Source organism: Dietzia aurantiaca (assembly GCF_021033825.1).
Taxonomy (GTDB): Bacteria; Actinomycetota; Actinomycetes; order Mycobacteriales; family Mycobacteriaceae; genus Dietzia; species Dietzia aurantiaca.
Genome location: NZ_JAIFXZ010000008.1, coordinates 1 through 115343, shown reverse-complemented (window position 1 = coordinate 115343; position 115343 = coordinate 1). Strand labels below are relative to the sequence as shown.

The following is a 115343-nucleotide window of genomic DNA, read 5'->3' as shown; positions in this document are numbered from 1 at the left end:
CGCCCCACCCATCGTCGAACTCTCGCGGCCCTCCTGTCGCTGCCGTTGTTCCTGTCCGCGTGCGCCAACTCTGGTTCCGAGCCTTCCGAGGACGACCGTCCTCTCGTGGCGACCACGTTCACGATCCTCGCCGACATGACCGAACGCATCGGGGGCGACAGGGTGCGGGTCGCGTCGATCACTCAGGTGGGCGCAGATATCCATCAATACGAGCCCACGACCGGTGACCTCAAGCGGGTGGCGGGCGCCGACCTATTGATCTCCAACGGCCTGGGCGTTGACGACTGGCTCACGCGGTTTCTCCAGTCCGGCGCCGAGCACGCGGTAGCCGCCGAAGGTGTGGCGCCGATCCCGATCGTCTCCGGCGAGTACGAGGGCAGGCCCAACCCTCACGCCTGGATATCTCCCAGGGAGGGCAAGACCTACGTCCGGAACATCACCGCTGCACTGAGCGAGCTCGATCCCGACGGTGCGGCAGAATTCCGGCACCGTGCGGCCGAGTACGAAGCAGAGCTCGATGCAGTACAAGAGCGAGCCGCACGATCGGTGGAGTCACTGCCGCCGGACCACCGTGCTCTCGTGACCTGTGAGGGCGCATTCTCATACCTCGCGCGGGATGTCGGGCTCGACGAGCACTACTTGTGGGCGGTGAACACCGAAGGACAGGGCACGCCACAGCAGGTCACCAGCTTGATCGACGCTGTTCGTGATCAGCAGATCCCGGCGGTCTTCTGCGAATCGACCGTCTCCGACACCGCGATGCGTCAGGTCGCGCGTGCCACCGGCGCGGAGATGGGGGGAACGCTCTACGTCGACTCACTCTCCGAACCCGACGGAGAGGTCCCCAGCTACATCGCCCTGATCGAGCACGACATCGACCTCATCACGAAGGGACTGACCGGCTCATGAGTACCACGACCGAACTCGCCGTCGACGTCTCTGATCTCACAGTCGACCGGGGACAGGTCCGCGCACTATCGGACGTGTCGATCCGGGTGCCCCGTGGATCGGTGACCGTCTTGCTGGGGCCCAACGGGTCGGGCAAGTCGACCTTACTACTGGCACTGCTGGGACTGGTCCGACCTACACGCGGACAAGTCCGGCTACTGGGTGGATCGGTCAAGGCCGCGCTGAGTTCTGGGAAGGTCGCGACGGTCGGACAGGCCGACGGTATCGACGAGGGTTTCCCGGTCACCGCCCGCGACGTGGTCATGCAGGGGCGCCGGCCCTTCACAGGCGCCTGGCGGAGAGCCTCCCGATCCGATCGCGACGCGGTCGAGTCGGCGCTCGACCGCGTCGACCTCTCGGACCTCTCGGGACGTCGGATCAATGCTCTGTCCGGTGGGCAACGTCGCCGAATCCTGCTCGCTCGCTGCCTCGCCCAGGAGGCAGACCTGCTCTTACTCGACGAGCCGTTTAACGGCATGGACGCCGGCAGCGAAGACGTGTACGTAGACGTTCTGCGCGAGCTGGCGGCGCAGGGCCGGACCACGCTGGTGTCCACCCACCACCTCGACACTGTCGACAGGTTGGCGGACTCGGTCGCCCTACTGGACGGGCGCCTAGTCGCGCACGGCTCCGTCGCCGAGACGACCACACCCGAGATGCTCGCCACACTGCTGGGTGCCCGGCATCCGCACGCACCTGCCCCCGAACCCACTTCGACGAGCCACCGCGATCTGACGCACGAGGTGTCCACATGATCGATTTCCTGCTCGAGCCGATGGCGTACGACTTCATGTGGCGCGCTCTGGTGGTTGTGGTCGCCGCCAGCCTCGCCGGGGCCCTGCTGAGTTGTTGGCTCGTCCATATGGGTTGGGCGCTCATGGGTGACGCCGTTTCGCACGCTGTTCTTCCGGGCGTGGCCGTGGCATCCATGATCGGCATGCCGTTCGCCATCGGCGCGTTTCTCGCAGCCCTGATCGCCGTCGCCCTCATCGGCGCGGTCCGCGAAAGCGGGACCGTCCGCGAGGACGCCGCGATGGGCATCGTGTTCACCGCGCTCTTCTCTGTGGGCCTCGTTCTCATCGCCCGTTTCCCCAGCCAGCAGGACCTGCACACCATCTTGTTCGGCAGCCTTCTCGGAGTCGGCGACCAGCAGCTCGTACAGGTCGTCATCGTCGCGGCATTCACCGTCGTGGTGTTGCTGGCGTTCCGTCGCGACCTCGTGTTGCTCGCGTTCGACAAACTGCACGCGCACACGCTCGGGCTCCGCACCAAGATGCTCACCGGAATCCTGCTGGTCACCCTGGCGACCGCGACCGTCGCCGGCGTCCAGTCCGTCGGGGTGATCCTCGTAGTTGCGACTCTGATCATCCCGGGTGCGACCGCGCAGCTGCTCACCAACACGATGCGTAGCCTCATGATGGTCTCCGTGATCGTGGCGCTCGTCGGCGGCGTGGCGGGCGTGTACATCGGCTATTACGCCGACCTCCCCCCGGGCCCGGTTGTGGTCATCGCCCAGGCCACACTGTTCACCGCAGCGCAGTTGTTCGCACCGCACCGCGGAATCGTGACTCGCGCTGTCTCGAATCTGGTCTCCCGGCGATCTGAGACACTGGCGGCATGACCGACGTGCCCCCCGTCCGACTCACCGACCTCACTCCGACGATGCAGGCCTACCTCATGGCGGTGCACGCGATCGGGGCGGGCGGGGGCACTGTCACCTCGGGGGCTCTCGCGGATCGTCTGGGAGCATCTCCGTCCACGGTCACCGAAGGAGTGCGCAAATTGGTCGCCCTCGGGCTGGCGGATCACCGGCCGTACGCCCCGGTCGAGCTCACAGAGACCGGACGCGCCCTGGCTGTAGCCATGGTCCGGCGTCATCGCATTCTCGAGACATTTCTCGCGCAATGTCTTGACTACTCGTGGGACGAGGTACACGCCGAGGCCGACGCACTCGAGCACGTCGTGTCGGACCGGTTCGTCGACGCGCTCGACGCCTTTCTCGACCACCCACAACGCGACCCACACGGTGATCCGATCCCCACTCGGGACGGCCGTCTGGACTCGCTCGGCGACGTGCCGTTGGACGAAGCACCCGAGGGCTCGACGGCTGTCGTGACAAGGGTCTCGGATCGAGACAATACTGTTCTGCGCTATGTCGGGGAGCTCGGACTGCGTCCCGACAGTCCCGTAGAGGTGCGGTCAAGACAGATCGAGTTGGGCATCATCACCATCGTCCTCGACGGGCAGCCGGTGGCGCTGGGAACGCCGGTGGCCGCCGCAGTGCGGGTCCGACTGACCCGAGGAAGCGACCGCGTAGACGGTGGGGTCGACACAGAAGACGGCACGGGTTTCGAGACCTGAGTGGCAGTGACCTCCCGTGACAAGCGGCCCGGGGCGATCGCCCCGGGCCGCTTGTCACCTTCAGCTCCGATGGAGAGCGTCAGGTGCTCCAGTCCTCGTCAGTGGTCGGCTCGGTGCGACCGATGACGTAGGAGCTGCCGGCGCCGGAGAAGAAGTCGTGGGTCTCACCGGCACCCGGATCCATCGCGGCCAGAACCGCCGGGTCGGGGCGGCAGTCGTCTGCGGAGAACATCGGGGCGAATCCGAGGTTCGCCAACGCCTTGTTGGCGTTGAACCGCAGGAAGGGCACGACGTCGGGTGTCCACCCCACCGCGTCGTACAGCGAGGCGGTGTACTCCAGTTCATTGCGGAAGAGTTCGTCGAGAAGGCTACGCGCGAAGTCTTCGTATGCCCGCCGCTCCCCAGTCGACGCGTCCGCCATCATCCGCTGGAACTTGTATCCGATGAAGTAACCGTGCACCGCCTCGTCTCTGATGATGAGACGGATGATATCGGCGGTGTTCGTGAGAATCCCCCGCGAGGCGAACCGCAGCGGTAGGAAGAAGCCGGAATAGAACAGGAAAGATTCCAGAAGCACCGACGCGATCTTCTTGTGAAACGGATTGTCCTCGCGATAGTGCGACGTGATGATCCGCGCCTTATTCTGCAGCAGCTCGTTCTCCACCGACCAGGCGAACGCCTCTTCGATCTCCGGTGTGGAGCACAGGGTTGAGAAGATCGTGGAATAGCTCTTGGCATGAACCGACTCCATGAATGCCAGATTGGTGAAGACGGCCTCCTCGTGAGGGGTGGCCGCGTCCGCCATCATGCTGACCGCGCCCACCGTCGCCTGGACGGTGTCCAGGAGGGTCAACCCGGTGAATACCCGGACCGTGAGGTTCCGGTGCGACTGATCGAGTTGCCGCCAGGTCGGTAGGTCATTGGCGACCGGGATCTTCTCGGGCAGCCAGAAGTTGGTCGTCAGACGATCCCATACGTCCTTGTCGACGGGATCGGGGATCTCATTCCAGTTGATCGCGTGTTCCCGTTTCACGGGCCGACCGCCGGTCATGACGCCTCCTGGCCCGGGTGGGACGGCAGCGCTCGGAACGTCGGTAGCGGCCGGGACCCGTACTGCGGTGGCGGGCCGGTGGATTCGGCGATCGAGAGGAACCGCGTCATCGACCTCTCATCGACATCAATGAGGTGCACTTGGAGAAGCTGCAATAGTCCCTCAGTCAGACGACGTGTGTCAGACACGGTATCGAGAACGACTCGTCCGGCGAGGTGGTCTCCGCGATACGCCGATCGGAATAATTCAATCGATTCACGCCAGAGGCTCTCCCGTGAGTTATTGGAGACACCCACTATCGTGAACCCTCGGACGGCAGGTTCAACGAGACCGTCGTTGTTCTCGCCACGTCGAACCGCTTCGCAACGTCCGACCAGTCGACCAGATCCCACAGCCTGTCCACGTAATCCGCCTTGACATTGCGGTACTGCAGGTAGAAAGCGTGCTCCCAGGCATCGAAGACCAGAATTGGGCTACTCAACAGCGCGGCATTGGCATGATGGTCATGCACTTGGTGGACCACCAGACGGGATCCGACCGGATCCCAGGACAGCGCGCCCCACCCTGAGCCCTGAATGGTGCTGGTGGCACCACTGAGTTCACTCTGAAGGCCATCGAAATCTCCGAAGAACTCGTCGATGGCGGCGGCCAGCTCGCCTTCCGGCCGGCCACCCCCCTCGGGCGAGAGGTTCTGCCAGAACAGCGAGTGGAGTCCGTGTCCGGACAGGTGGAAAGCCAGCGCCCGCTCGAGCCCCGGCAATGACGCGGTGTCGCGGCGGTCGCGCGCCTCGGCCAACGCGTCGATGGCGTTGTTCGCGCCCGTCACGTACGCGGCGTGATGCTTGCTGTGGTGGAGCTCCATGATCTCGCCCGTGATGGCGGGGGCAAGCGCTCCATAGTCGTACGTCAAATCGGGAAGGAGATAGGACACTGCGGAACCTTTCACAGAGAGACAGGGGCGCAAACGGACTACCCCAGCCGGATTTCGGCCACCCGAACTTTATCATTTGTCTACCCGTATCATTGACCGTGCAGGGAGACGAAGTCGCGCGGAAATAACCGTCAAAGACCACGACACGAAAGGCGGTGTCTCACACCGCCCGGTCCACCACTTCGGCAGAGCGAGCGAGAGAGTCCGGGCAGGCCTCGTCGGACACCATCGCCGTGGCTCTCGGGGGTGAGGCGAGTCAGGTGGGCACGCCGGTGGTCAGCGCGGTGCGCGCACCGGCCGACGGCGGCAACCCCGCGGGCGTCGACGTCGCTGCTGTCGACGGCGAGACCACCTGCTAGTCGGTGGCCCCGCGGCCACTCGTGAGGAGTGGCCGGCCATGGTAAGGACGCGGGGGGCCAGGCGTCGTGACCGACGCCGGACGGTCAGTTCGGGCCGCCCGCGCGGCCGGCCGTCGCAAAACGAGCGCCACCAGCGTGGCGAGCACCATCACCCCGTCGATCAGAGCAGCCGCGGGCGCGCCCGTGACGTCGTGGCGCAGCAGGAGCACGGCGGTCATCGTCATGGATGCCTTGTGGAAGATCACCACGAGCCACAGCACGGCGGCGCCGGGCGGGGTGGTACCGAGATATGCGGACAGGGCGGCGAAGACGAGCAGGCCGTACGCTCGCCAGTAGCCGGTGAGCTGGAACTCGGGCGTGATGGTGGACGCCTCGAGTCCGGCGGTGACGCCCAGGATCGCCGCGACGACAGCGGTCGTCAGCAACAGCGCCCGGTACAGCAGCAGGTGGAGTCGATCGATGGCCATGGTCGGTATCGTCGCCCGGCGGGGTCATCGGGCACATCGGGGAGATCCCCCGGTTCGCACCTGAGATCCGGGCCCGGCGGTGCGAGGGCCGCTCGTGTCAGTGTGGCCTTTGCGTCTTAGGGCCTCTGCTGCGGTCGGCGGTTCTCCCGCCATTCGCACGACACCGCCCGGCCTGGCCCAGCATTGCCCGGCCCTGCAGCCTGGCCCGGCCCTGCAGCCCGGCCCCGCGCCACCCGGTTGCAAGACGTCCCATCCCGGTCGCAAGACTTCTGGCGCGTTCTCAGCTCCTCTAATCGCACCTGCGGTCTTGCAGCTCCGTGTGCATGTCTTGCAACTCGGCTTTCGGCCCCGTCCGTCGGCCAGTCGGCCCTGCGGCACTGCGGCTCGGGGGCGGTTTCGGTTAGAACATCACGCCCGGGTTGAGGATGCCATGCGGATCGAGTGCGGTCTTGATGCGCCGACTCAGGTCCATGACGTCCTCGCCGAGCTGGGCGGGCAGCCACGGGGCCTTGAGCCGGCCGACGCCGTGCTCCCCGGTGATGGTTCCGCCCATGCCGATCGCCAGGTCCATGACCTCGCCGAACGCCAGCTGGGCGCGGGCGGCCCGGTCAGGGTCGTCGTCCTCCAAAACGATGATCGGGTGGGTGTTGCCGTCACCGGCGTGGGCGACCAGCGCGATCGGGATGTCGCGGCGGGCGGAGATCTCCTCGATGCCGGCGACGAGCTGCGGAAGCGCGGGCAGCGGCACGCCGACGTCCTCGAGCAGCAGCGAGCCGACCTTGCCCAGGCTGGTGAACGCAGCACGGCGGGCGACGGTGAACTGTTCGCCCTCGTCCGAGTCGTCGGTGGCGAACACCTCGGTGGCGCCGTTCGCGCGGAACGCCTCAGAGATGAGCTCGGTCTCGGCCGCACGATCGGCGCCGGTGAGATCGGACTGGGCGAGCAGCATCGCCCCGGCCGAGGTGTCGAGCCCCATCCGCAGGTCGGCCTCGACGGCGCGGATCGAGACGTTGTCCATGAACTCGAGCATCGCCGGCCGGATGCGGCTGGTGATCGCCAGCACCGCCTCACTGCACGCCACCACGTCGGGGAAGATCCCCACGACGGTGGAGCGCGGCGGCTGCTCCGGGAGCAGTCGCACGATGATCTCGGTGACGATCCCGAGCGTGCCCTCGCTGCCGACGAACAGCTTGGTCAGGCTGAGGCCGGCGGTGTCCTTGAGGCGCGCGCCGCCGAGGCGGACCACGGTGCCGTCGGCCAGGACGACGGTCATGCCCAGCACATAGTCGGTGGTCACGCCGTACTTCACGCAGCACAGGCCGCCGGCGTTGGTGGCGATGTTGCCGCCGATCGAGCAGATCTCGTACGACGACGGGTCCGGCGGGTACCACAGACCGTGTTCGGCGACGGCCGCCTTGACCTCGGCGTTGTACAGGCCCGGCTGCACGGTGGCGGTACGGGTGACGGGATCCACCTCGATGGCCCGCATCAACTCCGTCGACAACACGATCCCGCCCTCTACAGCCGTCGCGCCGCCGGACAGGCCCGAGCCGGCACCCCGGGGGACGACGGGCACGCCGTGGGTGCTGGCCCAGCGCATGACCTCCCGGACGTCCTCGGTGGCGCGGGCGCGGACGACTGCCAGCGGCATGCCCGGGTCGGGCGCCTTGGCCCAGTCCTGGCGGTAGCCCTCGAGCACGTCGGGGTCGGTGAGTAGCTGGGTATCGCCCAGTCGGGCACGCAACTCGTGGAGTTCGGTGGCGGTCACACCGTGACTCGCGGCGTCATGGTCGGCGGCACTGTCAGCGGTGGAGGCGCTCATGTCGTGTGAACCTACGCCGGCGCGCCGGCGTCGACTGTCTCATCGACGAGTTTCTCCCCCGCCGAGGCGTCCTCACGCGTGGATCCCGCCGGCCGCCCCCAGTGTCCCGACGACGACGCGGTGCGGGCATAGTGTCCTGGTGCCATCGACCCCCGGAGCAGGACAGTCAGTCCCGGGGACCGCTGTACCTGGTCCCGGCCCCGCGTGGTTCGGGGCCGTCATGGGCACCGGTGGACTGTCGACTCTGCTGCAGCTGCACGCGGACGCCGTGCCGGGGTTCGCGATGGGTGCCGTCGTGATGCTCGTCCTCGGCTGGGTGATGCTCATCGGCCTGGGCTCGGGGTTCGCCCGCTCGATCGCCCGCGATCCGCAAGAGTGGTCTCGGTCGGTTCGTGACGCCACGATGGTGCCGCTGTGGGGCATGGTCTCGATGGGACTGTTGGCGGTGGGGTCGGCGACGTTCGTCGTGATCGAGGCCCGGGCTCCGTCTCTGGCGTCCGTCGCGTTCGGGGTGGATGCCGCGCTCTGGGGCGCCGGCACGGTGCTCGGTCTGGCCACGGCGTTGGGTTTCGCGGTGTGGCTGATCTCGAGACGCCCTGCCCATCCGCTCCCCACCTGGGCGTTGCCGATGGTGCCGCCGATGGTCTCGGCGACCGCCGGCGGGGTGATCGCAAGACAGGACGAGTCCGAGGCGATCCGGTCGATCCTGGTCGGCGCCTGTGTGGTCTGCTTCGTGGTGGCACTGGTTCTGGGCGTCGCGGTGATCGTGTTGGCCTACCACCACGCCTGGTTCCGCACTCCCGTGCCGGTGGCACTGTCGACCACCACGTGGATTCCGCTGGGGATCATCGGCCAATCGGCGGCCGCGGCGCAGGTGTTGTCGGGCCCGTCACTGGCCGGCCTCGCCCGTGTGTACAGCGCGGTGGTGCTGGTCGCGGGCGCGGGCCTGGGCGCGTATGCGGTGTTCGTGACGGTCCGCGGGTTCGTGGCGCGGATGCCGTTCAACACCGGCTGGTGGGCGATGGCCTATCCGTTGTCGACGTGCGGGCTGGGCTCGTACTTCCTGGGCTGGCAGTGGGCGAGCCTGCTGACTGTGGCGGTACTGATCGCCATCTGGCTGCTGTGCGCGGTCGCCAGCGTGCGCGCCATCGCGGCGCCCCACCACGCCTGATCCCGCTCCGCGCTTTCCCCGTCACCGGAAGTCACGGCTGCGCCCGATCGCCAGCCCGAGATGGAGCCGTTCGACCTTGTCGGCCACGACGCTGACCGCTCCGGAGCGGTTCTCGACGGTGCCGCGGATGATGAGCGCCGGGGCCGAGGAGACGACGGGCCGGTAGCGCGCCCAGAGCCCGACCGAGCACACGATGTTGGTCATGCCGGTCTCGTCCTCGAGGCTGAGGAAGGTCACCCCTTCTGCGGTGGCGGGCCGCTGCCGGTGGGTGACGGCCCCGGCCACATGGACACGACTGCCGTCGGGGACGTGCGCGAGGCCGGCGGTGGTGCACACGCCGCGGGAGTCGAGCCAGGGGCGGGCGTGGATGGTCGGGTACTCCTCGGGACTGATGCCGGTGGCGGTGAGGTCGGCGGAGGTGAGTTCGAGGACGCTCATCCCGGGTAGTGCAGGGGCGTCGACCTGACTGAGACCGGGCAGCATGCCGGGCTTCTCACGGGCCGCGGTGGCCGCCGACCACAGTGCCGCCCGCCGCCCACCGGTGCCGAGACAGTCGAGTGCGCCGGCGGTGGCCAGGGCCTCCATCTGCCGGACGCTCAGACCGGTGCGTCCGGCGAGGTCGCCGGCGGAGGTGTACGGACCGTGACTGTCGCGTTGGTCGGCGATGGTGGCGGCCAGGTCGGAGCCGATGGCCCGTACCGATTCCAGTCCGAGCCGCACCTCGGTTCCCTGGTTCTCGCAGGTGGCACCGCCGAGGGAGCGGTTGACGCACGGCCTGTGCACGGTGACTCCGTGCCGCCGGGCATCGGCGACCAGGGACTGGGGCGAGTAGAACCCCATGGGCTGGCTGCGCAGCAGGGCGGCGCAGAAGATTGCCGGGTGATGGCATTTGAACCACGCGGAGTAATAGACGATCGCGGCGAAGGACTGCGAGTGGCTCTCGGGGAAGCCGTAGTTGGCGAACGCGCACATCTTCTCCCAGATCCGCTCCCCCACCTCGGGCCCGGTGTCGGGGGTTCCGGGCGGGCTGGCGCCGATGCCGTGCAGGTCGCGCATGCCGGCGAAGAACCTCTCGCGCAGCCGGGCCATCTTCTCGGGTGAGCGTTTAGCGCCCATCGCGCGGCGCAGTTGGTCGGCTTCGGCTCCGGTGAAGCCGGCGATCTCGGTGGCGATCTGCATGAGTTGTTCCTGGAACAGCGGGATGCCCAGGGTCCGGCCGAGGACGGGTTTGAGCGCGGGGTGGTCGAAGACCGGTTCCTCGAGACCGTTGCGCCGTCGGATGTAGGGATGGACGGAGCCGCCCTGGATGGGGCCCGGCCGGATGAGCGCGACCTCAACCACGAGGTCGTAGAAGTTGCGCGGTTTGAGTCGGGGCAGGGTGGCCATCTGGGCCCGGGACTCCACCTGGAACACGCCCACCGAGTCGCCGCGGCACAGCATCTCGTAGACCTCCGGGTCGGCCAGGTCGAGTTGGGCGAGATCCACGTCGAGGTCTTTGTGTTCGGCCGCGAGGTCGATGGCGTGGCGTAGGGCCGTGAGCATCCCGAGCCCGAGCAGATCGAACTTGACCAGCCCGACGGCAGCGCAGTCGTCCTTGTCCCATTGCAGGACGGTCCGCCCGGGCATGCGCGCCCATTCGACGGGCACCACATCGGCCACGGGCCGGTCGCAGATGACCATGCCGCCGGAGTGGATGCCCAGGTGCCGCGGCAGGCCGACGAGTCTGCGGGCCAGCGCGAGCACATCCTCGGGGATGGTGCGTTCGGCCGTCTCCCGGTCATGGTTCCTCAGCCCTGACCAGCGGTCGACGCTCTTGGACCAGGCGTCCTGCTGCCCGGTCGAGTAGCCGAGCGCGCGGGCGACGTCGCGTACGGCCGACCGGCCGCGGTAGGTGATGACGTTGGCGACCTGCGCGGCGTGCTCGCGCCCGTAGCGGGCGTAGACGTATTGGATGGCTTCTTCCCGCCGGCCGGATTCGATGTCCACGTCGATGTCTGGTGGACCGTCGCGTTCCGGGGACAGGAACCGCTCGAACAGCAGGTGGGCGCCCACGGGGTCGACGTTGGTGATGCCCAGGGAGTAGCAGACGGCGGAGTTGGCGGCCGAGCCCCGCCCCTGACAGAGGATGCCCTCTCGTCGGCAGAACTCGACGATGTCGTGGACCACGAGGAAGTACCCGGGGAAGCCGAGATCGGCGATCACTTCCAGTTCGCGATCGATCTGCGCGTACGCCTGTGGGGCCTGTTCCCGGGTGCCGTAGCGGCGGGCGGCACCGGCGTAGGCGTGGTGGGCGAGCATGCTGTCCTCGGTGTGGCCTGCGGGGACGTCGAAGGGCGGCAGTTCGGGTGCGATGAGGGCGAGGTCGAAGGCGCACTCCCGGCCCAGCCGGTCAGCGGCGGACACGGCGTGGGGCCAGCGTTCGAACAGGTCGGCCATCTCCTCTCCCGAACGCAGATAGGCACCCCCGGCGGCGGGCAGGTGGGCGGCGTGGCTCTCCAGCGCGTCGCGGGCGCCGAGAGCGGCCATGACCGAGGCCAGACGCGCGTCACGGGGGCCGGCGCAGTGTGCGGCGGTGGTGGCGACGACGACAAGACCCGACTCCTCGGCGAGCCCGACCAACGCGTCGCATCGTTCGGTGTCTTCTGGAACGCCGTGGCAGGTCAGCTCGACGATCACCCGGTCCCGTCCGAACAGGTCGACGAGCTGGCCCAGCGCCGTGCGGGCCGCCGCGACGTCGTGGTGGCCGGCTGCGGCCCCGTTTCTCTCGAGGGCACGTCGCACCCGGCCGCGTCGGCAGCCGGTGAGGATGTACCAGTGCCCGCCGGCGGCCTCGGCGAGTTCGGTGATCTCGTAGCGTGGTTCGCTCTTGGCCCCGCCGCGCAGGTGGGCGTGGGCGATGGCACGCGAGAGCCGTCGGTAGCCCTCCTGCCCTCGGGCCAGGACGAGTAGGTGTTCGTCTCCGGGCAGGGACAGTTCCGCCCCGAACACGGTGGGCAGCCCGAGCTCCGCGGCTGCCTCGGCGAAGCGCACGACCCCGTACATCCCGTCGTGGTCGGTGATCGCGAGCGCGGTGAGCCCCTGCTCGACGGCGGCTTCGACCATGGCCTCGGGAGAGGAGGCCCCGTCGAGGAAGCTGAACGCGGTGTGCGCATGCAGTTCCGCGTACGGCACACGGCCCTGCCCGTTCGACTCCACCGGGTCCGGGGCCCTGTACGCGCCCCGCTTACGCGACCAGGCCGGGGTGTCGCCGCCGTCACCCGGATGTGGATTCTCGGGCCCGCGCGGGTTGGGCCGGCCGGACAGCACCCGTTCGAGTTCCGACCAGCTCTTGGGTCCGTGGTACCAGTTCACCGTGCACCACCTGCCCGCTGCGGGTGCAGCCCGCGGCGGGAAGAGTGTCCGTGGTCAGAGCGCGGTGAGGGACTCCACGACCCATGCCTTGGCATCGGTGGGCGGCTTGCGGCAACTCTGCGAGCGGGCCGGGAGGGGCCGGGTGCCGGTCTCGACGCGCCACGCACGCCCGTCGGTGTGCCGGACAACCGCGATGTGGGGGCTATCGGGGTCGATGTCGACGACGAGGTCGTCGATCCCCGCATCCACATCGGCGTCCCGGACCGCCACTTCCGCGACCTGTCCGGCCGGCGGCCACGTGCTGCGACCACGCAGATGCTCGGTGACGACCCTGCCGTCCAACTCCGCCTCGACGATCCGGACCGCGAGGTCGGTCTCTGCGGGGCCGTACGTGTAACCGGTACCGGGCAGCAGCAGGACCGGGGCGAAGCGGTGCCCTCCGGTATGCGAGCACTCCCACACCGCGGCCTCGGGATCGAGATCGCGCAGGCGCTCCCCCACCTGTTCGTCGAGTACGGCCGCGACGGGTCGACCGCGAACGGCACAGCACTGATCGCGCTTGGCATGGGTGCACACCAGCGGGACCGGCGCCATGACCTCGCGGGTGCCCGGCACGTCTCCGCCGGCCGAGAGATCCAGATCGAGCATGTCCTCAGGCCCCTCGACCCTGCCCACGCGGATGCTGCGGCTACCCGGCCGGGTGTCGCAGAGATAGAAGCGGTGGCGGTCGATGCGTTGGCCCTCGCGCCCGGGGCGCCGGATGAACAGCATGCGGGATCCGCAGTCCGCGACGTGCTTCTTGAGCCGCTCGGACAGCTCCTCGCCCAATGCCTCACCGTCGAAGATGTCGCGTCCCCAGCGTCCGGGAACCTCCAGGAGGATCCACGAGGTCTCGTGGGCGGCGGTCCCTGCCGGTGGTTCGTCGTCGGACTGGAAGGAGCACCAGCTCGGCTGTGCGGCGGAATCGATGATTGACACGCCCCCATGGTGCCCCACGGAACAAGGATGTGTAACTGTAGCCACCTTGTGGGGCAAAAGTGACTGGAGGGATCTAGCCTGGGAGTATGCGTATTCGACATCGCCGCCTTGCCGCGGCCGCCGCTCTCACCGCCGCCGCGTCGCTGGGGCTGGCGGGGTGCGGGGCCGACTCCTCGACCGACGCCCCAGTCTCCGGTCAGACCACCACCGCGGGTTCGTCTCCCGCCGCCCTGGCCGACATCCTGTCGCCGGACGAGACCGAGGCCGCCGACCCGTCGAACGGCCCGTCCGATTCCTCGCCCAAGAGCGCGGAGGCGGACGAATCCTCCCCCGATCGCACGCAGCTGGTCGTCTCCGAGATCCGCATGGGCGACTTCCAGGGCAACGACCGCGTGGTCTTCGAGCTCGACGGCAGCGGCGCCCCCAGCTACACGGTGGACTACGTGGACGCACCTGCCCAGCAGGGCAGCGGCTTCCCCGTAGAGGTCTCCGGCGACTCGTTCCTCCAGGTGATGATCCACGGTCAGGTCCTGCCCACCGAGACCGACATGGAAGAGGTCCCTGTGGGTGTGATGACCGGCGATGCCGCGGCCGGGGTCACCGGCGTGGCCTTTGCCGGGCAGTTCGAGGGGCAGGCCCAGGCCGTGATCGGACTGGAGGGCACGGACCGCGGATTCTCCGCGTTCCTGCTGCAGAACCCGACCCGCCTGGTGGTCGACATCGAGCGCTGAGTCCCCGGACGCCTCGGGGACACCTGACTGACTGTTCATTCGTAGACCCCCTCGACAGCCCATCCCCCCGGCTCGTCCCCGAGCGGGCGGCACAGCAGCAATGCCGCCGCCCTCTCGGGGACGACCTGTATCCGGGCCCGGGGCCGACGCGACCTGCCCTCGGGCACGGGCTCCCACCAGGCCTCGTCGACGGTCCACGGGCGCGACCAGCCCAGAAGCGGGCAGCGCCGCCCGCCCACCTCGACGACGGCGGGCCGACCACTGAGCAGGCCCCGCAGGGTCACCCCCACGGCGGCCCCGATCTCGGTGCGCAGCAGGACTCCCCCGGACAGCGGAACCCGCGCAGCGACGGCGGCTCCCGGGTCACCGTTCTCGCGGATCTCCAGCAGATAACCCGGCCCCGGCCACACCACCGACGGTGACGGCGCCGGTAGCGCACCCGGCCACGGGCCCCGGGCGACGGGCTCCGCGGGAGCGTCCCCGTACGGCATCGACTGCACGCGCTCGGCCGGCCCACGCCCGCCCGCGTCCACGGGGATGCGTACCGCCTCCGGCCCGAGCAGGCCCTGCACCCGCACCAGCGCGCGGTGGACCCGGGCCTCAGCCAGGCCCGCCTCACCCCACAGCCCTTCCTGCACGTGACCGGCGGGGACGACCTCCACCGGCTCGAGGGCCAGCGCGGTGACCGCTCCCCCGACCCCGCCGGAGATCGCGGTACCGGTGAGCCAGCCCTCCAACTGCCAGCGCAGTCGGTCGGCAGTGCCCTCCGGGGTCAGCGGCGCCGAGCATCGCCACACGCGGTTGACCTCCCGCCCGTCCTCCACGTGTGCAGTGATGGACAGCCTCAGACAGGACACCCCCGCCGCCGCGAGCGTCTCGTGCAATTCGCCCGCCAACCGCCGTCCGAGGAATGCCGCCTCGTCGACGCGTTCCAGAGGCGGGTCGCAGCGGTGCTCGACCGCGGACCCGGCCGGCACCGGGGTCACCGACGGCGGGCGCCACGGCACAGCCCGAGCGATTCGGTGCGCGACGGTGCCCGCCTCTCCGAACCGGGTGGCCACGTCCCGGGGCGCGATCACGGCGAAGTCACCGATCGTGCGCACGCCGAGCCGGTGCAGGAGCCCGACCAGTTCGGACAGCACCTCGAGATCCCCCAGCGCGGACTCCACCACGAGAGCCCCCACGGGCAGGTCCGCCAGGTACTCGGCATCCGCGCCCGGCTCGAGCAACGCCGATCCACGGGCTCCGAGCACCGCCGTGGGCAACTCGTCCGCGAGCCCGACCTGGCACTCCACCCCGGCCGCCGCAACCGCGTCCATGACCCGGGTGACAACCTCCTCCACCCCGCCGTGGAACCGCAGTGCGCCGGCGGCGGAGAACACGAACAACCCGGGCCGCAATACCTCGATGCCCGGGACCACCGCGTCCAACGCCTGCACGACGGGCTCGAACCAGGCGGCATCGCGGGCCTCATCCGCCGCGACCACCACGAGCTCGGGGCACCGGAACTGCGCCTCACGTCGACGTAGGCCGCGACGCACCCCGACCGCCCGCGCGACGGCGTTACACGCGAGCACGCCACGGGGCCCGACGACCGCCAGCGGCAGATGCAGGCCGTGCCCCTCGGCCCGGGCCGCCGCGACCGCCGGCCAGTCCGGGCACCACACCGCCATGACCCGGGCGCTCATCCCGCCGCCACCCATTCCGCGGTCCGGGCGGGGGCCGCGCGGCCGGAGCAGCGCACCACGGTGGAGACCGAGGCCAGCCGGCCCGCACCCGCGCCCAGCCCTCCGTAGCGGCAGTGCCGGCCCGCCAGCGTGAGCTCCGCCCCGGGCCAGCCGGGGCCCACGAGCAGCACCGCGCCCGCGGCCCGCACCCGGCCGGCGATCACCCGCGCGCGTGAGGGGGCCACAGCCGCGACATCGGGCCCGAGCAGGACCAGATCCAGTCCGTCGATCAGTACGGACACGACCGCCGCGGCGTCAGGCCCGGGGTCGGGGACCAGCGCCAGGCAGTCCAGCCGGCCGCCCTGCTCCGCCACCGCCGCCACCCCGAGCTCCGGCCACCCCACGACCGCACACCGGACCCCGGCGGCCGTGGCCGCGGCCAACAGCCCGATCCGCAGCGTGGCGCTACCGCCGACCGCCGTGACCCGCCCCGCGGGCAGCACACCGCCTGGCAGGAGCCCGGCCACGGACCCCGGCACGGGCACCCCGGGCACTGCGGGCACTGTGGGAACCACCGGCGGCGCCGATGCCACCGACACCGCGAGCGGCGGGGAAGCCGGCAGATCCCCGGGAGCAGCAGACCGCCCTGCCGAGATCACCGCCGCCGCCGCCGAATCCGACGGGGCCCCCGAAGCCTCGGGAAAGGCCCCAGTACCTTCAGATGTCTCCGCACCCCCGGGCGACGGGAAGGCCGCGGCACCCGGGACCGACCGAGCTGCGGCCGGAAGTCCGCCACCGGGCATGGATGCCAGGCGACGCCGCAGCTCAGCCACCCGATCAGCAGTACCGAGCTCCGACAGGTCCGCACCCGAACGGTCGACAGCAGAACCGCGCACTACCATCATCAGAACCTTCCGCCACGAGCGACACGCCGCCAACGCCTAAATCGAACTATTTTTCGACTGTGACGAACAGTGAACACTACGGGTACGACACTGCGCAAGAACGCCTGTTCGATAACGGTTCCTGTCGCGGTCGCCCCCGGGATGGCCGTTTCCGGTGAGGCGGAAGGGCCCGGTGTGGGCGTTGTCGTCGTCGTTGTCGTCGTCGATCCTGCTGTTCATCCGGACTCCACCCACGATGTCGTACCGGGGGCCTACCCTCGGTGACCATGAAGGCCTCCATCGGGAATCGCATCGTGCTCATCGGCGCCGGGGACGTGGGCATCGCGTACGCGTACGCCCTGGTCAACCAGGGTCTTGCGGACCACCTGGCGATCATCGACATCGACCACGACAAGCTCGTCGGCGAGGTCATGGACCTCAACCACGGCGTCGTCTGGGCGCCCTCCCCCACCCTCGTCACCGAGGGCACCTACTCCGACTGCACCGACGCCACCATGGTCGTGATCTGCGCCGGTGCCGCCCAGAAGCCCGGCGAGACCCGAATCGACCTCGTCGGCAAGAACATGACACTGTTCGAAAAGATCGTCGGTGACGTGATAGCGACCGGCTTCGACGGCATCCTGTTGGTCGCCACCAACCCCGTCGACATCCTCACCCAGGCCGCCTGGCGGTACTCCGGGCTGCCCGCGAGCCAGGTGATCGGCTCCGGCACCGTTCTCGACTCCGCACGGTTCCGGTTCATGCTCGGCGAGCACTACGGCGTCGCCCCCATGAGCGTGCACGCCTCGATCATCGGCGAGCACGGTGACACCGAGTTGCCCGTCTTCTCCTCCGCCAACGTCTCCGGGGTGCCCCTGCGGCGCGATCTCGACGGAGACCCGGCCAAGCGGAAACGGCTCACCCAGATCTTCACCGAGACCAGGGACGCCGCCTATCGGATCATCGACTCCAAGGGCTCGACCAGCTACGGCATCGGTATGGGGCTGGCCCGCATCACGCGCGCGATTCTGCGCAACGAGCAGGTGTCACTGCCCGTCTCGACCCTGCTGCGGGGCGAGTACGGGCAGGAAGGCATCTACATCGGCGTGCCCGCCGTGATCGGGCGGACCGGCGTGCAGAGGGTGGTGGAACTGGAACTCGACGAGACCGAACGGCAACAGTTCGCCCGCAGCGCGAGTGCGCTGCGGGCGGTGTCGGAGCAGTTCGAGGTCCTGCGCTGAGTCAGGGAGCTCCGGGCGGATCGCTGGCCGGGAACGACTCCTCGCCCCACTCGTCGGCCAACTCGTCCTTCGAGTTCGGGCGGTTGTCCCGCTCGTCCTTCTCTTCGGACTTGTTCTCGGCGTGGTCAGAGTTCTGCGGATTCGACATGCACCACTTTCTTCCCGCCGCACCGGGGCGTGCGACGTGGTCCACGTTACCGATCAGCGCGGTGGCTTCAACCGAATGGACGCGGGTGGGATTCAGGAGGCATTCAGCGGGTGGAAGAAGCTGGTCGGACGTTCGGCGGCCCGGCTCGATCCGGGGATTCGGGGGCAGTCCGACGCGATCAGGTGAACGATGGGACCGAGAGAGGGAGACGACCGTGCACACCACCGATTACACCGACACCCTGATCCTTCCCGCGCCAGACACCAAGGCACAGGCGGCGACGGCCCCGCCGGCCGGTAAGGGATCGATCGGCGAGCTGCAGTACGAGCGGCTCTCGGCCGGCGACTACGTCTGGACCAGCGACGACCTGATCTTCGACGTGCACTGCCAGCGCAAGGGGATCGCCGAAGCCGACCGGCCCGCTGTACGCGCGCAGTTCTTCTCCACAGGGCAGCCATGCCTGCGCACCTCGCCGCTGGCCAAAACCTACGGGTGGGCGTTGCACTTCGATTCCGCCGGGCGGATCGCGCTGTTGCCCATGGGTTCCGAGCGCGTGGCCGACCTGGAAGCCGATCCAGCGGTGACCGTCAAAGCCGCGATGAGGAGCTCGCGCTGACCCGATGCGGATCGGGACGGGTTCGGTTCTGGCGGGCGGTTCCGGGTTGCCGGACTCTGCTTCTAGCCGGGCTCGGCGTCCGGGAGAGCGCGCAGCCAGTCCAGGACCGGGCGGGTAATCGCCTCCGCGAACTGCGCGTATCCGCCTGGGCCGGGGTGCGCGCCGTCCCCCGCGGCCACCTCGCGCATCCACGCCCCACCGGGCCGCAGCGCATCGAAGGTCGGCACGAACGGCACACCCGCCTCGGCGCACACGGACGCGATCGCCTCCGCGCGGGCCGCGGTGCGCGCATTGACCTCGTCCCACAGGACCGGCGGCGGGCCGACCACCAGGAACCGCCCCCGCGGGGCCCGGTCGATCATGCCGCGCAGCGCCGCGACCGTTCCCTGCTCATCCACCCGTTCGACCTCGACACCGGGCTCGGCCCCCGCGACATGCATGACGTCGTTGACCCCGAACTCGGCGATCACGGCGGTGGTCGGGAACGCGGCCCGACGCCGGTCGACCTCATCCCAGCGGGCCAGCATCATCTCGGAGGTGTCCCCGCCGATCCCCGCGACCGCGGCATGTAGGTGCAGATCCTCGTCGGCGGCTGCCTCCACCAGGAGCGCGGTCCAGCCGCGGCCGGTCTCGTCGCCATAACCGGCCACGAACGAGTCGCCGATGATGCACACGGGCAGGTCGCGGGGTTCGCTCACGACGTCACAGTAGCGTCGTCGACAGGAATTCGTGCACGGCCACTCGGCCGATGAGTCATATTGCGCTCTGCGGCGGCGAGCGGTCACAAATGCGACGAAACCCATGCCGCGACCTGGGAGAACGTGAGCGGGTGGGACCACTCGCCGGGGACTCGACGGAGGCTGCGGGTACGTGCGCAGCGGGCCGGGCGGGCCGGGCGGCGGACCGAGCGAAATCGAGCAGGCCGGGCGAAGCCGGGAGCGCCGGGCGATCGGGCGGCTGGCCCGCGATCAGTCGAGGTGCCGGGACTGCGCCCAGCGGGTCAGCGCGTGCCGGTTCGACTGCTGGGTCTTGCGCAGCACGTTCGAGGCGTGCGTCTCCACGGTCTTGACCGAGATGAACAGCTCCTCCGCGATCTCCTTGTACGTGTAGCCGCGGGCGAGCAGCCGCAACACCTCTTTCTCGCGCGGGGTGAGGGAGTCGACCTCGGGGTCGTGCACGGGTTCGCCGCGGTCCTCGGGCCCGGGGGCGGCGCGGGCGAAGGCATCCAGCACGAAGCCGGCCAGTCGCGGGGAGAACACGGCGTCGCCGTCGGCCACCCGGCGCACAGCATCGGCCAGCTCGTCGCCGGAGATGGTCTTGGTGACGTAGCCGCGGGCGCCGGAGCGGATTACGGCGATCACGTCCTCGGCTGCATCCGAGACGCTCAGCGCGAGGAATGTCGGCACATGCGCGGCCTCCGCCTGCGCACTGCCGGACGTCGCGCCGGGGCCAACAGCGCTCGGGCCAGCAGCACCGGACGCCAGCACCGAGCGCAGCACGGCCACGCCGCCGCCGTCGGGCATGTGGACGTCCAGCAGCACCACATCGGGTTGCACGCGCCCGATCCCGGCTACCGCCTCGGCCACGGAGCCGGCCTCGCCGACCACCTCGATCGCGGCCTGGCCACCCAGTTCAGCGCGCACGCCGCTGCGGAACACCGCATGATCGTCGACGAGAAAGACGCGGCACGCCCTACCACCGGCCGCGCCGGCCCCACCAGCCGCAGTCGCACCAGCCGCGCCGCCCACCACCGGCTCACCCGTCACCTGCGCACCTGCATCATTCGCCCTCCAGCGGCATCTCGATCCCGATCTCGGTCCCCCGCCCGAGCGTACTGCGCACGGTGACGGTGCCCCCGCGACTCTCCACGCGGTGCCGGATCGACTGCGCGAGTCCGTGCCTGTCGTCAGAGACCGCGTCGGGGTCGAAGCCGGCGCCGCGGTCTCGGACGAACGCACTCAGCACCCGCCCGTCGTTCTCCACGAAGACGTCCGCGGTGTCGACGCCGGCGTGCTTGGCGACGTTGACCAGCGCCTCGCGGACCGCGCCGAGGACGGCCTCCTCCGTGTCGCCGACCGCGCCGTCGCCGCCCACCACCACCTGGTCGATGCGCAGTCCGTACGCGTCCTCGAGGTCGCCGACCATCACCTCGACCGCCCCGGCCACGGTGGTCGCCCCGGACGACATGCGCGAGCCGGCGCCGAACAGCCACTGCCGCAGTTCGCGTTCCTGACGTCGGGCCAGACGGGCGACCTGCGCGGGGTCGTCGGAGCGCTTCTGGATCAGGGCGAGGGTCTGGAGGACGGAATCGTGCAGGTGGGAGGCGATGTCGCTGCGCTCGGCCTCCCGGATCCGTGCGGCACGTTCCTCCTCGAGCGAGTGCCACAGCCGCAGGCCGACCGGGACCGAGAGCAGTCCGACGCCGACCAGGGTCGCGACCACCGCGAGGAGAGATGACCGGAGCGCGGCGAACTCGACCTGTCCCAGGACGACGACCGCGAGTCCGACGACGACGAGAGTCGCCCCTGCCGTGACGCGGGCCCAGTCGAAGGCGGACCGTGGTGAGACCTTTCCCCCGCGGTCGTACTGCTGCCAGACGAGCCCGGCGCCCAGGGCCACCACGAGGACGGGGACGATGACGTTCAGTCCCGTGGCGGTGGTCAGCATGAACGACAGCACCGCTCCCACCATCGCGACCGCGACCAGCGCCTTGCCGTGTCGGCGTTCGCGCGGATCGACGGGGGGTGCATCCGCGCGGGCGGGGGCGGACGGCAGGAGCACCCACAGCGCCGAGTACAGGGCCACGCCGGCACCGGAGAGGGTGGCGAACAGCACCATGGCCAGCCGCACGTGGGTGACCTTGACGCCGAGGTGCTCGGACAGGCCCGCGCACACGCCGCCCACGACGGAGGCGTCGGTGACCCGGGACAGCCGCGGGTACCACCGGAAGCCGACCGGGACGGCGCCGGGCGGACGCAGCGCCGGGGCACCCGACGGCACCGGCCCGCGCGGCCCCGGGCGCGTCACCGGCCCGTCTGCCGGAGCGGGCGGACCCGCGGATTCGGCGTCCGACGCACGCACGGGCTCGACCGGCGCGGGGTCGGTCGCGTTCTCACTCATGAAACCAATGGTCACAGATCGTCCCGGGGTCCGCATCGGGGGCCGACCCTGAGATTCCCGGGGTCCGGATATCAGGGTCGGTCCCCGATGTGCCCGGGCCCCCGGCCGAGCACGATGTGAGTCATGTCCAGCACGAGTACCCACGACCTGTCAGCAGAACTCCGCTCCCTGTGGCGGACCCGTCCCGTCCGGACCCCGGATGATTCCAAGATCGCCGGCGTCTGTGGCGGATTCGGTCGGCGCTACGGCATCGACCCGGTGCTCATCCGCGTCGCGTTCGTCATCGCCGCCCTCTGGGGTGGCGCGGGCGTGTTCCTCTACGCGCTGATGTGGCTGCTGCTCCGTGCCGCCGGAGACGAGGCGTCCAAGGGCGAGGCGCTCATCGGCCGGGGCCGGGCGTCCGGGTCCAAGCTGACGGCGGTGGCGCTCGTCGTCGTCGTCCTCATCTCGGCTCCGACCTTCGGCGGCTCCGGGCAGACCTTCCTGCTCGGCGCCGGGTTCCTCATGACCGCGGCGATGCTGGCCGGCTGGTACGGGCTGTTCCGACGCTCCCCCGAGCCGCCGGTCGGCTGGGCCGACGTGTCCGCGCCGCGTGCCCCGGGCGCAGGGTACGGCGCCGGCGGTCCGGCCGGCGCGACCCACCCGGGCGCCGCCCCCGGCCCGTGGCAGGAGCCCGGCTCCGGCCCGGACGCCCCGCACGGCCCGCCGGTACCGCCGTCGTGGGATCCGCTCGGCGCCGCCCCCTTCGCGTGGGACCTGCCCGAGCCCGGCATCCACGTCGCCGACAAGGAACAGCCCGCCCGCAGGTCGCGACTGACCAAGATCACGCTCGGTCTGGCGCTCATCGCCGCGGCAGTCGCCGCCGGCCTGTCCACGATCGGCGGTCTGGCCTGGCTCGACGCGACGCGCATCGCCGCGGTCGCCCTGGCCGTGGTGGCCGGTGGACTGCTCATCGGCGCGTTCACCCGCCGCGGTCACGGGCTGCTGGTGGTGGCCGGCCCGCTCGCCGGGTTCGTGCTGCTGGCCTCGCTCGTCCAGGTGCCCGAGGGCGGCTGGGAGACGATCGGCGAGAAGCGGGTGGAGATCACCTCCCCCGAGCAGCTGAACGTCCCGGTCGCCCATGAGCTCGGCTCGGTCCGCGTCGATCTGCGTGAACTCGAACTCGACCGCGACCGCACCTACAGCATCTCCAACGAGGTCGGCGAGGTGCGCGTGCAACTGCCCGAGGGCCTCGCGGTGAACACGAACTGCCGCGTCGAGGTGGGCAGCATCGACTGCCCCGCCCCGTCCGAGAACCCGGACGGCCCCGTACTGACCCTGGATGTCTCCACCGAGATGGGAAGCGTGAAGGTGACCCGATGAACACCATGAACCCGCAAAACGAGTTCCCCGAGCAACCATTCCGCGAACAACCGTTCCCCGAGCAACCGCTGTACGAGCCGCTGCCGTACGGGACCGGTTTCTCGAACCCGCAGCCGTTGGGCTTCGGTGTCGGGCCGGTGGAGCTCGGGGTGGCGGCGGCGGGCACGACCGGGAGAGCCGCGGAGGTGACCGACCGCAAGCGGGCCGGGTCCCCGATCCTGGCCGCGGCGGGTCTCCTCTCGATGGCGGTGGCCGTGTGGGCGATCCTCGGCGGGCCGGTTATCACCCCCACCGTCCTGCTGGCCGGCGGGCTCGTGCTCACCGTGCTCGTGGGGCTCATCATGGTTGTCCGGCGCTGAGCTACAGCCCCGCTCGCGGCAATCGCGCCGGCCCGGCGCCCCGATACCGACCGCCCGTCGCTCAGCCGCCGCCTGACGCAACGCCGCCTATCGGAAAGCGCGCCACCTGTCAGATTGCGCAGGTGGCGCGCTTTCCAATAGGCGGCGATAGCTTCGGCGGGTGCCTGGGCCCGTCTCTCCACCGAGGGGCGCGGGGCGCTGGGATACGTCTAGCGTCTGCCGCTCGAGATCTCCCATCGCAGGCGCCGGGGGCGATTGAGGGCCGGGCTCCCCATGCGATGCCATCCGCCCCACAGCCGCACGCCAATATGGCGTCTCGCGTGAGCCTGTGCGCACGCGAGATGCCATGTTCAGGAGCGGCTGCGGTGTGAACGGGCAAGCGCGCGAGCGCGAGTTCATCCGCAGGAGCGGATGCCCGTCGCGGGGTGGGTGCCGGGGGTCAGGCCGGAGCCGTCACTCCCACTCGATGGTCCCCGGCGGCTTGCTCGTGATGTCCAGCACGACGCGGTTGACGTCCGGGACCTCGTTGGTGATGCGGTTCGAGATCAGGGCCAGCGTCTCGTACGGGACCCGGGTCCAGTCGGCGGTCATCGCGTCCTCGGAGCTCACCGGCCGCAGCACGATCGGGTGTCCGTAGGTGCGGCCGTCGCCCTGCACGCCCACCGAGCGCACGTCTGCCAGGAGCACGACCGGGCACTGCCACACGGTGGAGTCCAGGCCGGCGGCGGTCATCTCCTCGCGCGCGATCGCGTCGGCAGCGCGCAGCGTGTCGAGCCGCTGTTTGTCCACCGCGCCGACGATGCGGATCCCCAGCCCCGGGCCGGGGAACGGGTGGCGGCCGACGATCGCCTCGGGCAGGCCGAGCTCCCGGCCCACGGCCCGGACCTCGTCCTTGAACAGCAGTCGCAACGGCTCGACGAGGGTGAACTCCACGTCGTCGGGCAGGCCGCCCACGTTGTGGTGGCTCTTGATGGTGGCCGTTCCGGTGCCGCCGCCGGACTCCACGACGTCCGGGTAGAGGGTGCCCTGGACAAGAAAGTCGACGGACTCGGCGTCGTCACCCTGGAGCTCCAGTGCCCGGGCGACGGCGCGCTCGAAGGACCGGATGAACTCGCGGCCGATGATCTTGCGCTTGGTCTCGGGATCGGTGACCCCGGCCAGGTGGCCGAGGAACACGTCCGCATCGTCCAGCGTGATGAGCGGGGCGCCGATGGCTGCGGCGAAGTCGGTCTCGACCTGCTCCCGCTCCCCCGCACGCAGCAGTCCGTGGTCGACGAACACACAGGTGAGGCGATCGCCGATCGCGCGCTGCACGAGCGCGGCCGCGACGGCGGAGTCCACGCCGCCGGACAGACCGCAGATCGCGCGGCCGTCGCCGACCTGCTCGCGCACGGCCTCGATGAGCTGCTCGGCGATGTTGGCCGCGGTCCACGAGGGCTCGAGTCCGGCGACCTCGGTGAGGAAGCGGCTCAGCACCTGCTGGCCGTGCGGCGAGTGCAGCACCTCGGGGTGGTACTGCACCCCGGCCATCCGGCGCTCAGGGCACTCGAAGGCGGCCACAGGCGCACCGGCGGAGCTGGCGGTCACCTCGAACCCGGCGGGCGCGGCGGTCACGGCGTCACCGTGGCTCATCCACACCGGGTGGTGCCCGGGCATCCCCGCGTGCAGCACGCCCCCGTCCACCGTCATGTCGGTACGGCCGTACTCGCGGTTCCCGGTCTGCGCCACCTCGCCGCCGAGCGCCCGGGCCATCGCCTGGAAGCCGTAGCAGATGCCGAACACCGGCAGGCCCAGCTCGAACACGGCCGGGTCGAGCGACGGCGCGTCCTCGGCGTACACGCTGGACGGCCCACCGGACAGGATCAGGGCGACCGGGTTCTTGGCCCGGATCTCCTCCACCGTCGCGGTGTGCGGGATCACCTCGGAGTAGACGCGGGCCTCACGCACGCGCCGCGCGATGAGCTGCGCGTACTGGGCGCCGAAGTCGACGACGAGCACCGGTCGCGGTGCCGCCGCCTCTGCGGTGAGCTGGGAATCGGTCGTTGCGTTCTCGGCCACGCGCCCGAGTCTATGCGCCACGTCGTCGTCGTCGTACTCAGGCCGTCCCCGCCCGCCCCCACGCCCCCACGTCACGCTCGGAGCTCAGCTCACCCCGACGATCGGCAGGCGCAGCGCGCCCGGCGCCGCCTCGGGCACGACCGGCGACCTCGGCGCCACCGGCGCGATCCGCTGGTAGGCCTCGCCCTGCACCGGCCGCGAGTCGGCCTCGCCCTTGTTGGGCCACAGCGACATGGCGCGCTCGGCCTGCGCGGTGATGCTCAGCGCCGGGTTGACGCCGAGGTTCGCCGAGATCGCGGAACCGTCGACGATGTGCATGGTCGGGTAGTTCCACACACGGTGGTACGGGTCCACCACGCCGCTCTCGGGCGAGTCCGAAATGGCGCAGCCGCCGAGGAAGTGCGCAGTCATCGGCATGTTGAAGATGTCGCCGACAGTGCCGCCCGGCGTGCCGTCGATCTTGTCCGCTATCCGCCGGGTGGCTTCGTTGCCCTGGGGGATCCAGGTCGGGTTGGGCTCGCCGTGCCCCTGCCTACTGGAGACGTACCGGAACGGCCCGAAGCGCTTGACGAAGGTCTGCAGCGAATTGTCCAGGTTCTGCATGACCAGCACGATCACCGTGCGCTGGCTCCACCGGCGGTAGTTGAACATCTTGGCGGCCCGCAGGGGGTTGCGCACGATCTCGAGCAGGAGCGACAGCCAGCGCGGGACGCCGTCCTTGCCGTCGGTGAGCAGGGTCTGCAGCATCGCGATGGCGTTGGAGCCCTTGCCGTAGCGGACGGGCTCGATGTGGGTGTCGGGGCGGGGATGGAACGAGGAGGTGATGGCCACGCCCTCGGAGAAGTCCCGCTCCGGGATGTACTCGTCACCCATCGCCCCGAGGATCGACTCGGAGTTGGTGCGGGTGAGCCCGCCGAGCGCGCCCGACAACCGCGGCAGCGAGCCGTCGTCCTTGGCGTAGTGCAACAGGTGCTGGGTGCCCCAGGTGCCCGCGGCGACCACCACGTGGGCCGCGGTCATGGTGCCGGCTCGCTTGCCTCGCCTGGTCCAGGCGCCCGTGCGCTCGACGGTCACCTCCCACGTGCCGTCGCCGCGCTCGCGCAGCCCGCTGACCGTGGTGCGGTCCAGGATGCGGGCGCCGGCGCGCTCTGCCAGGCCGAGGTAGTTCTTGACGAGCGTGTTCTTGGCGCCGTGACGGCAGCCGGTCATGCACTCGCCGCACTCGATGCAGGCCGTGCGGTCCGGGCCCACGCCGCCGAAGAACGGGTCCGGAACGGTCTCGCCCGGCTTGCCCTGGCCGCCGGTCTTCTCGCCGAAGAAGACTCCGACCGGGGTGTAGACGAACGTGTCCTCGGCCCCCATGTCGCGCGCGACCTCCTTGACGACCGTGTCGGAGTGCGTGTGGCTGGGGTTGGTGACGACGCCGAGCATGCGGCGGCCCTGGTCGTAGAACGGGGACAGTTCCTCGTCCCAGTCGGTGATGTGTGCCCACTGGGGATCAGTGAAGAACGGCTCCGACGGTTTGTACAGGGTGTTGGCGTAGTTGAGCGAGCCGCCACCCACGCCGGCCCCGGCCATGACCAGCACGTCGCGCAGCATATGTAGGCGCTGCACCCCGAACAGGCCGAGCTTGGGGGCCCACACGAACTTGTTGAGCCGCCAGGAGGTCTTGGCGAAGTCGGCGTCGGCGAACCTCCGGCCTGCCTCCACGACCGTGACCCGGTAGCCCTTCTCCGTCAGCCGCAGCGCGGTGACGCTGCCACCGAAGCCGGAGCCGACGACGATCACGTCCGTGTCGGTGGACGAGGTGGCCGCGGGATCGGTTGGCTGCTGTGGGGACGACGTCATGGCGAAACTCTCCGGATCGAGATCAATGGTGTGGGTCACATTACTACCCGGTCACCTGAACCTACCCGACAGTAGGTCGTGTTTTGTCAGGCACCCCGCGATCAACTGGACACACGACCATTTTCGGCTCGCCCCTCCTCTGCGTCGCCCGAACGGCCGCACCCCGCAGCCGTGGCGGCTGCGGGGTGCGCGAAGTCGACCGGGGTGTCAGGTGCGGACCGACAGGTCCGCCTTCTGGAAGCCCTTGACGTCGGTGTAGCCGCACTTGGCCATGGCGCGGCGCAGACCGCCCATGAGGTTGCGGGTGCCGTCGGGCACGTTCGTGGGCCCCTCCAGCACCTCGGTGAGCGGCGCGAGGTGGTTCTCGTCATCCGTCTCGGCCACGTGGCCGCGGGGCACGTTGGGGTGCGCGGAGACGGCGTCCCAGTACACGCCCCGGCCCGGGGACTCCAGGGCGCCGGCGAGCAGCGGACCCAGCGCCACGGCGTCGGCGCCGCACGCGACGGCGCGGGCGATGTCACCGGAGGTGTAGATGTCGCCGTCGGCGATCACGTGGACGTAGCGCCCGCCGGTCTCGTCGAGGTAGTCGCGGCGGGCGGCGGCGGCGTCGGCGATCGCAGAGGCCATGTGGACCTCCATGCCGAGCACGGGTCCGGTGGTGGTGACGCCCTCGACACCGCCGTAGCCCACGATCACCCCGGCCGCACCGGTGCGCATGAGGTGCAGCGCGGTCTTGTAATCCACCACGCCACCGGCGATCACCGGCACGTCCAGCCCGCCGATGAAATCCTTGAGGTTGAGCGGCTCGTCCTCGCCGCTGACGTGCTCGGCGGAGATGATCGTGCCCTGCACGACCAGCATGTCGATACCGGCCGCGATGAGGCCGGGCGTGAGCTCACGCGCGTGCTGCGGCGAGACGCGCACGGCGACCGTCGCCCCCTCGTCGCGGATCTTCTGGACGGCGCCGGCGAGCAGCTCCCGGTCGATGGGCGCCCGGTGCAGCTCCTGCAGCCGCGCGACGGCGCGGTGGCCGGTCATGTCCTCCAGCGCGATGTCGCGCAGCTCGGCGATGGCCGCCTCGGGGTCGGCGTGGCGGCCCCACAGGCCCTCGCCGTTGAGCACGGCCAGTCCACCCAGGTTGGAGAAGGCCACCGCCGACGACGGCGAGACGACCGCGTCCGTCGGGTGGGTCATCACGGGGATGTCCATCTGATAGGCGTCGATCTGCCAGGAGGTCGACACCTCCTTGGAGCTGCGGGTGCGTCGCGACGGGACGAGGTCGACCTCGCCCAGCCCATACATGCGGCGGGCCTCGCGACCCAGGCCGATCTCAACGACATCTCGCACGGTGGTCTCAGTCCTTGACGTTGTAGTTGGGTGCCTCGACGGTCATCTGGATCGCGTGCGGATGGCTCTCCCTGAGCCCCGCGGCCGTGATCTGGACGAACTGTGCACGGTTCATCTCGGGGATCGTGGCGGAGCCGGTGTAGCCCATCCCCGCGCGCAGTCCGCCGCCCAGCTGGTGGAGGACCTGCCCCACATCGCCGCGGAACGGCACACGTCCCTCGATACCCTCCGGCACCAGCTTCTCCTCGGACAGCACGTCGTCCTGGAAGTAGCGGTCCTTGGAGAAGGACTGCTCGGCGCCCGGCTTCCCACGTCCGCGCATCGCGCCGAGCGAGCCCATGCCGCGGTAGACCTTGAACTGCTTGCCGTCGACGAAGATCAGTTCGCCGGGCGACTCCGTACAGCCGGCCAGGAGCGAGCCGAACATGCAGGCCGACGCCCCGGCGGCGATCGCCTTGGCCACGTCGCCCGAGTACTGCATACCGCCGTCGGCGATCACGGGGATGCCCGCCGCCTTGGCCGCCACCGACGCCTCGAGCAGGGCGGTGATCTGCGGTGCTCCCACGCCGGCCACGACGCGGGTGGTGCAGATCGAGCCGGGGCCGATGCCCACCTTGATGGCGTCCGCGCCGGCGTCGATCATGGCCTGCGCGGCGCCGCGGGTGGCGAGGTTGCCGCCGATGACCTGGACACGGTCGCCGAACTCACGCTTGACGCGGGCGACCATGTCGAGCGCGTTGCGGTTGTGGGCGTGCGCGGTGTCCACGACGAGGGCGTCGACGCCGGCCTCCGCGAGGGCGCCGGCGCGCTGCCAGGCGTCCTCACCGGTGCCGATCGCGGCGGCCACACGCAGGCGGCCGTCGGCGTCCTTGGTGGCATCGGGGTGCTTCTCGGTCTTGACGAAGTCCTTGACGGTGATCAGGCCGGTGAGTCGACCGCCGCCGTCCACGATCGGGAGCTTCTCGATCTTGTGGCGGCGCAGCAGGCCCAGTGCCGCCTCAGCGGTGACCCCCTCGCGGGCGACGACGAGAGGCGCTCGCGTCATGACCTCGTCCACCCGGCGCGACTTGTCCACCTCGAACCGCATGTCGCGGTTGGTGATGATGCCCACCAGCTCCCCGCGCTCATCGGTCACCGGCAGGCCGGAGATGCGGTAGCGGGCACACAGCTGGTCGACCTCGGCCAACGTGTTGGAGGGCTTGCAGGTGACCGGGTCGGTGACCATGCCCGCCTCGGACCTCTTGACGGTGTCGACCTGGGCTGCCTGGTCCGCGACCGAGAGGTTGCGGTGCAGCACGCCGATGCCGCCCTGTCGGGCCATCGCGATGGCCATCCGCGCCTCGGTGACCGTGTCCATGGCAGACGAGACGAGCGGCACCCGCAGAGTGATCTCGCGCGTCAACTGGGTGCTCGTGTCGACCTCGCTCGGGACCACCTCGGAAGCGGCCGGGAGCAGCAGCACATCGTCGAAGGTCAGGCCGACCATCGCGACCTTGGTCGGGTCGTCGCCGCCGGTGCGCACGGGGCCATGCGACTCGCTCATCTGCCGTCCTCCTGGGGGTCGTCTCGGTAGTCGTTCCGAGGATAGTGGCTTCCGGGCTCCAGGCTCGAACCGTCGACCCCGTATGCGCGTGGTCCGTGGTCCCCACAGGCAGGTGCGCACGGGTACGGTGGAGTCGTGGACGATCCCCTTCGGCATGGCATGCCGCCCGACCCGTTCGCCGGCGACCCGGATGATCCGGCCGCGGAGCTGGCCGAGTTCGACCCGGTTGACGACGAGATCCCGGCCGGCCCTCTCGATCCGGATGAGCGACTGGCCATCGAGGAGGACCTGGCGGATCTCGCGGAGTTCCGCCGCCTGCTCGCCCCGATCGGGGTCAAGGGCGTGGCCGTGCAGTGCGAGGACTGCGCCGAGGAGCACTACCACGAGTGGGACATGCTGCGTGCGAACCTCATGCAGCTCCTCCAGGACGGTTCTCTCCTGCCGCACGAACCGGCCTTCGATCCCGTCCCGGACGATTATGTGACGTGGGAGTACTGCCGCGGCTACGCGGATGCGGCCCGCGCGCTGCGGCCCCCGCGCAAGTTGAACTGGCGCCGCTGATCCGCCCGGGCCGGCGCCCGATACGCCGAACCGGCCCCAGCCCTCATGAGGAGGAGCTGGGGCCGGTTCGTTTCTCTGTGCCCGTCTGCGCCCGGTCAGCATGACCGGAGGGGGCCGACGTTCAGGGCGTCGGCACCCCGGGGGTCGCTCAGTTGCCGCCCGAGGTGGGCGGGCTCGTGGGCGCCGGCTGCTGATTGTTGGTCGACTTCGGCTGCTGCTGCGTCGTCGTGGGCACCTGGGTGATGGTGGTGCGCGACTGCGACGGCTGCTGGTGCATCATCGTCCGCTCATCCAACTGGTCCTGCTGGCCTGTGGTGGGTGCCAGGAAGTCCTGCAGCCGCTGGGTGTCGATCGGGATCTGCAGCGTCGTGGAGATCCGCAGACCGTCGAGCGGGAGCGGGATCACCGGAGCACCCGGGGGCGCCGTGGGGATCAGGTGCGTCGGCAGCGGCACCGGCGCACCGGGCACCAGCGTGGCCGGACCCGCCGGTGGCGCGGACTCGGGGGCCGGCGCGGGCGACGGCACGGCGCTCGGGGTGACCCTGCTCAGGTCACGCCGGATCGCGTCCCGGCGCTTCATCAACTCGACACGCTCCGACGCATCCGAGACCTCGTCGAGCCGCTGGCTCACCTCGTCGAGGAGACGCTCGGCCTCCCCGTGGTCGCCGCCACGGGCGGCGTCGTCCGCCTTGGCCAGGAACTCGCTCAGGTCGTTGACCAGCTCCACCTCGCCGGCGCGGTCCGAGAATATCGTCTTGGACACGCCCCACAGCGGGTCACCGGGCATCGCGCTGTGCGCGGCCACGGACAGTCCGCCGACGATCAGTGCGGCGACAGCGGCCGCGCCGGTCGCCGCCTGCCAGAGTGCGGGACGCTTGCCGTGGTGGTGATCACCGTTGCGCGTCCATCCCCGACGCGGCCGCAACTGCGTCACGTTCGGGGCCAGTGCCACCTCGATCTCTTCGGCGCTCGGGAGCGCGGGCAGTTCCGCTGCCCCGGTCTCGGCGCGCCAGTCCGCGAGCAGCGCGAGAAGGGGGTCATCACCGCCGGGTCGTTCGCCACTGCCGAGAAGATCGAGGAGCTCGTCGTCATGGTCGACCCGGGCGGGGTCGACGTCATGCGCGTCGAGCGAGGCGGCATCGTCACGGGTGCCCCGGACGACATCGTCGTCGTTCATCGCCATCGCTCCTCTCCATCCTTCTCGATCGTTGCGCGAAGCTGCTTCATCGCCCGGTGCTGGGCGACGCGCACGGCTCCGGCCGTACTGTCGACGATCTCCGCGGTCTCTTCCGCAGACAGTCCCACTACGACACGTAGCCGGACGATCTCCCGCTGCTTCTCCGGCAGGGTTTCCAGAAGCGACTTGACCGCCTTGGAGACCTCGCCGTCGAGGAGGTACTCCTCCGGCCCCGTGTCATCGGAGAGCACCTCGGGGAGGTACTCCACGGGATCGGACTTGTTCCGTGCGTTGCCCCTGTGGGCGTCCGCGACCTTGTGGGACGCGATCCCGTACACGAAGGCCATGAAGGGGCGTCCCTGGTCCCGGTATCCCGGCAGAGCCGAGAGGACCGCGATCAGCACCTCCTGGGCGACATCGTCAGCAGACAGGTTGGCTCTTTCCGAGCCGCCGACGCGGGAACGGCAGTACCGCACCACACCGGGCTGAACGAGTTCAAGGACCCGTGCAGCCGCGGTTCGGTCTCCCTTGACCGCTGCGGCGACGGAGAGTTCCAACTCGTCTGCTGTACCTGTCATCGAATTCGGGGGGCCTCGCGTTACACGGGTGTGTTGCGGGGCACGGCCTTTCTCTCGTAGACGCGACGCAGGTCGCGGCGGGGACTCGTCGAACGCTGGAGCGATCGACGTGGTGGGTGCCTGGCGTGAGGCACGTGACCCCTGTGTCGTAGGAGTACTGCTGAGCGCCAAGCGTAACTGCTGGGGGTGTCAGACGACCACACAACAGCCCCGGAACGGCACCGGGCCCCACTCCCCGACACACGGGGGGCGGGGCCCGGGATCCTCACTAGGCCATGTCGGGTGAGCCGACTGACGCGAGCGTCTGGCTCAGTGCGCGTGACCGTGGTGGCCGTGCGCGTCGGCGGCCGGCTCGGCCGGCTTCTCGACGATCGCGGTCTCGGTCGTCAGCACCATGCGCGCCACGGAGCAGGCGTTGACGACGGCCGAGGAGGTGACCTTGACCGGATCGATGACGCCCTGGTCGATCAGGTCGCCGTACTCGCCGGTCGCGGCGTTGTACCCGTCGCGGGCACCGAGCTCGGTGACCTTGCTCACCACCACGGCGCCGTCCTCGCCGGCGTTGGCGGCGATCCAGAACAGCGGCGCCACCAGCGCCTTGCGCACGACGTTCACGCCGACGGCCTCATCGGAGTCGGTGGTGTCGGCGGCGAGCCGCTCGAGGGCCGCTGCGGCCTGCACGAGCACCGATCCGCCACCGGCGATGACGCCCTCCTCAACGGCCGCCTTGGCGGAGTTGACGGCGTCTTCGACGCGGAGCTTGCGCTCGGTCAGCTCGGTCTCGGTGGCGGCACCGACGCGGAGAACCGCGACGCCTCCGGCGAGCTTGGCGATCCGCTCCTCGAGCTTCTCGCGATCCCAGTCCGAGTCGGTGGCCTCGGCCTCGCGGCGGAGCTGGGCGACGCGGGCGTCGACGTCGGCCCGCTCGCCGGCGCCGTCGACGATGATCGTCTCGTCCTTGGAGACGGTCACGCGGCGGGCGCCGCCGAGCACCTCGAGGCCGCTCTCCGCGAGCTTCATGCCCAGGTCGGGGCTGATGACCTGGCCGCCCGTGACGATCGCCAGGTCCTCCTGGAACGCCTTGCGGCGGTCACCGAAGTACGGCGCCTTGATCGCGACGACCTTGATGGTCTTACGGATCGAGTTGACCACCAGGGTCGACAGCGCCTCGCCGTCGACGTCCTCGGCGACGATGAGCAGCGGCTTGCCGGTCTCGGCGACCTTCTCCAGCAGCGGCAGCAGGTCCGGCAGCGAGCTGATCTTCTCGCGGTGCAGCAGGATCAGCACATCCTCGTAGATGGCCTTCTGCTCGTCCGGGTCGGTGACGAAGTACGGCGACAGGTAGCCCTTGTCGAAGGCGATGCCCTCGGTCACGGAGACCTCGGTGTGCAGGCCCTGCGACTCCTCCACGGAGACGACGCCGTTGACGCCGACGGCGTCCATGGCCTCGGCGACCATGCGGCCGATCTCGGGGTCACGCGAGGACACGGTGGCGACCTGCGCGACGGCCTCTGAACCGGAGACGGGGGTCGCGGCCGAGCGCAGGTACTCCACGGCGGCGGCAGCGGCCTTCTCGATGCCCTTGCCCATGGCCATGGGGTTGGAGCCGGCCACCACGTTGCGCAGCCCCTCACGGATGAGGGCCTGTGCCAGGACGGTGGCGGTGGTCGTGCCGTCGCCGGCGACGTCGTTGGTCTTGGTGGCGACGCTCTTGACCAGCTGGGCGCCGAGGTTCGCGAACGGATCGGAGAGCTCGATCTCGCGGGCGATGGAGACGCCGTCGTTGGTGACGGTCGGGCCGCCGAAGGCCTTGGACAGGACGACATGCCGGCCCTTGGGGCCGAGCGTGACCTTGACGGTGTCGGCGAGCTCGTCGACACCGGCGAGCATGCCCTTGCGGGCCTCCTCGTCGAATGCGATCAACTTGGACATGGATGGAACTCCTGGGAGGAAGAAGGGGTCTGATCAGACGGTTCGGCAGGCGTGAGACACCACCGCCCCGGCGGGACCGGCGTTCTGGCCGGCGCCGTCGGGGCGGGGTTCAGCAGCTCACGTCAGTCGATGACAGCGAGCACGTCACGCGAGGAGAGGATCAGGTACTCCTTGCCCTCGTACTTGATCTCGGTGCCGCCGTACTTCGAGTAGATGACCTTGTCCCCCTCCTTGATGTCCATGGGGATGCGGTCGCCGTCCTCGTCGAAGCGGCCCTTGCCGACCGCGACGACGGTGCCCTCCTGGGGCTTCTCCTTGGCGGTGTCCGGAATGACGAGGCCGGACGCCGTGGTGGTCTCGGCAGCGGTGGCCTCGACGAGAATCTTGTCCTCAAGCGGCTTGATCGCCACGATGGATCCTCCGTGTGTAGATGGCTGATGAATGTGCGGCGGGGTCCGGAGAAGCGTCGTCGCGGGTGACGCCGCCGGTTCCATGCCTATTGGCACTCTATATGCGCGAGTGCCAGCACTCAAGTGTCCCGTGTGCCCGATCGGGACGCGTTCGCGATCGGCGAACACGCGCCCACGTCCCCGGACGACGTCGTCGTCAGACCACCTGCGTCGTCTCGACCGGCAGCCCCGGGTCGGCGGCCACGGTCAACGGGCTGGGCGCCACTCCGTCGGCTAGCAACGCGGACGCCACGCCCACGACCATCGCGCCGTTGTCGGTGCACAGCCGGGGCCGCGGCACGCGCAGGGTGATCCCTGCCGCCGCACACCTCTGTCCAGCCAGTTCCCGCAGTCTCGAGTTGGCCGCCACACCGCCGCCGATGAGCAGCGTGTCGACCCCGAGGTCGGTGCAGGCGCGCACGGCCTTCATCGTCAGCACGTCGGCCAGGGCCTCCTGGAACGACGCCGCCACATCCGCCACCTCGAGTTGGACACCGTCTCGTTCGGCCGCCTCGATCCGCCGGGCCACGGAGGTCTTGAGGCCGGAGAAGGAGAAGTCGTGCCGGGCGTCACGCGGCCCGGTCATCCCGCGTGGGAACGCGATCGCGGCCGGATCGCCGGTGGCCGCGAGCCGGTCGATGACCGGCCCACCCGGATACCCGAGCCCGAGCAGTCTGGCGACCTTGTCGTAGGCCTCGCCCGCCGCGTCGTCGACGGTCGAGCCCAGTTCCACCACCGGCTCGGTCAGGGATCGCACGTGCAGCAGCTGCGTGTGGCCGCCGGAGACGAGCAGCGCCACGCACTCGGGCAGCGGGTCGCCGTCGAAACCGGCCACGGCCACGTGTCCGACCAGGTGGTTGACGGCGTAGAACGGCACCCCCCACGCTGCGGCGTAGGCCTTGGCCCCGGACGAGCCGACGAGCAGTGCGCCCGACAGCCCCGGCCCGATCGTCGTGGCCACGGCGTCGGGCCGGGATATCCCGGCCTCGGCCAGCGCCGCGCGCACGGTCGGCACGAGCGACTCCAGGTGCGCACGTGAGGCGATCTCGGGCACCACCCCGCCGAACCGCGCGTGCTCGGACATCGACGACGCGACCACGTCCGACAGCAGCTCGGCCCGCCCGTCGTCGTGGATCCGCGCCACGGCCACGCCGGTCTCGTCGCAGGAGCTCTCGATCCCCATGACGGTCTTCACGAGCCGCCCACCTCTCCCCTGTTCTCGCGCGCACCCGGAGCCGGCCCCGCACCCGGGCTCGTCCCGGCACCTGCGCCCGGGCCCGCGGAGGCAGCGGGCCGGGCCGGCCGCGTCATCAGATATGCATCGGCCATGCTCGGCCGGTAGTACCGCGGCCGGACACCGACGATCTCGAATCCGTGCGCCTCGTACAGCGTCCGCGCGGGCACGTTGTCGGTGCGCACGTCCAGTACAACGGGCGCGCCCTCGCGGTCGGCCACGTCCAGCATCTGGCGCAGCAGCGTCCGTCCGATGCCGAGCCCCTGCCGCTGCGGGTCCACGCCGATGGTGTGCACCTCGAAGTCGCGGTCGCCGACCGGCCCGAGTCCCGCGAGCACCGAGTAGCCCACCAATTCGCCGTTCAGCCTCGCCGCGAAGCACGTGTTGTGCCGCGAGGAGATCTCGGACACGAACGCGACCGCCGACCAGGGTCCGTCCCCGGCGAACAGGATCGTCTCGAGCTCGGCGCAGCGCATCGCGTCGTCCGCGACAAGCGGCCCGTACTGCACGCCGGTCGGGGTGGAGCCGTATCGCGGCCCACCGGCGCCGGCGTCCGCCGCGCTCATCGCTGCACCCCGCGTAGTGCGGACGACGGCTCGACGCGCTTGGGCGGAACGGCGTCGGGTCGCCGCAGGTAGAGCGGCTCGAGCGGGTCGGGCGTGTCGCCGGCGAGCAGACCCGCGGCCGCCACCGAGACGAGCCCGGCCGGGTCCGGGTAGGTCGGCACGGCCACCGCGGCCTCGACGTCCGTCAAGGATCCGACGTCCGGGATCTCGGCCAATCTCGCGGGGTCCCCGACCGCACGCGCGCCGTCCAGCACGATCTCGGCTGCGGGCCCCACGATCGGCCCCGAGGTCCGCACGCCTTCACCGTCGTAGCGGGCGTGGTACGCCTCGCGGCGCCGGGCATCGGTGACGACGACGAGGTCCCCCTCCACCCCGGCGGCGCGCGCCCGAGCCGCGAGCCCGTCGAGCGAACAGGCCCCGTGAACGGGCTTTCCGATCGCATCGGCGAACGCCGCCGCGGTGGCCATCCCCACGCGCAGTCCGGTGAACGGGCCGGGCCCGACCCCCACCACCACGGCGTCCAGCTCGGCGGCCGTCAGCCCAGCGGTGTCCAGGCACTCGAGGATGTGTGGGGTGAGCAGCTCGGCGTGGGCCCGGGCGTCCGCCGTGACCCGCGTGGCCAGGGTCGTGACCTGTGGGCCGGCCCCAGTTGCGCGTTCGGCCCCGCCTACGAGTCCGGTCTCGCCTGCGGTGTGACCCAAACCAGCGGGTTCGAGGCGGCACACCCCCGCGGTGACGGCGGGGGTGGAGGTGTCGAGGGCGAGGACCAGCACGAGGTCAGGGTACCGCCGGTGCCGCGGGTCCACCGGCGCGGTGCCAGGCGGCGGAGCGGACGTCGCCCTCGTCTCCGCGGTGCAGGGTGACGATCAGCGGGGCCTCGACGAGCGACTCGACGAACCCGGCGCCCCACTCGACCACAACCACGTCGCGCTCGAGCGCGGAGTCCAGGTCGAGGGACTCGAGTTCGTCGGCGAGGTCGCGGCGGGTGGGCTGCTCGCCGTCGGGGTCCTGGCCGAGCAGTCGGTAGGCGTCGACGTGCACGAGGCCGGGGCCGCCGGGGGTGGCCGGGGCGTGCCGACGGGCGATCACGAAGGTCGGCGAGGTGACCCGCCCGCGCACCCCGAGTCCGGCGGCGATGCCGGTGGTCAGCGCGGTCTTGCCGGCGCCGAGCGGTCCGTCGAGGATCACCACGTCACCGGCCGAGAGCAGGCCGGCGATCTCCTCGCCCAGCGCGCGGGTGTCGTCGACGGTGGCCAGCTCGCGTCGGCCCGGCACCTGGAGTGTCACGAGGCCTTCGCGCTCCGGCCGGAGTCGCGGCTGCGTCCGCCCGCTTCCGCGAGTCGCTCACGCTCGCGCCACTCGACGATCGCGTCGGCCACGAGATCGCCCAGCACCTCGGACACGTGCGCGGGCTCCTCGAGCATCACCATGTGGCCGGACCCCGGGACCACCACGAACTCGGCGTCGGGCAGCTCCTCGACGATGTCGACGGATCGGTCGAGCGGGGTGAGCAGGTCACGGTCACCGCAGAGCACGGTGGTGCGTACGTTCCGCAGGATGGGCATCGCCTCGGACTCGTCGTGCTGCGTGAGCGTCTCGAAGAAGTTCGCGATGGTCAGTACATCGGTGGAGTTGATGGTCTTGTCGACGAACCGTGCCACCGTGGGGCTCATCGAGGCGGGATCGCCGAACGAGCCGCCGTAGATGAACGGCGAGATGATCGCGCCGAGCGCCTTGCGGCCACTGGTGAACACGCCCGGCGAGCGATTGATCAGCGCGGCTACCCGGGCCATGGCCTTGCTGTCCAGTACGGAGCCCAGCCCCGACTCCGAAAGCTCCGCCATGGCGGTGGCCACCAGCCCCACACCCATCACGCGGTCGCGCACGGCCTCGGGGTGCCGCACCGCGTAGCCCATGACGGTCATGCCGCCCATCGAGTGCCCGATCACCACGACCGGCCCGGTCGGCGCGGTCGCCGAGATGACGGTGCTCAGGTCGCGGGCCAGCTGGTCGATGGTCGAGTTCTCGATCGAGCTCTTCCCGCTGAGTCCATGGCCACGCTGGTCGTAGAACACCATGCGGATCTCGGAGCCGAACCGGTCCGCCAGGTGCCGGCGCTGGAAATGCCAGGTGTCCATGGTGAGCGTGTAGCCGTGCACGAACACGACGGTCATGGGCGCGTCGGTGGGCCCGGCCTCACGCACCGCCAACGGAACGCCGTCGGTGGCGGCGACCATCGAACCGCGGTCGACGCCGAGCTCGTCCATGTCCTCACCGGCCCACGGGTCGCTCGCCCTCCGGCCCGGCATGAGCGTGCCGACCGAGCCGAGGGTCGCGGCGCCGAGCGCGCTCATCCCCGCCGCGAATCCGCCGGGAGTGCGGATCTTCTCCGCGACCGCCTCGACCTCGTCCGGGTCGCCGCCGAGAACCTCCGGTGGCCGGACCTCGACCGGGGTCCGCGTCGACGACCGCGACGGGCGCCGCGGGAACCTCAGCCGCGGCCGACCGCGCTTGGGAGCGCCCTCGGTGTAGGCGTTGTCGTCGTCGTTCTCTATCCCACCCTGGCGGGCGGTCTCGTCAGCAGTTTTTCCGGCGGCCTCGCCGTCGGCCCCCTCGAACCCCGTCATCGTGCATCCCCCTGTCGGTACCCGGTGGCGTGGCGCCCCCGGAGCACGTGGTCCCTGCTCGCGCGCCCCCGCACGGCGGTGACGACCTCGTAGTGGATGGTGCCCAACTCGTCGGCCCACTCGGCGGCCGTGGGCCCCCCGCCCGCGCCGGTACCGAACAGGACGGCGGTGTCGCCCGCGCGGATGGTGCGGTCGGGGTCGGGTCCGAGGTCGACGACGAACTGGTCCATACAGACCCGCCCCACGTTCGGGTAGCGGCGGCCGGCGATGCCCACGTCCAGGCGGCCCGACAGCATCCGCCAGACACCGTCCGCGTACCCGGCCGCGATGAGCGCCACCGTCGTGTCGTGCGGCGCGTACCAGGTGTGGCCGTAACTCACGCCCTGCCCCTTCGCCAGCCGCTTGACCATGAGGATGTCGGCCGAGAAGGTCATGGCCGGGATCAGATCCGCACCCAGGTCGCCGACCGGGTCGAGCCCGTACAGGGCGATCCCGGGGCGGACCATCTCGAAGCCGTCCTCGGGCCGGGTCAACGTGGCCGCTGAGTTGGCGTGGTGGTTGACCGGGCACTCGAGGCCGCGGGCGCGGGCCTGAGCCACGCACTCGTGCAGGCGCGCGACCTGTAGGTCGATGACCGGGTTGCCGGGGTCGTCGGCGTGCGCGAAGTGCGCCATCAGGCCCGTGACCTCCACCAGACCGCCGGCGGTGGCAGCGACCAGCCGCTCGAGAACCGCCGGCCACTCCTCCAGAGAGATGCCGGAGCGGGCCAGGCCGGTGTCGATCTTGGGGGTCACGCGCGCCCTGCGGCCCGAGCGGCGCGCCGCCTCCAGCACAGTGTCCAGGTGCGCGGGACTGGGGATCGCCAGGTCGACGTCGGCCTCGACGGCCGCCCGTGCGTCGTCGGACGGCAGGTACAGCCAGGCCAGGATCTCGGCGTCGATGCCGGCCGAGCGGAGTTCCAGCGCCTCGCCGATCGTGGTGACGCCCAGCGCGGTCGCGCCGCCGCGCAGGGCGGCGAGGGAGACGGGGACGACGCCGTGGCCATAGGCGTCAGCCTTGACCACGGCCATGACCCGGGCGCCGCCTGCATGCCGGACCAGGACGCGGGCGTTGTGCTCGACCGCGTCCAGATCGATCTCGACACGGCACGGAGCCGGGGGGACAATCGGAGCCATTTCGTCAATTCTGCCAAACGGGCCGACGGGGGGCGATTTCCGCGCCCCGCGACGTCGGCAACGCTGGCCGTGGTGCCGCGTCGGGGGTGCCGTGCAGAGCGGGGCCGCCACGCGGAGCCGCCCCCGTGTCGACCGAGCCCGATGGACCGGTCGGCCGCCCCCGATTCACCTATCGGATGTCGCGCCGCCTACGTGATCCGGTAGGTGGCGCGACATCGGATAGGCGAGCGTGGCCCTGACCGCGCAGACGACCTCGGGGCTACCGCGAAGAGCGCAGGGCGGCAACCGCTGCGGGCACGGCGGCCAGCAGATCCGAGGCGCCGATCGGTGCGCCGGGCCCCTCGGCACGCGGCCGCCCACCGCCACCGCGGGGTGCATCGACGTCCACACCGGGCCTCTCGCCGGTGTGGTTTGCGACCCGCCCTCCGCCGGGGCCGGCGTGGCTTCCGCTGGGCCTCGGATCACGCCGGTGCGCGGCCAGGCCGGCGGCTTCGCCGTGCAGCGTCGCCGCGTCGGCAGCGGCGCGGGCGAGGTCCAGCTTCGTGTCCGGGGCCGCCGAATCCCGCGCGGCCGCAACGTGGGCCATGAGTGCCCCCGTGATTCCGGACAGAACATCCCCGGAACCCGCGGTGGCGGCCCACGACGAGCCGGCGTCGACGGAGTAGGTGGTCTCGCCGTCGTCGATCAGTGTGACGCGACCCTTGAGCAGCACCGTGGCCTCGATCCCGCGCTCGCGTAGTCCGGCGACGTACCGGCGCAGCGCGCCGGGGCGATCGGCGCGGTCCCAACCACCGGTGAGACGGTCGAACTCGCCGCCGTGCGGGGTGAGCAGCACGGGCGCGGTGGCGCTGCGAAGGAGCACCGGATGGGAGGCGACGCAGGTCAGGGCATCGGCGTCCAACAGGGTGGGGCGGCCGCGGGTCAGGACGGCGTCGATGTCGGCGATCGACTCCGCACCGGTGCCGGCGCCCGGGCCCACCACCCAGGCCTGCGCCTTTCCGGCCTCCGCTACCGACGGGTGACACACGACCTCGGGCCGCGCGGCGAGCACCGGATCGGCGCCGGAGCCGACGTAGCGGACCATGCCGGAGGTCGCGGCCACGGCGGCGCTCGTGCAGAGGACCGCCGCGCCCGGGAAGCGCTCCGAGCCGGCGCGGATGGCCACCACGCCCTGGGTGTACTTGTCGTCGGCGGGTCCGGGCACCGGCCACCTGCGGCCCACGTCCGCGGTGTCCGGGGCGTAGACGGTCTCCGGGCCGATCGGCGGGTCGGACAGTCCGATGTCCACCACCTCGACTCGGCCGCACACCGGCGAGGCCAATAGATGCGCGCGCCGCAGCAGACCGAAGGTGACGGTGAGGGTGGCGGGTACGTGGGCGTCGTAGGCGGTGCCGGTGTCGGCATCCACGCCGCTGGGCAGATCGACGGCCACCCACGGGACGCCGGCCTCGGCCAGGCCGGTCACGATCCGATCGGCAGGCGCACGCAACGGGCCGCGCCCACCCAGTCCGACCACGCCGTCGACAGCCACGTCCGGGACCGGAACGCGTGAACCCAGGTCCTCCGCGCGGTGGATCCGCCCGCCCGCACGGCGTAGCGCGGCCAATCCCCGGGGGTGGGCGCGGTCGAAGTCGAGCAGAACCGCGTCGACGCGGCAGCCGCGGGCCCGCAACATGGCGCCGGCGTAGAGGGCGTCACCCCCGTTGTCACCGGCGCCCACGAGCAGCTCCACCGCGCGGCCATAGACACCGCCCGTGCGCTCGCGCAGCAGGGCCGCGGTGTGGTGGGCGACGCCGGCGGCGGCCCGGCGCATGACGACGTCGGGGTCCCCTGAGGCACCGGCGGCCGCGAGGAGAGGTGCTTCCGCGGCCCGAATGACCTCGACCGGGTGCGCACGTCGCATCGTCGTCGTCCCTCCCGTCAGCCCACCGTGACCGTCACGCCCACGGTTCCTACTCCACCGTGACGGACTTGGCCAGGTTGCGCGGCTTGTCCACGTCGTAGCCCCGCGCGGCCGCGACCTCGGCGGCGAACGCCTGGTACGGGATGGTGGCGAGCAACGGCTGCAGCAGCGTGGTCGACGGCGGAATGGGGATGAAGTAGTCCGACAGCGGCTTGACCACCTCGTCGCTCTCCTCGGCGATCACGATGGTGCGCGCGCCGCGGGCCTTGATCTCCTGGATGTTGCTGACGAGCTTGGAGTGCAGCACCCCGCGGCCCTCGACCGGCGGCATCACCACGAAGACCGGCAGGTCGTCCTCGATCAGGGCGATCGGGCCGTGCTTGAGCTCGCCGGCCGGGAAGCCCTCGGCGTGCATGTAGGCGAGCTCCTTGAGCTTGAGCGCGCCCTCCAGTGCCGTCGGGTAGCCGACGTGGCGGCCCAGGAACAGCACCGACTTGGAGTCGGCGAGCTCACGGGCGATCTCACGCACCGGCTCGAGGGAGTCCACGACCTGCTGGATGGACTCGGGCATGCGCTCGAGCTGGCGGAACTCGGCGGCCACTTCGTCGGGGAACTTGGTGCCGCGCGCCTGCGCCAACGCCAGGCCGACCAGGTAGTTGGCCGTGATCTGGGCGAGGTAGGCCTTGGTGGAGGCCACACCGATCTCCGGGCCCGCATGGGTGTACAGCACGGCGTCGGCCTCGCGCGGGATCTGCGAACCGTTGGTGTTGCACACCGCCAGCACGCGCGCCTTCTGCGACTTGGCGTGCCGCACGGCCTCCAGGGTGTCGGCCGTCTCGCCGGACTGCGAGATCGCCACGACGAGCGTGGAGCGGTCCAGAACCGGGTCGCGGTAGCGGAACTCCGAGGCGATCTCGACCTCGCATGGCAGCCGGGTCCAGTGCTCGATCGCGTACTTGGCGACCAGCCCCGAGTGGTACGCGCTGCCGCAGGCGATGATGAACACCTTGTCGATGTCGCGCAGCTCCTGGTCGGAGATGCGCTGCTCGTCCAGCACGATCCGGCCGTCCTGGAACTTACCCAGGAGAGTGTCGGCGACGGCCTGGGGCTGCTCGGCGATCTCCTTGAGCATGAAGTAGTCGTATCCGCCCTTCTCGGCGGCCTCGAGGTCCCAGTCGATGCGGAACGGGCGCCCCTCGGTGGGCTCGCCGTCGAAGTCGGTGACCTCGTACCCGTCGGCGCGCATCACCACCACGTTGTCCTGGCCCAGCTCGACCGCGTCGCGGGTGTGCTCGATGAACGCGGCCACGTCCGAGCCGAGGAACATCTCTCCCTGGCCGACGCCCAGCACGAGCGGGGTGGAGCGGCGGGCGGCCACCAGCACGTCGGGGTGCTTCGCGTGGCTGAAAACGAGGGTGAACGCGCCCTCCAGGCGGGCCAGCACCGCGCGGCACGAGGCCACGAAGTCGCCGGCGGTCCCGCCCGACTCGATCGCGCGTGTCAGCAGGTGCGCGGCCACCTCGGAGTCGGTGTCCGAGACCAGCTCGACGCCGGCGGACTCGAGCTCGGCACGCAGCGGCGCGAAGTTCTCGATGATCCCGTTGTGGACGATCGCCACGTCGCCGGACACGTGCGGGTGCGCGTTCCGGTCGTTGGGGCGGCCGTGGGTCGCCCAGCGCGTGTGCCCGATGCCGGTCGTGCCGACGAATCCGGCCTCGCCGCCGTCCGCGACGAGCGCCTCCTCGAGGTTGGCGAGCTTGCCCGCCCTCTTCTCGACCCGCACCTCGCCGGCGCCGTCGAGGATGGCGACTCCCGCCGAGTCATAGCCGCGGTATTCCATCCTCCGCAGGGCCTCGACGACGACAGGAAGAGCAGCCTGCTGGCCCACATAACCGACGATTCCGCACATGGTCGCCAAGTGTAGCCAGCCCTGTCGCCCGCCCTGACACCCTCAACCCTGCGAGAGGGGATACTGTTACTTCCGTGGCCATCAAGACCAAGGAACTGCACGCAAAGGTGGGTCGGCGCGGCCCCTACGGGGTGGATATCGGCGATCTCGGCTTCACCGGCACCCCGGGCGCGGTCTTCGTGCCGCGAGGCGCCCCGTCGCCCGCCCCGGTGGTGGGCTGGGCCCACGACTGGACCAAGGGGCCGCGGTACTACACCGACACCCTCAAGCACCTCGCGTCCTGGGGTTTCGTGGTGGTGGCGCCGGCCACCGATCACGGCGGCCGGCCGAACCACCAGCACTTCGCCGATCACCTGTCGAACGCGATCGAGGACGTCCTCCAGGCCCGGCTCGGGCGCGGGAAGGTCCGCGCCGATCCGCGTCGCATCGCGGTGGCCGGGCACGGCCTCGGTGGTGGAGTGGCCGCACTGCTCGCTTCCCAACGCACGGACATCGATGCGGTGGCCATGGTCTTCCCCACCGAGACGGTGCCCTCCGCCGCCGAGCGCGCGATGTTGATCGACTCCCCCGCGTTGCTGCTGTCCGCAGCGGGTGGGGTGCACGGCGAGGACGCCCGCGCACTGCACGAGGCCTGGCGCGGCGAGCTGGTGCACCGCCGCCTGGAGAAGGCCATCGAGACGGGTCTGGTGGAGCGCAACTCATGGCTCCAGGGCGTCGGCCTCGCCGATCCGGACCGCCGGACGCACCGTACTGTCCGCCCGCTCCTGGCGGGTTACCTGTTGGCCACCCTGGGCGACGACGACGACTACGCGGCGTTCGCCGATCCGGAGGCCAAGTTCAAGGACTCCGTCCTGGTCACCGAGGAGATGCTGGCCGAGGAGGCCGACGATCTGGTCCCGTCGGCTCCCCCGCTGCTCAAGCTGGTCAAGGGGTTCACCGGCGGCTGACCCACGGCGGTTGCAAGACACGCGTCGCCGGTTGCCTGACCTCAGGTGCGATTTCTGGCTAGAACTTCGCACAGATCGTCGTGCAATCGGGATGGGAGGTCTTGCAACCGCCCGGCTCGGGGCCGGCCAGGATCGCCGGGTCGTGTGGAGGCGGTGAGCCGCCCGGGCGGAAGCGGTGAGCAGCCGGGGTGGAGCCCTGGCCCGGTCAGACCGCCGCGACGACCCCGGCGAGCCGCTCGGCCACCTCGCGCGCCAGGTCGGGGTCCTGCGCCTCGACCATCACGCGCACGAGCTGCTCGGTGCCCGAGGGTCGCAGCAGCACGCGCCCCGTCGCGCCGAGCGCACCCTCCTCCTGGGCCACGGCCTCGGCCACCGAGCCCGACGCGGCCACGGCGGCCTTGTCGTCGACCGGGACGTTGACGAGGATCTGCGGCAGCACGGTCATCACGCCCGCCAGTTCGGCGAGTGACCTGCCGGTCTCGGCCATCCGCGCCATGATCCGCAGCCCGGTGAGCAGTCCGTCGCCCGTGGTGGCGTGCCCCGGGAGCACGAGGTGTCCGGACTGTTCGCCGCCGAGACTGTAGTTGCCGTCGCGCAGCCGCTCGAGCACGTACCGGTCGCCGACCTTGGTCTCGGCGATCTCGATCCCGGCCGCGCGCATGGCCACCTTGAGGCCCAGGTTGCTCATCACGGTCGCGACGAGCGTGTCCTCGGCGAGTTCACCGGCGTCGCGCATGGCGAGGGCGAGGATGGCCATGATCTGATCACCGTCCACGACGTTCCCGTCGGCGTCGACGGCCAGGCAGCGGTCGGCGTCGCCGTCGTGCGCCAGACCCAGGTCGGCGTCGTGCTCGCGCACGGCGGCCTGCACGGCGCCGAGGTGGGTGGAGCCGCACTCGTGGTTGATGTTGTAGCCGTCGGGCGCGGCGTGGATCTCGATGACCCTGGCACCGGCCTCGCGGTAGGCGCGGGGCGCGGCCTCGCTGGCGGCGCCGTTGGCGCAGTCCACGACGACGACGAGACCGTCCAACCGGCCCGGCGTCGACGTCAGGAGGTGCCGCACGTAGCCGTCCAGGGCGTCTGCGGACGGGGCACGACGTATCCGGCCGATCGCGTCCCCGGTGGGTCCGGTGATGGGCTCGTCGGTGAGCGCGGACTCGATGGCGTCCTCGATGTGGTCGCCGAGCTTGTGGCCGCCGGCGGCGAAGAACTTGATGCCGTTGTCCGGCATGGCGTTGTGCGAGGCGGAGATCATCGCGCCGAGGGCCGCGCCGTGCTGGGCGGTCAGGTGGGCGACGGCCGGGGTGGGCAGCTCGCCCACGAGCAGGACGTCGACTCCCTGACTGGCCAGCCCGGCGGAGAGGGCGGCTTCGAGCATCTCGCCGGAGACCCGCGGGTCGCGGCCGACCACCGCGAGGGGGCGGGAGGACCCGGTGGCGGCGCCACCCGCGCGGGCGGGGTCGGCTTCGGCCGCCAGGACCGCTGCGGCCGCGGCGCCGAGACGCAGGGCCAGGTCGGCGGTGAGCGTCCTGTTGGCGAGTCCGCGGACGCCGTCGGTGCCGAACAGTCGGGTCATGTGGTGGATTCCTCCGGGGTCGTGGGTGCCCTACCGCTGAGCGGCCACTGGTGTGCGACCGCAGAGGCGCGGCCGCCGGCTTTCGACCGGGCTGGTCGAGACGTCCAGACAGGATAACCACTGCGCGGTGAGCGCTCGGCTCCCCTCCCTGAAACGCCCCAGAGCAGGCCCCCGCGAAGCTGCGGAAACCTGCTCTGGAGTGTGCGATCTCGGGGAGATCAGCGCTTCGAGTACTGCGGGGCCTTACGGGCCTTCTTGAGGCCGGCCTTCTTGCGCTCGACGGCGCGGGCGTCACGGGTGAGGAAGCCGGCCTTCTTCAGGGCCGGACGGTCCTCGCCCGAGTACTCGGTGAGGGCGCGGGCGATGGCCAGGCGCATCGCGCCGGCCTGGCCCGACGGGCCGCCACCGTGGAGCAGGCCCACGATGTCGAACTGCTCCTCGCGCTCGACGAGAACCAGCGGCGACTTGACGAGCTGCTGATGCACCTTGTTCGGGAAGTACTCCTCGAGGGTGCGGCCGTTGAGCGTGAACTGACCGGAGCCGGGAACCAGGCGCACGCGGGCGACGGCTTCCTTGCGGCGGCCGACGGCCTGGGCCGGCCCGCTCGAGACGAGCTGGGTCTCGACGTCGGCGACGAACTCGGAGCCACCGGCGTAGTCGGCCTCGGAGTAGTCCTCGGCGACCTCGGCGGCGAGGTCGGCCACCAGGTCATCGGCCACGTCGGCCTCGGGGGTGATGTTCTCGTCGGTCACTGGGCCACCTGCTTGATCTCGTAGGGCACGGGCTGCTGGGCGGCGTGCGGGTGCTCGGCACCGGCGTACACCTTCAGCTTGGAGGCGACGGAGCGGCCGAGCTTGTTGCTCGGCAGCATGCCCTTGATGGCCTTCTCGACGACGCGGTCCGGACGCGAGTCCATGGCCTCACCGAGGGTGCGCGACTTCAGGCCACCGGGGAAGCCCGAGTGGCGGTACTGGTTCACGCGCTCGCGCTTGTTCGACGAGATCGCGACCTTGTCGGCGTTGATGATGATGACGAAGTCGCCGGTGTCGGCGTTCGGGGCGAACTGCGGCTTGTGCTTGCCACGGAGGATGTTCGCGGCCTGGACGGCGAGTCGACCGAGCACCACATCAGTGGCGTCGATGACGTACCAGGCGCGCGTCACGTCCCCGGGCTTGGGGGTGTACGTGGACACAGGCGATACCTCTGTCTGTCTAGTGGGCTGCCGGCCGGTCGGGCGCTCTCCCCCTCGCGCGGCGGCCGGTGGTGACCCGCGCGAGGCGATCGACCGGTCCCGACAAGCGGGGCCGACACGAACGCCGAGGGTCTACATTACCGACCGAAGGCCTCCACCTCCAAGTCGTCACGGGGATCCGCTAGACTCTCCCCGGTTCCCGCCCTCGTAGCTCAGTGGATAGAGCACGGCTCTCCTAAAGCCGGTGTCGGAGGTTCGATTCCTCTCGAGGGCACCACGTCCGGCCGCACGAGAACTCCCCAGCCGGTCACCCCCTCAGCCGCGTCCCCGTCTTGGTGTAGATGCGGTTGAGGTGCCCTTCGACCGTGCGCTTGGACAGATGCAGCTCCGCTGCGATCTCGGCGTTGGTCAGGCCCCCGCCCGCAAGGTCGGCGATCTCGGACTCGCGGCGCGTCAGCGAGACCCCTGCGGGAATCGTCGCGGCCGGCCCGCCCAGCCCGACGAGGCCGGCGTGGGGACCGCGGATCTCGGTGGTCGCCAACATCCGCTCGGCCAGAGTGCACGTCTGCGATCCCGGCGTCGCCAGCGTGCGGGCACGTTCGGCAGCCGCCGCGGCCACCATGAGCAGCCCGAATCCGCGGGCCCGCCGGGCCACGTCGAGGAGTCGTCGGGGGTTCGCGAGCGCCATCGCCGCCAGGTCCTGCATCAGCGGCGCCACATCACCGCCGACGCCCACCTCCCCCACCATCCGGCACGTCTCGGGATCGCCCATCAGGACGCCGATCCACGCCGCGCGCACCGCTGCGCCGTGGACCCCGTCGGCGATGAGCTCGCGGACGATCCCGCGCGCGTCGTCCGCCCGCCCCTCGCAGTAGAGCACCCCCGCCTCGGCCGCTCGGATCTCGGGCCCGACGGGTGAGTTGGTGTACGAGGGCACGGCGTGCACCCGGCGCAGCGCCTCCCGGGCGTCGGCGCGCCGGCCGGATTGGGCGCAGGCCAGCGCGTACAGGGAGACGGCGCGGGGCAGGAAGTCCTCGGGGCCGTCGACCTCCATGGTGTCCACGGCGTCGGCGGCGGCGGCCACGGCGCCGGTCAGGTCCCCGGCACTGAGCGCGATCTCGGCCTCGGCCACGCGGCGCATGCCGTGGTCGATGCGCACGGAAGCGTCCTGCTCCACCTCGTAGAACGGCGCGAACTCGGCCAGCAGCGCGGTGACCCCGTAGCCGTGCAATACCACGGACAACAGCGCCGACAGGTACTCCTCCGACGCCCACGCATGATGGTCCATCGTGCGGGCCCGGCGGGCGAGCCGACGCAGGACGGCCAGCGCCTCGTCGGGCCTGCCGAGCGCGTCGAGCGCCAGCGCGTGGACCGCCTCGAGACGCCGCTCCCAGTCGGCCGGCGGCGGGGAGGTCAACTCGGCGTAGGCGCGGGCCGCCTCGCGGTGCCGCCCCGAGTAGGTCAGGTGCACCACGGTGAGGGTGTCGAGCACGGCATGGGCCTCATGTCCGGGCGGGAGGAGACGGTGGGCATCCCGGATCATGGGCAGGGCGGTGTCGGGGTGGCGGTCGCGGTAGTGGGCCAGGTCGGCACGCGCGGTGACCGTGCCGATCAGCACGCGGACGTATTCACTGCCGTCGACGTCGGCGCCGCGGATCCCTTCCAGTAACGCCTGCGCCTCGTCGAGCGCGGCAGCGGTCTCCTGCAGCCGGTCGAGCAGTCGCAGGCACGAGGCGCCGACCAGCGCGAGCTCGGCCTCCTGCAGCGCGGTCATGTCGAGCTCCGCGCGCCGGGCGGCGTGGCGGAGGTCGACGCCGGTGCGATAGTCGTGCGCGTCGAGCGCAGCGCGGGCGGCGGCGAGGGTGGTCGCGGCGTCGACGTCGCGCCCCTGCGCGAGCGCCCACAGGATGATCCGCGGGTCCGGCAGCGCACGACCCGGCCGCAGGTGCACGCCAAGGAGGCCGCCGTGGTCGCCGCGGGCGCCGCCGTGTTCGCCGCGGGTGTCATCCGTGCCGCCGATCGCCGCGCCGCGGAGAACTGCGTCGTAGACCTGACGACGACGAAGACCATCGGCCCCGTCCCGCAGCGCACCGGCCAGGACCGGCGGCTGCACGGTGAGCATCTCCACTCCGTCATCGGTGCGGGTGACGAGCAGAGAGCGGGCCACCGCGTCGCTGACCGCGCTCTCGCCGTGAATCGCCTCGAGCTCGGCGAGAGTGATCCGCCGGGCGAGTGCAGCGGTGGTCGTGGTGGTGAGGTTGTCGTCGTCGTCGTCGACCCACCGGCGTGGATCCGCGGCGACGCCGGCGACGGCCGCGGTGGGGTCCACCGTCAGGTCCAGGCGATCACCCGCGCGGCGGACGAGGCCGCGGGCGGCGAGGTCGTCGAACGTCACGCGGAGCGCGGTGAGGTTGCCGTGCGATCCCGCCCAGAGTGCCTCGACCAGGCGCGTCGAGAGGGATCGTCCCACGGCCGCGGAGACCGCGGCTTCGGATTCTCCGCGCGTGAGGGCGCGCAGGGGCAGGCGCGTGGTGCGGGCGGACACCTGATCGGCCAGGCCCGGCGGGAGCGCGGCGCCCAGCCGCGCGGACCCCACGACCACGGCGCGGTCGGGTAGCTCGGGCGAAGCCGGGGCGCGGCGGTCGAGGTCGTCCCACAACACCACGGGGACGCCGGCGGTGCGCAGGCCGTCCGCGATATCGGCCGCGCATCCACTGGCGCCGGTGCCCGGCGGGCCCACCACCAGCACGCCACGGCGTGTTTCGACGGCCAGGGCGACCGCCCGCGACACGGTGTCCGGCCGCAGTACCGCACGGGTTCTCTTCCACGCGGTCACAGTCGGCTCTCCCGTCCGGCGAGGAAAAACAGGTGTGTCGCACTCTATACCCGCGCCTGTCCCCCCACGCAGGATGAGTTCACTCTTACCGCGCCAGGTCCGGCGATCGAGACGATCGACCCGGGCCCGGCGCGACCCCTTCCCCTCTCGAGGAGTTCTCATGGCACGCCCCACTTCCGTCTCCGCAGCGTCCTGGATCTGGATGTTCACCGCCTTGTTCACCACATTCACCGTCGCCAACATCCTCACCGCCACCGAGATCCTGGTGGTCTTCGCCGACCTCAACGCCGGCATGGACGACCTCCCGCCCGGCGAGGCGTTCAGTTGGTTCGGCTGGATGCTGGCGATCGCCGCGATGGTCGCGATGGCCGTCCAGGTGGTAGCCGCGGTCAAGCTCCGTGACGGCGCTGTCTGGGCCCGGCTGGTCCTGTCGGTGTTCGCGTTCTTCTCGCTGCTGGGCGTGCTCGCGGACTTCACGATGGTCTCGGCGTGGCTGCTCCTGGCCGCCAACGTGGTGGCGCTGGTGCTGGCGTACGGACAGTCGGCGTCGGAGTTCCTGGAGCAGCGCCACAACACCCTCGTGTCGGCATGAGTGACGCCGCCGGTTGGGAGCGGCTCGAGGGCCGCGGACTCCCTGCCTGGTACGACGACGTCAAGCTCGGCGTGTTCATCCACTGGGGCCCGTATTCGGTGCCCCGGTGGGCGCCGCGGGTGCCGGACATCCAGGAACTGCTGCGCGACGGCGGGCCGAGCCAGATGCTCAAGGAGAACCCGTACGCCGAGTGGTACCTCAACACGATGCAGATCCCCGGCAGTCCTACCCAGGAGCATCACGAGGCCACGTACGGCGCCGACTACAGCTACCGCCGCTTCTCGGAGGAGTTCTCGCGTCAGGCCCAGACGGCGGATGTGGACCAGATCGCCGAGCTGGCCCAAGCTGCGGGCGCCGGCTATGTGGTGCTCACCACCAAGCACCACGACGGCTACACGCTGTGGCCGTCGGACCATCCGCACCCGAAGCTCGGTACGTACGGTTCGCCGCGCGACCTGGTGGGCGACGTCGACCGGGCCGTCCGGGCCCGCGGCATGCGCACGGGGCTGTACTACTCGGGCGGTTACGACTGGCCGTTCAACGATGCGGTCCTGACAGGCCCGGCCGACTCGGTGCTCGCGGTGCCGGCCGATCCGGCCTACGCCCGCTACGCCGAGGACCACATCCGCGAGCTGATCGAGCGCTACTCCCCCGCCATCCTGTGGAACGACATCGGCTGGCCGGCCACAACCGACCTGCCGGGCCTGTTCTCCGACTTCTACGACGCGGTACCCGACGGGGTGGTGAACGACCGCTGGGCGCAGACGGATCTCAAGCGCGGCGGCGGAACCGAGGCGGTGGTCCGCGGGGTGGCCGGCCTGGTGCAATTGGTGTGGAAGCTGATCCCGGCAGAGCACCGCGAGCTGACCTTCCCCGCGACCCCGCACCACGACTTCACGACTCCCGAGTACGCCCGCTACGAGGAGATCGTGACCAAGAAGTGGGAGACCACGCGCGGGATCGGCAACTCCTTCGCCGCGAACCGTAACGAGGATCCGGCGGACATCGTGCCGGCGCATGAGTTGATCCACATGCTCGTGGACGTGGTGAGCAAGAACGGCAACCTGCTGATCGGGGTGGGCCCCTTGCCGGACGGGTCGGTTCCGACCGAGCAGCAGGCCCCTCTACGGGCGTTGGGGCGGTGGTTGCACGAGAACGGCAGCGCGATTCGCGGCAGCCGCCCGTGGGTCCGTCCCGCCGCCACCGCGAGCGAGGGCACCCAGCTGCGGTTCACCCTCACCGGCACGGACGTCAACGTGATCACCCTGGGAACCCCCGCCTCTCGTGAGCTGGTGGTGCCGGGGGTGTCTGCCGGGCCGGATGCCTCGGCGTTGCTGGTGTCGACGGGGCAGCCGCTGGAGATCACCGCCAACGACGACGGTGTCCGCGTGCGGTTGCCGGAGCGTCTGCCGGTGTCGCCGGCGCACGTGATCCGGCTGTCGGGGCAGGTGAACGCAATCGGTCTGGCTTGATTGAAGTCAGTCCTCGGCGACGCTCACGGAGACCTCGATGTTGCCGGCGGTGGCCCGGGAGTAGGGGCATATTTCGTGGGCGAGCTTGGCCAGCTCGTTCGCCTGCTCGGTCTCGACGCCGGGCAGGATCACCTCGAGGTCCACAGCCAGGTCGATGCTGGCTTCACCGGAGCGAAGGAGCGAGACCCGCGCGCCCACGGACGAGCCGTCGATAGCGACCTTCCTGGTCCTCGCGGCGCTCTGCAGGGCCGAGTGGAAGCAGGCGGCGAAGCCTGCGGCGAACAATTGCTCGGGGTTGTTGCCCTTGCCTGACCCGCCGAGTTCTGTGGGCGGGGCCATCTCCAGGTCCACGGCGTTGTCGGCGGTCGCCACGTGCCCGTCCCGGCCTCCGCCGGTGGACAGTGCCTCGACGGAGTACAACGCGTCTGCCATGACAGTCTCCTTCGTGATGGGTGTGCTGCCGCCAAACGTACGCCGCGGTGGCAGGTGGGGTCGCCGACCGGAATAGGACGGAACCCGCGACCACCGGCGAGCAACCGCCGGGCTCAGCTCAATTCCTCGCGCACCCATGCGTGGATCTCGAGAGCCAGTTCCTCCGGTGCCTCCACCGGCAGCATGTGCCCGGTCTCGCGGATCTCCACGTACGAGACCGTGCCGCCCCCTCCACAAGCTTCATTAGCCACTGCCCACGCCCGCTGCGCGGCGGTCGGCACCACCTGGTCGTCGGACGCACCCACAATCAGCACGGGACACCGAGCCTGCGCGGGGAACGAGCTGCGATCCGCCCGCGCCCCCAGCGCCACTGAATGGGCCGCAAATCGCGCCGGGCCGTACCCGCGTGCTGCGCGCAGCCGCTCGGCCCGCACCTGCGGGTCCAGGCCACGGTCGTCGAAGTACACAAGTTTCATGCCGTCGAGGGCGATCTCCTCATACGCGTCCGAGCTCAGCCCCGCCGCCCGAGCCGCCCGGGCGGCAGCCGCGTCCGGGTCCTCCGCCCCCACGGGCGCGGTCACCAGCACGAGCCCGGCCACCAGAGTCGGGTGCCGTTCGACGAGGTGCATGGCCGCCACCGCGCCGAGCGAATGTCCCACCACCACACTGCCCGGAGCGATCTGTCCCGCCACCTCGTCCACGAGTACGTCGAGGTCTGGCACCGCCGGCAGGTCCAGAGCCCTCGCCGTGAGGTCCTCCGGCAGGGCATGGATCACGGGAGACCACGATTGCGCATCGCCGTGCAGGCCAGGGAGAAGGACGAGCTCGGTCATGTCCGGGACCCTACGCGCGAGCTCCGAAGGCGCCACTGGTCGACGAATTGGACGTCCGCGGTGATCGCGATGACCGGCCCCACCTCACGACGGGGCCCGCAGCGAAAGACGAGACGGTGAGATTGACGACGACAACGCCTCCCGACCAGCAGTCCGCGTCTAGGTAGGTTCTCGCTGGAGGTTTGTTCCCCTGCACGTCGACGAGCGCAGGCCCCTCAACGCAGGGCTACTTAGCCCCGCAGTCACCAGCTGACAATGCGCCTGCGCACGAGGTGGACGGGGCGAAACCCTGACGAGAAGATCGGCTGCCACCATCGAGCAGCGGCCGACCTTCGTCGTCTTAACCCAGTTGCCAGCTGATTGTCCGTAGCCAGCTACTGTTCCGCTGGACCGGACGGATCCCGATCCGGACCCGGTCGAACCGGCGCCACCGAGCAACCCCAGGCTCAGCGCCGCTCCATCCACAAGCCGATGATCCGCTCGTTTACCGCCGCCGTGGAGCCGTCTCCCCAGCGGGGGTAGTCGAACCAGATGCGCAGTGGCTCGCCGAGGGTGGGCACGTCGATGAATTGCAGCGTCCGCTGCGGGGAACCCAGCTCGCGCATGTCGAGGGTGCTGCAGGAGAGGACAGGCTCGAACCCGGTCGCGCACGCCACCTTGACGCCGGGCTCGACCGGGGTGAGCACGCGTGTGCCGACAACGGCCGGATCCCAGAACCCGGGATCGCCGGGCCCCATGACGTCGCTGACCACCATGGGTATCCCACGCGGGATCGGCGGGGCGGCGGGCTGGGCGCCGACCGGCGCGGCCCCGAGAACTCCCAGTGCACCAACCGACGCTGCAACAGCACCGGCGGCGGCGACGAACTGGAGACGGTGTCTCATCGATCTCCCAAACTCTGCGGGCGTGATGCCTACAAGCGTAGGCATAGCGTTGTGCGGCCGCGCCGGTTTCGCCTGGGATGACGACGATGACAACCCCGACCATCGGCGATACCGGCCAGTACGCGAACCCTCTCGACCGGATGCTCACCGGCCCGCTCACCCGCACACTGAAACCACGCGCAGCAGCGAACAGCCAACTTTGTGAGGGGTGGCGGTCATGAAGGTCGCGGTCATCGGGGCGACGGGCAATGTCGGGACGGCCCTCGTACGGGCGTTGGGCGAGGAGCCAGAGGTCACGGAGGTGCTGGGCGTGGCCCGCCGTCTCCCGGACGCGGCCAGTGCGCCGTACGACCAGGCGCGGTGGGAGGCGGTGGATTTGGCCGTCCCCACGCGCGATGACCGGGACGAGGACCGGGTGGTCGACCACCTGGCCGAGGTGCTGCGGGGCTGCGACGCGGCGGTGCATCTGGCGTGGCTGATCCAGCCGAATCACCAGCGCGAGCTGCTGCGCCGGGTGAATGTGGAGGGCACGCGCCGCGTGGCCGATGCCTGCGTGCGAGCGGGTGTCGGGCATCTGGTGGTGTCGTCGTCGGTGGGAGCGTACTCGGGTGTCGACGACGACGACCCACGCCCCGAGTCGTGGCCAGTGGGCGGCGCCGCGGAGTCGTCGCATTACGCAGTGGACAAAGCGGCGCAGGAGCAGGTCCTGGACGAGATGCAGGCCGAGCATCCTGACCTGCTTATCAGTCGGGTCCGCCCGGCGCTGGTGTTCGATGCCGACGCCGGCGCGGAGATCACCCGCTACTTCTTGGGCGCGTTGGCACCGGCGGCTGCGCTGCGGCCGGGCACTCTCCCACTGTTGCCGGTGCCAGCGGGGATCCGGGTGCAGGTGGTACACGCGGACGATCTGGCCGACGCGTTCTGTCGGGTATTGGTGCAGCGGGCCGCGGGGGCGTTCAACGTCGCGACGGAGCCGGTACTCCGGGCGCAGGAACTGGCCGACGTCGTAGACAGCGGCCGGTTCCTCGAGGTGCCTGCCGCGCTCATCCGCCCTGCAGTGGCGGTCGCGTGGAAGGCCCGGGCGGTGGCCGCGGATCCGGGCTGGCTGGACATGGGGATGCGGGTTCCCTTGATGGATTGTTCGCGGGCCCGCGACGAGTTGGGCTGGCGGCCGCGGAATGAGGCGGCGGAGACGCTGCGTGAGTTGTTGACCGGGATTGCTGACGGACAGGGCACCGCGAGCCCGCCGATGCGGCCACGTGAGCAGTGGCCGGTGGATCAGTCCCCTCCCGGCGGGGCGGATCCGTCTGGGGTCACGGGCCCTCGCGAGGAGTCCTCGGCCCATCGCCTGCCGGCGCATCTGGAGCGGGACGTGCTGGCTTTGTACCTGTCGGACCACCTCACGGGCGCGACGGCCGGACTGGGCCGGGCCCGCCGGATGGCGCGGGACTTCGCGGACACCGATCTGGGCCCTGACCTGGCCACGGTCGCCGACGACATCGCCAGCGAGCGCCAGTTCCTCGCCGAGCTGATCGAATCCCTACACCTGCAGCGGCGTCCCCACCGGCAGGCCGCGGCCGCGGTCGCAGAGAAAGGGGGACGGCTCAAGCTCAACGAACGCCTGACCAGTTCCCCCATGACCCCGGTGCTGGAGGTGGAGCTCATGCGTAGCGCCGTGGTGGGCAAACTCGGCGGCTGGGAGACCCTCGCCGCGCTAGCGCCGGACCTGGGCCTGCCGGTGGAACTGTTCACCTCTCTCGCCGACCGTGCACGTGAGCACGCCGACCTCTTCGGGCGACTCCACCAGCACATCGTCGGCGACGCCTTCCGCATCTCCGCGGAGTAATGATCGCTGGTCAAGGAATCAGCCCCACTGCCTGATCAGCTCCATACCAGGGTGAATGAAGACCCTTCCCCGTCCGAGGGCTCGCACCATCTACCGCTCGCGACGCCCGCGCTCTGCCCTAGGCCGTGAACGTTGTGCTGGGGCCAGCAGCCCCGGCATTCTTGAATCCGGCCGTCCCCTGCACCCGTATCCTGACCCCGGTGGATCCCTACGATGAGGTGGGGCGACTGCTGGACGGGCAAAGACCCATCCGGACACTGGCCAACGACGACGTGTCGACCTAGTGACTCTCCAATCCCACCTGGCGTAGTTCTCACCCCGGGCTCGGCCGCTGGCGGTGACTATCGCCTGATCGTCGACGAGAACGCGCTCGTCAGCGCCAGGATCGGCAGGCCGATGCACAGGTTGACGATCGCCGCCGCCACACCGTCGAGGAACGGGACCGTCAGTAGCAGCGGCAGCGCCACCGCTGCCACGGTCAGCAGTCCCACGGTCCAGGAGAAGAACTGCTGCGGGTTGGCTGTGCCCACCAACAGGAGGTACCAGAGCAGACCGGCCAGGATCGCCGCCACCGCACCGTAGATCGCGTACATGGTGGGTGTATTACCGCCATTGGCCCACGGTTGGCCGAAACGGTTGAACACCGCCTCCACCACCCAGGCGATCAGCCAGCCGGCGATTGCCGCGACCAGCGCGGTGGCCACCACGCTGCCGATGAACTTGCCCACGTCCACCGGCGGGCCACGCCTGGGCTCGGGGGCCGGCTCGTAGCCATCATCGGCCGGGTAGCTACCTGTCGCGTAGCCGTCGTCGTAACCCTGGCCGCCGCCCATCTGCGAATAGGCGCGCGAATCAGGCTGGTGCCCCATGCGTCGGGTCTGGTCGTCCTGTCCGGGATACATCGTCTTACCGCCTCCGATTCTCCTGTGGTGCTCACCGAGGGTAGTCGCTCACACCCACCTCGCGACATGACGCGGCCCGCCCGGCCGTCTCGTGACGACCGGGCGGGCCGGTGGGGAATCTCCGTGTGGAGTGGGCGATCAGTGAGAGATCGTCTTCTCCACGCCCACGCCCGTGAGGGACCGGACCTCCATCTCGACCCGCTTCTCGGGGAACTCGTCCTTCTTCCCGAGGAACGTGCCGATGATGCCCAGCAGGAACGCCAGCGGGATCGAGATGATGCCCGGGTTCGAGAGCGGGAAGATCGAGAAGTCCACGCTCGAGATCATCGACTTCTCGCTGCCGGACACGGCCGGCGAGAGCGCGATCAGCACCAGCGTGCTGATCAGGCCGCCGTACATGGAGAACAGCGCGCCGGTCGTGTTGAACCGCTTCCAGAACAGCGAGTACAGGATCGTCGGCAGGTTGGCCGAGGCCGCCACGGCGAAGGCCAGGGCGACGAGGAACGCGATGTTCTGACCCATGGCGCCGATGCCCATGACGATCGACAGGATGCCGATCACCACCACGGTGATCCGCGAGACCCGCAGCTGCGACTGCTCCGATGCCTGACCGTGCTTGATCACGCCGTTGTAGATATCGTGAGCGAACGAGGCCGAGGCGGTGATCGCCAGGCCCGCCACCACGGCGAGGATCGTCGCGAACGCCACCGCGGAGATGATGCCCAGGAAGATCTCGCCGCCCAGGGCGAAGGCCAGCAGCGGGGCCGCCGAGTTCACGCCGCCGGGCGCGGAGCTGATGACCTCCGGCCCCACCATGGCGGCGGCGCCGAAGCCCAGGACGAGGGTGAAGAGGTAGAAGGCGCCGATGAGCGCGATCGCCCAGGTCACCGAACGACGGGCTTCCTTGGCCGTGGGCACGGTGTAGAAGCGCATCAGCACGTGCGGAAGGCCGGCGGTGCCGAAGACCAGCGCGATGGACAGCGAGATGAAGTCCAGCTTGGACGTCTCGGTGGCGCCGTACTGCTGGCCCGGCTGGAGAAGGTCCTTACCGGAGTTGGCCACGGCCTCACCCAGCAGCGCCGAGAAGTTGCCGCGAACCGCGACCAGCACGAGCAGGCACATGATCAGCACGCCGCCGACGAGCAGGACCGCCTTGACCATCTGCACATAGGTGGTGCCCTTCATGCCGCCCACCAGGACGTAGACGATCATCAGGACGCCGACCGCGGCCACGACGAGAGCCTGGCCGGTGGAGTCGTTGATGTTGAGCAGCAGCGCCACCAGGCCGCCGGCGCCCGCCATCTGCGCGATCAGGTAGAACAGGCACACCGCGAGAGTGGCCAGGGCGGCCGCCATGCGGACGGGCCGCTGCTGGAGACGAAAGCTCAGCACGTCGGCCATGGTGAAGCGGCCGGTATTGCGCATGAGCTCGGCCACCAGCATGAGGGCGACGAGCCAGGCCACGAGGAAGCCGATCGAGTACAGGAACCCGTCGTAGCCGTTGATGGCGATGGCGCCGGCGATGCCGAGGAACGAGGCGGCCGACAGGTAGTCGCCGGCGATGGCGAAGCCGTTCTGGGGCCCGGTGAAGCTCGAGCCACCGGTGTAGAAGTCCTTGGCGGACTTGGTGGACTTGGAGGCCCGCAGTACCAGGGCCATGGTCACCACGATGAAGATGCCGAAGACGACCATGTTGAGCAGCGTGCTGCCCACCTCTTCGCCGGGCGCCAGTTCACGAATGTTGATCAGCCAGTCCATCAGGCAGCCTCACCTTCCAGCTCGAGGCGGATGGCTTCCGCGCGGGGGTCGATCTGCCGGTTGGCGAACCGGATGTACAGGAAGGTGATGAGGAAGGTGGTGACGAACTGCCCGAGGCCGATGATCAGGCCCCAGGTGATGTTGCCGAACACCTTGGTGCCCATGAAGCCCGTCGCGTAGATCGACAGGAGCACGTAGAGGAAGTACCAGACGAGGAACGCGATCGTCATCGGGAACACGAACGACCGGAATCTGCTGCGCAGTTCCTGGAACTCTGGGCTGGCCTGCATGGCCGCGAACTCCGCCGCATCCGGTGTGCGCCGTGACGCGCCCCCGGCCGACGGGTCTTGTGGTTGGGACACGGAGATCCTCCGTTTCGGGTTCTCAAGCCACACCGCGGTAGTGATGCGACTCACAGACATTGACCCGGGAAGTGTGACACGCAGCACATGATGACGCCCACACAAAACGCACAGTTTCCGCCGACCGCCGCGAAATGCCCGGTGGCCGCACCCCCATCGTGGGGATGCGGCCACCTCACATGGGGGCGGGCTCGCCCTGAGGGCTACCTGAGGATGCCTCAGGCACCGCCCCTCTGGCCGATCGCCTGGGCGAACACCCTGACGATCTCCTCCGGAGTCCTGGCGATGTGGCTGCTGCCGCCGGTGGCCTGACCGATCTCGGCCAGGGTCGCGGGGTCGGCGTCCTCGAGCAGGCCGATCGTCACCACCACGACCGGGCGGGAGGGGTCCACGCGCTCGCGCAGCTGCGCCAGGAAGTCCTCCCGGCCGAGCGAGGACGTGGCGTCGTTGGCGCCGTCGGAGATCACGATGATCGAGTTGATCATGTTGGGGTCGTAGGAGTCCCGGACCATGTCGTAGGCATCGAGCACGGTGCGGTAGAGGTCGGTCTCCCCGCCCACCAGGCCCGGCAGCGTGCCGAGTGAGCCGGCGAGCGTGTCGCGGTACGTGCCACCGCCGTCGACGGGGAGGTCCAGTCGTTGGAGCGGCGCCACCTCGGAATACGGCAGCCCGTTCCGGCCGGCGGCCCCGCCGAAGGCCCACAGACCCAGCGCGGCGTCGTCGGGGAATTGCCCCAGCCCGGCAGTGGCGGTGCCCACCAGCGCCTGGATGCGGGTCTGGTCGGTGCCGGGCATCACGAAGTCCATGGAGCCGGAGGTGTCCACCAACACCAACGAGCGGCCCGGCATGGACAGCAGCCGCCATCGCTGCAACGTGGTGTGCACCCTGTTGGGGTCGCGGACCACGAGCGCCTCGACCTCGCCCACCCCGGCACCGTCGGGGAGCGGAGCGCGGTCGGCGGTGCGGAACCCGTCCGCGGACAGGGCCTCGAGGTGCTCCTCGGAGGTGGTGGCCGCACGCAGTGCCTCGGCCGCGCCGGTCACCTCGTCCCGACGGGTGGGGTCCTGGACCGTCACGGCCATCGGGTAGGTGAGGAACACCGCGCCGGTCCTGGGCAGCACCAACTCGAGCCCGGCGTCGGGGGCGTCCTTCTGCACCAGCACCGCCTGCTGCTCGCTCACCACCGCGGCCCCGCCGTCGACCACCACGGCGTCGAGCATCTCACGCTGGGACGGCGGCACCTCCCTACGGCCGGCCTGTCCCTGGGCGAGCGCCGCCATGGACGCCCCCAGGGCGTCGTCGGTCGAGCGCATCGCCTCGACCTCGGAGGTGGCGGCGAGGATCGGGGCGTCGGCGATGCCGGAGCGTACCGGGTCGCCCATCGTCAGGCCGGGGGTGGCCAGTGCGGCGGCCCATGTGGAGGAGTCGAGCGGGGTGTCGCGGGCGGCGATCACCACGGGCGTGGCGGCCACGGAGTTGAGGACGGTGACAAACGGCACCTGCACCTCGTGCGAGACCTGGGACAGCCGCACCGCCGAATCGGGCACCCACAGGTCGGGGAGCTCCCCGCGGTCAGCGACGCGGGCGGAGATATCGGCCGAACTCAGGGCCTCCACCCGGAAGTCGTGGCAGCTGTCGGCCTGCTCGGCCAGTGTGCGTACATGCTCGGCGATGTCCGGCTCCGCGGCCACACTGATCGTGGCGGAATCGCCACAGAAGCCGCCGATCCCCGCCTTGGCCAAACCGGAGACCACCAGCCCTGCGACCAGTGCGACGGCGAGGATCACCGCCCCCACGATCACGACCCGCCGGGCGGTCGGGTTGGAGCTCTGCGGCGACGAGGAGTGCCTGGCCATCAGGTGGCGGCCTTTCTGATCACGCGGTACCCGGGGCCGTGCCACTCGCCCACGTCAGGGGGATCCGGGTCGGGCGCTGGAATAGTACCCAGCGTGTCGCGCCACCGGAGGCACCACCTCTTTCTACGCGCGCGGAGGAGACGAGCGCGGCACCTACCGCGGGGAGCGGTTCCGCGCCGGTCAGCGTCCCCGGAAGACCGGCGGCCGCTTCTCCTGCCGCGCCGCCCGGGCCTCGGCCATGTCCTCGCTGTACCACGCCCTCTGCTGCAGCTCCGTGTGTTCGTCCCGCGGGAGGAGGCGGGCGTCGTCGTCGTTGATCACGGTCTTGATGTGCCGGAGGCTCAGCGGCGCGGAGCGCGCGAGCTCCGCGGCGAGCTCCATCGCGGTGTCCAGGTCGCCGATCTCGTTGGCGAGCCCGATCCGGGCCGCCTCCTCCGCCCCCACCGGACGCGCGGTCATGAGCACCGAGCGGGCGTGCCCGCCACCCACGACGTTGGCCAGGCGCTTGATGGTCCAGTTGTCCAGCGCGAGCCCCACCTTGACCACCGGCACCGCGAAGACCGCACCGGGCACCACAACGCGCAGGTCCGCGGCCAGGGCCAGCTGGACGCCCGCGCCGATCGCCGGCCCGTTGACCGCCGCGATCACCGGCACCGGCACCGCCTCGACGGCCCGCAGCATGGCGGCGTGGGCGTCGACGAAGTCCGAGTTGTAGACGCCGCCGGACAGGTCCGCGCCTGCGCAGAACGCGGTCCCGGCGCCGGTGATGACGATCGCCCGCACGGGATCCTCGGCGTCGGCCTCGGTGGCCGCCGCCTCGACGGCCTCACGTAGGGCGGTACAGACCCGGGCGTCGAGGGAGTTGCGGGACTCGTGACGGTCGATGGTGACGACGACGACGGCGCCATCTCGGCGGGAGACGATCATGACCGAAACGATACTTCGGTGGAGCGGCGCCGCGGGACAGGCCGCGAATCGGATTCCGTGGCACGAGCGGCGGATCGACCGTCCGCGCTGGTGACGGGGCGCCGCCGTACGATTGTGGACATGGCTCGTATCGGTGCGCGGCAGATCCTCGACCTGGTCCTCGACGACGGCTCGTTCCACTCCTGGGACGGCCCGCCGCTGCGCTCCGCGCAGGTCGATTCGGTCCCCGGCTATTCCGAGTCGCTCGATCGCGCGGCGGAGAAGTCGGGGGTCGACGAGTCCGTGATCACCGGCGAGGGCACGCTCGAGGGTCGGCGCGTGGTGATCATCGCGTGCGAGTTCGACTTCCTCGCCGGCTCGATCGGCATCGCCGCCGCGGAGCGGATCGTGGCCGCGATCGAGCGCGCCACGGCCGAGGGACTGCCGATCCTGGCCTCCCCCACCTCCGGCGGCACGCGCATGCAGGAGGGCACCGTGGCCTTCCTGCAGATGGTCAAGATCTCCGCCGCTGTGGCCGGCCACAAATCCGCCGGCCTGCCGTACCTCGTCTACCTGCGCCACCCCACGACCGGCGGCGTGTTCGCCTCCTGGGGCTCGCTCGGGCACGTGTCGGTGGCCGAGCCCGGCGCGCTCATCGGCTTCCTCGGCCCCCGCGTCTACGAGGCCCTGTACGACGCGCCGTTCCCCGAGGGCGTGCAGGTCTCGGAGAACCTCGCCGAGCGCGGGATGATCGACGGCGTCCTGCCGCCCGAGGGGGTCCGCGATCTCACCGCCCGCGCGCTGCGCGTGCTGTGCCAGGACCCGCCGAGCGACGACGAGCCCGCCCCTCCCCGCGGCCCGCTCACCGGCCCGACCGCCGATGCCGTGCCTGCCGGGGCCGCTGCGGCAGACGAACCCGCCCGGCCCGACGCCTGGGACGCCATCACCCGCTCCCGCCGGCCTGACCGCCCCGGCGCCCGTGACTTCCTGGCCCGCGTCGCCCCCGACCGCGTCCCGCTCTCGGGCACCGGCCAGGGCGAGGACAGCGGCGCACTCCTGCTCTCGCTGGCCCGGTTCCGGGGCCAGTCCGCCGTGGTGCTCGCCCAGGACCGCGACGCCGAGAGCGAGACGAACCCGCTCGGCCCCTCCGCACTGCGTTCAGCTCGCCGCGGGATGCGGATCGCCGCGGAGATGGGCGTCCCTCTGGTCCTGCTCATCGACACCCGCGGCGCCGCGCTGTCCCGCGAGGCCGAGGAGGGTGGCCTGGCCGGGGAGATCGCCCGTAGTCTCGCCGACCTCGTCACGCTGCCCACCCCCACCGTCTCGGTGATCATGGGCCAGGGCACCGGCGGCGGGGCTCTCGCGCTCCTGCCGGCCGACCGGGTCCTCTGCGCGCGCCACGGCTGGCTCGCCCCGCTCCCGCCCGAGGGCGCCAGCGCGATCCTGTACCACGAGACCGACCGCGCCCCCGAGGTCGCGCGCTCGCAGGGCATCACCTCCGCCGACCTGCAGGAGGCCGGGATCGTGGACGTCGTGGTGCCCGAGCGCCCCGACGCCGCCGACGAGCCCGACGCCTTCTGCGACCGCCTGGCCGACGCCGTGGCGAACGCCGTCGTGGAGGTGCGCCGGCGTCCCCCTGAGCGGAGGTATGCGGAACGGATCTCCCGCTATCGCGGCCTCGGACTGCCACTAGAGTGAAGCCCGTCACAAGACCGTCGGCGTAGTCGGCGGCCGCACCCGCGCATGTGAGGGGAACACGCGATGTCGGACACCACCGCCTCGTCGGCCTACGCCACCGCCTACCGGCAGTCGATCACGGATCCGGACTCGTTCTGGCTCGGGGTCGCCCACGAGGAGATCCAGTGGGACACCCCGCCCACGCGGGCCGTCGACGGTAGCGAGGCACCCTTCTACCACTGGTTCCCCGACGGCAAACTCAACACCTGCTACAACGCCGTCGACCGGCACGTGGCCGCCGGCCGCGGCGACCAGGCCGCTTACATCTGGGACTCCGCGGTGACCGGCGTCAAGGAGACCATCACCTACGCCCAGCTGCAGGAGCAGGTCGCCGCGTTCGCCGGCGCTCTGGCCGCCGAGGGCGTGGGCAAGGGCGACCGTGTGGTGATCTACATGCCGATGGTGCCCCGCGCCGCCATCGCGATGCTCGCCTGCGCCCGCCTCGGCGCCGTCCACTCGGTCGTCTTCGGCGGATTCGCCGCCCCCGAGCTGGCGATCCGCATCGACGACGCCCGGCCCAAGGTCATCGTCACCTCCCACGGCGGGATCGAGCCCACCCGCAAGGTGCCCTACTTCCCGATGGTGACCAAGGCGCTCGAGCTGACCAGCCACACGCCGGGCGCGGTCATCGTGGCGCCACGGCACGAGCAGTTCCCGGACGAGACGCTGCCTGAGACCCCGGGAACCACGTGGAGCTACTGGGACGACGTCGTCGTCGACTCCACTCCTGCCGACCCCGTGCCGGTCGCCGCCACCGACCCGCTCTACATCCTCTACACCTCCGGCACGACCGGCCTGCCCAAGGGCGTCGTCCGCGACAACGGCGGCCACGCGGTGGCCCTCGCGTGGTCCATGGGCAACGTCTACGGCGTCCGGCCCGGTGACGTGTGGTGGACCGCCTCCGACGTCGGCTGGGTGGTGGGCCACTCCTACATCGTCTACGCCCCGCTCCTCGTCGGCGCCACGTCGATCATCTACGAGGGCAAGCCCGTCGGCACGCCCGACGCCGGCGCGTTCTGGCGGGTCGCCGCCGAGCACGAGGCCACCGCGCTGTTCACCGCCCCCACCGCCGTACGGGCCATCCGCAAGGAGGACCCCGAGGGCGTCGAGGTGGGCAAGTACGACCTGTCCGCGCTGCGCACCCTGTTCTGCGCCGGCGAGCGGCTCGACCCCGACACCTACCAGTGGGCCACCGACAAGCTGGGCGTGCCCGTCGTGGACAACTGGTGGCAGACCGAGACCGGCTGGCCCATCGCCTCCAACCTGCGCGGACTCGAGCCCATGCCCATCAAGCCCGGGTCGCCGACCGTGCCCGTGCCCGGCTACGCGCTGGTCGTGCTCGACGGGGAGGGCATCGAGGTGCCCGCCGGGCAGGAGGGCAACCTGGCCATCCGGCTGCCGATGGCGCCGGGCACGCTCGCCGGACTGTGGAACGACGACGAGCGGTTCATCAGCTCGTACATGTCCACCTTCGAGGGCTACTACGCGACCGGTGACGGCGGGTACATCGATTCCGACGGGTACGTCTTCGTGATGGGGCGGACCGACGACGTGATCAACGTGGCCGGGCACCGGCTGTCGACCGGGTCGATGGAGGCGGTGATCGCCAAGCACCCGGCCGTGGCCGAGGCCGCGGTGATCGGCGTGAAGGATCAGCTCAAGGGGCAGCGGCCGGTCGGCTACGTCGTGCTCAAGTCGGGCGAGGTGCGCGATCCCGAAGAACTCCGTGCGGAGCTGGTCGCCATGGTGCGCGACGAGATCGGCGCCGTGGCCACGTTCCGGGACTGCACGGTGGTGCAGGGGCTGCCCAAGACCCGCTCCGGCAAGATCCTGCGCAAGACGATGCGGCAGATCGCGGACGGCCAGGAGGACGTGGCTGTGCCGTCGACGATCGAAGACCCGGCCGTGCTGGACGCCCTCGCGCCGTTCCTCCGCGGGGAGACGTAGCCGTCCCCACGGGCGCTCCCTCGCCCCGCGGGCGTGCTCGGACCGCGTTCGCCGGACCCCCGTCTGGCTAGCCGCGCCCGCCGCCCCGCCAGCCGAGTCGCCCCTGGGGGGACTTGCGCGTCCTGTTTGCTCGGATCCGCGGCACTTGCGCGCCCTCTTTGCGACATTCTGGGAGCGTAACTCCAGCGTATGCGCGCATTTTCGACGCGCACCTTACGGGACGCACCCAGGCCGGCCCCCGCCCCGCCCTGCCCCGGCACATGCGCGACGCCCCGCCTCCTCGGAAGGAAGCGGGGCGTCGTGTCGTGCGGGGGCTGGGCGAAACCAGCGGTGGCCGGACGAGCCGGTCCTGGCCGCTAACAGCAGCCGGCAGGTCAGGCGTCGAGCAGGTCGATCACGAAGACCAGCGTCTTTCCACCCAGCGGGTGCAGGGCCGCGGAGGTGCCATAGGCCTTGTCCGGCGGGATCACCAGCTTGCGGCGACCGCCGACCTTCATGCCCGGGATGCCCTCCTGCCAGCCCTGGATCAGGCCGTTCAGCGGGAAGGTGATGGATTCACCACGATCCCAGGAGGAGTCGAACTGCTCACCGTTCTCGAAGTCGACACCCACGTAGTGGACGGTGACGTTTCCGCCGGCGACGGCCTCGTTGCCCTCGCCCACCGTGATGTCTTCGGTGACGAGCTCGGTGGGCGCGGGGCCCTCCGGCATGTCGATCTCGGGCTTCTCCATGGTCTCTCCTCCTGGAGTCCGGGGTCCCGAGGTCAGCGTGAACTGCCCGGGATCATGTCCGATCGACGCCAGGCCGACCGGGTCGTGGTCCGCCCGGCTTCTGGCCGACCGGACACAAGTCCGGTCAGCGCTCGCTGATCGGGGTGAAGTTCCGCTCGTCCTGGCCGGTGTAGACTTGGCGCGGGCGGTTGATCTTGGTGGAAGGATCCTCGCGCATCTCGCGCCAGTGCGCAATCCAACCCGGCATGCGACCGAGCGCGAACAGCACGGTGAACATGTCGGTCGGGAAGCCCATCGCGCGGTAGATCAGGCCCGTGTAGAAATCTACGTTCGGGTAGAGCTTGCGCTCGACGAAGTACTCGTCGGCCAGCGCCGTCTCCTCGAGCTTCAGTGCGATCTCGAGCAGCGGATCGTTGCTCTTCGACAGCAGCGCGTGCGCGTGCTTCTTGGCGATCGCAGCACGCGGATCGTAGCTCTTGTAGACGCGGTGGCCGAAGCCCATGAGCTTCACGCCGTCGACCTTGTTCTTGACGCGGTCCATGTAATCGGTGGCGTCGCCACCCTCCGACTGGATGCGCTCGAGCATCTCGAGCACGGCCTGGTTGGCGCCACCGTGCAGCGGGCCGTACAGGGCGTTGACGCCGCCGGTGATGGAGGCGTACAGCGGCGCCTCGGACGAGCCGACCATGCGGACGGTCGAGGTGGAGCAGTTCTGCTCGTGATCGGCGTGCAGCAGCAGGAGCATGTCCAGCGCCTTGACGACCTCGTCCGTGATCTCGTACTCCGGACCGAAGGTCATCCGCAGGAAGTTGCCGACGTAGCCGAGCGAGGGATCCGGATCGATGGCCTCGTTGCCGGTACGGATCCGCTCGGTCGCGGCGGCCAGTGTCGGGCCGCGGCCCAGCAGGCGCGCGGTCGCCAGGTCGACAGCCTTCGGGTCATCGATGTCCAGGTCGTCGCCGTGGGTGCCGAACAGGCTCACGCCGGCCGAAAACACGGGCATGGGGTGGGTGTCCAGCGGGAAGGCCTTGAGCAGCGGCATCATCTGACCGGGCAGGGCCGTCTCGCCCATGATCTTCTCGGTGAACTCGGCGAGCTGCGCCTCGGTGGGGTCCTCGCCGTAGATGAGGAGGTAGGAGACCTCGAGGAACGAGGACTTCTCCGCCAGCTGGTCGATGGGGTAACCGCGGTGGCGCAGGATGCCCTCGCCACCGTCGATGTAGGTGATCGACGACGTGCACGAGGACGTGTTGACGAAACCCACGTCCAGGGTGGTCATCCCCGTCTTGGCCAGCATCGGGCCGAGCTGGACGGCATCGCTCCCGCAGGTGGCGTCGACCACGTCAAGTTCCAGCTCACCGCCGGGGTACGACAGTGTTGCATTGCGGTCCGAACCGTTCGAGCCTGCGGTCACGCGATTACCTCTCCGACGACTGGTCCCGGCGGCCTGTGTCCCGCCACGAATGTGCTGTGCCACACCCTACCGTGACGCCTACCCACCCTTCGAAGAGCGTTGGCACGCATTCCCCCCGATCGCCACAGGCGCCCCACCCGTTACACCCGCGTCTTCACGGCTGCAGCCGCGCGACCACCCACCGTCCGTCGTCGAGCCGGCATTCCACGCGATCATGGAACCTGTCGCGCCCGCCCTGCCAGAACTCCACGCGCTCGGGCTCGAGTCGGTAGCCGCCCCACCTGTCGGGCATCGGGATCTCCTGGTCCCCCGCGAAGCTCCGCTCGGCCTCGGCGAACCGTGCCTCCAACTCCGCCACCGACCCGACCTGCCGCGACTGCTCCGAGGCCCACGCCGCCACCTGCGATCCACGCGGCCTGGTGCGCCAGTACGCGAGCGAGTCCACACGGCTCATCCGATGGCAGGACCCTTCCATGTGGACCTGCCGTTCGGCGACCAGCCACGGAAAGGTCACGGACGCGAACCCCGAGGCGGCCAACTGGGCGCCTTTGCGCGACGTCGTCGTCGTGAAGAAGGTCACCCCTTGCTCGTCGGCACCCTTACACAGGACGGTGCGGGTCGACGGCCGTCCGTCCGCGACGGTGCCCAGCACCATCGCGTTGGGCTCGCGCACGCCGCGGCGCCCGGCCTCGTCGAGCCAGTCGGTGAACAGCGGCAACCACCCGCCGTGCAGGTCGGCCACGTCCAGGCGTTCGTGCAGGCCATACCCGACGCGCATCGTGTCGAAGTCGGTGGGCTCGAGGACGTCGGTGGGGGCCTCCGGAGTGACGACGACGACGTCGTCTCCGGCGACCCGATCGGGGGCGGATTCCTCCATGCCCTCAGACGCTACTCGGCGCTGGGGCGACCCCCGACTACGATGTCCTTATCCCAACCCTCGACAAGGAACGGCACCCCAGAAGCATGAGCGATCAGCTGCCCACCATCCCCGCCGACCTCAAGCCAGCCGACGGCCGCTTCGGCTGCGGCCCGTCCAAGGTCCGCCCCGAGCAGATCGAGGCCGTGTCCGAGGCCGCCACCACCGTGATGGGTACCAGCCACCGCCAGGCGCCGGTCAAGGACGTCGTGGGCCGCGTGCGTGATGGACTGTCGTCGCTGTTCTCCCTCCCAGAGGGTTACGAGGTCGTCCTGGGCAACGGCGGCACCACGGCGTTCTGGGACGCCGCCGCGTTCGGGCTCGTGCGCGAGAAGTCGCTGCATCTGACTTATGGCGAGTTCTCCTCGAAGTTCGCCAAGGTCACCGGCGGTGCGCCGTTCCTGGCGGACCCGATCGTCATCTCGGCCGACCCGGGCTCCGCGCCCGAGCCGACCTCCGACCCGTCCGTCGACCTGATCGGCTGGGCGCACAACGAGACCTCGACCGGCGTCATGCTGCCCGTGTCCCGCCCGGCGGGCTCGGAGAACGCGCTGGTCGCGATCGACGCCACCTCCGGTGCCGGCGGGCTGCCCGTCGACATCGCGGACACGGATGTCTACTACTTCGCCCCGCAGAAGTGCTTCGCCTCCGACGGCGGGATCTGGGTGTCCATCATGAGCCCGGCCGCGCTCGAGCGCGTGGCCGAGATCGCCGCGACCGACCGCTGGTGCCCGGACTTCCTGTCGCTGCCCACCGCCGTGGACAACTCGGCCAAGAATCAGACGTACAACACCCCCGCCGTGGCGACGCTGCTGATGTTCGCCAACCAGGTCGAGTGGATGAACGCCCAGGGCGGCCTCGACTGGTGCGTCGCGCGGACCAAGGACTCCTCCTCGCGCCTGTACGACTGGGCCGAGGCCAGCGAGTACGCCACCCCGTTCGTCACGGAGCCGGCGCACCGCTCGCAGGTCGTGGGCACGATCGACCTCGACGAGAAGATCGACGCCGCCAAGGTCGCCAAGACCCTGCGCGCGAACGGCATCGTCGACACCGAGCCGTACCGCAAGCTCGGCCGCAACCAGCTGCGCATCGGCATGTTCCCGGCCATCGACCCCGAGGACGTCACGCAGCTGACCCGCTGCATCGACCACGTGGTGGGCGAGCTTTCCTGACGCCTGTCGCGCTAGTTCTGCAGATTTCCGCAGCCCACCCGGCCCGTCCGCGCGCCGGGTGGGCTGCGCTGCCCTACCATGTGGTCCAACGCCCAGGCCCCGGGTAGTGGACCGTTCGAGTCCCCGGTGGGGCCGTGAGGAGTCAGGAGGCGGCATGCGGAAGCTGAGGATCATCGGTGTCGACACCGAGTCATCGCTGGTCGAGTGCGAGGTCCCGGACTCCGGCGAGAAGTTCTCCGTTCCGCTCGACGACCGCTTCCGTGCTGCCGCCCGTGGCGAGTACGTCGCCGGCGGCGGAGCTGATCGTGCGCCGGTGACCGGCACGCTCCGGCCCCGCGAGATCCAGGACCGCATCCGGCACGGCGCCTCGCCCGAGGAGGTGGCCGCCGACGCCGGGGTGTCGCTGTCCCGCATCGAGGGCTTCGCGATCCCGGTGTTGCTGGAGCGCTCGAACGCCGCTGATCTGGCCCGGTCGGCACATCCGGTGATGTCGGACGGGCCGTCGCTGGACACGCTCGCCGACAAGGTGGACGCGGCCCTCGACCAACGCGGCATCGACCCGGAGCTCGTGAAGTGGGACGCCTGGCGCGACCGCTCGGGCGGCTGGGTGGTGGCGATCTCGTGGCCAGCCGGGCTGTCGGACGACGCCCGCGCCACCTGGTCCTTCGTCCCCGACTCCCACGGCGGTTCGGCTCGTCCTCTCGACGAGGAGGCCGAGCGGGTCCTCGATCCGTCCAAGGCTGCCGCGTTGCGCACCGTGTCCTCGCGGCCCCCGGTGCCGGCCGGCCCGCCGCCGGTACGCTCCGTTCCTTCGCTGGCCCGCGTGGAATCCGATCGGCCCACCCCCGCTGTCGAGCCTCCCGCCGCGCCGCGGCTGTCGTCGGCCGGCGGCAGCCCCGCGGCCGTGCCGCCGGCCGCCGTGACGCCGCCGGACTCCCGCGACGAGCGCCCCGCATCCGAGCGGTCGGACTCCCCGCGCCCGGGCGTCTCGCGGGATGACCGAGATGACCGTCCCGCACCCGCCGCTGGCGAGCCCCGGCGCGCCGGCGCCTCCGACAAGGACCGAGAGGAGTCCGACGACGACGCCGACGACTTCCTCCGGCACACCCCCACCGAACCCGAGCGTCGTCCCTCGCGCCGTCATCCGACGATGCCGTCCTGGGAGGACGTCCTGCTCGGTGTCCGGAGCAAGGACGACTGACGCCGCGCCATGGGCCATCACGTCGCGACCTTCTGGTACCTGTCCACAGACGACCCCGCCGCGCTGTTCCGCTCGGGCGTCCGCTCCGACCCGGGATTCGCCCGGCGTCTGCTGTCGCGGCTGTATCCCAAGATCACGGTGGCCTCGCTCGGCCACTTCCCGCTCAACCGCTCGGCCTCGGCGGGCGCGGGCGAGATCTACATCGGGTCGTTCCCGGGCCTGACCGTGGTGCAGACGCCGATCAGCCACCCGGTCAAGCCCTCGGAGACCGACCCGGTGTGGCTGCGGCTGGTCGACACCCCCACCGTGCTGGAGTTCTCCCACGATCCGGACTCGGGCGTGAGCGGGTTCGGCCGCTGGGAGTCGGGCACGCTGGTGCGCTCCTTCGCGGCCGCCGACGACAGGATCGTCGAGGACGAGGGCATGCCCCTGCCGTTCGAGCGCCCGTACTGGGCAGGTGAGTTCCCGCTCGAGGGCGCCGACGACAACCCACTCGCCCTGCCCTTCTCCGCCTCCGCACTCCTGCACGCCGCGCACCGCGACTGGCTGGGCTTCGACCTCGAGCCCGGCGGGCTGGACGTGCCGGTCGACGGCTTCGCCACCGATGGCCGCCGCGAGGTCCGCCAGCACACGCCTCCCGGCCCCGCCCTGCACCTGGCCGACGGCCCGGGCCGAGCGGAGTTGCACGCCGCCGCGCGTCGCGACGCCGGAGAGGACGACGACACCACCGCCTCCCCCTATTACGACGACGACTACGAGCGCATCCCCTTCGCCGACCGGGCCCGCTCCTCGGGCCGCGGCCTGCGCGGTCTCGCGAGTGGCCTGGCTGGCGGGCTCGCCGGTCGCGTGGGCGACGTGGTCCGCAAGGGCGCCGGCCCGCTGCGCCGCGGGAGGAACGATCCCTCCGCCGGCACGCGCGACCGCAGAAGTCACCCCGGCGACCGGGACCATGGGCATCACCCCGACGACCGGGACCACGCATGACCGTTGCCAAGTCGATCCTGTTGTTCGGCTTCGCGGCGGTGCTGGAGATCGGCGGCGCCTGGCTGGTCTGGCAGGGCGTGCGCGAGCACCGCGGCTGGATCTGGATCGGCCTGGGCGTCGCGGCGCTGGGCGCCTACGGCTTCGTGGCGACGCTGCAGCCTGATGCCAATTTCGGGCGGATCCTCGCGGCCTACGGCGGCGTCTTCGTGGCCGGCTCGCTGGTCTGGGCGATGGCCATGGACGGCTTCCGGCCCGATCGCTGGGACATCTCCGGCGCGCTCCTCTGCCTGATCGGCGTCGGCGTGATCATGTACGCCCCCCGCTGACCCCGGCCCCGCCCGGCCCCAGCCTTACGCCCCCCCGACCCGGCCCCGCCCGACCCAATCGACTTACGCGCCCTCTTTGCCCGGATTGTCGACAGGTGCGCGCCCGGAATGTCGCATTCCGGGCGCATATCTCCCACCGGCCGCCAGCCATCCGGCCCGCCGCTGGCCAGCCAGCCCGCACCGCTCCCGGCGACGCCGCGCCTCCGCGCCTCGTCAGCTCTCGCGCGCCCGCTCGTAGAAGGCCACCGCGGCGGCCGTGGCCACATTGAGCGAGTCGGTCCCGTCGGCCATGGGGATCGCGGCCCGGACGTCGCAGGCGTTCATCGCGTGCTCGGTGAGTCCCGGCCCCTCGGCGCCGAGCAGGAACGCGACCTTCTCGGCATCCACGGCCCGGGACAGGGGCGTATCGGCGTAGGGCGTCAACGCGACGGTTCTGAATCCCTGCTCATGCAGTCCCTCGAGGGACCGCTGCCACGTGGTGGGGGTACCCGGCAGGTGCGCGAACGGCAGCCGCAGCACGTGCCCCATCGACACCCGCACGACCCGGCGGTAGAGCGGGTCCCCGGCGGCGGCGCCGAACAGCACGCCGTCCACGCCGAGGGCCGCGCAGTTGCGGAAAATGGCGCCGAGGTTCTCGGGATCGTTGACGCCCTCTAGCACGACGAGCGTCCGCGCCCCGTCCACCACGGAGTCGACGGACAGTGGCTCGGGCCGGTCGGCGGCGGCGAGGATGTCGCGACTGGACCGGAACCCGATCACCTCACTGATCAGATTTTTCGACGCCCGCATGTATACCGCGTCGCCGGCCCGCTCATCGGCGTCCCAGCCCTCGGCGGCCGACTCGCGTCGCAGCTGCGCCAGTCGCGAGTCGGTTCCCAGCATGATGTGCGGGTCGAAACGCGAGAGCAGCATCCGCCCCACGACGTAGGTGCCCTCGGCGATCACCAGGCCGCGGCCGCCGGGCAGGTCGGGCCGGCGGTCGGATTTGTTGAGATCCCGCAGGTCGTCCAGAAGCGGGTCGGCGGGGTCGGTGATGTCAACGACTCGCATCCCGGTCACTCCGACCCCGCCGAGTCCTTCGGTAATTCAGTCACTCAGTCCCTCAGGCCAGCGCGTCGGTGATCGGCCCGATGCCGAAGAACACCACGAACGCGGCCGCGACGATCCACAGGATCGGGTGCACGGTTCGCGCCTTCCCGGTCGCGGTGGCCATGACGACCCAGGCGATGAACCCGATGCCGATGCCGTTGGCGATCGAGTAGGTGTACGGCATCGCAACGATCGTGAGGAACGCGGGCAGGGCCACGGCGAAGTTCGTCAGGTCGATCTGCTTGATCTGCGAGATCATGAGCGCACCGACGATCACCAGCGCGGGCGCCGCCGCCTCGACGGGCACGACCTCGTACAGCGGCGTGAAGAACATGGCGAGCAGGAACAGCGTGCCGGTGACGATGTTCGCCAGGCCGGTCCGGGCGCCCTCGGCGATGCCCGAGGCGGACTCGAGGAACACCGTGTTGGACGACGACGACGTCAGACCGCCGGCGACGGCGCCGAAGCCCTCGACGACCAGCGCGGCCTTCATGTTGGGCAGGTTGCCCTTGGAGTCCATGAGCTCGGCTTCCTTGCCGAGGCCGGTGAACGTGCCCATGGCGTCGAAGAAGTTGGCGAGCAGCAGGGTGAAGACGAACAACCCGGCGGCCAGGGGGCCGATGCGGGTGAACGCACCGATGAGGTCGACCTGGCCGATCAGCGCCAGGTTGGGGATCCCGCCGAGCGAGTCGGGGATGCCCGGCACGGCGAGGCTCCAGCCGGTGGGGTTGGGCTCGCCGTCGACGAAGGACGGCCCGGCGCCGGCGATGGCCTCGACGATCACGGAGAAGATCGCGGTCACGACGATGCCGATGAACAGGCCGCCGCGGATCCGGCGCGCGACGAGGACGCCGCACAGCAACAGGCCCACGACAAACACGAAGGTCGGCCAGGAGGCGATGGAGCCGCCGATGCCCAGTCCGACGGGCACGGTGGTGCCGGCGGCGTCGGGGATGCGGCGCACAAACCCGGAGTCCACGACGCCGACCATGGCGATGAACAGACCGATACCCACGGCGATGGCCGCCTTGAGCTCGGGCGGCACGGCGTTGAACACGGCGGTGCGGAAGCCGGTGATCGCCAGGATCACGATGATGATGCCCTCGATCACCACCAGCCCCATGGCCTCCGCCCAAGTCACCTGCTGCGCGATGGTCACGGCGACCAGCGAATTGATGCCGAGGCCGGTGGCGAACGCGAACGGGTACCGCGCGATGGCGCCGAACGCGATCGTCATGACGCCGGCCGTGAAAGCGGTGACGGCCGCGATCTCGACGATCGACAGCTGGTTACCCTCGACGTCCGTCCCGGATCCGAGGATCAGCGGGTTGAGGATGATGATGTAGGCCATCGCGAAGAAGCTGACGAGGCCACCGCGCACCTCGCGCGACACCGACGAGCCACGCTCGCTGATCTTGAAATAGCGATCGAGCGCGCCGATCTGCGCGGGGGGCTGTGAGGGGGCCCCGGTGCTCTGCGACATCTGCCGGCCTTCCAGGCGAGGAGTTGAGGAACCGTCATAGAGTAACCGTCCGTCGGCCTGCGGTAGCGTCGCGGTCATGACGGACGACTCAGCGGAGCCTCAGGCGCACCATGTGCCTCAGCAGCCCCACGGCCCGTCCGCGTCCGAGGCGTCCCCCGCCCCCGAACACCCCCGGCCAGAGCGTCGGGTGCCGCCGATTCCGTCGTACCTGCTGGATCCGCGGCCGCCGATGCTGATCGGCACCCTGGCGTGGACGATCGCGCTATTGGCGCAGATGCTGTTCTTCGACGGCGACATGCGCACGGTCATCCTGTGCGCGGTCGGTGTGGGCGTGGGCGCGGTCGGCACCGCGGTGTACGCACTCCAGCGCCGCGCGGTGATCGCGGGCAGTGCGGGCGCGCAGGAGGGCCTCGACTTCGACCGCGTCGCCGATCAGCCCGCCGGCAACTGACCTCACGCGCCGCTCACCGCCGCATCCGACGACGACAACGCCATCACCCGTCCCCGGCCACCCACCGCTCAGCGGTCGCCCCGGGTTCACTCGACGTCCAGCTCGACCGTCCGCGAATCCCCGAGCAGGACGTCCACCACACGGGCGAGGGTCGAGGCTCAGGGAGCGGAGTCGGAGTCCTGGCCGGTCGACTTATCGTCAGGATGCTCGGCATTCGCTGGCTGCTCGGAGTCGGCGCTGGCGGGCTGCTGGGAATCGGCATTGGCCTCGGCCTCGGCGCGCGCCTGTGCGGCGGCCTTGAGCTGCTGCGGCAGGACCACCACGTCGACGGCGGCGTCGTCGAACGCCTCGGGAATCGCGGGACTCGTGTCCTTCGGCTTCTCCACCGCACTGTGGGCGCCGCAGCCGTATTGCAGGTGCACCACCTGGCCGTCGGCCGAGAACTCGTTGGCGCACACCCCGAACATGGTGCTCAGCGAGCCCGCCACCGGCACCAGGAAACCGCAGCTCCCACAGTGGTATTTGGCACTGCGGGCGATCTCGGCGTCCGGCCCGCGAACGGCCGACCACCGCTCGGCCGCCAGGGCCCGGCCCTCCCGACTCAGGTGCTGCTCACGACCGAGACCGATGGGTCCGGCCAGCTCGTCCAGGGCTTCGTCACCGGTGAGCGTGTGCCCGGGCACGAGCCGCTCGTCGTCGTCACCAGGCGGGAGCAGGTCCCCCGCACCGAGGTCGCCGGCACGCACCCGCTGATCCCACGGCACCCACTCGGGCGCGATCAGCGCCTCGTCCCCGGGCAGCAACGCGATCTCGTCGACCGTCAGTTCCCCGCCCGGCACCAACGCCAGCACGCACGCCCAGTACCACCCGCGGTACCCGGACAGGTCCGCGCCGAAACGATGGGTGGTGGTGAACGCGGCCTCGACCTCGGACCCGAGGTGCTCCCCCACGCCGGCGCCGGCGAACTCCTCGACCGCCGAGCGGGCCACCTCCACGCCGGAGGCCAGCCGCTCACGCAGCGCCGCGTCGAAGCCCGACTCCGGGTCGGTGCCCGCGGCGGCCGACTGGTCGTCGACGTCCACGACGCCCGCCTCCTGATCCGTGCTTACCTCGGTGTTCACCCCTCCCATTATGCGCATCCGCGGCGGGACGTCACGTTCCGGCCCGTCGTGCGGCATCCTGGGGTCATGCGCAGGTTCCTCGGCCCCGTCGGTCCGCTCATGCTGTCCCTCGCCCTCGTCGGGGGCCTCACCGCGTGCTCGTCTGGTGAGCCCGCTCCCGCCGAGACCGAGGCCTCGCTCGCGTCGTCGAGTGCGCCCGTCGGCGCCGGCAGCAGCGGTAGCGGTGGCGGACAGGCGGTCTCACCCTGGCCGCCCAGTGTCGTGGTGGGCGGGGACGAGCCGCAGCCGAACCGCGGCACCGTCGAGGTGGTGCGCGAGATGCCCCACGACCCGGAGCTCTTCACCCAGGGTCTGGAGGTGGCGGACGGACAGATCTACGAGTCGACCGGCACCTACGGCGGCTCCCAGGTCCAGCGCCGTCCGCTGGACGGCGGAGACGTCTCCGTGTCCGTGCCGATGGCGGACCGCGAGTTCGGCGAGGGTCTGGCCCTGACCCCCGACACTCTGTGGACCCTGACCTGGAAGAACCAGGTCGCGCACAACCGCGACCCGCAGACTCTCGAGGTGCGCGAGGAGGTGCGGTACGAGGGCGAGGGCTGGGGCCTGTGTTACGACGACGAGCAGCTGATCATGAGCAATGGCTCCGACCAGCTGACGTTCCGCGACCCGGCGACCTTCGAGCCCACCGGGGCCGTGAGCGTAACCGCGGGCGGGGAGCCGGTGCCGTGGATCAACGAGCTCGAGTGCGTGAACGGCTCCGTGCTGGCGAACGTGTTCATGACCAACGAGATCATCCGCATCGACCCCGCGACGGGCGTGGTCACCGACATCTACGATGCGTCGCACCTGCAGCAGCCCCGGCCGGACCACACCGACGCGGTGTTCAACGGCATCGCCGCACTGCCCGACTCGGAAAACCTGCTGGTGACCGGCAAGATGTGGCCGACGATGTACGAGGTGCGCCTCGGTGCGTGAGGCCGCCACCGGCCCCAACAGCCGCGCTGCGGGCAACTCCCGGCGGGCCGCCGCCTCGACGCGCCGCGCCGCCGGCTCGGTCGGCCGGGGCGCCCGCCGCGTCTTCCACGCCGACGGCGCCGACCGCTCCGGGCTCGCACCACTGAGCTACGTCACGGTCGCGAACTTCGCCTGTGACGCGATCCTCGCGGTGGCGCTGGCCAACACCCTGTTCTTCTCCGCCGCCACCGCCGAGTCGCGCGGCAACGTCGCCCTGTATCTCCTGGTGACGGTCGCGCCGTTCGCGCTCATCGCACCGGTGATCGGGCCCGCCCTGGACCGGCTGCGCAGCGGCCGCCGCCTCACGGTGTCGCTGACGTTCACCCTGCGCGCGGTGCTCGCGGTGATCCTGGCACTGAACTTCGACTCGTGGCTGCTCTATCCGTTGGCGCTCGGGATGCTCGTGCTGTCCAAGACGTTCGGGGTGGTCAAGGCGTCCATCACGCCGCACGTGCTGCCGCCCGCACTGGACCTGGTGCGCACCAACTCGCGGCTGACCGTGCTGGGACACGTCTGCGGCAGCGTCGTGGCGGGCGCGGCCGCCGCGGCGGTGGCGTGGATCTGGCACTCGCAGGCCGCGTTGTGGCTGCTGGCCGCGGTCGCGCTGGTGGCCGCGTACGTCGCCATGACGATCCCCCCGCGCGCCGAGGCCTCCCACGACGAGGAGTCGGCCACCCTGCGCGTGGAGCGCGGCTCGCTGACGCGCGGGCTCAAGGCGGTGCTCACGCGCCCGCTGGGCCGGGGCGTGCTGGCCACTCTCTGGGCCGAGGCGCTGATGCGGTTCATGACCGGTTTCCTCACCCTGTTCCTGGCGTTCGTGGCCAAGGCGCAGGAGAACGCCTCGGCCATCGAGCAGGCCGGACTGCTGGCCATCGCCGGCGCCGCGGGCGGCCTGGGGACCTTCGCCGGCAACGCCGTGGGCGCGCGTCTGCCGCTGGGCCGACCGGGCCGGATCGCCACCGTCTCCGCGGGTGCCGCCCTGTCGACGGCGGTCGTGGCCGCGTTCCTGGGCTCCCTCTGGATGGCGGCGGTGTTCGCCCTCGTCGCGGCGATCGGCAGTGCGCTGGGCAAGGTCGCTCTCGACTCCTCGATCCAGACCGACATCCCCGACGCCGCCCGCTCGTCGGCGTTCGGCCGTTCGGAGACGGCGCTGCAGCTGGCCTGGGTGTTCGGCGGGGCGCTGGGCGTGCTGCTGCCGCCGGACTTCACGATCGGCTTCTCGGTGGTCGCCGTGGTGTCCGCGCTGATGTTCACCCAGTCGCTGCTCACCGCGCGCGGCTCGACCCTCGTGCCCGGCCTCGGCGGCAACCGGCCCCGCTTCCCCGGTGAGCCGCGCGTCGCCGGCGCACCCGGCGCACCCCGCGCGCCCGGCGTCCCCCACGTCCCAGGGGACCCCACCCCTGGTGACCCCCATGAGTCCGACGACGACGACGTCGGCAGAATAGAGCCGTGACCTCCAGCAGCGATTCCGAGTCGACAGGCCTCCGCGTCCGCCCGATTACCTGGGCGATCCTGGCGTGGGTGATCATCATGATCTCCGCGATCGTCGGTGCGTGGAAGGGGTCAGAAGCGCGTTTCGGGGTGCTGCCGCAGATCACCGTGGCCACCGACCGGGGGCAGCAGTCGGCGCTGCCGTTCACCGCCACGGACCTGGACGGCAACTCATACACCAACCCGGTGCCCGAGTTCCTGATCCACGGTGAGCACACGCTGACGGTGCGTCTGCCGACCGAACTGAAGGACTCCACGCTGAACGTCTACGAGGTGCGCGAGGGCGGTACCCGCGACTTCACGGTCGAGGCGAACAGTGCGAGCGAGCTACTGATCCCGGTTGAGACCGTGGAGGAGGGCCGCATCGAGGGCCTGGCCATCCGCTCGGTCCCGGTGGTCTACGACGCCGACGGCGAGCCGACTATCCTCAACGGCGAGTGGTCGATGAGCTTTCTCTACGCCGACGCAGCCGGCGCCAGCGCCGGTACCGCGGCCGACTGACCCGGTACGCGAAACGGCGCCGATCATCTCGATCGGCGCCGTCACGGCATCTGTATTCAGTTATCTGGCCGCTACCCGGCCGGAACCTACGGCTCCAGTTCGCGGGCGACAGCGCGGAGCACGGAGGCGACCCGGCCGGAGACCTTGGCGTCGGGCCGGTGGCCTCGGCGCAGCTCGGGCTGCACGGTCGACTCGAGCACCTTGATCATGTCCTCGACCATGCCGTGGAGTTCGTCGGCCGAGCGGCGGGGGCCGGTACGCGGGGTTCGATCCTCGGCGCCGGCGGTGGCGGGCTCGTCGTGGACCACGACGCGCAGTGCCTGCGGGCCGCGGCGGCCGGAGACCATGTCGAACTCGACGCGCTGACGCGGGCGCAGCGTCTCGACCCCGGCGGGCAGCGCGTCGGCGCGCACGTAGACGTCTTCCCCGCCCTCCTGGGACAGGAAGCCGAAGCCCTTCTCCGCGTCGAACCACTTCACCTTGCCGCTGGGCACCGCGATCCCCCTCTAGACACAGGCGCGCACCTGCGCGACCACGACCTCAACTGATGCTCCGACAATACCCCTACCCACATAGCCATCCGCGTTGGTACCCGTCCCGGCGGGGGCGGTACCCTGCCCCCTGTGAGCTCCGACGACCAGCGCCCGACAGACGCCACCGACCCCTGGGCCCCGGCCGGGTCCGAGGCCGCCCCTTCCGTGACCGGGGCGAGCAGCACGGCGCCTCGTCGTCGTGGTCTCTTCATCACCGCAATGGTGATCTTCAGCATCGGCGTGATCTTCACGATCATCGCTGCGGGCACCCCGTTGATCCTCGGCCGGGACGCGCCGACCATCCTCTACCTGGTCGCGATGCTGTTCACACCGACCGGATTCGTCCTGGGACTCCTGTACGCGATTCTGGGTTCACGTCCGCCGAAGGTGTGACAAACGGCACCTTTGTGGTAACGCCCCAGGTAACGGGGGGATAACAACTCACCGATTCGCGCGGTCCCACCAGGTTTTATTTCAGAATGGTGACGATCCCGCATCGAACCGCTACAGTTCTTTCCAGACTCGTCAGCGAGTTGGCATCGGACGCACCCCCGAACTCCGCCCTGCGGCCGATGTGACCAATCCATTAACCGGGCGGAGACGGGGGACCCGACAGGGCCCACGCCGGGCCCGGCGGCCAGACGGTCGCCTTGGGGTGAAGCCGCCAGCGGCGGCCGGACACACTCGTCCGAACCCGACAGCTCACCCCGTAGGCACAGAGTGAAAAGGACTGACGCGTACATGACCTCGAACACCGGACGCCACCGCGCCGCCACCACCTCCTCCGCGCCGAAGACCGCCGTCAAGGCCGTCATCGCGGGCACCGCCCTCTCGGCCGCCGGCCTGGCCTTCGCGCCCGGCGCCAACGCCGCCCCGGATTCCGACTGGGACCGCCTCGCGCAGTGTGAGTCCGGCGGCAACTGGGGCATCAACACCGGCAACGGTTACCACGGCGGCCTGCAGTTCTCGCAGGGCACCTGGGCCGCCTACGGTGGCACCCAGTTCGCGCCGACCGCCAACCAGGCCTCGCGCGAGCAGCAGATCGCGATCGCCGAGAAGACGCTGGCCGGCCAGGGCTGGGGCGCCTGGCCCGCCTGCTCGTCCAAGCTGGGCCTGAACTCCGCGCCGACCCCGCGTGACGTGAACAACCTCACCCCGAACCCGGCTCCGGCCCCGGCCGCTCCCGCGGCCGAGGAGGCCCCCGAGGCCGTCACCGCCGCCGACCACGCCCAGACGCTGCACGACGAGGCCGTGGCCCGCGGTATCGCGCTGCCGGTCCTGCCGACCTACGAGGCCAACCAGGACGCCATCGACAGCGCCTACGCCGCCAACCAGGACGCGGTCGACAACTTCTTCGCGACCTACCTGAACTGATGCCCGACGCCGTGGGTCGGCCACCGACCCACGGCGCGACGGGCCTCGCGTCCTAGTTCGGACGCACACGAAAGGGCCGCCACCCCCTCCAGGGAGTGGCGGCCCTTCGTTGTCCGCTGTGTCGGCGCCGCGTCAGGCCCGGACGGTCTTGTTGACCACGGTCTCCGGGTGGACGTAGTGCAGACGCTCGTGCGGGAGCGGGAAGCGCTCCTCGCCGAACGGCGACAGTCCGCCCGCGACCAGCGCGGCGAGTTCGGTGACCGGGTGCTCGCCGAACGAGGCGTCGGGCCATCCCGGGTTGTCATAGGTCAGTTTCTTCTTGGCAGCCACGCTGCAAGTCTCTCACCTCGGGCGCACTGTGTCAGCAAGTGGGTCGGATACCGTCGCGGCCTTCGCCCGGCGCACGCGCGCACACCCGCGCCGACGTCACTAGGCTGGGACGGATCATGTCGACCTCCCGCGCCACGTCCCGCCCGAGCGCCGGCGAACCGGGCTTTCCCGCCTGGCTCGCCGAGCAGTCCGACGACGCCCTCGTGCGCATGTGCACCCTGCGCCCGGACGTGGCCACGCCCGCCCCCGCGTCGCTGGAGGTGTTGGCCTCGCGGCTGCGGCTGCCGGCGTCCACCGCGCGGGCGATGGGCACGCTGTCGTGGCCGGAGCTGCTGGTGCTGGCCACGGCCGCCGCGTTGGGTGCCGATTCCGGGGCCGTTCCCCTGTCGGCGGTCGCGGAGCGTCTCGGGGTCAGCATCAACAAGAAAAACCGCAAGAACGACGACGACACCGCCCCCTTCCCCACCGCCGTCGCCCGTCTCCGGGACCTCGCCCTGATCTGGGGAGAGGAGGACGGTGCCCGGCTGGTTCCGGTCACCGCGTCGGCAATCGCTGCCGCACCTGTGGTGGCGCCGCACCCGGGCGAACCCGCCGGGCCCTCGCTCGAGGAGGCGTGGGCGGGATTGTCCGCTCCGGCGTCGGGTGTGCTCGAGGCGATCGCCCGCGGCCGTTCCCCGGTCGGTGCGCTGGGGTCCGGCGCGTCCGAGTCCGTCCGGGCCGCGTCCGCCGAGCTCGCCGCCGCGGGCCTCGCCGAGATCACCACCGGCGGGGACGCAGGCGCCGGTGGACCCGGCGGCCGGGTCCCGGCCGGCGACCGGGCCGGGTCGGGCCCCGGCGAGGTGGTCATCCCGCGCGCCCACGCCCTGGACCGGGCGCGCCACGGCGCACGTCCCCCGTCACTGCTGGACCTACCCGGGTGGGCCGACCCGGTCGAGCCACGAACCGGCAAGGCCGCCAAGAACGCCGACGCCTCGGGCGGCGTGGCCGCCCTCGATCTGCTGCACCGCTGCGATTCCGTCCTCGCCGCCCTGTCGACGATCCCGTTGACCACGCTCAAAGCGGGCGGCGTCGGCGTGCGCGAGTTGCGCCGCGTGGCCCGGGCCGCGCAGCTGGAGGAGTCCGAGCTCCCGTTGCTACTGGAAGTCCTGGCGGCGGCCGGACTCATCGCCGTGGGCGACACCGAGGTCGGGGACATCGCCTACGACTCTGTGTGGGCTCCCACCGAGACCGCCGACATCTGGTCCGCCCGGGAGCCCGCCCGGCGCTGGGCCGAGCTGGTCCTGGCGTGGTGGTCCATGCCGCGCGCGCCGTGGCGGGTAGGCGCCGAGCTTGAAGGCGGCGGCACCGTCCCGGCCCTCGGCGATCCCGTCGGCCCGCCTCCCGCCGCCGAACGTGCGCGTGTCCTGGGCGCCCTCGCGCGCCTCGACCCGGCCGCCGAACCCGGGGACACCCTGCTGCCCGAGGTGGTGCGCTGGTTCTCGCCGGTGTGGTTCTCCCGGGCCGGCGGGTCACCGGTCACCGAGACGGTGTCCGAAGCACGGCGGCTGGGCCTCGTCGTCGTCACCACCGCCACCAGCGCCGCCCGCATGCTGGTGGACGGCTCCCCCGCCGCCGCCACCGCCGGCGCACCCGGCACGGCACCGACCGTCGAGGAACTCGAGCCCGTCCTGGCGGCGGCACTGCCCCACCCGGTCTCCGAGGTGATCGTCCAGGCCGACCTGACGATCCTCGCGCCCGGGCCCCTCGTTCCCGAGCTCGCGGCCGAGTTCGCGCTGCTCGCGGACGTCGAGTCAGCCGGCGCCGCCACCACCTACCGCGTCACCGAGTCCTCGCTGCGGCGCGCCCTCGACGCCGGGCGCACCGCCTCCGGGGTCCACGACCTCCTCGCCCGCACCTCCGTCACGCCGGTGCCGCAGTCGCTGGACTACCTCGTCGAGGACGTCGCGCGCCGGCACGGGCGGCTGCGGGTGGGTACGGCGTTGTCGTTCGTGCGCTGCGACGACCCGTCGCTCGTCGCCCAGGTCCTCGGCTCGCCCGCCGCCGAGAAATGCGCTCTCCGGATGGTGGCCCCGACCGTGCTCATCTCGCAAGCGCGGCCGCTCGACCTGGTCGAGGCACTGCGGGAGGACGGGTACGCGCCGGTCGTCGAGGACACCTCCGGGGCGGTCGTGGCGTTGAGCCGGCCCGTCGCGCGAGTCCACGCCTCCAGCCCAGGGCGCGCACCGCGCATCCCCGCGCGCGCTCCCGGGCCCGCCGACCTGCGTGCTGCCGTGGCCGCGATGCGCTCGGCCGACCGGGTCCGCGCCGCCCGCACCGGTGCGGGTGGCCCCGGCGGGGCGGGCGGTTACACCGGCGAGGCTGCGATCGCCCGCCTACACGAGGCCGCCTCCACTGGGTCCGCGGTGACCGTCTCGGTGGTCGACGCACAGGGCCGGTCCACCGCGCGGCTGATCGTGCCGGCGTCCGTGGGCGGAGGGCGCGTCGAGGGCATCGAGCCCGACACCGCCGAGGCCGTCACCCTGCCGCTGCACCGGGTCATCTCCGTGGCGGACGTCGACCCGACGCGCTGAGCCGGCCGGGGCGCGCCTACGGCGGGCGGCCGATGCCTGCGCCTTCGCCTGATGCCCCCGCCGCCGTCTGCGTCCACCGCCCTGCCGCTGTCTGCGCTCGCGCCGACAGCCGGAAGTCGATTCGTATCGCGGGACCGCCCTTCCGCACCTCGCCACCTATCAGATTTTCGCGCCGCCCATCGGAGTGCGCTCCACCTATCGGATCCGATGGGTGGCGCGCGTTGCAATAGGTGGCGCGAAAATCTGATAGGTGGCGCGTGCCGTGATGCGCAGCCCCCGTTGCGGTGGCGGGGCAGGGAACTGCGGACGGCCGGCGGCACGCGGCCGATACGGCTGGGCCCGACGCGGTTCCGCGATTTCCAGGACACTGGATAAGTCGGGCCCACGCGGACCCGGCGAGAGTTATCGAGGAGGCCCGTAGTGAGTGGTGGACCGCTGATCGTCCAGTCCGACAAGACCGTGCTGCTGGAGATCGACCACGATCAGGCCGCCGACGCCCGCCAGGCGCTGGCGCCGTTCGCCGAACTCGAGCGCGCCCCCGAGCACGTGCACACCTATCGGATCACCCCGCTGGCGCTGTGGAACGCGCGCGCCGCCGGTCACGATGCCGAACAGGTCGTCGACGTGCTGATCACCTACTCGCGTTTCCCCGTGCCGCAGCCGCTGCTCGTGGACATCGCCGAGACCATGGACCGTTACGGCCGGCTGCAGCTGGTCAAGAGCCCCGTCCACGGCCTGACCCTGGTCTCGCTCGATCCGGCGGTACTGGCCGAGGTCAAGCGGCACAAGAAGATCGCCCCCATGCTCGGCGCGGAGATCGACGCCGACACCGTGGTGGTGCACCCCTCCGAGCGTGGCCGCCTCAAACAGGAGCTGCTCAAGGTGGGCTGGCCCGCCGACGACCTCGCGGGGTACGTCGACGGAGAGGCGCATGAGATCGCGCTGTCGACCGAGGAAGAGCAGTGGGAACTGCGCGACTACCAGCAGATGGCCGCCGATTCGTTCTGGGCCGGCGGCTCGGGCGTGGTGGTGCTGCCCTGTGGAGCCGGCAAGACCATGGTCGGAGCCGCCGCGATGGCCAAGGCCAAGGCCACCACGCTGATCTTAGTGACCAACACGGTCGCGGGCCGGCAGTGGAAGCGCGAGCTGCTCGCCCGCACCTCGCTCACCGAGGACGAGATCGGCGAGTACTCGGGCGAGCGCAAGGAGATCCGCCCCGTCACGATCGCCACCTATCAGGTGATCACCCGCAAGACGAAGGGCGTGCACCGGGCGCTCGAGCTCTTCGACTCCCGCGACTGGGGACTGATGATCTATGACGAGGTGCACCTGCTCCCCGCACCGGTGTTCAGAATGACCGCGGATCTGCAGTCTCGTCGTCGTCTGGGTCTCACGGCGACCCTCGTCCGCGAGGACGGGCGCGAGGGCGACGTGTTCTCCCTCATCGGCCCCAAGCGCTACGACGCCCCGTGGAAGGACATCGAGGCGCAGGGCTGGATCGCGCCCGCGGACTGCGTCGAGGTGCGCGTGACCCTGACCGAGAACGAACGGATGCTGTACGCGACCGCCGAGGCCGAGGACAAGTACAAGCTGTGCTCGACCGCGCGCACCAAGATTCCCGTGGTTAAGAAGATCCTCGCCAATCACGCGGGCGCGCCGACGCTCGTCATCGGCGCCTACCTGGACCAACTCGAGGAGCTCGGCGAGGAGCTCGACGCGCCCGTCATCCAGGGCTCGACGTCCAACAAGGAGCGCGAGAAGCTGTTCGCGGCCTTCCGCGCCGGCGAGATCACCACGCTGGTGGTGTCCAAGGTGGCCAACTTCTCGATCGACCTGCCCGAAGCCAGCGTGGCCGTTCAGGTGTCGGGGACATTCGGCTCGCGGCAGGAGGAGGCGCAGCGGCTCGGCCGGTTGCTGAGGCCCAAATCCGACGGCGGGCAGGCGCACTTCTACTCGGTGGTCTCTCGCGACACCCTCGATGCCGAGTACGCCGCCCATCGGCAGCGGTTCCTCGCCGAGCAGGGTTACGCCTACCGGATCGTCGACGCGGACGACATCCTCGGCCCGCCCCTCCCCGAGATCGGCTGAGCTCCGAGATGGGTTGAGCGCCGAGGTCGGCTGAGCCGCTCGACCGAGGCGGCCACCGGCGGAACCCTGGCCTCGCCCACCGGGGGCACCCCGGCCGATCGCCCGACGATCCCGGGCCTGGGATACTGGCGGGCATGGCCGCCGACGGTAAAGCCCGCAAGAACACCCCCAGCAAGTATCCCCGCCCCGCGAACGCGAGCAAGAAGCGCGGCGCCCCGCGCAACCCGCACGAGAAATACCGGCTCGCCCGGATCCCCGTCGACGACGCCTGGGCGCGCAAGCACAACCAGAACCTCGGTGAGGTGCGGCGGCTGCAGTGGTCGGCCGCCATCCTGGGCCTGATCGTCTTGGCGGCCGGCGCCGGGGTCCTCATCTACTCCGAAATGGCGGCGTGGGGCTGGATCGTGGGTGGGATGGCGATCGCGTTCGCGGTCGGTTGCCTGGCGATGATCATCTACATCCCCCGCCGCATGGGCTCGGTGCAGTCAACCTACGACACCTCCGAGCTGATCCCCGCGGTGATCGCCGAGGTCCGGCCACGTGGCGTGACCCTGCTGGCGCTGGCCGACCAGGCGGTCGAGCGCTCGGCCGGCAAGATCCCGGTCCTGGTGGCCAGGCCCTGCGCCCCGATCGAGGGCATCCCGTCGAAGGTCGGCGAGCGCGTGGCCTGCGTCGCCGTGGTGGGTAACCGCAGCGCCCGCGGCCGCGACAACCTCTACCAGTTCGTCTCCCCCATGCCGGTCGCGTGGGCGACCCCGGACAAGGCCGTCTGGCGCGATGCCGCCGAGCAGATCCCCGAGGGCGAGTGGGAGACGCTGCGTCAGAACGTCGACAAGGTCGGGGACGTCTCCGCCGAGGTCACGCGGATGCTCCCGCTCGACTGAACATCCGCACAGCGCGGCGGGCCCTCACCCCAGCCCCGCGGCGGTGTGAACGGAACGTCACGGACCCGTGATCGGGCGCCACACCGGCGCAACACTGTCTTCCTAGCCTGATCCGCACAGGCCCGAAGGAGGACCCACACATGAGCGAGCACATCGTCGTCGTCGGACACGGGATGGTCTCCCACCGCTTCGTCTCCACCCTCGGCACGCGGTACACCCACGCGGACGTCGCCATCACGGTGCTCGGCGACGAAGCCGACCCCGCCTACGACCGGGTGGGGCTGTCGGCCTACATCGGCGGTTGGGATCGCCCCTCGCTCCACATGGAGGACGCCCTCCACAGCGCCGACCCGCGCGTGACGGTACGCTCCGGCCGGCTCGTCACCGCGATCGACCGCGCCGCCCGGACCGTCGAGCTCGACTCGGGCGAGTGCCTGTCCTACGACACCCTGGTCCTGGCAACCGGGTCGCGCGCGTTCGTGCCGCCCGTCCCCGGTCATGACCTGCCCGGATGCCACGTCTACCGCACGCTCGACGACCTCGACGCCCTCCGCGCCGACGCCGAACGCGCTCGGCCCGGCGCCCACGGCGTGGTGATCGGCGGCGGGCTGCTGGGACTCGAGGCGGCCAACGCGCTCAGCCAGCTCGGCCTGACGCCGCACGTAGTGGAGCGCAACGATCGCCTCATGTCGGTGCAGGTCGACGCCCGCGGCGGCGCGCTGCTCGGCGACCTCATCCACGACCGCGGCATCACCGTGCACCCGGGAGTGACCGACACCGTGATCGAGCAGGGTGACCGCAACGACGACGACAACGATCTCCACACCCGCAGTGACGCCGCCACCCGCGCCGACGCACTGCGCGTCCATCTGACCGGTGAGGGCCGGACGGCGACCGTCGACGCCGCTGTGGTGGTGTTCTCGGTCGGGATCCGGCCCCGCGACGAACTCGCCCGCGACGCCGGCCTGGTGCTCGCGGATCGGGGCGGCATCCTCACCGACAGCGCGTGCCGCACCTCGGACCCGCAGGTCTGGGCGATCGGCGAGTGCGCGGCGATCGAGGGCACCTGTTACGGCCTGGTCGGCCCCGGCTACGCTTCCGCCGAGGTCGCGGCCGCCCGCATCGTGAGCGCGCTCGCGGCTGACTCCACCGACGACGGCCCCGAGTTCACGGGTGCCGATCTCGCGACCAAGCTCAAGTTGATGGGCGTGGACGTGGCCAGCTTCGGCGACGCCCATGCTCGAACGCCGGGCTGCCTCGAAGTGACGGTCGACGATCCCGTCGCCCGCACCTACTCCAAACTCGTCCTCGGCCCCGACACCCGGACGCTGCTCGGCGGCGTGTTCGTAGGAGACGCGGGCCCGTATCAGCTGCTCAAGCCGCTGCTGGGGCGGGCGTTGCCGTCGTCGTCGCCCCTGTCCCTTCTCACCCCGGCCGCCACGGGCGGCGACGGTGTGGGCGTGGACTCGTTACCCGATGACGCCCAGATCTGCTCGTGCAACGCGGTCACCAAGGGCGACCTGCGCGAGGCGATCTGCGGCGGGGCCTGCGACGTCGCCGAGCTCAAGTCGTGCACCCGCGCCGGGACCTCGTGCGGTTCATGCCTGCCGCTGATGCGGAAGGTGCTCGAGGCGGAGGGCGTGGAACAATCGACCGCGCTGTGCGAGCACTTCGACCAGTCCCGCTCGGAGCTGTTCGAGATCGTCACGGTGACCGGCATCCGCACGTTCGCCGGCCTGATCGATCGGTTCGGCCGCGGCGCCGGCTGCGACGTCTGCAAGCCCACCGTCGCCTCGATCCTCGCCTCGACCAGTTCGGATCACGTCCTCGACGGCGAGCAGGCATCGCTGCAGGACACCAATGACCACTTCCTGGCCAACATCCAGAAGAACGGCACCTACTCGGTGGTGCCGCGGATGCCCGGCGGCGAGGTGACGGCCGACCAGCTCATCGTGATCGGAGAGATCGCCCGCGACTACGACCTGTACGTCAAGGTCACCGGCGGCCAGCGCATCGACCTGTTCGGCGCGCGCGTCGACGAGCTGCCCGCGATCTGGCGGCGGCTCGTCGACGCCGGCATGGAATCCGGCCACGCGTACGGAAAGTCGCTGCGCACGGTCAAGAGCTGCGTGGGCACCTCGTGGTGCCGGTACGGGCAGCAGGACTCGGTAGGGATGGCGGTCCTGCTGGAGACGCGGTATCGCGGGTTGCGCGCGCCGCACAAGATCAAGATGGGCGTGTCCGGCTGTGCCCGCGAGTGCGCCGAGGCCCGCGGAAAGGACGTCGGCGTGATCGCCACCGAGACCGGCTGGAACCTCTACATCGGTGGGAACGGCGGCGCGACGCCCCGCCACGCGGTCCTGTTGGCCGGCGATCTCACCGATGACCAGCTGATCCGGTACATCGACCGGACCGTGATGTTCTACGTCCGCACGGCCGAGCGGCTGCAGCGCATCGCGCCGTGGCTCGAGACGCTCGAGGGCGGGATCGATCACCTGCGCGACGTGGTGTGCGACGACTCCCTGAGCCTGGCCGCCGAACTCGAGGGACGGATGGAGGCGCACGTCGCCGGGTACAGGGACGAATGGTCGGCCGTGCTGGACGACCCCGACAAGCTCGGCAGGTTCGTCTCGTTCGTCAACGCGCCCGGCGCGCCGGACCCGACCGTGCAGTTCGAACAGCGTGACGGACGCAAGGTGCCGGTACTGCTCGGCTCCCCCGCCATGCCGGCGCCCGCCTGACCTGACCTGCGGCTCCCGCCGCGACGACCCGGGCCGTGGCCGCCCGCGCGGCGGCCGCACGCCCCATGGTCGCCCGCTGGTGGCCTCCGACCCCGCAACAACCCGAGGAGACTCCCGATGACCACTTCCCTACGCCGCACCACCGCCGCGTTCGCCGACCCCGCCGACCCCGCCGACCGCGCCGACCACGGCACCATCGAGATCCCGGTCTGCCCGGTCGACCGACTGATCCGTGGGCGCGGTGTCGCCGCCCTGCTGCCCGACGGTCGCCAGGTAGCGGTATATCTGGTCGACGACGAGATCCACGCCCTCTGCAACATCGACCCGGTCGCGCGCGCCGCCGTGATGAGCCGGGGCCTGGTCGGCGACCGCGCCGGTGTGCCCGCGGTCATCTCGCCCATCGGCAAGCAGGCCTACGCGCTCGCGGACGGCCGCGGACTCGATGACCCCTCGCGCGGCATCTCGGTCTTCCCCGCCCGGGTGGCGAGCGACGGCACGGTGGTCATCGCGACCGAAGCCGCCGTACGGTATTCCATCGCGGCCTGAGCCGCTTCCCCTGGGCGGCGGTGCCCTGAACGCCGCCGCCCACCACGGCCGAGAGGCAGCACATCCAGCTCCGGATACGCTGCCTCTCCGCCGTGAACCCGGGGCGCGAGCGCCGACCTTCCACCTTGACGACATCACTGCGATTCTCGCCGACACCACGGCGAAAAAACTGGCCCCTCCTCGCAGTGGTGCCACCAAACCTCGGGGGCCCCGCCACCGGGCGGCCGATCAGATGTTCAGGCGATAGCCGCGCTTGACCACCGTGGACACCATGTCCGCGACGCCGAGCGCCCGGCGCAATCGGCCCATCGAGGTCTCCACCGCATGCGGATCCGTGCCGTCGCCGGGCAGCGCCTCCAACAGATCCGCGCGGCTCACGCACGCCCCCGGCCGGCGGGACAGCGCCCGCATCAGCGCCAACTGAGCCGGGGACACCTCGACCGGGAGGCCGTCCACCAGAACAGCGGCCGCGCAGACCGAGAGTTCGTGGCCGGCGACAATGATCGGGGCCGTCCGCTCGGCGACCACCTCGGTCGTGTGACGCATGAGCGAGCCGAGCCTCATCCGGTCCGGCGCCGTGAAGGCCACCCCGCGCTCGATCAGCGGGGCCGCGGTCACCGGGCCGACGCACAGCGCCGCGACCGGCCCGTTGAGCGCGTCCAGCAGATCGTCGTGGACGCCCATCGCCCCGGCCCGCTCGAGCACGGCGATGACCGCTGGCGCCGCGGTGAACGTCACGCCGTCGACGCCCGTCCGCGCGATCGTGCGCACGAGATCGTCCAGCGCGTCGAGATCCTCCGGCAGCTCCCAGCGGTAGACCGGCACCTCGATCACCTCGGCGCCCGCCGCCCGCAGCCCGTCGAGCAGAACGGACATGGGGTTCCACCCCGAGCCGGCGCCCTGCACCTGGACGCAGACCGTCAGGCCGGAAACACCACGCTCGAGCAGCATCTCCAGCAGTTCGGGGCTGGCCTCGCTGGCGGCGGAGGCGTGTTCGCGCAGCCCCGCGGCCCGGATCGCGCCGGTGGTCTTGGGTCCGCGCGAGTACAGCGGGATCCGGCCCATCAGCTCGAGCAGGTCGTCCGCCAAACCCCACTCCTCGCAGACCTGCAACCACCAGCGCACGCCCGCCGCCGTCGTCAGGACCATGATGTCGGCGGGAGCGGCCAGCGTGCGCTCGGTGGCCTCGCGGACCAGTTCGTCCTCGGCGATCGGGATCATCCGCATCGCGGGCGCGTGCAGCACGGTCGCGCCGCGACGCTCGAGGAGGGTGCGCTGCTCCGACGACCGCCGCGCGGCGGTGACAGCGATGGTGCGCCCCAGCAGCGGCTGCTCGCCGGCCGGGTCGGCTGCGGGTCGGCGGGGCTCGGAAGCGTTGTCTTCGGCATCGGTCACGCCCCCATCATGGCCCACCTGTATTTCCGCCGTGTTTCACCCGACTCGCTGGCATGTTGCGCGAGTTCAGCCGGCCTCGCGTAGCCAGCCGCAGATCCCCTCGACCGCCGCCGAGCATCCGCCACACCCGGTGCCCGCGCGCGTCCGCTCGGCTAGCCCCACCCGATCCCTGGCGCCGTCGCGCCACGCCGCCACGAGGTCTCCCTTGCTCACCCCGTTGCAGCGGCACACCACGGCCACGGCGGGCATCGTCGCTGGGGACGGAGCCGAGACCGCCTCGGCCCGACCGAGAATCACCGACACCACGTCGTCGGGCACCGGTAGCGCGCTCTCGTATAGCTGGGTCAGTACGCCGACCGGCTCGGGATGCCCCACCAGCACCGCGCCCAAGATGCGTCCGCTGGCCACATCGACGCGAGCGTAGCGGCCGCGGGCGGGTTCGCTGATGGTGGTGACCGCCGTGTCGGCGGCGACCGGGTCGGGGGCCAGCTCGCCGAGGGCCACCACGTCGATCCCGTCGGCTTTGAGCCTGGTCACGGACGCGGCGCCCAGGTATCGCGCCGAGGGGTCGGAGCCGGTCAACCGCGCGGCCAGCGTGACCGCCTGGTCCCACGCCGGCGCCACCAGCCCGCTCACGACGCCCCGGTGCTCGGCACAGTCGCCGATCGCGCTGATCGCCGGGTCACTGGTCGCCAGCTCGTCGTCGACCACCACGCCGTCGCCCACCTCGAGCCCGGCCGCCTGTGCGAGCTCGGCACGGGACGCCGACCCTGCGGCCAGAACCACTGTGCTACAGCGGACCTCGCCGTCGTCGAGCACGAGCGAGGCCCCGTCCCACCTGGTGGCCCGCGCCCCGGTCACCACGCGCACGCCCAGCGCGTCCAGGGCGCGGACGAGGACCGCGCCGGCGCCGGCGTCGAGGCACCCGTTCATGGGCCACGCGCGGGGATGGACGACGACGACGTCGTGGCCCGCCGCGGCCAGCGCGCAGGCCACTTCCAGACCGATGAAACCCCCTCCGACCACAGCGACCGGGCCGGGGTGTGCGGCCAGATGGGCGGTCAGCTCGCGGCAGTGGGCGGCGTCCCGGAGGACGAACGCGCCCGCGGCCAGCCGACCATCGGGTCCGCGAATGCCGTCGATGGGCGGGATCCGAGGCGCGGCGCCGGTGGCCAGGACGAGGTGGTCGTAGTCCACGCGTTCGCCGCCGGCGAGTTCGACCTGCCGGGCCACCCGGTCGATCGCCACAACGGATGTCGAGGTGCGGATCAGGACGTGGTTGCGTTCCCACCAGCCGGCGGGCTTGAGCCGGGCCAGGTGGACACGGTCGGCGACCACGGCCTGGGTGAGCATGATCCGGTTGTACGGCTCCTCCGGTTCGGCGCCGAGCACGGTCACCGCCAGCCTGTGCGGGTCCGGCTGCCCGGCACGCAGTTCCTCGGCAAGTCGCGCGGCGGCCATCCCGGCGCCCACCACCACGACCCGCGTGGGCGACGACTTCGACGTCGGCGACGGCGACAGCTTCGGTACCTGCGTCGGCTGCAGTACCTGCGTCGGCGCGCTCATGCCGCCTCCAACCGGACCGCGCACACCTTGAACTCGGGCATCCGGCTCCGCGGATCCAGCTCGGGCAGGGTGAGCCGATTGGCCCGCCCGTCACCGCCGAAGTGGAAGGGCAGGAACACGGTGTCCGTGCGCATGTCCTCATCGCAGCGCACCACGGCCCGGACGCTCCCCCTCCGGGACACCACCTGCGCGGGATCGCCGTCGTCCAGGCCCGCCGCCCGCGCGACCACCGGGTGGACCTGCACCCACATCCGCGGTTCGGCGGTGGCGAGTTCGGTCACGCGCCGGGTCTGCGCGCCGGACTGGTAGTGCGCCAGCAGCCGGCCGGTGGTCCCCAGCAGCGGGAACTCGGCGTCCGGCGGCTCGGCGGGTGGCCGCACGCCGTCCAGCGCGAAGCGGGCACGGCCGTCGGGGGTGGCGAACCGGTCGAGAAACAACCGCGGTGTGCCGCCGGGAGAGTCGACGCCGCAGGGCCAGTGAAGGGACTCCCCGGCATCGAGCCGGTCCCAGTCGATCGCCGAGTAGTCGGCCGGACCGCCGGCGGAGGCGCGGGCGAGCTCGTCGAACACCGCGCGCGGGTCGACCGGGAACCGCTCCGGCCCGCGATCCAGCCGCCGGGCGAGCTCGTACCAGATCCACAGCTCGTCACGCGCCCCGGCCGGCGGGGTGGCGGTGCGGCGCCGGCGCAGCACGCGCCCCTCGAGATTGGTCAGCGTGCCCTCCTCCTCGGCCCACTGCGTCACCGGCAGCACCACGTCAGCGAGCGCCGCGGTCTCCGAGAGCACGAAATCGGCCACCACCAAGGTGTCGAGCGCCCGCAGCCGGGCCACGACACTGTCCGCGTCGGGCGCCGAGACCACCGGGTTGGAGGCGTGCACCAGCATCGCCGAGGGCCCTCCGGGCGTACCGAGCGAGTCGAGCAGTTCGAATGCGGACAGCCCCGGCCCCGGGATCTCCGCCGCGTCCACGCCCCACACGTCGGCGACGTGCGCGCGGGCAGCCGGGTCCGTGATCGACCGGTATCCGGGAAGCTGGTCGGCCTTCTGTCCGTGCTCGCGGCCGCCCTGTCCGTTGCCCTGGCCGGTGAGCGTGCCATATCCGTTGCCGGGCCGTCCCGGTAGTCCGAGCGCCAGCGCCAGCGCGATCGCCGCGCTCACCACGGAGCTGCCGTCGGCGTGTTGTTCCGCCCCACGCGCCGTGAGGACGTATGAACCGCCATGCGCGTCGCAGCGCTGATCACTGCAGGCCGGGTCGCCATGGCCCCGTTTCCCCTCGGCGAGCAGCGCGACGGTCCGCTCGAGCTGTGCCACGGACACGCCGGTCACCCGTTCGGTGCGCTCCGGAAGCCACGCGGCAGCGTGGCCCCACGCCTCGTCGAAGCCGCTGGTGCGTGCCGCGATGTAGGAGGGGTCAAGGTGTCCGCCGACGACGACGAGATGCAGTAACCCCAGGAGCAGCGACGCGTCGGTGCCCGGTCGCAGACGAAGGTGCACCCCGCCGCCGTCGAGGGCCCGCCGGGCGGTCGCGGTGAGCCGCGGGTCGGCCACCACCAGGCCACCCGCGGCAGCCGCGCCGTCGAGGTGCTGGAGGAACGGCGGCATGGTGTCGGCGGGGTTCGCGCCGATCAGCAGTACGGCCCGCGCGTGGGGAAGGTCGGTCACCGGGAAAGGCAGTCCCCGGTCCAGGCCGAAGCTCAGGTTGGCGGCGGCCGCAGCACTCGACATGCACCAGCGGCCGTTGTAGTCGATCAGCCGGCTGCCCAGCGCGAGTCGCGTGAACTTGCCGAGCTGGTAGGCCTTCTCGTTGGTCAGCCCGCCGCCGCCGAAGACGGCGACTCCGTCCGGGCCGCCGGTCGCCTGCGCACGGCGGATGCCGTCCGCGACCCGCTCGAGCGCGGTGTCCCAGTCGCGGGGTTCGAGCTCACCGCCCACGCGCACGAGCGGGGTGGTGATCCGGTCGGGGTGGTCGAGCAACTCGGCTGCCGTCCACCCCTTGCGGCAGAGCCCGCCGCGGTTGGTGGGGAACCACGCCGGGCTCACCTGTGCGGGCGCGTGCCCGGCGCCCGCGTTGACCGTCATCGCGCACTGCAACGCGCAGTACGGACAGTGGGTGTGCCCGGCGGTGGTGGTCGGCACCTCTGCGATTCGCGTCATCGAATCGCCGCCGGTTCGTCACCGGTGAGCGGGGACCCGGTCGACGGCGTCGTCGTCATCGTGATCGGCACCTCGCCCGCCCCGGGCCGGCGCAGGTACACGGCCCGGGTGACCAGCGCGGCGATCACGTAGAACCCCGCGAACACCACGAACGCCGTCGTGGCCGACCCCGACGCCTGATAGGACGCGCGCAGCGTCATGTTGATGCCGAATCCGCCGAGCGCTCCCACCGCCCCGGCGACCCCGATCAACGCGCCGGCGTGTGCCCGCGACCACGCGGCCCGCTCGGACTCACCCAGTCCGAGGCCGCGGCTGCGTGCCTCGAACACCGCCGGGATCATCGTGTACACCGAGGCGTTGCCCATCCCGGTCAGCGCGAACAGCGTCAGGAACGCGGCGAAGAACAGCACCAGCGCGCCACCCGACAGGGTGCCGTCGCCGCCCGCCTGCAGCGTCGAGGTGTACACCAGCGCCAGGGTGGTCACGGCCATCGCGCAGAACGTCCAGAACGTCACGCGCGACCCGCCGAGCCGGTCTGACAGCCGGCCGCCGCCCATGCGGGTGAGCGAGCCGAGCAGCGGGCCGAGGAAGGTGAGCTGGGCGGCGTGGAGGGCGGCCTGGCCCGGGGTCTGGCCGTTGCCGATGAACGTCATGGTGAGCATCTGACCGAAGGCGAAGCTGAAGCCGATGAACGAGCCGAAGGTACCGATGTAGAGGAGTGAGAGCACCCAGCCGTCCCGGTCGCGCGCGACGTCCTTCATGGACTGCACGTCGACCGGCTGGTGCGGCAAGTTGTCCATCCGCAGCGCCGCTCCGATACCTGCGACCGCCAACAGAAGCAGGTACAGGCCGATCACCCAGTGCGGCGATCGGTTGCCCGCCAGCGCGATCACGATCAGCCCCACCACCTGGATCGTCGCCACGCCCAGGTTGCCACCGCCGGCGTTGAGGCCCAGCGCCCAGCCCTTCTGGCGCTGAGGGAAGAAGGCGTTGATGTTGGTCATCGAGGAGGCGAAGTTGGCGCCGCCCAGGCCCGCGATCGCGCCGGCCGCCAGGTACGTCCACAGCGGCTGCCCCGGGTTGGCCATGATCCACAGCATCGCTGTGGCCGGGATGAGCAGCACGAACGCCGAGAACATGGTCCAGTTGCGACCGCCGAACACCGCGGTGGCCAGTGTGTACGGGACGCGCAGGACCGCACCGGTGAGGGTGACCACCGCGGAGACGAGGAACTTGTCCGGGGCGTCGAGGCCGTAGACGTCCTCGGGCATGAACAGCACCAGCACGGCGAACAGTGTCCAGACGGAGAAGCCGACGTGCTCGGCGAACACCGACCAGCGCAGATTGCGCATGGCGATGCGCCGCCCGCCCGACTCCCATTGGCCGGTGTCCTCCGGATCCCAGTTCTCGATGACGTGTGAACGCGTCATGCCGCAACCCTCCCGCTCGTCGTCGGCGCCGGACCCGGCGCGCTGCGTCCGCTGACAGTAGGGAGCCGCTGTTTCCCCGGCGATACGGGCGATGACGGCGCCGTCACGGTGTGCTCACCTGGGCGCGTTCGGGCCGTGAGGGGTCCGTCGTCGTGGTGGACTGAGTAGATGTCACGCATCGTCACACGATTCCGCCGCACTGCTCTTGCAGCGGTCATCCTGGCCGCGCCGCTTCTCGGTCCTGTCGCGACCGCGCCCGCTGCCCTCGCTCAGTCACTGGACGATCCCGCCTGGCCGGCCGACCGACCGTTCCCGCCCGCCACCGAGGGCCCGTTCGGGTGGGCCGAGCTCTCACACTGGCCGTACGCCGTCGCGCCGTCGGATCCGCAGTTCTGGGCCCCGAACGGCGCACCCATGCGCGTACTCTCCCCGTTCGGCACGGACACCGAGATCTGGTGTTCGAACTACGTTTCCCTGGGATCAGACTGCTGGCAACGCGACCTGGCGGGGACGCCACACCGGCTTCACCGTGTCCTCGCGCTTTCGGACGTGATCACCGGATCGACCGGGTCCGCAGCCGACGGGAGTGTTCGGGGCGCATACGGCCTGGCCGGCGAGCGAGGGTGGCCCACCACCTCGGGCGGCATCGGAATCCCCGCCGGCACCGTCCCCGGTTCGACAACCGACACATGGGTCTCGCTCATGCCACTCGCCCCGTTTGGAGCCGACTCCCGGAACTTCGACGTGTGGGTGTACCCGGGGTTCGTGCCCGGCAGCTGAGTAACCTGGGATTTTCGAACCCGCTGCGAAAGGACCCCCACGTGCCATTTCCCCTGGATGTCCCCGAGTCCGTGCTGCGCAACCGGCGGAGCCAGAAGTGGCAGGCCTACCCCGGGGACGTGTTGCCGCTGTTCGTGGCGGAGACCGACGTTCTGCTCGCGCCCGCCATCCAGGAGCGGCTGACCGCCGCGGTCGCCGACGGGGACACCGGCTACTTCACCGAGATCGAGCGGTTCGCCGGGGTGTGCGCGCGCTTCTACTCGCGGTTCGGCTATGAGGTGCCCGAGGAGACCGTGGTGCCGGTCAACGACGTGGGCGTGGGGGTGCGCGAGACGCTGGCGCGGACCCTGCCGGTGGGCGCCGGCGTCGTGTACACGCCGCCGGTGTACATGCCGTTCGGGCCGTGGATCCGGCGGGTGGGGATGTCACCGGTGACGGTGCCGTTGATCGACCACGACGACGACAACCCCCGCCTCGATCTCCCCGGCATCGAGCGGGCCCTGGCCGAGGGCGCACGTGCCGTGCTGCTGAGCCACCCGCACAACCCCACCGGCGTGCTGCACTCCGATGCCGAGTTGGCCGAGCTCGCCGACCTGGCCGCGCAGTACGACGCCGTGGTGGTCTCGGATGAGATCTGGGCGCCGCTGGCCATGCCCGGAGTCGATTTCCGCTCGTTCCTGGCCGTGTCGCCCACCGCCCGCGAGGTGGGGCTGGCCATCTCGTCGGCGTCCAAAGCGTTCAACCTGGCTGGGCTCAAGTGCGCGTTCGTGATCAACGGCAATCCCGGCAAGTTCGCGGTCCCGCGCTCGGCACTGTCGGGCGCGGTCGGACATTTCGGCGCGCTCGCCGGCGAGGCCGCAATGGCCGACTCGCTCGACTGGCTGGATGAGATGCGGGCGGCGCTCGCCTCGAACTTGGACCTCATGGAGCGGCTACTGGCCGAGCACCTGCCCCGCGCCCGGTGGCGTCGCCCTGATGCCGGATTCGTGGCGTGGATCGACCTGCGCGCGTACCCGGGCCTCGGCGACGACCCGGCCGCGGTGTTCCTGGACGAGGCCCGCGTGGCACTGAGCCCCGGGCCCGCGTTCGGCTCTCAGGGCAAGGGCTTCGTTCGCCTCAATTTCGCGTGCTCCGAGGAAATTCTTACCGAGGCCTTCGTGCGGATGGGGCGCGTCGCCGCGGCCCACTGACCCGCCGCGCCGCCACCGGCGTCCGCCTCTGCGACGACGCCCTCGCCCGCACACGCGCCCCACACACGGAGGTTGCTCGACAGGATTCGCGAGATTCTCGGATATCTCGCAACTCCTGTTGAGTAACTTCTGCGGATCTTTCTCGACAGCGGCCGGTTCCTCTGCCGCACCGTTCTGCTGCGGGTTTCATGCCTCCCAGCTGCCACAACGCCGACCGAGTCACTCTCTCGGCCCACGTGGACCCGACCCGCCCGGGCCGACGTGTGTCGCAAATCACACATCGCTAGTTAAGGTTAGGCTCCCCTTCTATGGTTAAGGTTAGGCTCGCCTCAGTTGAGGTTGCCGACCCGGGCGCATCGGATGCCCGGTACGACCAACACGAAGGATCTATCCATGCTCCGCTCTGCCTCCCGCTCCGGCGCCGTCGCACTGACCTCGGCCGCCCTCATGGGCCTGTCCGCTCTCGCCATCCCGGCAGTCGCCGCTGCTGACGACACCGTCTGCGCCCCCGAGGACGTGACCTACTCCGTCACCGGCGGCACCATCGAGTGGGGCGTCAAGCAGTCGTTCCGCAACTACCTCAACATGCCGTTCGTCGAGGGTGGCTGGAACCTCGGCGAAGGAGTGACCTTCCAGGGGGCGCCCACCGGAGCCGACGGGCGCTTCATCTGGCCTGTTACAAGCGGAGCCGTCACCTCACAGAACTCCGCCGCAGCCTCGGGCGAGGGCGAGGTCCACCTGCACGGCCATCACGGAGCACTCGACACGCGGATCAGTAACCCCACCGTCGAGATTGATGGAGATGAGGGCGTCCTCAAGATGGACTACCGGGGCACAGAGTTGAACATGGACCCCAACGCTGACCCCGTGTACACCGAGGGCACCCAGGTCGTCGCGGCCACCTTCGACCTGAACGCAGCCGGCACCTTCCACAAGGCAGGAACGGTAACCGTCGGCTCGGACCGCTCAATCCTCCATTCCGAGTTCGTCCCGGCGTTGGGCAATTACGCTGCCGGTTCCGAGATGGACCCAGTCACCCTAAATCTCGAGGTGTCGAGCGCGTGCGAGCCCGGCGGCGGCGACAACGGTGGTGGAGACAACGGCGGTGACGATAACGGCGGTGACGACGATGACAACACCGGTGGCGGCATCTTCGGCTCGCTTGGCAACATCTTCGGATCCCTTGGGTTCTGACCCGCCGAATAACATAACGCGCTTTCCCGCGTGACAATGGACGGCCTCCGAATGCGGAGTGGACTCATCTGAGAATTCACCCCATTCGGAGGCCGACCCTTATCGTCATAACACTCGTCGACTGCCAACTCGATCCGATATTTCACTATGGATTCATCGCTGCCGATAACGTATTCTCATTAGGCAAACCTCACCAGCATGGAGAACCAATGGAGACCACAATTCCCGCCCCCCTGTCCGCCGCGCTTCACGATTCCACGATGGACGCACATGAGCGCGCCGAGACAGCCACCTTCATCACGCGATTGATGGGCGGGGAAGGCTCGCCGGACGGCCTGGTGGCCCTCCTTCGGCAGTCTCTGCCCGTTTATGAGGCACTGGAGAACGCGTGCCGAGAAGTCGGCCCCGATCCACGGATCACACCGATCCTCGATTCTCGGCTCGACCGCACTGCCGCACTGCGAGCCGACCTTGAGTTCCATCGGGTCGAGGGCCGGACATTCGAGGCAATCGTGCCCGCCGTCGAGGACTACGTGGCCGAGCTGCGTGCATGCGCTGGCAACGCGGCCGCGCTGATCGGGCATCACTACGTCCGCTACCTCGGCGACCTGTCGGGCGGGCAGATCATCAAGACCATGGTCCGTCGCCACTACGGGCTCGAGGACGGACTGAGCTTCTATGAGTTCGAGATCGAGAAGCCGAAGGTTTACAAGGACAACTACCGCAGCGCGCTCAACACCCTCCCGTTGAGCGACGAGGACCGGCAGGAGGCGCTCGACGCCGCCACCCGCGCCTTCGACCTCAATCACCGGATCTTCCTCGACCTGGAGGCCGCCGGCGTCAAGTAACGCTTCGCGAGGCAACGCCCCGGGACCGGTGAACGGACTCGGGGCGTTGTCGTCGTCGTCCCACTCTGCTCAACCACCCGCTACCTGCAGAGACACCGCGGCCCCGACACCAACTCAGGAGGTGTCGGGGCCGAGTGCGATCTGACCGGCGTCCCGGTCAGAAGATGGGGAACAGCCCTGTCAGGCTGCCGAGCGAGCTGGTCGCGGGCTCGGCGAAGCTGATCGGCTGATAGGTCTCCCACGCTGCGTGCTTCGCGCCACTGCCTGCGTACGTGTAGATACCAAGATTGCCGGCGGCGTCGCCAGCCTTGTCCTCGACTAGCGCCTTGGACACCGTGAACGTCGCAGTGAAGCTGCCGTCGGTGCCCAGCACGATCCCGCCCTTCTCGGCGCCGCCGATCGTCTCGACGTCCTCGGCGTTGACGGCCCAATGCTGCGTGATGATCTTTCGTGCGGAGGGCGGTGCCTCCTCGGACGGCTTCCACTCATCGGCGAACTTGCCTAGGACCACGTAGATGCCGGGGTTCTTGCCCGCGAGCGGCGGCCGGGCTCCCACGACCCCGGCGTCCGTGAAGCCGGTCCCGGTGACGGTGATCTCGTGCTCGCCGTTCGCGCTGATCACCGACTTCGAGAGGGTCACTCGCGGGCCATGGGCCTGCTGAGATTCGTCCTGTGGGGCCTCGCCGGAACCCGCCGTGGAGGCGGAGGCGATGGACTGCAGGAGCGTGTCCGCCAGTGTGCCGGTGGTCGCGTTGTCGGCGTTGGCCGCGGGGGCCAGTGCGACGCCAGCGATCAACGCGACGGCGCCGAGCGCGGTGCTCCGCCGAGCTGCGCGGGCGAACCTATCGGAGGAAGACTTCACATCAGTCCTTTCTGAGAACCGCTTGGTAGAAGAGGCCTGCCGCGAGCGCGAGCAGGACCCCACCGACCCACCATTGCCACTGTGGGAGGGTGTTTCCCGCGTCTGACGAGGCGGAAGTATTGGAGTAGACGACGTCGGTCAGCGGCAGGTTCGCGGCGACCGGCACGGTGCCGGGGTCCGCGACAGAAGCAGGCGCCGCGCTCGCCGCCGCGGGGGTGCTGCCCCCAGCGGAACCACCGCTCGAGTTCGCGGCCACTGCGCCCACCGTGCCGGCGGTCATCGGGGTTCCAGCGCTGTAGTACTCCTCGTACTCGTACGCGAACTCCTCGTCCACCACCAGCTCGCTGTTAACGGTGGAGTCGACCACCGCGGTCTTGCCCCCGGCGCCCTGAGCCCCCTGGTCAGCGTTGGCCGCGCCTGGCTGGAGCGGCTTCCATGCCTCGTCCATCCAGGCCGCGGCGGTGTCGGAGACGTCGGTTCCGGCCGAGCGCAGGATGTCCTCGAGGGTGTCGTCGAAGACCTGGCCGAGGATGCCCTTGGAGCTGCCGCCGTCGTCATCGATGTCGGTCCGGTCGTCTGAATCCCAGCTAACCGTCATGGGTAGCGGCAACTTCTTTGGGTCTGCTACCCCGCCCGTCGAATAAAAGTATCCCCCGAGTCCGGTGTCAATTAGATAGTCAACGAACGGAGCCGGAAATGATCCGAAATACGTGTCACCTTGTTGCTCTCCGCCAGGATACGTCACGCCTTTGTAATTGGGCGCCTTCGAGAATCCGCTTGAACCAATCTCGTTGTCTGCAAGCGAGATGTTGGCAATAACAATGCCCTCCTCCTCTTCCAGCTCTTTCCATTCAGAAGAGCCCTGGGCAGACTTGATTCCGTTGAGCGTCGCCGTCACGACCGCCGCGCCATTGCTGATACTTATCTCGGGATTACTAATCGAGAAGATCGACTGCCCCGAGTAATAAATGACGCTCGCGGTCCCCGACCACGAAATTGAACCTGTGCCGTTGGACGGATCGACTGTTCCAGTCCCCTTCGTGAAGACCATCTCGATACCCGTGGGGTCCGTGCCGTCTGGTGTTACATCTCTCCACGTGGCCAGCGTCCCCGGCGACCTCTCAACGCGAACATTGCCGTTGGACCGGACCCACTTGCCTTCCGTAAGTTCCTGACCCGCGCCCGTCAATACCTCGGACACATCCCCAGCGGAGAAAAAGTTGTGTCCGAAGTGGGTCTTATAACCTGCACTCTCAGCGTTCAGACTCCACCGGAGCTCTGCGTTATCCAACGTCAGTTCAGAGGCTGAGGTGTCGTCACCACCGTCCTGAGCCCGGGCGAGCGGGGCACCGAGCAGCACGCTCAGCACCAGCGCTAGCGCCATGGCCAGGGCGAAGCCGTGCCGAAGGGCCGACTGTGATTGCCGGTTCATCGCAGATCCTTCTTCTCGAATTCGGTCGTGGAGTAGTCGCCGCCGCCCGCCATCGCCGGGTGCGGGAACGGGGTCGACGTAGGCGAATACGCCTCGTATGCGGAGCCTGCGGCCTCGGGTCCGGCGTCCGGGCCGGTGTGGAGATCCGGGTCGGAGGCGTTGTCGTCGTCATCGCTTTCGTCATCCGGTGACTCGGAACCGGCCGCCGCCTGGCGACGCTTGATGACCAACGCGCCCACGGCGAGCAGCATCAGCGCCGCCAGTGCGAGGAAGATCCACTTGAACGAGCTCTGCAGTCCCGAGGACGATGCCGCAGGGGCGATGTCCACCCGGACGGGGAACCGCTCCACGGCCTCCAGGGCGGATCCGGCACCGGCCGCGCGAATCTCGTGGGTTCCCGGCTCCAAGTCCTCGGGCAGGACGATCACGCCGGCGACCTCGCCGTCGACGCCCGCGATCACCGGTCCGACCGCCGCGTCGCCTTCACCGAGCACCACGTACACCTGCTCCCCCGGCCAGAATCCGGCAGCGGCGAAGCCCATCGCGCCACCGGGGCGGGCCGACTTGCGGTCGACCTCCACCACGGCAGCCCCGCTCAGTTGCGTTCCGCCGGTGGCGTCCACCGGCCCTTCGGCGGCGCCGTCCTCGCCCGCGACAGCGTCGCCATCACCGCTGGACTGACCCGCACCCGCATCCGCCGAACCCGAGGAAACCGATCCCCGCACCGACACCGAGCCCTGCGCTCGACCCGAGGCCCGCCCGGCCGCGGCGGAGCGCCCGGACTGTCCGCCGTTGTCGACCCGCGCTGCCGGCGCCTCGCCCGCGGGGGCCGCGGTCCCCTCGTCGGCGGCCGGTGCCGCCCCGCCCTGGAAGGTCACCGGCGTGAAGGACTCGTTGGCCCCGTTACGCACGCCGTGCGCGCCCCAGGTGAAGAAACCGCACGTCATCTTGAGGCAGTCGATGCGCTTGCCGCCGGCACCGGTGAACGTGGGGCCGGGAACCGTGAGCTGGACCCGGAACGACCCGTCACTTCCCATCGTGCCCTGGGCCTCCCCGGCCGTGGACGAGCCGGGGAACGCCACGAACGCCTGGTAGCCCTTGTTGTTCTTGGACTGATCGTCGGGGACGTAGTCGTAGGCGTTCCCGGTGGTCCCACCCTTCGACGGGCCCCAGCTGGAGCCGTTGACCCAGCCGAAGCCCACATATACCCCACCGAAGCCACCGTCGATGGCCTGGAAACCGGACCCGGACACGGTGAACGTCGTGGGACCCGAACTCGACGCGACCGCACCGCCCAGCGAGCTCGACACACTCAACCGGGCCGCGGCCTGCGCGGGCGCCGCGGTCGCGACGGTCAGGATGCCGGCACCGAACAGCGCCACCACGGCGGCCACCACGAGCCGGCGCGCCAGTTCCTGCGCCGGACGGACTCTGGGGTGTGTCACGAGAACTCCTTGACGAGAGCGGGATCGGAATCGGGAACAGTAACCTCGAGCCCCTGGGATCCCGGCAGCCGCAGACCGCGCCGATCCGGCGTGACCAGCAGGTCGCCTGTCAGGGGGTGCCGATGGATGAGTACCGCCTGGTGGTAGACCTCTTCGATCAACTCGGCGGAGAGGACCGAGGCGGGCGACCCTTCTGCACGGATGCGCCCGTTCGAGATCATCACCATCCGGTCCGACCACGCGGCCGCCAACGCCAGGTCGTGGAGCACCACCACCACCGCGCCACCGGCGTCGGCCATATCGCGGGCCCGGCCCAGGACGAGCTCCTGATGACGCAGATCCACGGCCGCCGTCGGCTCGTCCAGCAGCAAGATGCCCGTGCTCTGGGCCAGCGCCCTCGATAGGGACACCCGAGCCTTTTCGCCGCCCGACAGCGTCGGGAAGGTCCGGTCGCAGAGATGCGTGGTGTCGGTGGCGGCGATCGACTCGTCGATGATCATCTCGTCGTCGTCGCCCTCGGGATGCCCCGCCCAGGGGGCGCGGCCCATAGCCACGACTTCCCGCACGGTGAACGGGAACGCCACCGAGTTGGCCTGGGTCAGCAGTGCGCGGCGGCGCGCCAGGTCCCCCAGTTTCCACTGGCGCAGGTCCCGGCCGTCCACCACAACGCGTCCGGACGCGGGCTCCGTATCACCCGCGACCACGCCCAATAGCGTCGACTTGCCGGCGCCGTTGGGGCCGACCAGCGCCAGCACCTCACCGGCATGAACATCCAGGCGAACGTTGTCCAGAAGAACGCGGCCGCCGATCCGGACCGTGATCTCCTCCGCCGAGAGCACCGGCGACCGGGACTGGTGCGCGCTCATCCCCAACCTCCTGCCGTGCGGCGCGTCCGGTGGAGCAGCCAGAAGAAGAACGGACCGCCCACCGCCGCGGTGACCATGCCCAGCGGCAGCTCCGCGTAGTTGACCGCGGTGCGCGCCACCATGTCGGCGGCGAGCAGGCAGACGGCTCCTCCCAGCGCGGACGCCGGCAGCAACAGTCGGTGCCCGGGGCCGGCGACCATGCGGATCAGATGCGGCACCACCAATCCGACGAACGAGACGATGCCGCAGAAACTCACGGCGGCGGCCGTGAGCAGCCCCACCAGCACGATGGAGAAGATGCGCAGTCGCTCCACGTTCACGCCGAGGTGGCGGGCGGGCCGCTCCCCCAGCGACAACAGGTCGAGCGGGCGGGCCAGACGCGCGGCCAGCAGCACACCGAGCAACGCCAGGGGCGCCACCACGAACACGTGGTCCCACCGACTGCCGTTGAGGCTGCCCAGCTGCCAGAACACGATTTCCTCGCGCGCCTGGGTGTCGCCGAGGAACATGAGGAACGCGAGCGCGGCGCCGGCCACCGCGTTGACGGCGATGCCGGTCAGGACGAGGGTGACGACCTCCGTCCGGCCGTTACTACGGCTGAAGAGGTAGACGGCGGCCGTGGTGATGATCCCGGCCACGAACGCGCACAGCACACTGGTCCACGCGCCGAAGGCGGTCAGTCCGAACACGATCGCGGACGCGGCGCCCACGGCCGCGCCAGCGGACACGCCCACCACACTCGGCTCGGCGAGCGGGTTCCCGAACGCGCCCTGCATGAGCGCACCCGCCACGGACAGGGCCGCCCCCACGACGATCGCCATCGCCACGCGCGGGAACCGCACGCTCCACAGCGTCGCGTCGGCGCGCGGGTGGCTCTCGACGGGCCCCACGTCCAGGCCGAGGCCCCGCAGGAACCCCGACGCCACCTCCGCTGGCGGGATCGCGAGCTGCCCCGAGGCCGCGGCGACCACCGCGAGCACCACGAGCGCGACCAGCAGGCCCGCCACCAACAGCCCCCCGGTGAGCAGCCGGTTCGCCGATCCGGCCGTCCCCTTGGCCGGGCCGTCCGTGGTGGACCGTCGCGCGGAGCGTGCCGCGGTGGGCCGCTCTTCGGTGACGGTCACAGCGCGTCGGGGGCGTAGAGCGCCACGGCGAGTGCGTTGAGCACCGCCGGAGTGCGGGTGCCGAACGAGAGCAGCAGGTCGTCGTTCATCGAGATCACCCGACGGTTCGCACCGGCCGGCGTCTGTTCCATGGCCGGGAACTTCTCGAGCAGCCCGTCCACGCCGCCGACCGACTCCAGCCCCTTGTTCATCATGATGATCACGTCCGGCTGGGCCGCGATGAGTCCCTCGTCGTTCGCGGGCTTGGCGCCCTTCCAGCCGACTTCCGAGGACACGTCGTAGCCGCCGGCGGCGGTGATGAGCGCGTCGGCGCCGCTGTCCTCGCCGAACATGTAGTAGACGCCGGCGCTGCCTCGCGCGTAGAGGAACACGGTGCGCAGCTGTCGGGTTTCGCTGTCCGGCGTGATCGTGGCGATCGACTCCTCCGCCTCGACGATCTGCGCGCGGGTACGCTCGCCGAGCTCGCGCCCCTGGTCGGGCAAGCCCAGCGCCGCGCCGACCGCCTCGGTGAGGGCCTCGACGTTCTCGGGTGAACGGTGGGAGTCGACGACGACGACGGGCACTCCGGCGTCCCGGAGCTGAAGCACCACATCCCACGGTCCGAGCGAGGTGTCGGTGATGATCACGCTGGGGTTGAGCGCGAGGATCGACTCGGCGTTGAGCTGGTGCCCGTCGGTCGTGACCAGTGGACGGTCGGCGATCTCCGGGAACGAGGACGAGACGTCGCGTCCGATGACGTTGTCCCCCAGCCCCAGCTCGTAGACGATCCGCGAGAGTGTGCCGTAGATGTCCAACGGCAGGATGCGCGAGACGTCGGCCACCTCGACCTCGGTGCCCTGGTTATCAGTGACCACTGCCGGCAACTGCGGCACGGGGTCGGTCGCGACCGGCGCGACCGGGTCGTCGACGAGCTGAAGAGAAAGTTCGCCCTGATAGGAACGAGGATCATCGATCGCGGTGACCTCGGAGGCCAGCGGGATACCGGAGACCTTCTCCACGTCTCCACCGCCCCCGGCCGCGACGCCGCAGGCCGTCAACGAGGCGACGAGGACCGCGGCTGCGGCCAGGCGAAAGGTTCCGCGGGCGCCGGCTCCGCGAGCCGATCCTGTGCGCTGTCTGAGCATGGGCAGAACAGTAGCATTTGAATTGAGGCAAGCCTAACCTAGGTTCGCCAAGGCTTACCTAATTTGTAAACCCGCAGTTCACAGCGCTTTCCCTTCGACGCGCGACAGAAAAGATAGCCCCGGTCACATGTCGGGTGCCCAGCCGGAACCTTCTCACCCGAACTGTCTACTTCACTGCGGGAAATGTCTGCAGCACTGCGGCGGCAAGCCGGATCGATCGCAGTGAGGCCGACAAGACCGATGACGGCGGCCGCCCCGGGGAACACGTCCCCGGAGCGGCCGCCGCAATCTCTCGCGCTGGGCGAGCTGCCGATCAGCCCTGATCGGCCGCCAGCTTCTTCAGCGACTCGGTGGGCGCGAAGCGCTCGCCGTACTTCGCGGCCAACTCCTCGGCGCGGGCGACGAAGCCCTTGTAGCCCGAGGCCTCCTTGGCGCCCGGCTCCGAGTAGTTCTTGGCGTACTGACGGGTGCCGCCGGTCCACGCCGGGAACCCGATGCCGATGATCGAGCCGATGTTGGCGTCGGCGTCGTCGACGATCACGCCCTCGTCAACGCACTTCTGCGTCTCGAGCACCTCGGCGAAGATCATGCGGTCGATCAGGTCCTGCAGCGGCGGGGCGTTGTCCGGCGAGGTGGTGAACGCCTCGCGCAGGCCCGGCCACAGACCGGTGCGCTTGCCGTCGGCGTACTCGTAGAAGCCGGCGCCGGCGGCGCGGCCCGAACGCTTGATCTCCTCGACCATCTTGAGCACCACGCGGTCCGACGAGCTCGGCACGTACTCCTTGCCCGCGGCCTCCTCGGCCTCACGGGTGGCCTGACGGATCTTGACCATGAGGTTGAGGTTCAGCTCGTCCGACAGCTGCAGCGGGGCGGCCGGGTAACCGGCGATGCGGCCGGCCTGCTCGATGGTCGCAGGCTCGATGCCCTCGTCCAGCATTCCGATCGCCTCGTTGACGAACGTGCCGATGACGCGCGAGGTGTAGAAACCGCGCGAGTCGTTGACGACGATCGGCACCTTGCGGATGGCCAGCGTGAGGTCGATCGCGCGGGCTAGCGCCTCCGGGGTGGTCTTCTCGCCCTTGATGATCTCCACCAGCTGCATCTTGTCGACCGGAGAGAAGAAGTGGATCCCGATGAAGTCCTCGGGGCGCTGGACGCCCGTGGCCAGGTCGGTGATCGGCAGGGTCGAGGTGTTGGAGCCGAGCAGGGCGTCGGGGTTGACGATGCCCTCGATCTCCTGGAAGACCTTCTTCTTCAGCTCGGGCGACTCGAACACGGCCTCGATGACCGTGTCGCAGCCCGCGAGATCCTGCGGGTCGATGGTCGGCGTGATGCGGGCCAGGAGGGCGTCGGACTTCTCCTGGGTGGTGCGGCCACGCTCGAGCGCCTTGGCCTCGATCTTCTCGGAGTAGGCCTTGCCCTTCTCGGCGCCGGCCATCTCGACGTCCTTGAGGACGACCTCCATGCCGGCCTTGGCGCACACGTACGCGATGCCCGCGCCCATCATGCCGGCGCCGAGGACGCCGACCTTCTTGAACTCTGTGCGGGGGATCTCCGAGCCGTCGGCGGCCTTGGGTCGGGCGCCGCCGGAGGCGCAGTGCTGCATGTCGAAGAAGAACGCCTGGATCATGTTCTTCGCGATGGGGCCGGTGACGAGCTCGACGAAGTAGCGGGCCTCGATCTTCTCGGCCGTGGCGAAGTCCACCTGCGAGCCCTCGACGGCCGCGGCCATGATGGCGCGCGGTGCCGGGGAGGGCGCGCCCTTGGTCTGCTTACGCATGTTGGCCGGGAAGGACGGCAGCACGCCGGCCAGAGCCGGGTCGCTGATGGTGCCCCCGGGCAGCTTCCAGCCCTTGCGGTCCCACGACTGGGAGGCCTCGGGCCCGGTGGCCAGCCACGCCTTGGCGGCGTCGATCAGCTTCTCGGGCTCGACCACCTCGTCGACCAGTCCCGCCTCGAGGGCCTTGGCCGGGGCGAAGGACTTGCCGGACATGAGGATGTTCGGGACGGCCTGGGCCAGGCCGAACATGCGGACGGTACGGACGATGCCGCCGCCGCCGGGCAGCAGGCCGAGGGTGACCTCCGGGAGGCCGACCTTGGCGCCGCGGGCGTCGGCCATCACGCGGTGGTGGGTCGCGAGCGCGAGCTCGAGTCCCCCACCGAGGGCCGCGCCGTTGATGGCCGCCACGACCGGCACGCCGCAGGTCTCGAGGGCGCGCATGCGCTCCTTGATGCCCAGGGACCGGGCATAGATGTCCTCGGCGTCGGCGGGGCCGGCCTTGATCATGGACTTGAGGTCGCCGCCGCCGAAGAAGCTCTTCTTGGCGGAGGTCAGGACGACGCCCTTGATGGACTCCTTCTCGGCCTCGATGCGGTCGACGGTCTGCGCGAAGTCCTCGATGAACCGGGCGTTCATCGTGTTGGCGCCGTGGTCGGGGTCATCCATGGTGAGGGTGACGATGCCGTCGCCGTCCTGCTCCCACCGGAACATGTTGTCGCTCACTGGTTTTCTACTCCTGTATGGCTGTGGTGTCGGCGGGCTGGATCAGACGCGCTCGATGATGGTGGCCACGCCCATGCCGCCGCCCACGCAGAGGGTGACGAGGGCACGCTTGCCGCCGGTGCGCTCGAGCTCGTCGAGCACGGTGCCGGTGATCATGGCGCCGGTGGCGCCGAGCGGGTGGCCCATGGCGATGGCGCCGCCGTTGACGTTGAGCTTCTCGTCGGGGATGTCCATGTCCTTCTGGAAGCGGAGGACGACGGAGGCGAACGCCTCGTTGAGCTCCCACAGGTCGATGTCGTCGGCGGTGAGGCCGGCGGTGGCGAGCGCCTTCCTGGCGGCCGGCGTGGGGCCGGTGAGCATGATGGTGGTGTCGGCGCCCGAGGTGGCGGCGGCCACGACGCGGGCGCGCGGGGTCATCCCCATCTCCTGGCCGGCCTTCTCCGAACCGACGACCACCAGCGCGGCGCCGTCGACGATGCCGGACGAGTTGCCACCGTGGTGGACGTGGTTGATCTCCTCGACCCAGTGGTACTTCTGCAGCGCCACGGCGTCGAAGCCACCCATATCGCCGACCATGGCGAACGAGGGCTTGAGGCCGGCCAGCGACTCGACGGTGGTGCCGGGACGCATGTGCTCGTCGCGGTCCAGAACGGTCAGACCGTTCATGTCCTTGACGGGCACGACCGACTTGTCGAAGCGGCCCTCCTCCCACGCCTGCGCCGCGAGTCGCTGCGAGCGCTCGGCGTAGCGGTCGACGTCCTCGCGGGAGAAGCCCTCGAGGGTCGCGATCAGGTCGGCACCGATGCCCTGCGGCGAGAAGTAGGTGTCGTAGTTGGTCGCCGGGTCCATGGCCCAGGCGCCGCCGTCGCTGCCCATGGGCACGCGCGACATCGACTCGACGCCGCCGGCGAGGACGACCTCGTCCCAACCGGAGCGGATCTTCTGAGCCGCCATGTTGATGGACGTCAGGCCGGAGGCACAGAAGCGGTTGATCTGCACGCCGGCGACGGTGTCGGGCATCTTGGCCGCGAGCGCGGCAATGCGGGGCAGGTCCATTCCCTGATCGCCGAGCGGGCTGACGATCCCGAGGATGATGTCCGAGATGCGGTTCTCGTCGAGATCCGGGAAGCGGCGACGGGTCTCGTCGATGAGCCCGACGACCAGATCGATGGGCTTGACCCCGTGCAGGGCGCCGCCTGGCTTGCCCTTACCCCGCGGTGTGCGGATCGCGTCGTAGATGAATGCCTCGGTCATGGGTGGTCCACGGCCTTTCTCTGGGCGGAACTGGTACGTGTTCACGGCTAGGGTACGTGTCGCCCCTCACACGCCGTGGAGTGCGGTCCGTTTTTTGCCCCGCGCGGCCTGTCGCAGGCTGGCACAGTGGGGGTGTGACCGCGACATCCGACGTTCCCCCAGCCCTTCCCGAAGCCCTGGTCGAGCTCGCCGCGGAATGCGGTGTGGCCACGGGGTACACCGATGCGCACGGCGTCCATCGCGACGTCCCCGAGCGCACCGTGCGCGCAGTCCTCGCCGCGATGGGCATCGGCGCCGGGAGTCGCGCCGACGTCGCCGCGGAAGATGACGACCACGACGACGACAACGCCGCCACCCGCGCCACCGACACCGACGACCGGGCCGCCCTCGAGGAGGTGCGCCTCGCGCCGTGGCGTCGTGTGATCGCGCCGACCGTGGTCGCCACCGAGGGCGCCACTCGTGTGGTCCCGATCCATGTCCCGTTGGGTGCGAACGTGACCGTCTCGGCCCATCTCGAGGAGACGCCCTTCACCACCGCCGGGCCTGCCGATCCGATCCCCCTGCTCCCGCTCAGCGGCGACCGCATCCAGCGGGAGGTCGACGGAACACCGATGGAGCAGATCTCCGTGAGTGTGCCCGGCGACCTGCCGGCGGGGTGGCATCGATTGCGTGTTGTCGTCGTCGACCCCGGCGTCTCCCCCACCGACGCCGCGACGACAGCCCTCACCGACACTTCCCGCCCCGACGGAGCCCACCCCGGCACGACGTACACGGCGACGCTTCTCGTCGCGCCGGCGAGCATCCCCGTCCCGGCCGGTCTGGACGAGCGCCGCGCGGTCGGGCTGGCGGCACAGCTGTACCAGGTGCGGTCGGCGACGTCCTGGGGCATGGGCGACCTGGCCGACCTGATGGACCTCGCCACATGGGGCGGCCGCGAACTGGGCGCCGACTTCGTCCTGGTCAACCCCATGCACGCCGGCGAACCGTTCCCGCCGGTGAGTCCCTCGCCGTACCTGCCCACTACGCGTCGTTTCGCCTCGCCCCTGTACCTGCGCCCTGAACTGTTGCCCGAGTACGCCGACCTTCCCGAGTCCGAGCGGGCCCGCGTCGACGAGCTCGCCGGCCTCGCCGCCGGCACCGAGGCCAACAGGTCGGATCTCCTCGACCGCGACGCCTCGTGGGCCGCCAAGGTCGACGCTCTACGCCTGGTGTTCGCAGTACCCTGCAAGCCCGACCGGGCCGCAGAGTTCGACCGCTTCGTCCGCGATGGGGGGCCCGGGCTCCGATCCTTCGCCACCTGGTGCGCGTTGGCCGGAGAGTACGGGCCGGACTGGGCGAACTGGACCACCGACCTGCGCGATCCCGGCTCCGAAGCGGTCGACCGTTTCGCCTCAGCCCACACCGAGGAGATCGAGTTCCACCAGTGGCTGCAGTGGGTGACCGGCGAGCAGCGGGCGCGCGCGCAGCGGTCGGCGCTCGATGCGGGGATGCGACTGGGCATCCTGCATGACCTCGCGGTGGGCGTGCATCCCTCGGGCGCCGATGCATGGTCGCTCAACCGCTCGCTGGCGCGCCGGGTCTCGGTCGGCGCTCCCCCGGATATCTACAACCAACGGGGGCAGGACTGGTCGCAGCCTCCGCTCCGGCCGGACGCGTTGGCCGACAACGGCTACCGACAGTTCCGCGATATCGTCCGGGCCGCGTTGCGCGATGCGGGCGGCGTGCGCATCGACCACATCCTCGGGCTCTTCCGTCTGTGGTGGATCCCCGCCGGGTCCCCACCCACCGATGGCACCTACGTCCACTACGACAGCGACGCAATGCTCGCCGTCCTCACCCTCGAAGCGTCACGTGCCGGTGCGGTGGTGGTTGGCGAAGACCTGGGCACCGTTGCCCCGGGCGTGCGCGAGTCCCTGTCCGAGCGCGGAGTGCTGGGGGCGTCGGTGATGTGGTTTGAACAGACCGAGGACGCCGGCGAGACCGGCGACACCGACAGCGCTCCCGCTCGGCCACTGCCACCGGAGGAATACCGCCGCTTGTGTATGGCATCCGTGACCACCCATGACCTGGCGCCGACAGCCGGCTACATCGATCTCGTCCATGTCGATATCCGGGACGAGCTCGGCCAACTCACCCGCGATGTGGCCGATGAGCGCAGGGACGCTGCCGCGGAGGTGGCGGGGTTCGTCTCTGACGTTCGTGAGCGCGGGTTACTCGAGGGTGACTCCCCCGACGACCTCATCGTCGCGATGCACGCTTTCCTCGCGACGTCGCCGTCGCTGTTACTCACGGTCTCGCTCGCTGATCTGGTGGGCGACCGCAGACCTGTGAACATGCCCGGCACCTCGACCGAGTACCCCAACTGGTCGGTACCTCTGGCAGATGCGGAGGGACGGGCCCTGCTGATGGAGGATGTGGTGCGCAGTGGCTTGCCGAAGCGGGTGTTCGCCGCTGTGGGTGGGGTGGGTGGTGGGTAGTGGCCGGGGCTGGCGGGCTGGTGCTGGCGGGGTGTGGGGTTGGTTGGAGGTGGGGTGGTGAAATGGCGAGAACCCCAACCCGGTTAGGGGTTGGGGTTCTCGGGTGTGAAGTTGTGTTCGGCGGTGACCTACTCTCCCACACCCTCGCGAGTGCAGTACCATCGGCGCTGGCAGGCTTAGCTTCCGGG

The 115343-nt window shown here is 70.6% G+C and carries 98 protein-coding genes, 1 tRNA gene, 1 rRNA gene and 1 riboswitch (1 of these 101 running past the window's edge); of the genes, 39 read left to right on the top strand and 61 right to left on the bottom strand.

Annotation, left to right across the window (positions count from 1 at the left end; translation table 11 throughout):
- The 4 genes in view from K3888_RS10350 to K3888_RS10335 are tightly spaced (each overlapping or abutting the next) and all read left to right on the top strand, a layout consistent with a single transcriptional unit that may run on beyond the window.
- Positions 1–909: the 3' portion of a metal ABC transporter substrate-binding protein gene (locus K3888_RS10350; protein ID WP_230930183.1), read on the top strand. The gene continues 12 nt to the left of window position 1, outside the view; only the last 909 of its 921 coding nucleotides appear in the window; the start codon falls outside the window, past its left edge; its stop codon occupies positions 907–909.
- Positions 906–1703 (top strand): metal ABC transporter ATP-binding protein, encoded by a 798-nt coding sequence (locus K3888_RS10345; protein WP_230930182.1) that lies wholly within the window; start codon positions 906–908, stop codon positions 1701–1703. Before K3888_RS10350 ends, K3888_RS10345 begins: the two co-directional genes overlap by 4 nt.
- Positions 1700–2569 carry a metal ABC transporter permease gene (locus K3888_RS10340; RefSeq protein WP_230930181.1) on the top strand — a complete coding sequence of 290 codons (870 nt, stop codon included), beginning with the start codon at positions 1700–1702 and terminating at the stop codon, positions 2567–2569. The genes K3888_RS10345 and K3888_RS10340 overlap by 4 nt, the downstream gene beginning before the upstream one ends.
- Positions 2566–3309 (top strand): metal-dependent transcriptional regulator, encoded by a 744-nt coding sequence (locus tag K3888_RS10335; protein ID WP_230930180.1) that lies wholly within the window; start codon positions 2566–2568, stop codon positions 3307–3309. Before K3888_RS10340 ends, K3888_RS10335 begins: the two co-directional genes overlap by 4 nt.
- Before the next feature lie 79 nt (positions 3310–3388).
- Here the strand turns inward: K3888_RS10335 and nrdF are convergent, their stop codons facing one another.
- Positions 3389–4360: a class 1b ribonucleoside-diphosphate reductase subunit beta gene (gene nrdF, locus K3888_RS10330; protein WP_230930179.1), complete on the bottom strand. Its 972-nt coding sequence runs from the start codon at positions 4358–4360 to the stop codon at positions 3389–3391.
- Positions 4361–4655: 295 nt separating this feature from the next.
- A complete protein-coding gene (locus K3888_RS10325; protein ID WP_230930178.1) occupies positions 4656–5291 on the bottom strand; it encodes a superoxide dismutase in 636 nt (211 codons plus the stop codon).
- A gap of 233 nt (positions 5292–5524) precedes the next feature.
- On the opposite strand from K3888_RS10325, the gene K3888_RS17655 reads away from it, so the two are divergent.
- Positions 5525–5650, top strand: a complete 126-nt coding sequence (locus K3888_RS17655) for a hypothetical protein (protein WP_269075039.1) — start codon at positions 5525–5527, stop codon at positions 5648–5650.
- Here the strand turns inward: K3888_RS17655 and K3888_RS10320 are convergent.
- Positions 5647–6117 (bottom strand): hypothetical protein, encoded by a 471-nt coding sequence (locus K3888_RS10320; RefSeq protein WP_230930177.1) that lies wholly within the window; start codon positions 6115–6117, stop codon positions 5647–5649. The genes K3888_RS17655 and K3888_RS10320 overlap by 4 nt on opposite strands.
- Before the next feature lie 400 nt (positions 6118–6517).
- Entirely contained in the window at positions 6518–7939 is a 1422-nt protein-coding gene (locus tag K3888_RS10315; RefSeq protein WP_230930176.1) for an FAD-binding oxidoreductase, read from the bottom strand.
- Here K3888_RS10315 and K3888_RS10310 point away from each other — a divergent pair.
- Complete coding sequence (locus K3888_RS10310) at positions 7938–9110, top strand: SLAC1 family transporter (RefSeq protein WP_269075038.1); 1173 nt, start codon at positions 7938–7940, stop codon at positions 9108–9110. The genes K3888_RS10315 and K3888_RS10310 overlap by 2 nt on opposite strands.
- A 21-nt stretch (positions 9111–9131) precedes the next feature.
- Here the strand turns inward: K3888_RS10310 and K3888_RS10305 are convergent, their stop codons facing one another.
- Positions 9132–12461, bottom strand: coding sequence for an error-prone DNA polymerase (locus K3888_RS10305; RefSeq protein ID WP_230930174.1), 3330 nt, complete (start codon positions 12459–12461; stop codon positions 9132–9134).
- 54 nt (positions 12462–12515) lie between these two features.
- Positions 12516–13439, bottom strand: a complete 924-nt coding sequence (locus K3888_RS10300; protein ID WP_230930173.1) for a ferredoxin family protein — start codon at positions 13437–13439, stop codon at positions 12516–12518.
- A gap of 86 nt (positions 13440–13525) precedes the next feature.
- Here K3888_RS10300 and K3888_RS10295 point away from each other — a divergent pair, with 86 nt between their 5' ends.
- Positions 13526–14170 (top strand): AMIN-like domain-containing (lipo)protein, encoded by a 645-nt coding sequence (locus K3888_RS10295; RefSeq protein WP_230930172.1) that lies wholly within the window; start codon positions 13526–13528, stop codon positions 14168–14170.
- Between the two features lie 35 nt (positions 14171–14205).
- Here K3888_RS10295 and K3888_RS10290 read toward each other — a convergent pair whose 3' ends face one another.
- On the bottom strand, positions 14206–15858 hold the full coding sequence (locus K3888_RS10290) for a DNA polymerase Y family protein (protein ID WP_230930171.1): 1653 nt from the start codon (positions 15856–15858) through the stop codon (positions 14206–14208).
- The gene (gene imuA', locus K3888_RS10285) at positions 15855–16391 is read right to left on the bottom strand and encodes a DnaE2-dependent mutagenesis accessory factor ImuA' (protein WP_230930170.1); all 537 of its coding nucleotides are present in this window, start codon (positions 16389–16391) and stop codon (positions 15855–15857) included. The genes K3888_RS10290 and imuA' overlap by 4 nt, the downstream gene beginning before the upstream one ends.
- Positions 16392–17008: 617 nt before the next feature.
- On the opposite strand from imuA', the gene K3888_RS10280 reads away from it, so the two are divergent.
- Positions 17009–17962: an L-lactate dehydrogenase gene (locus tag K3888_RS10280; RefSeq protein WP_230930169.1), complete on the top strand. Its 954-nt coding sequence runs from the start codon at positions 17009–17011 to the stop codon at positions 17960–17962.
- A gap of 1 nt (position 17963) precedes the next feature.
- Here K3888_RS10280 and K3888_RS10275 read toward each other — a convergent pair whose 3' ends face one another.
- A complete protein-coding gene (locus tag K3888_RS10275; RefSeq protein WP_230930168.1) occupies positions 17964–18110 on the bottom strand; it encodes a hypothetical protein in 147 nt (48 codons plus the stop codon).
- A 214-nt stretch (positions 18111–18324) separates the two neighbouring features.
- Here K3888_RS10275 and K3888_RS10270 point away from each other — a divergent pair, with 214 nt between their 5' ends.
- Complete coding sequence (locus K3888_RS10270; RefSeq protein ID WP_230930167.1) at positions 18325–18726, top strand: DUF6157 family protein; 402 nt, start codon at positions 18325–18327, stop codon at positions 18724–18726.
- 62 nt (positions 18727–18788) lie between these two features.
- On the opposite strand, the gene K3888_RS10265 is transcribed toward K3888_RS10270, so the two are convergent.
- The 3 genes from K3888_RS10265 to K3888_RS10255 form a co-directional block, all read right to left on the bottom strand.
- The gene (locus tag K3888_RS10265; RefSeq protein WP_230930166.1) at positions 18789–19424 is read right to left on the bottom strand and encodes an SGNH/GDSL hydrolase family protein; all 636 of its coding nucleotides are present in this window, start codon (positions 19422–19424) and stop codon (positions 18789–18791) included.
- A 270-nt stretch (positions 19425–19694) separates the two neighbouring features.
- Complete coding sequence (locus K3888_RS10260) at positions 19695–20384, bottom strand: LuxR C-terminal-related transcriptional regulator (protein ID WP_230930225.1); 690 nt, start codon at positions 20382–20384, stop codon at positions 19695–19697.
- A gap of 121 nt (positions 20385–20505) precedes the next feature.
- A complete protein-coding gene (locus tag K3888_RS10255) occupies positions 20506–21846 on the bottom strand; it encodes an ATP-binding protein (protein WP_230930165.1) in 1341 nt (446 codons plus the stop codon).
- Between the two features lie 123 nt (positions 21847–21969).
- Between K3888_RS10255 and K3888_RS10250 the strand changes: the two genes are divergently transcribed.
- Together K3888_RS10250 and K3888_RS10245 are read left to right on the top strand one after the other, a co-directional pair.
- Complete coding sequence (locus tag K3888_RS10250) at positions 21970–23208, top strand: PspC domain-containing protein (protein WP_230930164.1); 1239 nt, start codon at positions 21970–21972, stop codon at positions 23206–23208.
- Positions 23205–23567 (top strand): hypothetical protein, encoded by a 363-nt coding sequence (locus tag K3888_RS10245; protein WP_230930163.1) that lies wholly within the window; start codon positions 23205–23207, stop codon positions 23565–23567. The genes K3888_RS10250 and K3888_RS10245 overlap by 4 nt, the downstream gene beginning before the upstream one ends.
- A gap of 453 nt (positions 23568–24020) precedes the next feature.
- Here K3888_RS10245 and guaA read toward each other — a convergent pair whose 3' ends face one another.
- From guaA to guaB, 4 genes are all read right to left on the bottom strand, one after another.
- Positions 24021–25625, bottom strand: coding sequence for a glutamine-hydrolyzing GMP synthase (gene guaA / locus K3888_RS10240; RefSeq protein WP_230930162.1), 1605 nt, complete (start codon positions 25623–25625; stop codon positions 24021–24023).
- 84 nt (positions 25626–25709) lie between these two features.
- Positions 25710–27473, bottom strand: a complete 1764-nt coding sequence (locus K3888_RS10235; protein ID WP_230930224.1) for an FAD-dependent oxidoreductase — start codon at positions 27471–27473, stop codon at positions 25710–25712.
- Between the two features lie 207 nt (positions 27474–27680).
- Positions 27681–28820, bottom strand: a complete 1140-nt coding sequence (locus tag K3888_RS10230; protein ID WP_230930161.1) for a GuaB3 family IMP dehydrogenase-related protein — start codon at positions 28818–28820, stop codon at positions 27681–27683.
- Positions 28821–28827: 7 nt separating this feature from the next.
- On the bottom strand, positions 28828–30363 hold the full coding sequence (gene guaB, locus K3888_RS10225) for an IMP dehydrogenase (protein ID WP_230930160.1): 1536 nt from the start codon (positions 30361–30363) through the stop codon (positions 28828–28830).
- Positions 30364–30498: 135 nt separating this feature from the next.
- Between guaB and K3888_RS10220 the strand changes: the two genes are divergently transcribed.
- Entirely contained in the window at positions 30499–30924 is a 426-nt protein-coding gene (locus K3888_RS10220) for a DUF5319 domain-containing protein (RefSeq protein ID WP_372459558.1), read from the top strand.
- 148 nt (positions 30925–31072) lie between these two features.
- On the opposite strand, the gene K3888_RS10215 is transcribed toward K3888_RS10220, so the two are convergent.
- From K3888_RS10215 to glmS, 12 genes are all read right to left on the bottom strand, one after another.
- The gene (locus K3888_RS10215; protein WP_230930159.1) at positions 31073–32101 is read right to left on the bottom strand and encodes a hypothetical protein; all 1029 of its coding nucleotides are present in this window, start codon (positions 32099–32101) and stop codon (positions 31073–31075) included.
- Complete coding sequence (locus tag K3888_RS10210; protein WP_230930158.1) at positions 32098–32679, bottom strand: sigma-70 family RNA polymerase sigma factor; 582 nt, start codon at positions 32677–32679, stop codon at positions 32098–32100. Before K3888_RS10210 ends, K3888_RS10215 begins: the two co-directional genes overlap by 4 nt.
- Positions 32680–32988: 309 nt before the next feature.
- On the bottom strand, positions 32989–34611 hold the full coding sequence (groL, locus tag K3888_RS10205) for a chaperonin GroEL (RefSeq protein ID WP_230930157.1): 1623 nt from the start codon (positions 34609–34611) through the stop codon (positions 32989–32991).
- A gap of 122 nt (positions 34612–34733) precedes the next feature.
- Positions 34734–35021, bottom strand: coding sequence for a co-chaperone GroES (gene groES, locus K3888_RS10200; RefSeq protein WP_017837219.1), 288 nt, complete (start codon positions 35019–35021; stop codon positions 34734–34736).
- Between the two features lie 196 nt (positions 35022–35217).
- Positions 35218–36243, bottom strand: coding sequence for a tRNA (adenosine(37)-N6)-threonylcarbamoyltransferase complex transferase subunit TsaD (tsaD, locus tag K3888_RS10195; RefSeq protein WP_230930222.1), 1026 nt, complete (start codon positions 36241–36243; stop codon positions 35218–35220).
- An 8-nt stretch (positions 36244–36251) separates the two neighbouring features.
- Positions 36252–36860 carry a ribosomal protein S18-alanine N-acetyltransferase gene (rimI, locus tag K3888_RS10190; RefSeq protein ID WP_372459557.1) on the bottom strand — a complete coding sequence of 203 codons (609 nt, stop codon included), beginning with the start codon at positions 36858–36860 and terminating at the stop codon, positions 36252–36254.
- A complete protein-coding gene (tsaB, locus tag K3888_RS10185) occupies positions 36857–37633 on the bottom strand; it encodes a tRNA (adenosine(37)-N6)-threonylcarbamoyltransferase complex dimerization subunit type 1 TsaB (protein ID WP_230930156.1) in 777 nt (258 codons plus the stop codon). Before tsaB ends, rimI begins: the two co-directional genes overlap by 4 nt.
- Before the next feature lie 4 nt (positions 37634–37637).
- Entirely contained in the window at positions 37638–38147 is a 510-nt protein-coding gene (gene tsaE / locus K3888_RS10180; protein WP_230930155.1) for a tRNA (adenosine(37)-N6)-threonylcarbamoyltransferase complex ATPase subunit type 1 TsaE, read from the bottom strand.
- The gene (locus tag K3888_RS10175; protein ID WP_230930154.1) at positions 38144–39487 is read right to left on the bottom strand and encodes an alpha/beta fold hydrolase; all 1344 of its coding nucleotides are present in this window, start codon (positions 39485–39487) and stop codon (positions 38144–38146) included. Before K3888_RS10175 ends, tsaE begins: the two co-directional genes overlap by 4 nt.
- Positions 39484–40662, bottom strand: a complete 1179-nt coding sequence (gene alr / locus K3888_RS10170; protein ID WP_230930153.1) for an alanine racemase — start codon at positions 40660–40662, stop codon at positions 39484–39486. Before alr ends, K3888_RS10175 begins: the two co-directional genes overlap by 4 nt.
- 259 nt (positions 40663–40921) lie before the next feature.
- On the bottom strand, positions 40922–42565 hold the full coding sequence (locus K3888_RS10165; protein ID WP_230930152.1) for a bifunctional ADP-dependent NAD(P)H-hydrate dehydratase/NAD(P)H-hydrate epimerase: 1644 nt from the start codon (positions 42563–42565) through the stop codon (positions 40922–40924).
- Positions 42566–42614: 49 nt separating this feature from the next.
- The gene (gene glmS, locus K3888_RS10160) at positions 42615–44474 is read right to left on the bottom strand and encodes a glutamine--fructose-6-phosphate transaminase (isomerizing) (protein WP_230930151.1); all 1860 of its coding nucleotides are present in this window, start codon (positions 44472–44474) and stop codon (positions 42615–42617) included.
- A gap of 74 nt (positions 44475–44548) precedes the next feature.
- On the opposite strand from glmS, the gene K3888_RS10155 reads away from it, so the two are divergent.
- Positions 44549–45421, top strand: coding sequence for a dienelactone hydrolase family protein (locus K3888_RS10155; RefSeq protein ID WP_230930150.1), 873 nt, complete (start codon positions 44549–44551; stop codon positions 45419–45421).
- Between the two features lie 205 nt (positions 45422–45626).
- Here the strand turns inward: K3888_RS10155 and glmM are convergent, their stop codons facing one another.
- The 3 genes from glmM to rplM form a co-directional block, all read right to left on the bottom strand.
- Positions 45627–46997, bottom strand: a complete 1371-nt coding sequence (glmM, locus tag K3888_RS10150) for a phosphoglucosamine mutase (RefSeq protein WP_230930149.1) — start codon at positions 46995–46997, stop codon at positions 45627–45629.
- 218 nt (positions 46998–47215) lie between these two features.
- The gene (gene rpsI / locus K3888_RS10145; protein ID WP_230930148.1) at positions 47216–47749 is read right to left on the bottom strand and encodes a 30S ribosomal protein S9; all 534 of its coding nucleotides are present in this window, start codon (positions 47747–47749) and stop codon (positions 47216–47218) included.
- On the bottom strand, positions 47746–48189 hold the full coding sequence (gene rplM, locus K3888_RS10140) for a 50S ribosomal protein L13 (protein WP_230930147.1): 444 nt from the start codon (positions 48187–48189) through the stop codon (positions 47746–47748). The genes rpsI and rplM overlap by 4 nt, the downstream gene beginning before the upstream one ends.
- A gap of 201 nt (positions 48190–48390) precedes the next feature.
- Here rplM and K3888_RS10135 point away from each other — a divergent pair.
- Positions 48391–48466 (top strand) — tRNA-Arg (locus tag K3888_RS10135).
- A 30-nt stretch (positions 48467–48496) separates the two neighbouring features.
- On the opposite strand, the gene K3888_RS17855 is transcribed toward K3888_RS10135, so the two are convergent.
- On the bottom strand, positions 48497–51025 hold the full coding sequence (locus K3888_RS17855; protein WP_230930146.1) for a helix-turn-helix domain-containing protein: 2529 nt from the start codon (positions 51023–51025) through the stop codon (positions 48497–48499).
- 160 nt (positions 51026–51185) lie between these two features.
- Here K3888_RS17855 and K3888_RS10125 point away from each other — a divergent pair, with 160 nt between their 5' ends.
- Both K3888_RS10125 and K3888_RS10120 read left to right on the top strand, forming a co-directional pair.
- On the top strand, positions 51186–51617 hold the full coding sequence (locus K3888_RS10125) for a hypothetical protein (protein WP_230930145.1): 432 nt from the start codon (positions 51186–51188) through the stop codon (positions 51615–51617).
- Complete coding sequence (locus K3888_RS10120) at positions 51614–53089, top strand: alpha-L-fucosidase (RefSeq protein ID WP_230930144.1); 1476 nt, start codon at positions 51614–51616, stop codon at positions 53087–53089. Before K3888_RS10125 ends, K3888_RS10120 begins: the two co-directional genes overlap by 4 nt.
- Before the next feature lie 6 nt (positions 53090–53095).
- Here K3888_RS10120 and K3888_RS10115 read toward each other — a convergent pair whose 3' ends face one another.
- The 3 genes from K3888_RS10115 to K3888_RS10105 all read right to left on the bottom strand — a co-directional run bounded on the left by K3888_RS10115 (position 53096) and on the right by K3888_RS10105 (position 55238).
- Positions 53096–53521 (bottom strand): organic hydroperoxide resistance protein, encoded by a 426-nt coding sequence (locus K3888_RS10115; protein ID WP_230930143.1) that lies wholly within the window; start codon positions 53519–53521, stop codon positions 53096–53098.
- 113 nt (positions 53522–53634) lie between these two features.
- Positions 53635–54354: an alpha/beta fold hydrolase gene (locus K3888_RS10110; protein ID WP_230930142.1), complete on the bottom strand. Its 720-nt coding sequence runs from the start codon at positions 54352–54354 to the stop codon at positions 53635–53637.
- Between the two features lie 446 nt (positions 54355–54800).
- Positions 54801–55238 (bottom strand): hypothetical protein, encoded by a 438-nt coding sequence (locus K3888_RS10105; protein ID WP_230930141.1) that lies wholly within the window; start codon positions 55236–55238, stop codon positions 54801–54803.
- Between the two features lie 217 nt (positions 55239–55455).
- Here K3888_RS10105 and K3888_RS10100 point away from each other — a divergent pair, with 217 nt between their 5' ends.
- Positions 55456–57084, top strand: coding sequence for an NAD-dependent epimerase/dehydratase family protein (locus tag K3888_RS10100; protein WP_230930140.1), 1629 nt, complete (start codon positions 55456–55458; stop codon positions 57082–57084).
- Between the two features lie 341 nt (positions 57085–57425).
- Here K3888_RS10100 and K3888_RS10095 read toward each other — a convergent pair whose 3' ends face one another.
- The 5 genes from K3888_RS10095 to K3888_RS10075 form a co-directional block, all read right to left on the bottom strand.
- Positions 57426–57986, bottom strand: a complete 561-nt coding sequence (locus tag K3888_RS10095) for a hypothetical protein (RefSeq protein ID WP_230930139.1) — start codon at positions 57984–57986, stop codon at positions 57426–57428.
- Between the two features lie 138 nt (positions 57987–58124).
- Positions 58125–59744 carry a monocarboxylic acid transporter gene (locus K3888_RS10090; RefSeq protein WP_230930138.1) on the bottom strand — a complete coding sequence of 540 codons (1620 nt, stop codon included), beginning with the start codon at positions 59742–59744 and terminating at the stop codon, positions 58125–58127.
- Positions 59744–60034, bottom strand: a complete 291-nt coding sequence (locus K3888_RS10085) for a DUF485 domain-containing protein (protein ID WP_230930220.1) — start codon at positions 60032–60034, stop codon at positions 59744–59746. The genes K3888_RS10090 and K3888_RS10085 overlap by 1 nt, the downstream gene beginning before the upstream one ends.
- 290 nt (positions 60035–60324) lie before the next feature.
- Complete coding sequence (locus tag K3888_RS10080; RefSeq protein ID WP_230930137.1) at positions 60325–61962, bottom strand: substrate-binding domain-containing protein; 1638 nt, start codon at positions 61960–61962, stop codon at positions 60325–60327.
- Positions 61963–62142: 180 nt separating this feature from the next.
- On the bottom strand, positions 62143–62889 hold the full coding sequence (locus tag K3888_RS10075) for an enoyl-CoA hydratase (RefSeq protein ID WP_230930136.1): 747 nt from the start codon (positions 62887–62889) through the stop codon (positions 62143–62145).
- 120 nt (positions 62890–63009) lie between these two features.
- Here K3888_RS10075 and K3888_RS10070 point away from each other — a divergent pair, with 120 nt between their 5' ends.
- Together K3888_RS10070 and K3888_RS10065 are read left to right on the top strand one after the other, a co-directional pair.
- Positions 63010–64566 carry a carboxyl transferase domain-containing protein gene (locus tag K3888_RS10070; protein WP_230930135.1) on the top strand — a complete coding sequence of 519 codons (1557 nt, stop codon included), beginning with the start codon at positions 63010–63012 and terminating at the stop codon, positions 64564–64566.
- Positions 64567–64629: 63 nt separating this feature from the next.
- Positions 64630–66552 carry an acetate--CoA ligase gene (locus tag K3888_RS10065; RefSeq protein WP_230930134.1) on the top strand — a complete coding sequence of 641 codons (1923 nt, stop codon included), beginning with the start codon at positions 64630–64632 and terminating at the stop codon, positions 66550–66552.
- A 374-nt stretch (positions 66553–66926) separates the two neighbouring features.
- On the opposite strand, the gene K3888_RS10060 is transcribed toward K3888_RS10065, so the two are convergent.
- The 3 genes from K3888_RS10060 to pdxH form a co-directional block, all read right to left on the bottom strand.
- Positions 66927–67283 carry an FKBP-type peptidyl-prolyl cis-trans isomerase gene (locus K3888_RS10060; protein WP_230930133.1) on the bottom strand — a complete coding sequence of 119 codons (357 nt, stop codon included), beginning with the start codon at positions 67281–67283 and terminating at the stop codon, positions 66927–66929.
- Positions 67284–67407: 124 nt separating this feature from the next.
- A complete protein-coding gene (locus tag K3888_RS10055) occupies positions 67408–68697 on the bottom strand; it encodes a citrate synthase (protein WP_230930132.1) in 1290 nt (429 codons plus the stop codon).
- A gap of 154 nt (positions 68698–68851) precedes the next feature.
- Positions 68852–69475 (bottom strand): pyridoxamine 5'-phosphate oxidase, encoded by a 624-nt coding sequence (pdxH, locus tag K3888_RS10050; RefSeq protein WP_372459560.1) that lies wholly within the window; start codon positions 69473–69475, stop codon positions 68852–68854.
- 185 nt (positions 69476–69660) lie between these two features.
- Between pdxH and serC the strand changes: the two genes are divergently transcribed.
- From serC to K3888_RS10030, 4 genes are all read left to right on the top strand, one after another.
- Entirely contained in the window at positions 69661–70785 is a 1125-nt protein-coding gene (gene serC / locus K3888_RS10045; RefSeq protein ID WP_230930130.1) for a phosphoserine transaminase, read from the top strand.
- Between the two features lie 154 nt (positions 70786–70939).
- Positions 70940–71986, top strand: coding sequence for a septation protein SepH (gene sepH, locus K3888_RS10040; protein WP_230930129.1), 1047 nt, complete (start codon positions 70940–70942; stop codon positions 71984–71986).
- Positions 71987–71995: 9 nt separating this feature from the next.
- Positions 71996–72970, top strand: coding sequence for a DUF6928 family protein (locus K3888_RS10035; RefSeq protein WP_230930128.1), 975 nt, complete (start codon positions 71996–71998; stop codon positions 72968–72970).
- On the top strand, positions 72967–73296 hold the full coding sequence (locus K3888_RS10030; protein ID WP_230930127.1) for a YnfA family protein: 330 nt from the start codon (positions 72967–72969) through the stop codon (positions 73294–73296). The genes K3888_RS10035 and K3888_RS10030 overlap by 4 nt, the downstream gene beginning before the upstream one ends.
- A 213-nt stretch (positions 73297–73509) precedes the next feature.
- Here K3888_RS10030 and K3888_RS10025 read toward each other — a convergent pair whose 3' ends face one another.
- Positions 73510–74346, bottom strand: coding sequence for a TrmH family RNA methyltransferase (locus tag K3888_RS10025; RefSeq protein ID WP_230930126.1), 837 nt, complete (start codon positions 74344–74346; stop codon positions 73510–73512).
- Positions 74347–74398: 52 nt separating this feature from the next.
- Positions 74399–75868 (bottom strand): NCS2 family permease, encoded by a 1470-nt coding sequence (locus tag K3888_RS10020; RefSeq protein WP_230930125.1) that lies wholly within the window; start codon positions 75866–75868, stop codon positions 74399–74401.
- Between the two features lie 76 nt (positions 75869–75944).
- On the opposite strand from K3888_RS10020, the gene K3888_RS10015 reads away from it, so the two are divergent.
- Positions 75945–76319 carry a DUF2530 domain-containing protein gene (locus tag K3888_RS10015; RefSeq protein WP_230930124.1) on the top strand — a complete coding sequence of 125 codons (375 nt, stop codon included), beginning with the start codon at positions 75945–75947 and terminating at the stop codon, positions 76317–76319.
- A gap of 158 nt (positions 76320–76477) precedes the next feature.
- Here K3888_RS10015 and K3888_RS10010 read toward each other — a convergent pair whose 3' ends face one another.
- The gene (locus tag K3888_RS10010) at positions 76478–77449 is read right to left on the bottom strand and encodes a DUF3027 domain-containing protein (RefSeq protein WP_230930123.1); all 972 of its coding nucleotides are present in this window, start codon (positions 77447–77449) and stop codon (positions 76478–76480) included.
- A gap of 57 nt (positions 77450–77506) precedes the next feature.
- Between K3888_RS10010 and K3888_RS10005 the strand changes: the two genes are divergently transcribed.
- Genes K3888_RS10005 through K3888_RS09995 form a run of 3 tightly spaced genes read left to right on the top strand, consistent with a single transcriptional unit; the run spans position 77507 to position 80446 of the window.
- The gene (locus K3888_RS10005; RefSeq protein ID WP_230930122.1) at positions 77507–78415 is read left to right on the top strand and encodes a glutaminyl-peptide cyclotransferase; all 909 of its coding nucleotides are present in this window, start codon (positions 77507–77509) and stop codon (positions 78413–78415) included.
- The gene (locus K3888_RS10000; protein WP_230930121.1) at positions 78408–79907 is read left to right on the top strand and encodes an MFS transporter; all 1500 of its coding nucleotides are present in this window, start codon (positions 78408–78410) and stop codon (positions 79905–79907) included. Before K3888_RS10005 ends, K3888_RS10000 begins: the two co-directional genes overlap by 8 nt.
- Positions 79904–80446, top strand: coding sequence for a DUF2771 family protein (locus K3888_RS09995; protein ID WP_230930120.1), 543 nt, complete (start codon positions 79904–79906; stop codon positions 80444–80446). The genes K3888_RS10000 and K3888_RS09995 overlap by 4 nt, the downstream gene beginning before the upstream one ends.
- Before the next feature lie 86 nt (positions 80447–80532).
- On the opposite strand, the gene K3888_RS17850 is transcribed toward K3888_RS09995, so the two are convergent.
- Positions 80533–80940 (bottom strand): cold-shock protein, encoded by a 408-nt coding sequence (locus tag K3888_RS17850; protein ID WP_308281971.1) that lies wholly within the window; start codon positions 80938–80940, stop codon positions 80533–80535.
- A gap of 129 nt (positions 80941–81069) precedes the next feature.
- On the opposite strand from K3888_RS17850, the gene K3888_RS09985 reads away from it, so the two are divergent.
- Together K3888_RS09985 and K3888_RS09980 are read left to right on the top strand one after the other, a co-directional pair.
- Positions 81070–81372, top strand: a complete 303-nt coding sequence (locus tag K3888_RS09985; protein ID WP_230930119.1) for a hypothetical protein — start codon at positions 81070–81072, stop codon at positions 81370–81372.
- A gap of 180 nt (positions 81373–81552) precedes the next feature.
- Positions 81553–81707: riboswitch (cyclic di-AMP (ydaO/yuaA leader) on the top strand.
- A gap of 13 nt (positions 81708–81720) precedes the next feature.
- Entirely contained in the window at positions 81721–82353 is a 633-nt protein-coding gene (locus tag K3888_RS09980) for a transglycosylase family protein (protein ID WP_230930118.1), read from the top strand.
- A 132-nt stretch (positions 82354–82485) separates the two neighbouring features.
- Here the strand turns inward: K3888_RS09980 and K3888_RS09975 are convergent, their stop codons facing one another.
- Positions 82486–82683, bottom strand: coding sequence for a hypothetical protein (locus K3888_RS09975; protein ID WP_230930117.1), 198 nt, complete (start codon positions 82681–82683; stop codon positions 82486–82488).
- Positions 82684–82799: 116 nt separating this feature from the next.
- On the opposite strand from K3888_RS09975, the gene K3888_RS09970 reads away from it, so the two are divergent.
- The 5 genes from K3888_RS09970 to K3888_RS09950 all read left to right on the top strand — a co-directional run bounded on the left by K3888_RS09970 (position 82800) and on the right by K3888_RS09950 (position 91512).
- The gene (locus tag K3888_RS09970; RefSeq protein WP_230930116.1) at positions 82800–85253 is read left to right on the top strand and encodes a helicase-associated domain-containing protein; all 2454 of its coding nucleotides are present in this window, start codon (positions 82800–82802) and stop codon (positions 85251–85253) included.
- A gap of 420 nt (positions 85254–85673) precedes the next feature.
- Complete coding sequence (locus tag K3888_RS09965) at positions 85674–87341, top strand: DNA repair helicase XPB (RefSeq protein ID WP_230930115.1); 1668 nt, start codon at positions 85674–85676, stop codon at positions 87339–87341.
- 134 nt (positions 87342–87475) lie between these two features.
- Entirely contained in the window at positions 87476–88225 is a 750-nt protein-coding gene (locus K3888_RS09960; RefSeq protein WP_230930114.1) for a DUF3239 domain-containing protein, read from the top strand.
- 140 nt (positions 88226–88365) lie between these two features.
- The gene (gene nirB / locus K3888_RS09955) at positions 88366–90966 is read left to right on the top strand and encodes a nitrite reductase large subunit NirB (RefSeq protein ID WP_230930113.1); all 2601 of its coding nucleotides are present in this window, start codon (positions 88366–88368) and stop codon (positions 90964–90966) included.
- A 117-nt stretch (positions 90967–91083) separates the two neighbouring features.
- Positions 91084–91512, top strand: coding sequence for a nitrite reductase small subunit NirD (locus tag K3888_RS09950; protein WP_230930112.1), 429 nt, complete (start codon positions 91084–91086; stop codon positions 91510–91512).
- A gap of 228 nt (positions 91513–91740) precedes the next feature.
- Here the strand turns inward: K3888_RS09950 and K3888_RS09945 are convergent, their stop codons facing one another.
- The 4 genes from K3888_RS09945 to K3888_RS09930 form a co-directional block, all read right to left on the bottom strand.
- Positions 91741–92907: a uroporphyrinogen-III synthase gene (locus K3888_RS09945; protein ID WP_230930111.1), complete on the bottom strand. Its 1167-nt coding sequence runs from the start codon at positions 92905–92907 to the stop codon at positions 91741–91743.
- A 66-nt stretch (positions 92908–92973) separates the two neighbouring features.
- Positions 92974–94473, bottom strand: coding sequence for an FAD-dependent oxidoreductase (locus tag K3888_RS09940; protein ID WP_230930110.1), 1500 nt, complete (start codon positions 94471–94473; stop codon positions 92974–92976).
- The gene (locus K3888_RS09935) at positions 94470–96626 is read right to left on the bottom strand and encodes a molybdopterin oxidoreductase family protein (RefSeq protein ID WP_230930109.1); all 2157 of its coding nucleotides are present in this window, start codon (positions 96624–96626) and stop codon (positions 94470–94472) included. Before K3888_RS09935 ends, K3888_RS09940 begins: the two co-directional genes overlap by 4 nt.
- Entirely contained in the window at positions 96623–98056 is a 1434-nt protein-coding gene (locus K3888_RS09930) for an MFS transporter (protein WP_230930108.1), read from the bottom strand. The genes K3888_RS09935 and K3888_RS09930 overlap by 4 nt, the downstream gene beginning before the upstream one ends.
- Before the next feature lie 168 nt (positions 98057–98224).
- On the opposite strand from K3888_RS09930, the gene K3888_RS09925 reads away from it, so the two are divergent.
- The 4 genes from K3888_RS09925 (at position 98225) to K3888_RS09910 (ending at position 102068) form a co-directional block, all read left to right on the top strand.
- Positions 98225–98836, top strand: coding sequence for a hypothetical protein (locus tag K3888_RS09925; protein WP_230930107.1), 612 nt, complete (start codon positions 98225–98227; stop codon positions 98834–98836).
- Positions 98837–98877: 41 nt separating this feature from the next.
- Complete coding sequence (locus K3888_RS09920; protein WP_230930106.1) at positions 98878–100026, top strand: MalY/PatB family protein; 1149 nt, start codon at positions 98878–98880, stop codon at positions 100024–100026.
- A 393-nt stretch (positions 100027–100419) separates the two neighbouring features.
- Positions 100420–101220 (top strand): HtaA domain-containing protein, encoded by an 801-nt coding sequence (locus K3888_RS09915; RefSeq protein ID WP_230930105.1) that lies wholly within the window; start codon positions 100420–100422, stop codon positions 101218–101220.
- 209 nt (positions 101221–101429) lie between these two features.
- A complete protein-coding gene (locus K3888_RS09910; RefSeq protein WP_230930104.1) occupies positions 101430–102068 on the top strand; it encodes a biliverdin-producing heme oxygenase in 639 nt (212 codons plus the stop codon).
- 157 nt (positions 102069–102225) lie between these two features.
- Here the strand turns inward: K3888_RS09910 and K3888_RS09905 are convergent, their stop codons facing one another.
- From K3888_RS09905 to K3888_RS09870, 8 genes are all read right to left on the bottom strand, one after another.
- Positions 102226–102930 (bottom strand): hypothetical protein, encoded by a 705-nt coding sequence (locus tag K3888_RS09905; RefSeq protein ID WP_230930103.1) that lies wholly within the window; start codon positions 102928–102930, stop codon positions 102226–102228.
- A gap of 1 nt (position 102931) precedes the next feature.
- Positions 102932–104362 (bottom strand): HtaA domain-containing protein, encoded by a 1431-nt coding sequence (locus K3888_RS09900; protein WP_230930102.1) that lies wholly within the window; start codon positions 104360–104362, stop codon positions 102932–102934.
- Positions 104359–105807 carry a hypothetical protein gene (locus tag K3888_RS09895; protein ID WP_230930101.1) on the bottom strand — a complete coding sequence of 483 codons (1449 nt, stop codon included), beginning with the start codon at positions 105805–105807 and terminating at the stop codon, positions 104359–104361. Before K3888_RS09895 ends, K3888_RS09900 begins: the two co-directional genes overlap by 4 nt.
- Positions 105804–106673: a heme ABC transporter ATP-binding protein gene (locus K3888_RS09890; protein ID WP_230930100.1), complete on the bottom strand. Its 870-nt coding sequence runs from the start codon at positions 106671–106673 to the stop codon at positions 105804–105806. The genes K3888_RS09895 and K3888_RS09890 overlap by 4 nt, the downstream gene beginning before the upstream one ends.
- Positions 106670–107797: a FecCD family ABC transporter permease gene (locus K3888_RS09885; RefSeq protein ID WP_372459556.1), complete on the bottom strand. Its 1128-nt coding sequence runs from the start codon at positions 107795–107797 to the stop codon at positions 106670–106672. The genes K3888_RS09890 and K3888_RS09885 overlap by 4 nt, the downstream gene beginning before the upstream one ends.
- Complete coding sequence (locus tag K3888_RS09880; RefSeq protein ID WP_230930099.1) at positions 107794–108921, bottom strand: heme/hemin ABC transporter substrate-binding protein; 1128 nt, start codon at positions 108919–108921, stop codon at positions 107794–107796. Before K3888_RS09880 ends, K3888_RS09885 begins: the two co-directional genes overlap by 4 nt.
- A 313-nt stretch (positions 108922–109234) precedes the next feature.
- Positions 109235–111424 carry a 3-hydroxyacyl-CoA dehydrogenase NAD-binding domain-containing protein gene (locus tag K3888_RS09875; RefSeq protein WP_230930098.1) on the bottom strand — a complete coding sequence of 730 codons (2190 nt, stop codon included), beginning with the start codon at positions 111422–111424 and terminating at the stop codon, positions 109235–109237.
- A gap of 42 nt (positions 111425–111466) precedes the next feature.
- Entirely contained in the window at positions 111467–112678 is a 1212-nt protein-coding gene (locus K3888_RS09870; protein ID WP_230930097.1) for an acetyl-CoA C-acetyltransferase, read from the bottom strand.
- A 134-nt stretch (positions 112679–112812) separates the two neighbouring features.
- On the opposite strand from K3888_RS09870, the gene malQ reads away from it, so the two are divergent.
- Complete coding sequence (gene malQ / locus K3888_RS09865) at positions 112813–115155, top strand: 4-alpha-glucanotransferase (protein WP_230930096.1); 2343 nt, start codon at positions 112813–112815, stop codon at positions 115153–115155.
- Positions 115156–115270: 115 nt separating this feature from the next.
- Here the strand turns inward: malQ and rrf are convergent.
- Positions 115271–115343 (bottom strand): 5S ribosomal RNA (gene rrf, locus K3888_RS18000); the annotation flags it as partial.

Excerpts from the sequence above, each read along its gene's own strand:
- K3888_RS10345 (WP_230930182.1), top strand. The coding sequence starts at position 906 with ATGAGTACCACGACCGAACTCGCCGTCGACGTCTCTGATCTCACAGTC.
- K3888_RS10340 (WP_230930181.1), top strand. The coding sequence starts at position 1,700 with ATGATCGATTTCCTGCTCGAGCCGATGGCGTACGACTTCATGTGGCGC.
- K3888_RS10335 (WP_230930180.1), top strand. The coding sequence starts at position 2,566 with ATGACCGACGTGCCCCCCGTCCGACTCACCGACCTCACTCCGACGATG.
- nrdF (WP_230930179.1), bottom strand. The coding sequence starts at position 4,360 with ATGACCGGCGGTCGGCCCGTGAAACGGGAACACGCGATCAACTGGAAT.
- K3888_RS10320 (WP_230930177.1), bottom strand. The coding sequence starts at position 6,117 with ATGGCCATCGATCGACTCCACCTGCTGCTGTACCGGGCGCTGTTGCTG.
- K3888_RS10310 (WP_269075038.1), top strand. The coding sequence starts at position 7,938 with ATGTCGTGTGAACCTACGCCGGCGCGCCGGCGTCGACTGTCTCATCGA.
- K3888_RS10315 (WP_230930176.1), bottom strand. The coding sequence starts at position 7,939 with ATGAGCGCCTCCACCGCTGACAGTGCCGCCGACCATGACGCCGCGAGT.
- K3888_RS10295 (WP_230930172.1), top strand. The coding sequence starts at position 13,526 with ATGCGTATTCGACATCGCCGCCTTGCCGCGGCCGCCGCTCTCACCGCC.
- K3888_RS10290 (WP_230930171.1), bottom strand. The coding sequence starts at position 15,858 with ATGAGCGCCCGGGTCATGGCGGTGTGGTGCCCGGACTGGCCGGCGGTC.
- K3888_RS10280 (WP_230930169.1), top strand. The coding sequence starts at position 17,009 with ATGAAGGCCTCCATCGGGAATCGCATCGTGCTCATCGGCGCCGGGGAC.
- K3888_RS10275 (WP_230930168.1), bottom strand. The coding sequence starts at position 18,110 with ATGTCGAATCCGCAGAACTCTGACCACGCCGAGAACAAGTCCGAAGAG.
- K3888_RS10255 (WP_230930165.1), bottom strand. The coding sequence starts at position 21,846 with ATGAGTGAGAACGCGACCGACCCCGCGCCGGTCGAGCCCGTGCGTGCG.
- K3888_RS10250 (WP_230930164.1), top strand. The coding sequence starts at position 21,970 with ATGTCCAGCACGAGTACCCACGACCTGTCAGCAGAACTCCGCTCCCTG.
- K3888_RS10245 (WP_230930163.1), top strand. The coding sequence starts at position 23,205 with ATGAACACCATGAACCCGCAAAACGAGTTCCCCGAGCAACCATTCCGC.
- K3888_RS10235 (WP_230930224.1), bottom strand. The coding sequence starts at position 27,473 with ATGACGTCGTCCCCACAGCAGCCAACCGATCCCGCGGCCACCTCGTCC.
- guaB (WP_230930160.1), bottom strand. The coding sequence starts at position 30,363 with ATGAGCGAGTCGCATGGCCCCGTGCGCACCGGCGGCGACGACCCGACC.
- K3888_RS10215 (WP_230930159.1), bottom strand. The coding sequence starts at position 32,101 with ATGAACGACGACGATGTCGTCCGGGGCACCCGTGACGATGCCGCCTCG.
- K3888_RS10210 (WP_230930158.1), bottom strand. The coding sequence starts at position 32,679 with ATGACAGGTACAGCAGACGAGTTGGAACTCTCCGTCGCCGCAGCGGTC.
- groL (WP_230930157.1), bottom strand. The coding sequence starts at position 34,611 with ATGTCCAAGTTGATCGCATTCGACGAGGAGGCCCGCAAGGGCATGCTC.
- tsaD (WP_230930222.1), bottom strand. The coding sequence starts at position 36,243 with ATGGGGATCGAGAGCTCCTGCGACGAGACCGGCGTGGCCGTGGCGCGG.
- rimI (WP_372459557.1), bottom strand. The coding sequence starts at position 36,860 with ATGAGCGCGGCGGACGCCGGCGCCGGTGGGCCGCGATACGGCTCCACC.
- K3888_RS10175 (WP_230930154.1), bottom strand. The coding sequence starts at position 39,487 with ATGACGGGGTTCGAGGGGGCCGACGGCGAGGCCGCCGGAAAAACTGCT.
- alr (WP_230930153.1), bottom strand. The coding sequence starts at position 40,662 with ATGGCTCCGATTGTCCCCCCGGCTCCGTGCCGTGTCGAGATCGATCTG.
- K3888_RS10165 (WP_230930152.1), bottom strand. The coding sequence starts at position 42,565 with ATGCGACGTGCGCACCCGGTCGAGGTCATTCGGGCCGCGGAAGCACCT.
- glmS (WP_230930151.1), bottom strand. The coding sequence starts at position 44,474 with ATGTGCGGAATCGTCGGTTATGTGGGCCAGCAGGCTGCTCTTCCTGTC.
- glmM (WP_230930149.1), bottom strand. The coding sequence starts at position 46,997 with ATGACCCGACTGTTCGGCACCGACGGCGTCCGCGGACTCGCCAACAGG.
- K3888_RS10125 (WP_230930145.1), top strand. The coding sequence starts at position 51,186 with ATGGCACGCCCCACTTCCGTCTCCGCAGCGTCCTGGATCTGGATGTTC.
- K3888_RS10120 (WP_230930144.1), top strand. The coding sequence starts at position 51,614 with ATGAGTGACGCCGCCGGTTGGGAGCGGCTCGAGGGCCGCGGACTCCCT.
- K3888_RS10115 (WP_230930143.1), bottom strand. The coding sequence starts at position 53,521 with ATGGCAGACGCGTTGTACTCCGTCGAGGCACTGTCCACCGGCGGAGGC.
- K3888_RS10110 (WP_230930142.1), bottom strand. The coding sequence starts at position 54,354 with ATGACCGAGCTCGTCCTTCTCCCTGGCCTGCACGGCGATGCGCAATCG.
- K3888_RS10105 (WP_230930141.1), bottom strand. The coding sequence starts at position 55,238 with ATGAGACACCGTCTCCAGTTCGTCGCCGCCGCCGGTGCTGTTGCAGCG.
- K3888_RS10100 (WP_230930140.1), top strand. The coding sequence starts at position 55,456 with ATGAAGGTCGCGGTCATCGGGGCGACGGGCAATGTCGGGACGGCCCTC.
- K3888_RS10095 (WP_230930139.1), bottom strand. The coding sequence starts at position 57,986 with ATGTATCCCGGACAGGACGACCAGACCCGACGCATGGGGCACCAGCCT.
- K3888_RS10090 (WP_230930138.1), bottom strand. The coding sequence starts at position 59,744 with ATGGACTGGCTGATCAACATTCGTGAACTGGCGCCCGGCGAAGAGGTG.
- K3888_RS10085 (WP_230930220.1), bottom strand. The coding sequence starts at position 60,034 with ATGCAGGCCAGCCCAGAGTTCCAGGAACTGCGCAGCAGATTCCGGTCG.
- K3888_RS10080 (WP_230930137.1), bottom strand. The coding sequence starts at position 61,962 with ATGGCCAGGCACTCCTCGTCGCCGCAGAGCTCCAACCCGACCGCCCGG.
- K3888_RS10075 (WP_230930136.1), bottom strand. The coding sequence starts at position 62,889 with ATGATCGTCTCCCGCCGAGATGGCGCCGTCGTCGTCGTCACCATCGAC.
- K3888_RS10070 (WP_230930135.1), top strand. The coding sequence starts at position 63,010 with ATGGCTCGTATCGGTGCGCGGCAGATCCTCGACCTGGTCCTCGACGAC.
- K3888_RS10065 (WP_230930134.1), top strand. The coding sequence starts at position 64,630 with ATGTCGGACACCACCGCCTCGTCGGCCTACGCCACCGCCTACCGGCAG.
- K3888_RS10060 (WP_230930133.1), bottom strand. The coding sequence starts at position 67,283 with ATGGAGAAGCCCGAGATCGACATGCCGGAGGGCCCCGCGCCCACCGAG.
- pdxH (WP_372459560.1), bottom strand. The coding sequence starts at position 69,475 with ATGCGCGTCGGGTATGGCCTGCACGAACGCCTGGACGTGGCCGACCTG.
- serC (WP_230930130.1), top strand. The coding sequence starts at position 69,661 with ATGAGCGATCAGCTGCCCACCATCCCCGCCGACCTCAAGCCAGCCGAC.
- sepH (WP_230930129.1), top strand. The coding sequence starts at position 70,940 with ATGCGGAAGCTGAGGATCATCGGTGTCGACACCGAGTCATCGCTGGTC.
- K3888_RS10035 (WP_230930128.1), top strand. The coding sequence starts at position 71,996 with ATGGGCCATCACGTCGCGACCTTCTGGTACCTGTCCACAGACGACCCC.
- K3888_RS10030 (WP_230930127.1), top strand. The coding sequence starts at position 72,967 with ATGACCGTTGCCAAGTCGATCCTGTTGTTCGGCTTCGCGGCGGTGCTG.
- K3888_RS10025 (WP_230930126.1), bottom strand. The coding sequence starts at position 74,346 with ATGCGAGTCGTTGACATCACCGACCCCGCCGACCCGCTTCTGGACGAC.
- K3888_RS10020 (WP_230930125.1), bottom strand. The coding sequence starts at position 75,868 with ATGTCGCAGAGCACCGGGGCCCCCTCACAGCCCCCCGCGCAGATCGGC.
- K3888_RS10015 (WP_230930124.1), top strand. The coding sequence starts at position 75,945 with ATGACGGACGACTCAGCGGAGCCTCAGGCGCACCATGTGCCTCAGCAG.
- K3888_RS10010 (WP_230930123.1), bottom strand. The coding sequence starts at position 77,449 with ATGGGAGGGGTGAACACCGAGGTAAGCACGGATCAGGAGGCGGGCGTC.
- K3888_RS10005 (WP_230930122.1), top strand. The coding sequence starts at position 77,507 with ATGCGCAGGTTCCTCGGCCCCGTCGGTCCGCTCATGCTGTCCCTCGCC.
- K3888_RS09980 (WP_230930118.1), top strand. The coding sequence starts at position 81,721 with ATGACCTCGAACACCGGACGCCACCGCGCCGCCACCACCTCCTCCGCG.
- K3888_RS09970 (WP_230930116.1), top strand. The coding sequence starts at position 82,800 with ATGTCGACCTCCCGCGCCACGTCCCGCCCGAGCGCCGGCGAACCGGGC.
- K3888_RS09960 (WP_230930114.1), top strand. The coding sequence starts at position 87,476 with ATGGCCGCCGACGGTAAAGCCCGCAAGAACACCCCCAGCAAGTATCCC.
- nirB (WP_230930113.1), top strand. The coding sequence starts at position 88,366 with ATGAGCGAGCACATCGTCGTCGTCGGACACGGGATGGTCTCCCACCGC.
- K3888_RS09950 (WP_230930112.1), top strand. The coding sequence starts at position 91,084 with ATGACCACTTCCCTACGCCGCACCACCGCCGCGTTCGCCGACCCCGCC.
- K3888_RS09940 (WP_230930110.1), bottom strand. The coding sequence starts at position 94,473 with ATGAGCGCGCCGACGCAGGTACTGCAGCCGACGCAGGTACCGAAGCTG.
- K3888_RS09935 (WP_230930109.1), bottom strand. The coding sequence starts at position 96,626 with ATGACGCGAATCGCAGAGGTGCCGACCACCACCGCCGGGCACACCCAC.
- K3888_RS09930 (WP_230930108.1), bottom strand. The coding sequence starts at position 98,056 with ATGACGCGTTCACACGTCATCGAGAACTGGGATCCGGAGGACACCGGC.
- K3888_RS09925 (WP_230930107.1), top strand. The coding sequence starts at position 98,225 with ATGTCACGCATCGTCACACGATTCCGCCGCACTGCTCTTGCAGCGGTC.
- K3888_RS09915 (WP_230930105.1), top strand. The coding sequence starts at position 100,420 with ATGCTCCGCTCTGCCTCCCGCTCCGGCGCCGTCGCACTGACCTCGGCC.
- K3888_RS09910 (WP_230930104.1), top strand. The coding sequence starts at position 101,430 with ATGGAGACCACAATTCCCGCCCCCCTGTCCGCCGCGCTTCACGATTCC.
- K3888_RS09900 (WP_230930102.1), bottom strand. The coding sequence starts at position 104,362 with ATGAACCGGCAATCACAGTCGGCCCTTCGGCACGGCTTCGCCCTGGCC.
- K3888_RS09890 (WP_230930100.1), bottom strand. The coding sequence starts at position 106,673 with ATGAGCGCGCACCAGTCCCGGTCGCCGGTGCTCTCGGCGGAGGAGATC.
- K3888_RS09880 (WP_230930099.1), bottom strand. The coding sequence starts at position 108,921 with ATGCTCAGACAGCGCACAGGATCGGCTCGCGGAGCCGGCGCCCGCGGA.
- K3888_RS09870 (WP_230930097.1), bottom strand. The coding sequence starts at position 112,678 with ATGACCGAGGCATTCATCTACGACGCGATCCGCACACCGCGGGGTAAG.